The organism is Bacillota bacterium, assembly GCA_012842395.1.
GTDB lineage: Bacteria > Bacillota > SHA-98 > UBA4971 > UBA4971 > UBA6256.
The window spans coordinates 1-115343 of sequence record DUSX01000004.1; the positions used below are offsets into that span (position 1 = coordinate 1).

General features: G+C 63.9%; 114 protein-coding genes (1 of these 114 running past the window's edge). 4 read left to right on the plus strand and 110 right to left on the minus strand.

The genetic code is table 11. The features are described from left to right. Positions 1-236: 236 nt before the first annotated feature. The 68 genes from GX515_02135 to GX515_02470 form a co-directional block, all read right to left on the minus strand. Complete coding sequence (locus tag GX515_02135; GenBank protein ID HHY31811.1) at positions 237-1577, minus strand: hypothetical protein; 1341 nt, start codon at positions 1575-1577, stop codon at positions 237-239. Then, positions 1574-2752: an LL-diaminopimelate aminotransferase gene (locus tag GX515_02140; protein ID HHY31812.1), complete on the minus strand. Its 1179-nt coding sequence runs from the start codon at positions 2750-2752 to the stop codon at positions 1574-1576. The genes GX515_02135 and GX515_02140 overlap by 4 nt, the downstream gene beginning before the upstream one ends. Beyond that, positions 2749-3639 (minus strand): diaminopimelate epimerase, encoded by an 891-nt coding sequence (locus tag GX515_02145; GenBank protein HHY31813.1) that lies wholly within the window; start codon positions 3637-3639, stop codon positions 2749-2751. Before GX515_02145 ends, GX515_02140 begins: the two co-directional genes overlap by 4 nt. A gap of 60 nt (positions 3640-3699) precedes the next feature. After that, positions 3700-4023: a hypothetical protein gene (locus GX515_02150; GenBank protein ID HHY31814.1), complete on the minus strand. Its 324-nt coding sequence runs from the start codon at positions 4021-4023 to the stop codon at positions 3700-3702. Next, positions 4013-4624, minus strand: coding sequence for a hypothetical protein (locus tag GX515_02155; GenBank protein ID HHY31815.1), 612 nt, complete (start codon positions 4622-4624; stop codon positions 4013-4015). The genes GX515_02150 and GX515_02155 overlap by 11 nt, the downstream gene beginning before the upstream one ends. Further along, the gene (locus GX515_02160; GenBank protein ID HHY31816.1) at positions 4605-5216 is read right to left on the minus strand and encodes a GTP-binding protein HSR1; all 612 of its coding nucleotides are present in this window, start codon (positions 5214-5216) and stop codon (positions 4605-4607) included. The genes GX515_02155 and GX515_02160 overlap by 20 nt, the downstream gene beginning before the upstream one ends. A 167-nt stretch (positions 5217-5383) precedes the next feature. Continuing rightward, positions 5384-6427, minus strand: a complete 1044-nt coding sequence (locus GX515_02165; protein HHY31817.1) for an AAA family ATPase — start codon at positions 6425-6427, stop codon at positions 5384-5386. An 813-nt stretch (positions 6428-7240) separates the two neighbouring features. Next, a complete protein-coding gene (locus GX515_02170) occupies positions 7241-8617 on the minus strand; it encodes a GntP family permease (GenBank protein ID HHY31818.1) in 1377 nt (458 codons plus the stop codon). A 76-nt stretch (positions 8618-8693) separates the two neighbouring features. After that, on the minus strand, positions 8694-9719 hold the full coding sequence (gene pdxA / locus GX515_02175; protein ID HHY31819.1) for a 4-hydroxythreonine-4-phosphate dehydrogenase PdxA: 1026 nt from the start codon (positions 9717-9719) through the stop codon (positions 8694-8696). Positions 9720-9823: 104 nt separating this feature from the next. Next, complete coding sequence (locus GX515_02180; GenBank protein HHY31820.1) at positions 9824-11194, minus strand: four-carbon acid sugar kinase family protein; 1371 nt, start codon at positions 11192-11194, stop codon at positions 9824-9826. A 24-nt stretch (positions 11195-11218) separates the two neighbouring features. Next, positions 11219-12022, minus strand: a complete 804-nt coding sequence (locus GX515_02185; protein ID HHY31821.1) for a DeoR/GlpR transcriptional regulator — start codon at positions 12020-12022, stop codon at positions 11219-11221. 353 nt (positions 12023-12375) lie between these two features. After that, positions 12376-12633, minus strand: a complete 258-nt coding sequence (gene hfq / locus GX515_02190) for an RNA chaperone Hfq (protein ID HHY31822.1) — start codon at positions 12631-12633, stop codon at positions 12376-12378. Positions 12634-12781: 148 nt separating this feature from the next. Further along, the gene (gene miaA, locus GX515_02195) at positions 12782-13768 is read right to left on the minus strand and encodes a tRNA (adenosine(37)-N6)-dimethylallyltransferase MiaA (GenBank protein HHY31823.1); all 987 of its coding nucleotides are present in this window, start codon (positions 13766-13768) and stop codon (positions 12782-12784) included. A gap of 96 nt (positions 13769-13864) precedes the next feature. After that, a complete protein-coding gene (gene mutL / locus GX515_02200; GenBank protein ID HHY31824.1) occupies positions 13865-15688 on the minus strand; it encodes a DNA mismatch repair endonuclease MutL in 1824 nt (607 codons plus the stop codon). Further along, complete coding sequence (gene mutS / locus GX515_02205) at positions 15685-18336, minus strand: DNA mismatch repair protein MutS (protein ID HHY31825.1); 2652 nt, start codon at positions 18334-18336, stop codon at positions 15685-15687. The genes mutL and mutS overlap by 4 nt, the downstream gene beginning before the upstream one ends. Positions 18337-18347: 11 nt before the next feature. Then, the gene (miaB, locus tag GX515_02210; protein HHY31826.1) at positions 18348-19670 is read right to left on the minus strand and encodes a tRNA (N6-isopentenyl adenosine(37)-C2)-methylthiotransferase MiaB; all 1323 of its coding nucleotides are present in this window, start codon (positions 19668-19670) and stop codon (positions 18348-18350) included. Positions 19671-20014: 344 nt separating this feature from the next. Continuing rightward, positions 20015-21643 carry a polysaccharide biosynthesis protein gene (locus GX515_02215; GenBank protein HHY31827.1) on the minus strand — a complete coding sequence of 543 codons (1629 nt, stop codon included), beginning with the start codon at positions 21641-21643 and terminating at the stop codon, positions 20015-20017. Between the two features lie 120 nt (positions 21644-21763). Beyond that, complete coding sequence (locus GX515_02220; GenBank protein HHY31828.1) at positions 21764-23419, minus strand: hypothetical protein; 1656 nt, start codon at positions 23417-23419, stop codon at positions 21764-21766. Positions 23420-23523: 104 nt separating this feature from the next. Then, positions 23524-23697, minus strand: coding sequence for a MoaD/ThiS family protein (locus tag GX515_02225; GenBank protein HHY31829.1), 174 nt, complete (start codon positions 23695-23697; stop codon positions 23524-23526). 56 nt (positions 23698-23753) lie between these two features. Continuing rightward, complete coding sequence (locus GX515_02230) at positions 23754-25607, minus strand: aldehyde ferredoxin oxidoreductase family protein (protein ID HHY31830.1); 1854 nt, start codon at positions 25605-25607, stop codon at positions 23754-23756. A gap of 9 nt (positions 25608-25616) precedes the next feature. Beyond that, a complete protein-coding gene (locus GX515_02235) occupies positions 25617-26015 on the minus strand; it encodes a 4Fe-4S dicluster domain-containing protein (protein ID HHY31831.1) in 399 nt (132 codons plus the stop codon). Positions 26016-26110: 95 nt separating this feature from the next. Further along, the gene (locus GX515_02240) at positions 26111-27256 is read right to left on the minus strand and encodes an FAD-binding oxidoreductase (GenBank protein ID HHY31832.1); all 1146 of its coding nucleotides are present in this window, start codon (positions 27254-27256) and stop codon (positions 26111-26113) included. Further along, positions 27240-27617, minus strand: coding sequence for a (2Fe-2S)-binding protein (locus tag GX515_02245; protein ID HHY31833.1), 378 nt, complete (start codon positions 27615-27617; stop codon positions 27240-27242). Before GX515_02245 ends, GX515_02240 begins: the two co-directional genes overlap by 17 nt. Positions 27618-27648: 31 nt before the next feature. After that, entirely contained in the window at positions 27649-28167 is a 519-nt protein-coding gene (locus GX515_02250; GenBank protein HHY31834.1) for a 4Fe-4S binding protein, read from the minus strand. After that, positions 28160-29263 (minus strand): FAD-dependent oxidoreductase, encoded by a 1104-nt coding sequence (locus tag GX515_02255; GenBank protein ID HHY31835.1) that lies wholly within the window; start codon positions 29261-29263, stop codon positions 28160-28162. The genes GX515_02250 and GX515_02255 overlap by 8 nt, the downstream gene beginning before the upstream one ends. Further along, a complete protein-coding gene (locus tag GX515_02260; protein ID HHY31836.1) occupies positions 29250-29564 on the minus strand; it encodes a (2Fe-2S)-binding protein in 315 nt (104 codons plus the stop codon). The genes GX515_02255 and GX515_02260 overlap by 14 nt, the downstream gene beginning before the upstream one ends. Positions 29565-29898: 334 nt before the next feature. After that, positions 29899-31632 carry a DNA repair protein RecN gene (recN, locus tag GX515_02265; protein HHY31837.1) on the minus strand — a complete coding sequence of 578 codons (1734 nt, stop codon included), beginning with the start codon at positions 31630-31632 and terminating at the stop codon, positions 29899-29901. Between the two features lie 55 nt (positions 31633-31687). Then, on the minus strand, positions 31688-32164 hold the full coding sequence (argR, locus tag GX515_02270) for an arginine repressor (protein HHY31838.1): 477 nt from the start codon (positions 32162-32164) through the stop codon (positions 31688-31690). Positions 32165-32177: 13 nt separating this feature from the next. Continuing rightward, positions 32178-33035: an NAD(+)/NADH kinase gene (locus tag GX515_02275; protein HHY31839.1), complete on the minus strand. Its 858-nt coding sequence runs from the start codon at positions 33033-33035 to the stop codon at positions 32178-32180. A 74-nt stretch (positions 33036-33109) separates the two neighbouring features. After that, entirely contained in the window at positions 33110-33895 is a 786-nt protein-coding gene (locus GX515_02280; protein ID HHY31840.1) for a TlyA family RNA methyltransferase, read from the minus strand. A 122-nt stretch (positions 33896-34017) separates the two neighbouring features. Next, complete coding sequence (locus tag GX515_02285; GenBank protein ID HHY31841.1) at positions 34018-35979, minus strand: 1-deoxy-D-xylulose-5-phosphate synthase; 1962 nt, start codon at positions 35977-35979, stop codon at positions 34018-34020. 5 nt (positions 35980-35984) lie between these two features. Continuing rightward, the gene (locus GX515_02290; protein HHY31842.1) at positions 35985-36632 is read right to left on the minus strand and encodes a hypothetical protein; all 648 of its coding nucleotides are present in this window, start codon (positions 36630-36632) and stop codon (positions 35985-35987) included. A gap of 681 nt (positions 36633-37313) precedes the next feature. Continuing rightward, positions 37314-38297 carry a polyprenyl synthetase family protein gene (locus tag GX515_02295; protein HHY31843.1) on the minus strand — a complete coding sequence of 328 codons (984 nt, stop codon included), beginning with the start codon at positions 38295-38297 and terminating at the stop codon, positions 37314-37316. Further along, positions 38294-38542 (minus strand): exodeoxyribonuclease VII small subunit, encoded by a 249-nt coding sequence (locus GX515_02300; protein ID HHY31844.1) that lies wholly within the window; start codon positions 38540-38542, stop codon positions 38294-38296. Before GX515_02300 ends, GX515_02295 begins: the two co-directional genes overlap by 4 nt. Next, entirely contained in the window at positions 38517-39755 is a 1239-nt protein-coding gene (xseA, locus tag GX515_02305) for an exodeoxyribonuclease VII large subunit (protein ID HHY31845.1), read from the minus strand. Before xseA ends, GX515_02300 begins: the two co-directional genes overlap by 26 nt. Before the next feature lie 306 nt (positions 39756-40061). Then, positions 40062-40487 carry a transcription antitermination factor NusB gene (nusB, locus tag GX515_02310; GenBank protein ID HHY31846.1) on the minus strand — a complete coding sequence of 142 codons (426 nt, stop codon included), beginning with the start codon at positions 40485-40487 and terminating at the stop codon, positions 40062-40064. 135 nt (positions 40488-40622) lie between these two features. Next, on the minus strand, positions 40623-40853 hold the full coding sequence (locus tag GX515_02315; protein ID HHY31847.1) for a DUF2273 domain-containing protein: 231 nt from the start codon (positions 40851-40853) through the stop codon (positions 40623-40625). A gap of 21 nt (positions 40854-40874) precedes the next feature. Further along, entirely contained in the window at positions 40875-41420 is a 546-nt protein-coding gene (amaP, locus tag GX515_02320) for an alkaline shock response membrane anchor protein AmaP (protein HHY31848.1), read from the minus strand. Positions 41421-41449: 29 nt separating this feature from the next. Then, on the minus strand, positions 41450-41869 hold the full coding sequence (locus GX515_02325) for an Asp23/Gls24 family envelope stress response protein (protein HHY31849.1): 420 nt from the start codon (positions 41867-41869) through the stop codon (positions 41450-41452). Between the two features lie 37 nt (positions 41870-41906). Beyond that, entirely contained in the window at positions 41907-43277 is a 1371-nt protein-coding gene (gene accC, locus GX515_02330; GenBank protein HHY31850.1) for an acetyl-CoA carboxylase biotin carboxylase subunit, read from the minus strand. Between the two features lie 126 nt (positions 43278-43403). Next, positions 43404-43964, minus strand: a complete 561-nt coding sequence (gene accB / locus GX515_02335; GenBank protein HHY31851.1) for an acetyl-CoA carboxylase biotin carboxyl carrier protein — start codon at positions 43962-43964, stop codon at positions 43404-43406. Between the two features lie 200 nt (positions 43965-44164). Then, positions 44165-44797: a SpoIIIAH-like family protein gene (locus tag GX515_02340; protein HHY31852.1), complete on the minus strand. Its 633-nt coding sequence runs from the start codon at positions 44795-44797 to the stop codon at positions 44165-44167. 9 nt (positions 44798-44806) lie between these two features. Beyond that, complete coding sequence (locus tag GX515_02345) at positions 44807-45478, minus strand: hypothetical protein (GenBank protein HHY31853.1); 672 nt, start codon at positions 45476-45478, stop codon at positions 44807-44809. A 20-nt stretch (positions 45479-45498) separates the two neighbouring features. Then, on the minus strand, positions 45499-46068 hold the full coding sequence (locus GX515_02350) for a stage III sporulation protein AF (GenBank protein HHY31854.1): 570 nt from the start codon (positions 46066-46068) through the stop codon (positions 45499-45501). Positions 46069-46094: 26 nt separating this feature from the next. Further along, positions 46095-47423 (minus strand): stage III sporulation protein AE, encoded by a 1329-nt coding sequence (spoIIIAE, locus tag GX515_02355; protein ID HHY31855.1) that lies wholly within the window; start codon positions 47421-47423, stop codon positions 46095-46097. A gap of 86 nt (positions 47424-47509) precedes the next feature. Next, positions 47510-47896 carry a stage III sporulation protein AD gene (gene spoIIIAD, locus GX515_02360; GenBank protein ID HHY31856.1) on the minus strand — a complete coding sequence of 129 codons (387 nt, stop codon included), beginning with the start codon at positions 47894-47896 and terminating at the stop codon, positions 47510-47512. A gap of 30 nt (positions 47897-47926) precedes the next feature. Further along, complete coding sequence (locus GX515_02365) at positions 47927-48127, minus strand: hypothetical protein (protein HHY31857.1); 201 nt, start codon at positions 48125-48127, stop codon at positions 47927-47929. A 69-nt stretch (positions 48128-48196) separates the two neighbouring features. Next, positions 48197-48712, minus strand: coding sequence for a stage III sporulation protein AB (locus tag GX515_02370; GenBank protein ID HHY31858.1), 516 nt, complete (start codon positions 48710-48712; stop codon positions 48197-48199). A gap of 28 nt (positions 48713-48740) precedes the next feature. Then, positions 48741-49721, minus strand: coding sequence for a stage III sporulation protein AA (spoIIIAA, locus tag GX515_02375; GenBank protein HHY31859.1), 981 nt, complete (start codon positions 49719-49721; stop codon positions 48741-48743). 325 nt (positions 49722-50046) lie between these two features. Beyond that, on the minus strand, positions 50047-50604 hold the full coding sequence (gene efp / locus GX515_02380; GenBank protein ID HHY31860.1) for an elongation factor P: 558 nt from the start codon (positions 50602-50604) through the stop codon (positions 50047-50049). Between the two features lie 118 nt (positions 50605-50722). Beyond that, the gene (locus tag GX515_02385) at positions 50723-51814 is read right to left on the minus strand and encodes an aminopeptidase P family protein (protein HHY31861.1); all 1092 of its coding nucleotides are present in this window, start codon (positions 51812-51814) and stop codon (positions 50723-50725) included. Between the two features lie 67 nt (positions 51815-51881). Then, entirely contained in the window at positions 51882-53315 is a 1434-nt protein-coding gene (locus GX515_02390; GenBank protein HHY31862.1) for a hypothetical protein, read from the minus strand. Further along, positions 53312-54505: a hypothetical protein gene (locus GX515_02395; protein ID HHY31863.1), complete on the minus strand. Its 1194-nt coding sequence runs from the start codon at positions 54503-54505 to the stop codon at positions 53312-53314. Before GX515_02395 ends, GX515_02390 begins: the two co-directional genes overlap by 4 nt. Next, positions 54502-55077, minus strand: a complete 576-nt coding sequence (gene pilO, locus GX515_02400) for a type 4a pilus biogenesis protein PilO (GenBank protein HHY31864.1) — start codon at positions 55075-55077, stop codon at positions 54502-54504. Before pilO ends, GX515_02395 begins: the two co-directional genes overlap by 4 nt. Continuing rightward, positions 55074-55628, minus strand: a complete 555-nt coding sequence (locus GX515_02405) for a PilN domain-containing protein (GenBank protein ID HHY31865.1) — start codon at positions 55626-55628, stop codon at positions 55074-55076. The genes pilO and GX515_02405 overlap by 4 nt, the downstream gene beginning before the upstream one ends. Then, positions 55625-56812: a type IV pilus assembly protein PilM gene (gene pilM / locus GX515_02410; protein ID HHY31866.1), complete on the minus strand. Its 1188-nt coding sequence runs from the start codon at positions 56810-56812 to the stop codon at positions 55625-55627. The genes GX515_02405 and pilM overlap by 4 nt, the downstream gene beginning before the upstream one ends. A gap of 237 nt (positions 56813-57049) precedes the next feature. Further along, positions 57050-57793 carry a prepilin peptidase gene (locus GX515_02415; GenBank protein ID HHY31867.1) on the minus strand — a complete coding sequence of 248 codons (744 nt, stop codon included), beginning with the start codon at positions 57791-57793 and terminating at the stop codon, positions 57050-57052. 622 nt (positions 57794-58415) lie between these two features. Continuing rightward, a complete protein-coding gene (locus tag GX515_02420) occupies positions 58416-58811 on the minus strand; it encodes a prepilin-type N-terminal cleavage/methylation domain-containing protein (protein ID HHY31868.1) in 396 nt (131 codons plus the stop codon). Between the two features lie 149 nt (positions 58812-58960). Further along, positions 58961-60193, minus strand: coding sequence for a type II secretion system F family protein (locus GX515_02425; GenBank protein ID HHY31869.1), 1233 nt, complete (start codon positions 60191-60193; stop codon positions 58961-58963). Positions 60194-60205: 12 nt separating this feature from the next. Beyond that, on the minus strand, positions 60206-61267 hold the full coding sequence (locus tag GX515_02430; protein HHY31870.1) for a type IV pilus twitching motility protein PilT: 1062 nt from the start codon (positions 61265-61267) through the stop codon (positions 60206-60208). Next, a complete protein-coding gene (tadA, locus tag GX515_02435; protein HHY31871.1) occupies positions 61258-63099 on the minus strand; it encodes a Flp pilus assembly complex ATPase component TadA in 1842 nt (613 codons plus the stop codon). The genes GX515_02430 and tadA overlap by 10 nt, the downstream gene beginning before the upstream one ends. 351 nt (positions 63100-63450) lie before the next feature. Next, on the minus strand, positions 63451-64677 hold the full coding sequence (gene coaBC / locus GX515_02440) for a bifunctional phosphopantothenoylcysteine decarboxylase/phosphopantothenate--cysteine ligase CoaBC (protein HHY31872.1): 1227 nt from the start codon (positions 64675-64677) through the stop codon (positions 63451-63453). Positions 64678-64801: 124 nt separating this feature from the next. Beyond that, positions 64802-65008, minus strand: coding sequence for a DNA-directed RNA polymerase subunit omega (locus GX515_02445; protein ID HHY31873.1), 207 nt, complete (start codon positions 65006-65008; stop codon positions 64802-64804). 69 nt (positions 65009-65077) lie between these two features. Further along, the gene (gene gmk / locus GX515_02450; GenBank protein ID HHY31874.1) at positions 65078-65701 is read right to left on the minus strand and encodes a guanylate kinase; all 624 of its coding nucleotides are present in this window, start codon (positions 65699-65701) and stop codon (positions 65078-65080) included. A 5-nt stretch (positions 65702-65706) separates the two neighbouring features. Beyond that, positions 65707-65973 carry a DUF370 domain-containing protein gene (locus GX515_02455; protein ID HHY31875.1) on the minus strand — a complete coding sequence of 89 codons (267 nt, stop codon included), beginning with the start codon at positions 65971-65973 and terminating at the stop codon, positions 65707-65709. Between the two features lie 15 nt (positions 65974-65988). Continuing rightward, positions 65989-66300 (minus strand): integration host factor, encoded by a 312-nt coding sequence (locus GX515_02460; GenBank protein HHY31876.1) that lies wholly within the window; start codon positions 66298-66300, stop codon positions 65989-65991. 46 nt (positions 66301-66346) lie between these two features. Continuing rightward, positions 66347-67225, minus strand: coding sequence for a YicC family protein (locus tag GX515_02465; GenBank protein ID HHY31877.1), 879 nt, complete (start codon positions 67223-67225; stop codon positions 66347-66349). 222 nt (positions 67226-67447) lie between these two features. Beyond that, a complete protein-coding gene (locus tag GX515_02470; protein HHY31878.1) occupies positions 67448-70222 on the minus strand; it encodes a cation-translocating P-type ATPase in 2775 nt (924 codons plus the stop codon). Positions 70223-70766: 544 nt separating this feature from the next. Between GX515_02470 and GX515_02475 the strand changes: the two genes are divergently transcribed. Beyond that, positions 70767-72608: a fibronectin/fibrinogen-binding protein gene (locus GX515_02475; protein ID HHY31879.1), complete on the plus strand. Its 1842-nt coding sequence runs from the start codon at positions 70767-70769 to the stop codon at positions 72606-72608. A 47-nt stretch (positions 72609-72655) separates the two neighbouring features. Here the strand turns inward: GX515_02475 and GX515_02480 are convergent, their stop codons facing one another. The 12 genes from GX515_02480 to GX515_02535 form a co-directional block, all read right to left on the minus strand. Beyond that, complete coding sequence (locus GX515_02480; GenBank protein ID HHY31880.1) at positions 72656-73786, minus strand: hypothetical protein; 1131 nt, start codon at positions 73784-73786, stop codon at positions 72656-72658. A 230-nt stretch (positions 73787-74016) separates the two neighbouring features. Further along, positions 74017-75309 (minus strand): adenylosuccinate lyase, encoded by a 1293-nt coding sequence (locus tag GX515_02485; GenBank protein ID HHY31881.1) that lies wholly within the window; start codon positions 75307-75309, stop codon positions 74017-74019. A 29-nt stretch (positions 75310-75338) separates the two neighbouring features. Then, positions 75339-75959, minus strand: a complete 621-nt coding sequence (locus GX515_02490; protein HHY31882.1) for an orotate phosphoribosyltransferase — start codon at positions 75957-75959, stop codon at positions 75339-75341. Then, positions 75946-76713: an orotidine-5'-phosphate decarboxylase gene (gene pyrF, locus GX515_02495; protein ID HHY31883.1), complete on the minus strand. Its 768-nt coding sequence runs from the start codon at positions 76711-76713 to the stop codon at positions 75946-75948. Before pyrF ends, GX515_02490 begins: the two co-directional genes overlap by 14 nt. Next, positions 76658-77713 (minus strand): dihydroorotate dehydrogenase, encoded by a 1056-nt coding sequence (locus GX515_02500; protein HHY31884.1) that lies wholly within the window; start codon positions 77711-77713, stop codon positions 76658-76660. The genes pyrF and GX515_02500 overlap by 56 nt, the downstream gene beginning before the upstream one ends. Beyond that, on the minus strand, positions 77700-78701 hold the full coding sequence (locus GX515_02505) for a dihydroorotate dehydrogenase electron transfer subunit (protein HHY31885.1): 1002 nt from the start codon (positions 78699-78701) through the stop codon (positions 77700-77702). Before GX515_02505 ends, GX515_02500 begins: the two co-directional genes overlap by 14 nt. 37 nt (positions 78702-78738) lie before the next feature. Continuing rightward, complete coding sequence (locus tag GX515_02510) at positions 78739-80055, minus strand: dihydroorotase (GenBank protein HHY31886.1); 1317 nt, start codon at positions 80053-80055, stop codon at positions 78739-78741. Beyond that, positions 80039-80980, minus strand: a complete 942-nt coding sequence (locus GX515_02515) for an aspartate carbamoyltransferase catalytic subunit (GenBank protein ID HHY31887.1) — start codon at positions 80978-80980, stop codon at positions 80039-80041. The genes GX515_02510 and GX515_02515 overlap by 17 nt, the downstream gene beginning before the upstream one ends. Positions 80981-81566: 586 nt before the next feature. Continuing rightward, a complete protein-coding gene (pyrR, locus tag GX515_02520) occupies positions 81567-82112 on the minus strand; it encodes a bifunctional pyr operon transcriptional regulator/uracil phosphoribosyltransferase PyrR (protein HHY31888.1) in 546 nt (181 codons plus the stop codon). A gap of 81 nt (positions 82113-82193) precedes the next feature. Next, positions 82194-83135: a protein translocase subunit SecF gene (gene secF, locus GX515_02525; protein HHY31889.1), complete on the minus strand. Its 942-nt coding sequence runs from the start codon at positions 83133-83135 to the stop codon at positions 82194-82196. Between the two features lie 13 nt (positions 83136-83148). Beyond that, positions 83149-84342, minus strand: coding sequence for a protein translocase subunit SecD (secD, locus tag GX515_02530; GenBank protein HHY31890.1), 1194 nt, complete (start codon positions 84340-84342; stop codon positions 83149-83151). A 168-nt stretch (positions 84343-84510) separates the two neighbouring features. After that, positions 84511-85173 (minus strand): HD domain-containing protein, encoded by a 663-nt coding sequence (locus tag GX515_02535; protein HHY31891.1) that lies wholly within the window; start codon positions 85171-85173, stop codon positions 84511-84513. Between the two features lie 391 nt (positions 85174-85564). Here GX515_02535 and GX515_02540 point away from each other — a divergent pair, with 391 nt between their 5' ends. Then, positions 85565-85786, plus strand: coding sequence for a hypothetical protein (locus GX515_02540; protein HHY31892.1), 222 nt, complete (start codon positions 85565-85567; stop codon positions 85784-85786). Positions 85787-85823: 37 nt separating this feature from the next. Beyond that, positions 85824-86147 carry a hypothetical protein gene (locus GX515_02545; GenBank protein ID HHY31893.1) on the plus strand — a complete coding sequence of 108 codons (324 nt, stop codon included), beginning with the start codon at positions 85824-85826 and terminating at the stop codon, positions 86145-86147. A 451-nt stretch (positions 86148-86598) separates the two neighbouring features. On the opposite strand, the gene yajC is transcribed toward GX515_02545, so the two are convergent. From yajC to GX515_02675, 26 genes are all read right to left on the minus strand, one after another. Further along, on the minus strand, positions 86599-86916 hold the full coding sequence (gene yajC / locus GX515_02550) for a preprotein translocase subunit YajC (protein HHY31894.1): 318 nt from the start codon (positions 86914-86916) through the stop codon (positions 86599-86601). 51 nt (positions 86917-86967) lie between these two features. After that, entirely contained in the window at positions 86968-88074 is a 1107-nt protein-coding gene (gene tgt, locus GX515_02555; GenBank protein ID HHY31895.1) for a tRNA guanosine(34) transglycosylase Tgt, read from the minus strand. A gap of 74 nt (positions 88075-88148) precedes the next feature. Then, complete coding sequence (gene queA, locus GX515_02560; GenBank protein HHY31896.1) at positions 88149-89276, minus strand: tRNA preQ1(34) S-adenosylmethionine ribosyltransferase-isomerase QueA; 1128 nt, start codon at positions 89274-89276, stop codon at positions 88149-88151. Then, positions 89273-89704, minus strand: coding sequence for a cytidine deaminase (locus GX515_02565; GenBank protein ID HHY31897.1), 432 nt, complete (start codon positions 89702-89704; stop codon positions 89273-89275). The genes queA and GX515_02565 overlap by 4 nt, the downstream gene beginning before the upstream one ends. A 24-nt stretch (positions 89705-89728) precedes the next feature. After that, complete coding sequence (locus GX515_02570) at positions 89729-90598, minus strand: DUF881 domain-containing protein (GenBank protein HHY31898.1); 870 nt, start codon at positions 90596-90598, stop codon at positions 89729-89731. Between the two features lie 3 nt (positions 90599-90601). Then, on the minus strand, positions 90602-91642 hold the full coding sequence (locus GX515_02575) for a DUF881 domain-containing protein (GenBank protein HHY31899.1): 1041 nt from the start codon (positions 91640-91642) through the stop codon (positions 90602-90604). A gap of 107 nt (positions 91643-91749) precedes the next feature. Then, positions 91750-92133: a diacylglycerol kinase family protein gene (locus GX515_02580; GenBank protein HHY31900.1), complete on the minus strand. Its 384-nt coding sequence runs from the start codon at positions 92131-92133 to the stop codon at positions 91750-91752. After that, positions 92130-92627: an rRNA maturation RNase YbeY gene (gene ybeY, locus GX515_02585; GenBank protein ID HHY31901.1), complete on the minus strand. Its 498-nt coding sequence runs from the start codon at positions 92625-92627 to the stop codon at positions 92130-92132. The genes GX515_02580 and ybeY overlap by 4 nt, the downstream gene beginning before the upstream one ends. A gap of 32 nt (positions 92628-92659) precedes the next feature. Further along, the gene (locus tag GX515_02590; protein ID HHY31902.1) at positions 92660-94864 is read right to left on the minus strand and encodes an HDIG domain-containing protein; all 2205 of its coding nucleotides are present in this window, start codon (positions 94862-94864) and stop codon (positions 92660-92662) included. A gap of 11 nt (positions 94865-94875) precedes the next feature. Beyond that, complete coding sequence (locus tag GX515_02595; protein ID HHY31903.1) at positions 94876-95799, minus strand: PhoH family protein; 924 nt, start codon at positions 95797-95799, stop codon at positions 94876-94878. A 31-nt stretch (positions 95800-95830) separates the two neighbouring features. Next, a complete protein-coding gene (yqfD, locus tag GX515_02600) occupies positions 95831-97051 on the minus strand; it encodes a sporulation protein YqfD (GenBank protein ID HHY31904.1) in 1221 nt (406 codons plus the stop codon). Positions 97052-97080: 29 nt separating this feature from the next. Beyond that, positions 97081-97374, minus strand: a complete 294-nt coding sequence (gene yqfC, locus GX515_02605; GenBank protein ID HHY31905.1) for a sporulation protein YqfC — start codon at positions 97372-97374, stop codon at positions 97081-97083. Positions 97375-97725: 351 nt separating this feature from the next. Continuing rightward, on the minus strand, positions 97726-97905 hold the full coding sequence (locus GX515_02610; protein HHY31906.1) for a 30S ribosomal protein S21: 180 nt from the start codon (positions 97903-97905) through the stop codon (positions 97726-97728). Positions 97906-98213: 308 nt separating this feature from the next. Next, a complete protein-coding gene (locus tag GX515_02615; protein HHY31907.1) occupies positions 98214-98600 on the minus strand; it encodes a histidine triad nucleotide-binding protein in 387 nt (128 codons plus the stop codon). A gap of 12 nt (positions 98601-98612) precedes the next feature. Beyond that, positions 98613-100004, minus strand: a complete 1392-nt coding sequence (gene mtaB, locus GX515_02620) for a tRNA (N(6)-L-threonylcarbamoyladenosine(37)-C(2))-methylthiotransferase MtaB (protein HHY31908.1) — start codon at positions 100002-100004, stop codon at positions 98613-98615. Then, on the minus strand, positions 100005-100760 hold the full coding sequence (locus GX515_02625) for a 16S rRNA (uracil(1498)-N(3))-methyltransferase (protein HHY31909.1): 756 nt from the start codon (positions 100758-100760) through the stop codon (positions 100005-100007). A gap of 22 nt (positions 100761-100782) precedes the next feature. Beyond that, positions 100783-101931: a molecular chaperone DnaJ gene (dnaJ, locus tag GX515_02630; protein HHY31910.1), complete on the minus strand. Its 1149-nt coding sequence runs from the start codon at positions 101929-101931 to the stop codon at positions 100783-100785. 46 nt (positions 101932-101977) lie between these two features. Continuing rightward, positions 101978-103870 (minus strand): molecular chaperone DnaK, encoded by a 1893-nt coding sequence (gene dnaK, locus GX515_02635; protein HHY31911.1) that lies wholly within the window; start codon positions 103868-103870, stop codon positions 101978-101980. A gap of 142 nt (positions 103871-104012) precedes the next feature. Beyond that, complete coding sequence (locus GX515_02640; protein ID HHY31912.1) at positions 104013-104738, minus strand: nucleotide exchange factor GrpE; 726 nt, start codon at positions 104736-104738, stop codon at positions 104013-104015. Continuing rightward, positions 104735-106252: a chaperonin gene (locus tag GX515_02645; protein HHY31913.1), complete on the minus strand. Its 1518-nt coding sequence runs from the start codon at positions 106250-106252 to the stop codon at positions 104735-104737. The genes GX515_02640 and GX515_02645 overlap by 4 nt, the downstream gene beginning before the upstream one ends. A gap of 147 nt (positions 106253-106399) precedes the next feature. After that, on the minus strand, positions 106400-107449 hold the full coding sequence (gene hrcA / locus GX515_02650; protein ID HHY31914.1) for a heat-inducible transcription repressor HrcA: 1050 nt from the start codon (positions 107447-107449) through the stop codon (positions 106400-106402). A 179-nt stretch (positions 107450-107628) separates the two neighbouring features. Next, positions 107629-108102 (minus strand): hypothetical protein, encoded by a 474-nt coding sequence (locus GX515_02655; protein HHY31915.1) that lies wholly within the window; start codon positions 108100-108102, stop codon positions 107629-107631. Positions 108103-108145: 43 nt separating this feature from the next. Next, entirely contained in the window at positions 108146-108490 is a 345-nt protein-coding gene (locus GX515_02660) for a hypothetical protein (protein ID HHY31916.1), read from the minus strand. After that, a complete protein-coding gene (locus GX515_02665; GenBank protein ID HHY31917.1) occupies positions 108487-109800 on the minus strand; it encodes a stage II sporulation protein P in 1314 nt (437 codons plus the stop codon). The genes GX515_02660 and GX515_02665 overlap by 4 nt, the downstream gene beginning before the upstream one ends. Before the next feature lie 184 nt (positions 109801-109984). Beyond that, complete coding sequence (locus GX515_02670; protein HHY31918.1) at positions 109985-111034, minus strand: GPR endopeptidase; 1050 nt, start codon at positions 111032-111034, stop codon at positions 109985-109987. 112 nt (positions 111035-111146) lie between these two features. Further along, entirely contained in the window at positions 111147-111476 is a 330-nt protein-coding gene (locus GX515_02675; GenBank protein ID HHY31919.1) for a phage holin family protein, read from the minus strand. A gap of 180 nt (positions 111477-111656) precedes the next feature. On the opposite strand from GX515_02675, the gene rpsT reads away from it, so the two are divergent. After that, positions 111657-111950: a 30S ribosomal protein S20 gene (gene rpsT, locus GX515_02680; GenBank protein HHY31920.1), complete on the plus strand. Its 294-nt coding sequence runs from the start codon at positions 111657-111659 to the stop codon at positions 111948-111950. A gap of 86 nt (positions 111951-112036) precedes the next feature. Here rpsT and GX515_02685 read toward each other — a convergent pair whose 3' ends face one another. The 4 genes from GX515_02685 to GX515_02700 all read right to left on the minus strand — a co-directional run. After that, positions 112037-113095, minus strand: a complete 1059-nt coding sequence (locus GX515_02685) for a hypothetical protein (GenBank protein ID HHY31921.1) — start codon at positions 113093-113095, stop codon at positions 112037-112039. 59 nt (positions 113096-113154) lie between these two features. Next, on the minus strand, positions 113155-114030 hold the full coding sequence (locus GX515_02690; protein ID HHY31922.1) for a carbohydrate ABC transporter permease: 876 nt from the start codon (positions 114028-114030) through the stop codon (positions 113155-113157). A gap of 19 nt (positions 114031-114049) precedes the next feature. After that, on the minus strand, positions 114050-114919 hold the full coding sequence (locus GX515_02695; protein HHY31923.1) for a sugar ABC transporter permease: 870 nt from the start codon (positions 114917-114919) through the stop codon (positions 114050-114052). Positions 114920-115017: 98 nt separating this feature from the next. Further along, a protein-coding gene (locus tag GX515_02700; GenBank protein ID HHY31924.1) for a CehA/McbA family metallohydrolase crosses the window boundary here: on the minus strand, positions 115018-115343 show its final stretch. Its footprint extends 1810 nt past the window's final position; the window shows 326 of its 2136 coding nt (coding positions 1811-2136); its start codon lies off the right edge, out of view; the stop codon is at positions 115018-115020.

Below are 115343 nucleotides of genomic sequence, written 5' to 3' on the forward strand. Positions count from 1 at the left end.
ATCTCCCGAACGGCTTCGATGTTGTCAAGCACCTCAGGGTCACACTCGTACGCCTCGCACAGGATATGACGCCCCAAAGTGTTTGCCATCCAAAGTCCCGCCTCCCTTCCAGATCTCTCCCTTCCGACCGGTGACTAGCCCGATCAACGCAATTTTAGCAGATCACGCCCCAAAGTCAAGGGAATCTGCGCAATTCGTCCACGGCCGCTGCGGGTCAAAGCGTGCGCGATCTCCCCCTAAGCGGGCCTCAGAAGCCCTCTCCGCGACAGTGCCGAGAGCCCGGCAAGGATCGCGAGCTTCACGTGGTGCCTGGACAGCCCTCCCTGAATGTACGCCACGTACGGCGCGCGAAGCGGCGCGTCCACCGTCAGCTCTGAGGACGATCCCTGAACGAACGTCCCCCCGGCCATAACGACCTTGTCAACATAGCCTGGCAGGGGGCTCGGCTCCGGAACGTACTTGGCGTTGACGGGGCTTGCAAGATGAAAACCCCGGCAGAAAGCGAGCAACCTCTCTTCGGTGAACATTCTCACGGCGAGCACGGTGTCCGACCGGACTTCAGTCGGCCCGGGCAGCGTGGGATAGCCGAGCATCCGGAAGACCTGGGAAGCGACGCACGTGCCTGCGAGCGACTCGGCCACGACCGCCGGAGCAAGGAAGAACCCCTGAAGGATCAGGCGTGATAGGCCCAAGCCCGGTCCGACAGCGGCTCCCACGCCCGGGGCCGTGAGCCGGGCCGCGACGCGCTCGATGATGTCACGCCTTCCGACCACGTAGCCGCCTGCCGGCGCGACGCCCCCGCCGGGGTTCTTGATGAGCGAGCCCGCGACGGCGTCCGCGCCTGCTGCGGTTGGCTCCCGGTCTTCGGTGAACTCGCCGTAACAGTTGTCAACGACCACGATGACGCCCGGCTTCTCTTGCTTGACTGCACGCGTGAGGCGCTCGATCTCGCTCACCGACACCGATGACTGCCACGCGTATCCCCGGGAGCGCTGGACGAACACCACCTTGGTTCGGGGGCCCATGGCACGGAGTACCTTGTCCACGTCAAGGGCCTGGTTCTGTCCGTCTTCCCTCCCGCGGGCCACGATTCGCCACGTTATCCCGAGCTCGGCGCAAGACCCCGGAGCGACCCGCCCCATACCCAGCACGTCCCGAAGCGTGTCATAGGGCTCGCCGGTGGCGAACAGGACCTCTTCTCCTGGAAGGAGTAGGCCGAAGAGACAGAGGGAGAGTGCGTGGGTGCCGGAGACTATTTGATGCCTGACGATGGCCGCATCGGCCCCGAACACCCTCGCGAAGACGGCCTCCGCCGCCTCTCTGCCGGGATCATCGTAACCGTATCCAGTGGTATCGGCGAATGACTGGTCGCTTACACCCACTTCCCTGAACGCGCGCAACACCCGTGCGATGTTGCGCGCGGCAAGGGCGTCCACGGCCTTGAGGTCCCGGCTGCACGACTCCTCGGCCTCGCGGAACAAGTCCAACAGGGCCGGGTCGATGTCGAGGCCGAATGCGGCCGCGTCGTCGAATGCGTTCGTATCGTCAACGTCCCTGCCTTCCCCATATGTTGTCATGAGAACCGGACTCCCGCATCTTCCAGCCTGGATATGGCCTCTTCTAGCCTCGCGTCGCTGATGGTCACGGATATCCTGAAATAACCCTCGCCTGCGGACCCGTACCCCACTCCGGGGGTCAGGAACACGCCCGCCTTCTCCAGCACGTATTTGGAAAAGCTTATCGACGTGTACCCCTCCGGGACGGGTGCCCAGACATAGAACGTCCCCTTCGGTAACTCGAGGCTCCACCCGAGCCGGTTTAGGGCAGCGACGATCTTCTCGCGGCGGCTCGCGTACGCCGGCAGGACCTGGCTGAAGTGCTCCGGCGACGTTTCAAGCGCGGCTATCGCGGCATACTGGATCGCTTGGAATATCCCGGAGTCGATATTCGTCTTCAGCCTGCCGAGCGCCTCGATGACATCCTTGCAGCCCGCCGCCCAGCCGATACGCCAGCCTGTCATGTTGTAGGTCTTCGAGAGAGAGTGAAACTCGATTCCAACCTCCTTGGCGCCCGGCACTTGGAGGAAGCTCGGGGCCACGTAGCCGTCAAAAGTGATCTCGCTGTACGCTGCGTCGTGGCACACGATGATAGAGTTCTCTTTCGCAAACTCCACTACGGACTCGAAGAACCGGGTCCCGTCGACCGTTGCGGCGGTGGGGTTATTGGGGTAGTTAATGAACATCAACTTGGCCTTGGCTCTGACGTCCCGTGGGATAGACTCCAGGTCGGGCAGCCAGCGCGTCTCGGGGCCCAGCCTCATGGGAAATGCATCTCCGCCTGCGAGGAGCACGCCCGTTGCGTAAACCGGGTATCCCGGGTCAGGCACGAGGGCGACGTCTCCGGGGTCGATGAAGCACCACGGAATGTGGGCTATGCCCTCCTTGGAGCCGATGAGCGACACGACCTCCGTGTCCGGATCGAGGTCCACGTTGAACCTGCGTTTGTACCACTCCGCCACTGCTACCCGGTACTCGCGCAGCCCTTCATAACTCGGGTAGCGGTGGTTGGCCGGGTCGTCCACGGCCTCCTTGAGCTTTGCTACCACATGCCCGGGCGTCGGGAAATCGGGGTCGCCGATGCCGAGGCTGATGACGTCCACCCCACGCTCGCGGGCACGGGCTATTTCACGCTCGACCTCGGCGAAGAGGTAGGGCGGCAGGTTTGAGATCCGTCGCGCTTCATGAATCTTCACTTCAACCACTCCTCGATGTCGTCGATGATTCCGCTGAATACTCGTGTCGCGGGCCCGGTCATTAACACGTGGCCGTCACGGCTCCATTCGATGAAGAGAGTCCCACCCGGCAGGTGCACCCGCGCTGACCTCGCGGAATACCCGCGTTCCGCAGCAGCAACGAGGGACGCGCACGCTCCCGTGCCGCATGCGAGCGTCGCCCCGGCGCCCCTCTCCCACACGCGGACGATGAGGTCGTTTGCGCCGTTTACCTGCACGAATTCCACGTTGGTCCTGTTTGGGAAAGCAGGGTCGTGTTCGATGGCCGGGCCGAGGCGGTCCAGGTCGACGCCAGCCACGTCAGGCACGAATATCACGCAATGCGGATTTCCCATGGAAACGCAGGTGATCTCGAAGTCCGCTACGGTGAGGACGTCGCTCCTGCCCACGACGGCCGAACCCGCTGCCAGCACGGGGACATCCTCCGGACGGAAGCTTGGGAGGCCCATGTCCACCCGGACCTGGCCCGCGAATTCCCCGGCCTCCACGACCTCTGCGCGCACGCACGCTTTCCTGGCTTCTATCGAGACGGTCGGACCCGAAACCAGCCCGGCGCCGCGCGCGTACACGGCCACGCAGCGGGATGCGTTGCCGCACATCTCGGCCTCGCTCCCGTCGCTGTTGAAAATGCGCATCCGGACGTCCGCGCGCTCCGACGGCAAAATGAGAACGATCCCGTCCGCGCCCACGCCTTTGTGCCTGTCGCACAGCCTGCGTGCCGCGTCGCCCCACCGGGTCGCGTCCAGGTCGATGGGTGCGCCAGGCGTTGTGAGATCGAAAATGACAAAATCGTTTCCGATACCGTGCATCTTCACGAATGCGGTCTTCGTCGCGCCGGACCCGGCCATCGCATCTTCGTCTCCTTCGTCTCCTTCGCGAGGCACTCGACTCGCTTCGTTACTCGGCCTTTATTCGCGCTCCGGTGACGATCTCCTGCTTGCGCTCACACCCTCGTTTCCTGACGTGTTGCGGCCGTCTTGAGGCCTTGCCGCCGGCGCCGTCGCCGGCGGAGCTGGAGCTGCGCCGCCCACGGCTTGGCCGGAGCTCGTCCCAGCCCCCGTCCCCGTTCCACATATGATGCACCTTCCGCGCTCCAGGGATACGCGTCGCATCTCGATGGGGGCAAACACCGCGCCATCCCTGAATCCCTCCACGCGGCCGTGCCTGTGGCCCACTATGTATCCCAGAAGGAAAGCCACTGCTATGAGCAAGACCCAGCCGTCAACCGACACCCGCGTCGCCCCCTCCGACCCCAGCGTCCCCGGCCATGCGGCTCAAGGCCTCGATAAGGGGGGTGCACAGGCAGACGAGGATAGTCGTTCGACGGTCGACAACCATGGCAGCGAGAAGCGCCACGAGGCACAGCAGGATGCTCTGGCCCCGGCCGAGCCGGCGGGCGAGGTTGGCGCGGCCAAGGGCCCGGTCCGACGCAAGGTCCTGAAGGTCGTCGCCGATCTGCACGGCCACCATCAGCAGAACCGAAACGGAGGTGGCTCTCCACCCGAAAAGCAGCAACGTTGCTACTGCGACGAGGGCCGACTCCATCCACGCGGGAAGGCCCAGTGGCAGCATCTCGCCGGGGTTCTTGAGCATTCCCACGAGGTAGGCCCCGAGAACCAGCGGCGCCCCGAGGCGCAGGTTTATGCCGCAGCTTGTAAGCGCGAAGACCAAGGAGTAGAGAACGGCGCCCCTGCCCATCACGTGTAGCAGCGATGGCCTGCCCTGGGCGATGTCGGCTTCATAATCGAGGTAGTCGTCCGTGAGCTTGATAGCGGCGCCTGCTAGGGCGACCGCCAGGAGGTCCACAAGGAATTCAGAGATTGCGGAGAACATGCCGCTTCACCTCCTGTAAGCCAGTTTTCGCAGCGGCCGAAACCGGGATGACGGTATAGGCCGAGAAGAGACGTCGAAGTCGGGCAAGGCCGTGCGACGCACCCGGAAGGTCCATCTTGTTCGCCACTATGAAGTACCCTCCCCTGGAGCCCGCGAAATCGGCGAGCTGCCGGTCGATAGTTCCAACGGGAGGGTCGGCCCGCCCGTCGCGTCCGGCCTCGGCCGCGTCGATCACATGGATAATGAGATCAGCGGGACGCAACACCTCCAAAGTCTGGGCCATGGCCTTTCGGACCTGGGGGTTCTCGTGTATGTAGTCAACCAGCCCCGTGGTGTCCACGATCTCCACAACCTTGCGTCCCTTTGCCGCCGGGACCGCAACCACTATCGATTGCAGGCACCTGGTTTGGTGCGGATTCTGCCCGACTAACTCACGAATAGCGGCATCGAGGGGGTATGTCTTCGACTCCCTGCGCCCGTGCGGCTCACAAAACGCGACCTCGACGGTCCGGACCTTGAGGTGCTCCGCAAGACGTAGGACGAGGAGGGTTTTGCCCACGTTCGGCCTGCCCACGACCACGCAGCGCTTCATTCTTGTACGTTGTCTCCCTGCTAGCCGGTCCCGCGCGGCAGCGCAAGCGCATGTCGCTTTTCTGTCCTATCAGGTCCTATCGGATGGCTAAGTATGGCGCCGCAAGTTTTCGTCTCTTTTCTTGAGGGCGCTAGGGTTGCCGGTGTTTGCACGACGGGGCAGCGAGCTCAGAAGTCGTCGGCGATGTCTTCCCTTCGGATGATCATGAGTTCTTCGCGCGACAGGTTCGGCTTTTCTACCAGACGTAGCGCTTGGCGCCTGATCGCTCGTTCGATCAGGTTACGCACGAGCCTGGCGTTCCCCGAGTGCTCGTTTCCCGGGCCGGTCCTTCTGCTTAGAATGGCTTCCAGCCTCGCGCGGGCAGCCACGTCGAGGCGATAGTCCCTCTTCTTCAGCATGAGGTCGGCTATGCGCAAGAGCTCCTCGGTGGTGTAGTCGGGAAACTCTATGTGGATCGGGAAGCGCGATTTTATCCCAGGGTTTGCGTTGATGAAGGTCGTCATCTCGTCGCGGTAGCCGGCGAGTATGACAATGAACCTGTCCCTGAAGTCCTCCATGCCCTTTACCAGGGTATCGATGGCTTCCTTGCCGAAGTCCTTCTCGCCTCCGCGCGCCAGCGAGTACGCTTCATCGATAAACAGTATTCCGCCGAGGGCTTTCTTAATCTGCTCGCGTGTCTTCTGCGCGGTGTGCCCGATATACTCTCCCACGAGGTCCGCCCGCTCCCTCTCCACGAGGTGCCCCTTCTCAAGCACGCCCATCTCCCGGAAGATCTTGCCGAACAGGCGTGCGCACGTGGTCTTGCCCGTTCCGGGGTTACCGCTGAATATCATGTGGAGGACGAGGGGTTCGCACGTTAGCTGGCGCGCGGCACGGATCTGCTGGATTCTGACGTACGCGACGATCTCGCGCACCAGGGCCTTCACCTTGTCGAGGCCGATGAGGGCATCGAGCTCCGCAAGCGCCTCCTTCAGGCGCCAGTCCGCCCCGGCCGGGCCTGCGCTGCCCGGTCCCGGTCCGCCCGCGGCGGGGTCCGTGCCCGCGCCGGGGAAGGTGGCCGCTTCTCCTGCGCTTCGTTGCCGCACGGCGGATCCTTCCCGACCGTGCTCGCCCGCGCACTTGAGGAGCCGGAGCGCTTCCGCGGGGGTGAGTTTCCCCTCTTCAATGCCGGCAAGGACGAAGTCCGGGTTTTTGGGCTCGAGAGCAAGCATGCCAGTTTACCACCTCTTGGCGTGGTGCCATGGGTCTTCGTCTCTCTCTTTCCGGTGTGCTAGGTGGAGGTGCGCTCAGGTCTGACCATATAGCGTATGCGGTGCACTCGTTGGAGGTGCAGGATCGCCTCCGCCTCCTTGGCGAGGTCGCTAAGCAGAGGGGCAAGGGCGCTTCCGAACTATGGTGAGCGGTTGCCGGTGTGTGACCGCACGAGGGGCGTCAGAATCCAGTCCGGCCGTCCCGAAACCGTGGCAGACGTTCGAGCGGGCCGTTGCGATGCATGGTGGAATACGCGCGGGCGCGAAGAGCATGATGCCGGAAGACGGCGATTCCCGAGCGGCACTGCGCCGCCAACGAGGGCCGCAAGCGCAAGCGCGGGAGGGCCCTGGGTAAGGGGCCCTCCCGCCAGTCTTCGGGCGCGTCCGCGCTCGAGCTCATGGCCGTCGCGCTCGCCCGGGCAGGCGTGGATCGTGGATCGAGGCCGTGCGCCAGCGGGTGCCTAAGTATGTCGCCAAAAGTCCGCGTCACTTTCCGGCGAGGCGGTCGTGCCTAGGTAGGGCTCACGGCGTTGCCCTCCGCGGACGGCGCGCTTGCGGCATACGTCGTTCGAATTCGGCGCGCAAGCCTGCCGACTTCTCCACGCCCCGTCGTGCAAGCATCGACAACCCCAGCGCCCTCAAGAAGGGGGATGAAAACTCATGGCGCTGTACTTAGGGCTAGCGAGGTCCAAGGCAAAGACGCGACCTCGCCTCGCGCTTCAGCCAAACGCGAATTGGGCGTAAACGGGCGGCCAGGTCGTCTGGACGCAACGCCTAGAAGAAGAAGCTTGCAACGACTATCGTGAGGAACGACACGGCCCAGCCGATCGTCGTGGGCACAGACCACGTCATTATCTGCTCCTTGACATCTTCGATGCCTAGGAGCCTATTGACTACCCAGAAGTAACTGTCGTTGAAGTAGGAGAGAACCATGGCGCCCATCGCGGCAGCCTGCGCCGCCAGCACCGGGTTGACGTTCAGGTTGGCCAGGATAGGCGCTGTTATGGACGCAGAGGTGATCATGGCGACGGTGCCGCTTCCCTGGACCAGCCGCACCAGGGTCGCAACGGCAAACGGGAGGATCACAGCCGGCAACCCTGAGTTCGCGATCTGTTGGGCTATGAAGTCGCCTACGCCGCTGGACCTGAGGACCTGGCCGAGCGACCCGCCTGCGCCGGTCACCAAGATGATGATCCCAGCCGAGGCCACTCCTTCCTCGCACCGCCTGAGCACGTCCTTGCGAGGGGCCTGGCCCATCAGACCATAAACCGCGATGATGAGTCCGATCGCCACCGCTATCACGGGGTTACCCAGGAAAACGAGGAAGTTTGCCACCGGACCGGCGGCCTTGGCTGCGGTCAAGACTGTATTGAGAAGGATCAGGATGACCGGGACCACGACGGGGGCAAAGGAGATGGCAGTCCCCGGCAGCCGTGCCTCGTCGTCGCTTGCCGCCACGGTCTCCGCGACTTGGGCGGGCTTGGATCCGGCGGGAAGACGCTGCCAGCCGAGACCATCCGGGGTCGGCACCTGCACTATCCTGCGTCCGAGCCACTTGGCGTATATGACTCCCGCGATGGTGACCGGCGCCGCGAAGACGAGCCCCCACAGGATCATCAGGCCGACGTCCACTCCGAAGATGCCCGCCACCGCCAGTGGACCCGGAGTCGGCGGCACGGCGTGGTGAGTTGCGACGAGCCCTACCGCAAGCGACACCCCGAGGGCTACCACAGATTTGCCTGTGCGGCTGGAAAGGGCTTTCGCGATGGGTGCCAGGATCACGAAGCCGGAATCGCAGAAGATGGGGATGGAGACGACGTAACCCGTCGCCGCCAGGGCCCACTCTTCCTTGTCACGGCCCAAGTACCTCAAGAAAGTCTTGGCCATTCTCTCTGCCGCTCCAGACACCTCGAGCACTCGGCCCATCATCACGCCGAAACCGATGACGATGCCTATGCTAGCAAGGGTGTTGCCGAAGCCGGTGGTGATCGCCGTTGCCACGTCCTTGGGACCCATCCCGCCGATGAGGCCCACCAGTGCAGCGGCGATGATAAGGGCGAGAAACGCGTGGATCTTCGTCCGCAAAATGAGATAGACCAACGCAGCAACGCCGATGATGAGACCGACAATCATCTGGGTTCCCGAAGGCATACATATTCCCTCCTCGGGCTGAACTCTCGTGAGGCCAAAAGTCTGCTTGTCTCAGCGTTCTGACGTCCTTCCCCGCTTACGCCCTTTTCGCCCGTGAATACCGTGCAGCTACCCGTATCGCCTCCTCCATGCTGACAGCGCTGGCCACGCCTCGACCCGCTATGTCAAATGCGGTCCCGTGGTCGACTGATGTCCGAAGGAATGGCAGACCCAGGGTAACGCTGATGGTCCTCTCGAAATCCAGCGTCTTGGTTGCTATGTGACCCTGGTCGTGGTAGAGGGACAGGATGGCGTCCCACTTGCCCTCTAGGCCCAGGTGGAACACTGAATCAGCGCCTATCGGGCCGACTGCGTCTATGCCATCCGCCCGTGCGAGCTCAATCGCGGGAGAGATCTCTCGCACCTCTTCATCGCCGAAAAGACCGCCCTCACCAGAGTGCGGGTTGAGCCCTGCGACCGCGATCCTCGGCCGCGAGAACCCTAGGTCAGCCATGGCGTTCGCGATTTGTCTCAGGGCCTCATGCACCCGCTCCTTTGTGACCGCACGGATCGCATCGATGAGCGGGAGGTGACGCGTGAGGAAGAACACGCGGAGGTTTCTCACGGTGAACATGGTGAGAGCGAATGGAGCGCCTGTCATCGTCGTGTACATCTCGGTGTGCCCTATGAACGGTATTCCTGCGGCCCTGATCGACTCCTTGTTTATCGGAGCGGTGGCCACAGCGTCGATGGCCTTGGCGAGGCCGAGCTCAACGGACAGCTTGATGCACTCGTACGCTATCTCGCCCGCGCCAGCCTGGACCTTGCCGAACTCAACCGTGGGTGGTGCGGCCCCGCCTCGGAGGGGCGCCACCACGTCGATAGTCCCCGGCCTGAAACAGCCTTGAGCTGGCGCCTCGACTGTGTTTAGCCGCACGCGCGCCCCCACGATGGAGGCCGCCCGCTCGAGAAAAGCGGGCACGCCGATGACCACGGGTCGGCACACATCATATAGCTCGCCACTGGCGAGGGCCTTGACCACGATCTCCGGCCCCACGCCCGCCGGGTCCCCCATGGTTATCCCTACCATGGGCTTCTCGCCTGATGTCGGTTGAATAGCCATGTGCAAATCATCCCTCTCGTCAAAGTGTCCATCAGAGTCTCTGTGCCAAGGCTCGATTCACACAGAGGCCCGACGGAGCCACGCGCACAAACGGCAGCACGAGCTCATTCCCTGCTCTCACCGCCATGCTCGAGGAGGTGGCGGACGCACCGGACCGCGGCATCCTCCCCTCCAACGAGGCCGCCTTTGGTGACGAGTCTCAGGCCCTCGTGTCGTCCGCCGATGAGGGTTCCGGAGGCGGCGAGGGGCAGCACTTCCGTGTTGATCTCGATGCCAGCGGCGCCTACCTCCTCGAGGACGGCAAGCGTGGTATCGCCCCCTGTCACATATAACCCGCACACTGCGCCCCTCGAGCTCTCGAGAGCCGTCCTCGCAATGCGGCCAAGGCCGGAGGCGAGGTTCGTGGCCGCCGTGCCAGCGGCCCGGTCCATCTCCCTGTCCAGGGAGGCCAAATCGAGGGTATCCTCCTGGGAAGAGGACGATGTGACAATGATCGCCACGTCCTGCGGTCCTCTCGCCGATATGGCGTCGAGCACCTTCGCTGTGGCCTGCGCGACTACGCTGTCGAAGGAGAGAGGGTCTCCGACGGCGAGAGCCCTGGCGTTCACCGGCACCGTCACGGTAGGCAGCGTTTCCGCTAGGCGTTTTATCTGGGCGCGCGTGAGCGGGGTCGCGCTACCCACGACTACGAGCGCCACGCGTCCCTGCCCTCGCACCGGCCCGGAAACGGGCGTCACGTCGGTGGGCGGAGCGACTTCACGGGATGCCAGCACGACCGAGGCCGTGAACGCGCCGGGGTCAACCAACAACACCTGAAAGGGAAGGCGTGATACGGCGCTCGCGATCACATCGATCTCATCGTCGGTCGCGGCATCGACCACCACTATCTTCGCGCCAGACGAGCGGGCCTCGGAGAGACGCTCGAGGACACGTTCCGAGCCGCGCAAGACATCACCCAGCGGGATGCTTGCGACCTTGCGGCGTGTACCATCCTGGATGAGGGTCGGGACGTGGGATTGCGAGACAGGCGTGCGCGGATCGCGCGCCACGGACGTCTTCTCGAGGGGCACGCCGTCGACCAGCTGGTAACCGCCAACGGTGATACGGTCCGACTTTGGAAAGGCGGGAACCACCACCGCCAGCTCCGCGTCGGTCAGCTCGTCCAGCGCTGCATCGATCTCGACGGCTACGTTGCCTCGGAGTGTAGTGTCTATCCTCTTGCTGAAGTGTGACGCGCCCTCGCCCGCCATCCGGGCGAAGCTGCTGAAGCACGCGCGGACTCGTGCGTACGCTTCGTCCGCCGGCAGCGCACGGCTGTTGGAAGAGACGATCACCGCATCGTACTCGGACAACGCCGGGAGCTTTCCAAGCCCTTCAGGTCTCAACGTGGCGACGCGCAGGCCTTGAAGGGTGAGGAGGGCTCCGGTGGCGTTTGCCCCGGTGAGGTCGTCGGCGACAGCGAAGAGCTTGACCATTGCAGCTTCACCTCTATGTGGTCCCTACCTGGCTTCGTTTCCGGGCGGGTCGGGGCAGGCGGTGTGTCCAGGCCTGACAACGCGCACCCCGAGATCCTCGATGGCCTGGATCACGGCAGCGTCAGTCTCGTCGTCGGTCACCACCGCGCTCAACTCGTCGATGGCGCAGATCTGGGCGAAGACCCGCACCCCGAACTTGCTATGGTCCGCGAGGACCACACGTTTCGACCCCGCACGGATCATGGCTCTCTTCACGGGGACTTTGTTTATGTTGCGAGTCATGACGCCGCTCTCGGGGTCGATGGCGTCGCAACCGATAAACGCGGCGTCCACATGCAGCGAGCCGATCATGCGTTCCGCCACAGGGCCCATCATGTTGTACACGCTGCGCTGGACTTCGCCGCCGGTGCAGATCACCCTGATACCTCGCGAGTCCGCAAGTTCAGCCGCGATCTTGAGGTCATTGGTGACTACCGTGAGGTCTCGGAACGCGTGAAGCCTCTTTGCCAGCGCAAATGTGGTCGATCCGGCGTCAAGGATGATCGCATCTCCCTCGGAGATCAACGCCAGCGCGGCTTCGGCGATCATCGCCTTCTCTTCCGGCAGGGAACTCGCCTTGGAAAGATAGGGTATGTCGCGCGTAACCCCGCTCCGCAGCATCGCCCCCCCGCGGACCCTTACAATCATCCCCGAGTCTTCCAGCGCCTTCAAGTCGCGGCGGACGGTCATTCGGGAGACCCCGAACTTTGTGGCTATCTCGTCGACTCCGACGGCGCCACGGGAATTGATGTATTCGGCGATGAACGCTTGTCTTTCACTAGACAGCACTGGTCATCGAACCTCCGTGGGAGAGAAGCCCCGTGCTCCTCTGAGAAAGTCTAGACAGTCATATGTGTCATGTTGTGCGTTTGTGATCGCAATATTACTATTCGATGGGCGCTATAAAACTCCTGCCGGAGTCTGTGAGATCATATGGTATGGCTTTGGCAGGCTCTCGGGCGAGGAAACCGGGGTGCAGAAGGCCACGTCCCACCGGACTGGGGCGCGTTCACGCCATGCGTGTGGCGCCGCGAGGAACGCTGGGGGGCTGAAAGCCGTCGGCTATCAGGCTGCTTGTGTGCCAAAGCGGCTGGGGCTCGGGCGCGGATCGTGAGGTCGCGGATGCGCTGCGGGACACGAGGTCAAGCGTTCTTCGGGTCGGCCCCGCGTTCGGGCTGCGAGAGAGATGACACGGGACGCAAGGGCGTGATGGTAGAGATGGCGTGTTTGTAAATGAGATCCTGCCGGGTGCCGTCTGACAAGATCACCGTGAAGCTGTCGAAGCCCTTTACCAGGCCTTTCATCTGATACCCGTTGACGAGGTATATGGTGACCGGGATCTCCTGGCGCCTTACGGCGTTCAGGAACACGTCCTGAAGACTCTGGGACTGCCTGCCCATGTGCTCTCCCATCCTTCCTGTTCCGGGCGGCCGCTTCCGGCCGGCCGCGCCCCGCGTCCTTGTCGTCGTCACTGTGCACCGGCATATGCAGGCTGAAGCGTACGCCACGAGGCGCGCCCCGCTGCGTGCGGTCGCACGAAAACACCTTCTACATCGCCGCGAGTTTTCCTTTGACCAGCGCAAGGACGCAGGTCGCCGCCTCGCTCACCGACGGCGGGCATCCCATGTCGATCCATTCTATTCGCGGGTCAGCACGGAACCAGGTGAGCTGTCGCTTCGCGTACCGCCTGGTGTTCCGCTTGATCGCCTCCACGGCTTCTTCAAGCGAGCACCTACCCCGCAGGTGCTCAACGATCTCCTTGTAGCCCAGCGCCTGTCGCGCGGTAAGAGCGCACTCGTATCCACGTTCCAACAAACAGCGGGTCTCCTCCACGAGCCCTTGCCTCACCATGGCATCACACCGCCGTTCTATGCGCTCGTAGAGGACCTCCCTCTCGCGGACCAGCCCCAGCATCACGAGCCTGTCCACGCGCATCTTTCCCTCCCCCGCCCTCCGCCACATCTCGGAGATGGGCCGCCCCGTCGTGGCGTAGACTTCGAGGGCGCGGATTATGCGGCGCGCGTCGTTCGGGTGTATCCGGCGGGCGGCCGCCGGATCTACCTCTGCGAGCCTCGCGTGAAGGGCAGGCACCCCCTGGGCTGCGGCCTCGTCCTCAAGTTTCCTGCGCAATTCCGGGGAAGCGCCCTCCCATGGGAACAGGAACCCGTCGACCACGGCCCTCACGTAGAGGCCCGTGCCGCCTACGAGGAATGGGATCTTTCCGCGGGCAGCGATGTCGTCGATGGCAGCCTGCGCCAGCTCCTGGAAGCGTGCCACGTTGAACGCTTCATCCGGATCGACCACATCGATGAGGTGATGCGGAACTCGTGCGCGTTCCGACGGTCCGGGCTTCGCCGTGCCGATGTCCATGTACCTGTACACCTGCATGGAGTCACACGACACTATCTCGCCCCCGAGCCTCGCCGCCGCCTCGATGGAAACGTCCGTCTTGCCGACCGCCGTAGGACCGACAATGACGACAAGGATCTCGGGGCACCTCCGCGTCCTTCGTTCGCCGTGTCTTGCTTCTTTCATACGTCCCCTCTTCCGTGGTCCTCCCGCAGCTTTCCACAACCTCCAGGGCAAGCTCGCCCGGCACAGGCGCCTGCCTGGGAGGCAGGGCCCCGCGCCTCACACTCTCCTGAACGCCCGTTCAATTTCACCCTTGCCGATCCTGAGGATCGTTGGGCGCCCGTGTGGGCACGAGTATGGATCGCTCGCCTTTGCGAGGTCCGCGAGGAGCCTGTCTATCTCGGGCGCCTCAAGGGCGTGATTCGCCTTCACCGCCGCCTTGCACGCAACCTCGGCCGCCACGCGCGCGACCAGATCGATGCCCTTGTACGCGTCGTCCTCGGGGGCTCCAAAGCACGCCTCGAGTGACTCACGAACGACATCCGCGACGTCGCGTGCCCCGCGCAGGGAACCAAGCACGGCCGGGACCCCACGGAGGATGAGCGCCGACTGCCCGAAGGGCTCCAGAAGGAAACCGAGCCTCGAAAGCTCCTCAAGCATTGCGCACACGCGGGACTCCACGCGCGGCGACAGCTCCAGAGTCGTCGGGATGAGTGTCTGGACCTCCGGAGCCCCAGTTGAAAGCCCCGCGAGGACCGCCTCATACAAGATTCGCTCGTGCGCTGCATGTTGATCGATTATCACAAGGTCGCCATCGTCGGCCGCGAGTATGTACGTGTTCATGAACACCCCGAGCGGGACGAAGCGCGTCCTGGGCCCGGCGGTGCCCACTGCGCGCGACGCCTGTGGCGAGACCACGCCCCCCTCTGCCTCGCCCAGCTCCACCTCAAGGCCGGCGGGATGACCGGCGCGGTAGCCGTACGCTCCCGGCCCGTCCCTCACGGTCCAGGTGGGGGCCGCATGACGGTCTAGCGCTGCGCCGTCTCCCCGCGGGTCAGGCCCGAGCCTTCGGCCGAGGTTTGGGACTGCAGCGGATGAGTGGAGCGCTGACGCCGCGGCCTGCGCGGCAAGCTGGAACACCTCATGGCCCGCGGAGAATCTCACCTCTCGTTTGGCCGGATGAACGTTCACGTCGACCGAAGCCGGGTCGGTGGAGATCCAAAGAAACACCACTGGGTACCGGCCCGGAGGCAGCCTCCGGGCGTATGCATTCTCTATTGCTCGCGCCACAGCGGGGGCCGACACGGGCCTTCCATTTACGAATACGTGCTGCATGTCCCGGTTGGCGCGGGAGAGATCTGGGGGTGATATGAACCCTTCGATGCTGGTGCGACCGGTGCCGGCCACGAGCGGCAGCAAAGCTTTTGCGAGGGTCGCTCCGTACAGGGAGGCGATCGCCGCCCGCCTGTCGCCGCCGGGCTGTCCCTGGGCAAGGAGCAAGTCCCGTCCGTCCTGAACCAACCGAAACCTCACGCCCGGCCAGGCCAGCGCGACTCTAGCCACGGTGTCGCGGATGTGGTCGAGTTCCGTCGCGGGGCGCCTTTGGAATTTTCGTCTCGCGGGTGTATTGAAGAAGAGATCACGGCAGGTTACGGCGGTGCCCGCGGGCGAGGGCGCGTCCTCAACCTGCACGAGGCTCCCGCCTTCGTACACGACCCTCGTGCCGACCTGGTCGACCTCGCGCCTGGTCACGAGCTCCACGCGCGCCACCGCCGCAATGCTTGCGAGGGCCTCTCCCCTGAACCCCATCGTTCGCACGTTTTGGAGATCGTCCGCCCGGCGGATCTTGCTCGTCGCGTGCCGGAGGAACGCCGCCTTTGCGTCGCCCCTAGTCATTCCCGAACCGTCATCACTCACCCTGATGAACTCGCCTGGTGCGCCCCGGAGCTCGATGGTTATGGCGGACGCTCCCGCATCGATGGAGTTCTCGACGAGCTCCTTCACGACCGACGCGGGGCGCTCTATCACCTCGCCCGCAGCGATCTTGTTGATGGTCTCCTCGTCGAGCAACGTAATGGTGGTGTCGTCTCGTCCCAGGCTCACAGGTCCTCGTCCCTTTCAGATAACCTCGCTTTGACCTCGGCCAGCTTCTGAAGTGCCTCGATGGGCGTCATCCTGTCCACGTCGAGCGCCCTGAGCTCGGCGACGATCCCATTCCGCGCGCAGGTCGCGCACGCCTCCGCGCGCGCCGTCGCCTGGTCTGGCGCGCCTGGCACATCCCGCTCGTCCGTCTCCATCAACATGGCGAGCAGGCTCATCTGCTGCGGTCTCGAGGGGCTGCGCCTTTCGAGGTCTCGCAGTATCGCGCCGGCCCGCCGCACTATCTCCGCGGGCATGCCGGCCATCCGCGCGACGTTTATGCCGTAGCTCTTGTCGCACCCGCCCGGCGCGAGTCTGAAGAGGAACACGACCTCGCCGTCGCGCTCCTCGGCCTCCACGCGGAAGTTCCTCACACGCGGCAGCCTCTCCTCGAGCTCGGTCAATTCATGGAAATGGGTGGTGAATATCGTCTTCGCGCCGACCCTGTTGTGGAGGTACTCGATGACCGCCTGGGCGATGGCCATCCCGTCGTAGGTGCTGGTGCCTCTTCCAAGCTCGTCGATGAATATGAGAGTCTTCTCGGTCGCCTGCGCCAGGATCGCGGCGGTCTGGAGAAGCTCCACCATGAACGTGGACTTCCCCGAGGCGATCTCCTCGCTCGACCCCGCCCGGACCGCTATTCTATCGGTGAGCGGGATGCGCGCCGACGTGGCGGGCACGAAGCTTCCGATGTGCGCCATGAGGACGATGAGGAGCACTGACTTGCCGAAAGTGCTCTTGCCAGCCATGTTGGGCCCGGTGAGCACCATTATCTGGCAGTCATTAGGATCAAGGACCACGCTATTGGGAACGAACGCGCCCGCTGGTATGGTCGTTTCCACTACCGGGTGGCGGGCGCCTACGATCTCGAGCCTCGCGCCCTCGTACACCGTGGGCCGCACGTATCCTCGAGCCGCCGCGACCTCGGCCAGGCCCGCGAGCACATCAGCTTCGGCGAGGGCCCTTGCGGCTTCCTGGATCCTTGCGGTCTCGGCGGCCACGCGCGCGCGGACCTCGCAGAACAACTCGTACTCGAGGCGGGACATATGGTCCTTCGCCTTCAAGATGATGGCCTCGTGCTCTTTGAGCTCCGGAGTGACGAAACGCTCCGCCCCGGAGAGGGTCTGCTTCCTTACCCACTCCGTTGGCACGAGGTGAAGGTTTGGCCGGGTCACTTCTATGTAGTACCCGAACACCTGGTTGTACCCGACCTTCAGGGACTTGATGCCCGTTCGCTCTCTCTCAGTCGTCTCGAGCGTGGCGAGGAACTCCCGGCTCCTCTCGCTCGTCCTCCGCAGCTCGTCGAGGTGCTCATTGTACCCGCTGCGGATTATGCCGCCTTCCGTCACGGCGGCGGGTGGATCGTCGCAGATAGCCTCCATGATGAGCTGGCGGACGTCTGAAAGGTCGCCGAGCCTCGCCCCCAGCTCGCGGAGGGCGGCGCACCGCGCGCGCACAAGAAGGCTCCGGATCTCAGGGATGGCCGCGAAGGACTCGGCGAGCGCAACCAGGTCGCGTGCACCTGCGGCGGACGTCGAGACCCGCGTGGCGAGCCTTTCCACGTCGCGCACGGCGGCGAGCGCCTGCCGCAGCTCGGCCCGGGCGATGACATCCCCCACCAGCTCCTCGACCGCGTCGAGCCTTCGGTTGATCTCTGCAATGTCTTGGGAGGGCCTCTCCAGCCACCTTCGGATGAGCCGCGCGCCCATGGGCGTTACCGTGCGGTCCAGTACGCTGAGGAGCGTGGGCCCGCGGGAGCGCTGGCGGATAGGGTCTGACACCTCCAGGCTTCGTCTGGATTCAGGGTCAAGCCCCATTGAGTCGCCGCAGGAGTACGCCTTGAGGCTCCTGATGTGACCGAGCGACGTCATCTGCGTCTCGCGCAGATAAAGCAGGACCAGCCCCGCGGCTTGAAGGCCCACCGGGTACTCGCGCGCACCCGACGACTCGAGCGTGGTCGAACCGAACTGCTCCTCGACCGCCTTCGCCGCGAGCGACGGCGACCCCGCCCCTGGAACGTCGTCACACCGTGTGAGCGAGATGCCTTCCAGTCTCGAGAGGCCCTCCATCAGGCGAGCATCCTTGGCCGCGTCGGGCGGCACAAGGCATTCCCTCGGTGCGATCCTTGCCATTTCGGCAAGGATCGCGTCTTGCGCGCGCTGGCCCGCGGCCTCGGTGACGGAGAACTCCCCGGTCGACACGTCAGTCACGGCCAGCCCTACGGCGCGGCCCCGGACGGCGACCGCGGCAAGATAGTTGTTGGACTTGGCGTCCAGGAACTCCGGGTCGGTCACCGTGCCGGGCGTAACCACCCGGGTGACCTCGCGCCTCACGATCTGGCGCCCTGGGCCCGGCACCTCCATCTGGTCGCACACCGCAACCTTGTAGCCGCTATCCACGAGGCGCGCGATGTAAGCCTGCGCCGCGTGGTACGGCACGCCGCACATGGGCATCCTGTTGCCCTTGCCCGTCTCGCGAGACGTCAGCGTTATGTCGAGCACCCTCGACGCTATCTCGGCGTCCTCGTTGAACATCTCGTAGAAGTCGCCGAGCCTGAACATGAGTATCGCGTCGCGGTACTTCGCTTTTATAGCCTGGTACTGCTGAAGCATCGGGGTGATGGTCAAGCGTCCACCACCTCGCCCATCTGCGTCCAGGCATGGGGCTCGGTTATCCTCACCTTGACGAGGGTGCCCTTGCGCGCGCGGTCATCGCGCGGGAATATCACGAGCTTGTTGGTGCGCGTCCGCCCGGCAAGCATAGAGGGGTTGGTCTTGCTCTCCCCTTCCACGAGAACCTCCACGATCTTGCCTGCGAGGGCCTTGTTTATCTCGAGCGTTATCGCGTCCTGCACCTTGATGAGTCGCTGGATCCTGTCGCTCTTCACGTCCTCCGGGACCTGGTCGTCCATGCGGGCGGCGGCGGTGCCTCGGCGGGGGGAGAAAACGAAGGTGAACGCCGAGTCGAAGCGGACCTCGCGGACCACCTCAAGGGTCTCGAGGAAGTCCTCCTCGGTTTCGCCCGGAAAGCCCACTATGAGGTCGGTGGTTATCGAACAGCCTGGGACGGCCTCCCGGATGCGCCTGACCAGGTCCGTGTACTGAGCCCGCGTGTATCCGCGGTTCATACGAGAAAGAACCCTGTCCGACCCAGCCTGGAGGGGCAGGTGGAAGTGCTCGCAAACCGTCCGGCAGTCGGCTATCGTGTCAATGAGCTTTTGAGAGAAATCCCTTGGGTGGCTCGTGGTGAAACGAATCCTGTATATGCCTGGCGTCCCGTCGAGCGCCCGCAAGAGATCGGCGAAGTCGCGGCCATCTTCGAGGTCGTGCCCGTACGAATTGACGTTTTGGCCCAGGAGGACGACCTCGCGGTAGCCAGCCCTCCCCAGGCTCCTGACCTCGTCAACTATATCCTCGAACCTGCGACTCCTCTCGCGGCCACGGACGTACGGAACGATGCAGTACGTGCAGAAGTTGTTGCAGCCGTACATTATGGTGACCCACGCGGATACGGCGTCCGCGCGGCGCATGGGGAGGTGTTCAACTATGCCGCCTTCTTCGTCCCAGACCTCCACCACCCTCTGGCCGGCCTCCACCTTGTCGAGGAGCTCGGGCAAACGGTGAAGGTTCATCGTGCCGAAGACCAGGTCCACATGGGGCAGCTTCGAAGCTATGCGCTCCGCCTCGCCGTCCTGCTGCACCATACACCCGCAGATGCCGATGATGAGGTCGGGATTCGCGCGTTTGAGGCGCTTGAGGTCGGCCACTCGCCCGTAGACCTTCCTCTCGGGATTCTCCCGCACACAGCATGTGTTGAAGATGACTAAATCGGCTTCCTCGACCGTGCTAGCTGGAACGTACCCGCGGTCTTCGAGGATTCCGGCGATCACCTCGGAGTCGTGCTCGTTCATCTGGCACCCGAAGGTTTGCACGAAGTACTTCCGCATGGCGCTGCTCTCTAGACCACCCTTTACACCTAAGTCTGCGCACATCACCTGAGGCGCGCGTCATAGCTTGTCTTGTATCGGCGTGTATCGGCGCGCGAGCCCTGCCTGGGCTCCCGCCTGGGGTCGGCGATGTCCCCGGCGGCTGGCTCTGCCGGCGGCGCGCTCGCGGGGGCGGCGCGCCCGCGGCGTGCGGCGAGCCTCGCTCGAATTCGGCGCACGAAACGGCCGTGCTCAGACGGCTCGCAAGGACTATGGTGCGTCCCGCGCACCAACCCAATTCTAACATATATTCGTAACGGGGAGAACCGTGGGACGCTGTTGCGCTCTTGAAGAAGGTGTTGCGGTCACTTTCGCAGCAAGCCTGCTCTCCGCAACGCATCGGCGAGATCGCGACCGACGAGCGGAACCGCCGCAACCTCCCGGTACGCGAACTCGCCCAGCACGGTGAGGACGACGGCGTACACGATGGCTCCGGCCACGACAGCCGCGACGGTTGATAGGGAGTTGTCGTAGGAGTAGGCAAGGCAGGACTGGTACACGCACGTGACCACAGGAACCATGACTATGCATCCGGCGAGGGCTCGCCACCCGACGGCAAGGAGCCTCCAGCCATCGCCGCTCGCCCTGGCCACTGCAGCCGTGTTGAGGGTTCCGGCCACAACAAACGCGAGACCTGTGCCAAGGGCAGCTCCCCTGATCCCGAACTCGGGCATGGCGGTGAGAACGTAGTTGACCCCTCCTGCCACGGCCGCGCCGATGAGGCCGTTTCTGGCCGGCACGAGGACCCTCCCGTAGCCATTGAGGACACCCGCCGTGGTTTGTTGCAGGCAAAAGAAGAGCGACGAGAACGCCATGGCCGAGAGAGGCGTCCCGCCCGCCGGGTCTTTGAAAAGGAGCGAGCACAACTGCGTCGGGAGCACCGCGAGCCCAGCGGCGGCCGGAAGTCCTATGACGAACGCGCTGCGCAGCGCCTGGCGGGCGAGACGTCTCGATCTCTGCACTTCGCCGCACGCGTCGGCCGCCGCCACCTGGGGGACGAGGCTCGTGGCGACCGCAACCGTGACCACCCCCGGCAGGGCCACGAGCCCGAGCGCCATCACCTCGAGATGGCCGTACAGCCTGGTGGCCTCAGCCACAGCGTGCCCCGCTTGCTGGAGGCGGGCGGGCACCACTACAGCGTTGATGGCCTCGAGCAAGGGGAGGACGAGTGCACCCAGGGTGGCTGGTCCAGCAAGGGAAAGCAGCTGGCACAGGGTCGCCCCTGGGCCGCTGCGCTGGACGCGGGCGTGGCTTTTCGCGAGCTCGAAAGCTCCCCGGGCGGGCGAGGAACGCGCCTGTTCCCCACACGCCGTGAAGTAAAAGGCCGCCAACACGCAAAGGCCGGCCGCGGCACCGGCCCAGCTACCCGCCGCCGCGCCTGCGGCTGCCCACTGAACGCCCCTCGGGACGAGAGCGTATGCGAAGGCGAGGCCCGCTACGACCCGCACGACTTGCTCGGCCACCTGCGAGGCCGCCGTGGGTATCATGGTGCGATAGCCTTGGAAGTACCCGCGCAGCGCGCCTGCGATGGGGCTTATGAGAAGGGCGGGAGACAGCCATCTCATCGCGAAGTACGCCCTGGGGTCTTTGACGACGGTCGCGGCAAGGAAGCCCGCGCTCGCGTAGAGGGCTCCGGAAAGCGCGAGCGCGATGGGGATGACGAACCCGAGGCACACCTGGAGGACCTGTCTCGCGCCCCGGTGGTCACGTCGGGCCACACGCTCCGCGACGAGTTTGGAGGCGGCGACCGGGAGGCCGGACGTGCACAGCACGAGAGCCATGACGAAGACCGGAGAGGCCATGTGGAGGAGGCCAACGCCCTCGGCTCCGATGAGCCGGGCGAGGGGTATAGTGAAGAGGGCCCCGAACGCCTTCGTGACCACGGCGGCAGCTACGAGGATGGCGGTGCCTTTCAAAAAAGACTCGGACTTCATGATGGTACCGTACTATGATGCAGAGACCGCGGTCATGCCTCGAGTTCGCCGCTTGGCCACGTGCGCCTGTGCGCGGGGCCGCCGGGGCACCCATGCGTGCGTCGAGCCGCACCTTCGCCGTTACCGGCCTCGTGGCCTCACCACGACTATCGGCGTCTGTTGATCGTCGTTTCCGAACGGATTGTGTGCGAGAGCCCGCACGAGCCAATCGGACCGGCCCTCGAGGGTGGAGCCCAACACGTCCACACACCCGATGTCGTTCACGTCGACTACCGCGGCGTCAACCCCGGTGACCGCGTGGATCTCCCGTGCAACCTCATCGGGGTGCGCCGGCCCTAGAATCACGTGCTTGTCATAAGGTGGCATGGTGCCCGCGATGTCGTCTATCTGAGCGAGGGAGCGTCCCGCCACCCTGAAAAAGTCGCCTCTTCTCCCGAGGAGCCGCCCGACGCCTGCCGCAGCCGTCCCCAACAGCACTCTCCCAACCCCCGCTTCGCGTATGGCAAGCTCCATGGCGGGCGGCGTAGCCAAGCTACCGTCCTTGCCGGGCAGCTTGCAGAGGACTCGCGCAAGCGGCCTGGGGCGGACCTCTGCGGGGAGCACGGCCCTCCCCTGCGTGATGGCCACGACGCTCTCTGCCACAGCAATGACGTCGCCCGGGCGCGCGATCCCTTCCACGTAGCGGCGCACCACATCGGTGATCCTCTCGTGCTCGCCCACGAGGTGGGTGCGGATGGGAATCACATGCGCCGCCACCGGGATCTCGACGGTCTCGTCTTTGTGCCGACCCGTCAAGCCCTCTCTCTTCTGCACGCCCGGTCTGGCTTCGCTTTCGACGTGCCCGGCCCCGGCCGGAGGCCCGGAGACCGCCGGTGCTTCCCGGGGCTGCTCTGCAAAGTAGCGTTTCAGGCCGGTCATGATGGCCGACGCGGCCCTCTCCTTGAAGGTCGTGCTGCGGAACCACCCCTCTTCCACCCAGTTCGTGATGGTGGCGACCTCAATGAACGCGCACGGCACCCCGGGGTCAGCCGGGAGCTTTCCAGGGTATCGCGCCACACCTCTCGACACAACGGGCAACTTCGCCGAGAGAGAGGCCGCGATATGCCTCGCCAGCCGCTCGCTGCGGCTGTCTGGCAAGTGAAGAGCGCGCGAGCCTCCCACTGAGCGGTCACGCGATCCGAACGTGTGAACGCTCACCAAGACGTCTGCCCGCGCCTCCCTTACCTGGCTGAGTCGCTTTGCCATCGGCACCTCTTGGTCAGAGGACCGAGTCATGACAACCGCCGCTCCAGCAAGGGTGAGACGCGTCGCAAGGACACGGGCGACGTCGAGGGTGATGTTCTTCTCGAGCAAGTTCACGGGGCCGCGCTCCCCGTTGTCGCTCCCGCCGTGTCCCGGGTCCACGCCCACGACCCTTCCCTCGAATATGGCCCGCACCGCGCTCCAGTCGAAGTCGATGACAAGGCGCGCCGGCACGCCCGCGCACGGAGTCACCGTCCAGGAGCAGGCGTGCTCCAGCTTAACGGTGACCGAGGGGTGAAGGTGATCCGCGGCCACTGTGACTTCAACGAGCAGCCCGTCGTTTACCGTCAGGGTGTCGGGAGCCATGGCGAGGTCGCAGCCCGGGAGGTCTATCCGTACCTGGCCGGGGGATGGGGCACGAACGCGATGCGACATAGGAAGCGTCGCCTCGATGACCAGGCGTGAAGTCATCCGGCGGCATATCGGGTCAGCGTGCTCCGTGGCCCATACGTTTGTGATCTTGGGCTTCTCCAAACGCACCAACCCCGCCCGGCGCAAAGTGTGGTGCGCCCTGAAAAGGGCGACACATTACATGCTATGCGCGGACGGGGTCGGTCGACACGTCGATGTGATGAAACTCATCCCCCGGAAACCGGAGGGAACACGGTGACCCTGTCGCCCGGGAACAACCTAGTCGAGGCACTGCCCACCCTGTCGCCTATCAGGACGATCCCCCATAAACCCTGGGGTAGGCCCACCGCAGCCAGGGCATCGCCCACGGTGGCGTCTTCAGGGAGCTCGACCTCGGTCATCTCTGCGAGGCCGGGGCGCACGGACACCAAGACCTTGGACATCTCAACAGTCACTTTCATGATATCCGCCCCATCGCCAAGAGCTCTGCCGCAACGTCGGCGAGGCCCAGCCTTTCGAGGGTCTTGACCGTGGGCCGCCCGTCACGGTCCCAGCCACGCAAATCATAGTATTCATCGAGGAGCCGATCGATGTCCTCACGCGTGACGCGTGACCCTGCCAGCGGTCCGTCCGGAACGGGTTCGGTGTAGAACCTCCGCGGCGGCTGGTCGTCCGCCCTGCCGAAGTCAGCCCTTTCGCGTACGCCGAACGCCCGCACGAGGTTCCAAATGCGCTCCGACTTCAGGAGCAGGTCCTCCCATGTATCATCGCGCCCTGTCACCGCCGGATACAGCCTGGCGTAGTACTCCAGCGGCAGGCCAAGCTCGACCCACTGCAGGCGGCACACTCCCAGACAATCGAAAAGCGGCCTCACGTGTTGCAGCTCAACGACCTTCGCGGCCTTTCCTTCAATGACGTTGCGCCCGACCGCGATGTCGTGGGTGACGGACCACGCCCGGTTGTGGTGAGCTCCGATGTCGCACGTCATGTAGGCGAGCATCATGGACGGCGCACCACGTGATTCGTATCCGCTCCACTCCAGGCCCTTGACCTGAATGGCGAAGTCCTCGCTGCCACCGCCCCAGGCCGCGGCGGCGGCTCTCACGCCCCTTGAAAGGGGCGCGCCGATGCCTTGGCGCGCCGCTATGAGCTTTGCGATCTCGACGAACGCCTCGAGGCTCCCGAAGCGGGCTTCAATGCCGCCAGTATCCTCCTTCGTGATTATCCCGCGCTCGAAGCACTCCATGGTGAAGGCCACGGCATTGCCGGCCGAAATGGTGTCCAGGCCGAGCTCATCGCACATGTAGTTGGCGTACGCGACCTCCTCGATGGAGCCAAGCGCGCAGTTGCTGCCGATGAGGGCCGTAGTCTCGTACTCCGGGCCCTCGAGGAACACGCTCTCGCCCCTGTGGCTCGCCTTGCAGTACTTGCCCGTGGCCATAGGGCACGCAAAGCATGCTTTGTCTCTGACGTGGATGTCGCTGCGCATGCGCTCCCCGCTCAAAGCATCGGCGTTTTCGTAGAAGTTCTGGCGGAAATTGCGTGTGGGCAGCGCGCCGATGGAGTTCGACCACGTCGTCACCTGGGCCAGCCCCTGATCCTGCCACACTTTGAGCGCGGGGTTGGCAGCGAGGGCGGAGAACATCTCGCCTGCGACCTTGCGCAGGGCGGACATGTCAGCCACAGGAACGCCCTTGGTGCCCCGCACCGCAATGGCCTTCAGGTTCTTGGAGCCCATGACCGCGCCCATGCCGCACCGCCCGGCTTGGCGGCCGATGTCGTGATTCACGCAGGCGAAAACCACCATGTTCTCGCCCGCGGGTCCGATGGTGGCTATCTGAAACTCGTCCCCGAGCTCGTCCTTGAGAGCCTTCTCCGTCTTGATCGCGCCCATTCCCCACAGCTTCTCGCAAGGGCGCACCTCGACCTTGTCGTCCTCAATGAATAGGTACGATGGTACGGGCGCCCTGCCTTCCAGCACGACCGCATCGTAGCCGGCGTACTTGAGCTCACCAGCGAGATGCCCCCCGATGTTGCTGTCGCCGTAGAGCCCTGTCGCCGGGCTCTTGGCAGAGAAACTCGTCTTTGAACCGCTGGGCAGGAACACGCCGGAGAACGGCCCCGCGGCCACCACTAGCTTGTTGCCGGGCCCAAGCGGGTCGGTGCCGGGTGGGACCTCCCTGTACACGAGGTATGCGCCGAAGCCCCGGCCGCCTATGTAGGCGTTCACGAGGTCCTCGGCAAGCGGCTGCGCGGAAGCGACGCCCGTGGACAAGTCAACCCTCAGGATGCTTCCCGCGTATCCGTGCATCGTCCGCATCTAGCTCGCCACCTTTCGCAAGCCAGCGAGAGCATCAAGGACGCCTCTCGGGCAGTACTTCGCGCACTCCCCGCACGCCACGCACTTGATGGGGTGAGCAACCTCGGGGTGCGAAAACAGCGCGCCATTCGGGCACGCGTCTATGCAAACGCCGCAGTTCGTACATGTGTCCGCGTCTATCCGTACCACACCCTCATCCATGTTAATGGCGCCGACGGGGCAGACATCGGCGCACGTGCCACACTGGTCACAGACGATCACGTCGTATCTGGCGTCGGTGAAGAGCTTGGAGACCACGCGGATCCCGGCTTTCTTGGGGTTGTTCTCGCCAAAGTTCGTCACCGAGCACACGAGCTGACAAAGCCTGCAACCTGTGCATCGATCGAGATCGAGTTCCACCTTCTCTCCCCTCCCGAGCCTTCGTGAGCAAGACGCGAGTCAAACGAGCCGTGCCCGTGCATCGCCCGTTCATCGGCCACCGGCGCGGGCACGGGCTATACTACTGAGGGCTCGACCACGAGCTCCCCCCGCTCGAACCGGCCGAGGTCAAGCCCGCTTATGTCTATGGAAGGCTTGCCGTCGCAGATGATCTCAGCGAGCAGCCTGCCGGTGATGGGAGCCAGCATGAAGCCGTGACCCGAGAACCCACACGCAAGGTAGAAACCCTCCACCGGCGTTGCACCAAGTATCGGGTGGGCGTCGGGCGTCATGTCGTACAACCCCGCCCACTGCCTCACGACCCTGAGGTTACCCACAGGAGGCAGGACCCTCGTTATCTCGCGTGCCATTTCAACGAGGAACTTCCAGCCGCTCTCGGTGCTGAAGCCATGTGGCTCGGACGGGTCTCCCATGCCCATCACGAAGCTCCCATGCGGGGTTTGCTGGCAATAGAACCGCCTCGAGAACGACATCACCATCGGCCGCAGCGCGGGCTCCACCGGCTCGGTCACAAGGATCTGATGACGCTCGGCCCAGAACGGGATCTCGAGGCCCACCATCCGCGCCACAAGCCCCGAATGCGGCCCGGCAGCGTTCACGACCACCCTCGTATCGATGGTCCCCTTGTCGCAGACGACCCTGGCGACCCCGCCGGCCCCGACCTCGATGGCCTTGACTTCCGTGAAAGTCATGACCTCCACGCCGAGCCGGCGCGCGGCGGCGGCGTACGCGTAGGTGACGTGGAACGGATTGGCGTGGCCGTCGGTCGGGCAGTACGTGGCGCACAGCACGTCGCTCGTGTTGAGCATAGGAACGATGGCCTTCGCCTCTGCGGGCGTGAGGAGGCTCGCCGGGATCCCCAGCTCCCGCTCAAGTTGGACGTTCTTCGTGAATTGATCCATCTCGCGGTCTGTGTACGCGAGAAGGAGATAGCCACCTTGCTTGAATTCGACGCTGCGGTCATAGCCGAGCTCTTCGTCCATCCGTTCGAACATCCGGACGCTTTCGCGTGCCAAGAGGCAGTTCAGCTTCGTGCCCCACTGCTGCCTCACCCCTGCGCCGCAGCGTCCGGTGGAGCCGCTCGCCAGGTACGAGCGCTCCACGAGCACCACGCGGCCGAACCCGCGCGTCGCGAGATGATACGCCACGGATGCGCCCACGACCCCGCCACCGATGACAACAGCGTCAGCGGACCTGGTCATGGCCATCCCCCTCGATCCCGCGCTCGCCCGCGCGCCTGCGCTGGAGCTCCAGCTCCCGGCTTTCGGATTCGTCGCTCGCCTCCACCGCGCCCCCGAGACGCACAGGCTTAGTGGGCGGCCTGAATTTCCCTGTCGCTAGATCTGCGACGCTGGTGCCCGTGGCCTTGGCTATCTCCGCCAGCACGAGTTGGCGGCAAGTCCGGCCTTGGCAGGGCCCCATGCCGCACCTGGTGATCCGCTTGATCTCCTCGACCGTCCTGTAACCCTTAGCTATGAGATCGCGGATCTCGTCGAGCGTGACGTCCTCGCACCGGCAAACCACGACAACGCCGGGCCCGGGGGCTTTGCCCCCTTCGCCCATACTCTCGTCGTCCGCAGTTCGCTGCGCCGCCTCAGCCTGAGGTTTCGCGCACGCCACATGCGCTCCCTCCCACCCGGATGTGCCGGACCTCCATCGAGAGCCCCTTCGGCACCTCTATCCACACAACAGATGTCTTGTCTTGCCTTTCGGACGTCTGGACCCGGACCACTCTAGCGGTGCAGCGCGCCCTTCCCGTCCTATCCAACCCCACCACATCCTGCCCTGGTTTGGGCAGCGGCACGAACTCGTAAGGCAGTTTCACGAGAGCCTGAGCCTCTCCCCACGTCTCGTCGACAACGAATATGGCAAGCCCCGGGCAAGCGGATATGCACGTGCCACACCCGTTGCACTTGTCGAAGTCCACCTCAGGAAGGTGGTTGATGTCCTCAAAGGGCCGGATAGCACCTCGTGGACACGCGTCGTGGCACGGGTCGCAGGGTATCTCCTCGGGACATTCGACGACCACGCACGGGCCCCGTGCGAGCCTCTCGGCGTCAGGAACACCGTTCGGGGCGCTCGGGCCGGCAGTCAATTCGCCACCGTCACGCAAACACGCCGACCTCCTTCCCGAGGCGCATCAGACGTTCGATCCCCCGGCGCACCCTCTCACCTTTCGGGCCTGCGCGGAGCGCGGCGAGCTCGGCCCTGGCGGCCGCGAGCCTCTCATCCACGTCGGGTCTTGTATACCCGAGCGAGCGCGCTGCGGCGAGCCCGGCGAGAGTGCCTTCTATCATGGCGGACGAGGCCTCCTCGATACCCGCCAGGTCTCCGGCCACGTATACGCCTGGGCGCGAAGTCTCGTAGTTGTCATCCCGCAAAGCGACGTGCCCACCAAGCTCGGGGATGTAAGCCATCCTGCACCCTGCTTGCCAGAGGAGGTCTGCCAGGGGAGTGAGGCCGACCGCCAGGCATATGGTGTCCACCTGGAAGCGCCGATCCGTCCCCGGGACCGGCTCGAAGTCACTGCCGAGAGCGCATATTGTAGCGCCCTCGACCACCCTGGTGCCGTGCGCTGCCTTCACCGTATGCGATGTGAGGACCGGCACGCCAGCCCTTCGGATCTTCCGCGCGTGAACCTCATACCCGCCTATGTTGGGCATTGCCTCGACGACTGCGACGACCTCGACGCCCGCCTGCAACAGCTGGTAGCTGACGATGAGGCCGATGTTGCCTGCTCCAACCATAAGCGCGGCGCGCCCGGGCCTCACCCCGTGCACGTTCATGAGCGTCTGGACCGCGCCGGCACCGTAAACGCCCGGCAGATCGTTGCCGGGAAAGGCGAGCATCCTCTCAGAAGCTCCCGTGGCGCATATGACGCGCTCCGGCTTCAGGAACGTGACGCGATCCTCGCGCTCGATACCGAGGGTCCCGTCATCATAGAAACCGACGACGGTGCTTTCCAGCATGAGCTCCACCATCGGGTCGCCCTCGACCTGCGCCGCAAGCATGCGGGCTATGTCTATCCCGCGCCGCCCGGCAAACTGTCCCCTCGACCCGAAGAACTTGTGGGTTTGCTTGACGAGCTGCCCTCCCGGCCTCGTGCCGGAGTCTACGCAAGTCACTCGGGCGCCCATCTCCCGGGCGGCTATGGCGGCGCACAGGCCCGCTGGGCCTGCCCCGATCACGCAGACCTCAGTCGTTCGCAAGAAGCACACCCTTTCCCCGCTGCGTTTCGACGCGCATGCCCTCGCGCAGCCTCTCTATGCAGACTCTCACGTTCGGGCGCCCGTCCACGGTCATCAGGCACGACGAGCAGTTGCCTATCGCGCAGAAGAAGCCCCTCGGCCTTTTCAGTTTAGGACTCTCTCTCAGCACGCGCACGCCCGCTGCGTGCAGGGCGGCCGCAATAGGCTCCCCCTCGTACCCCTCCAGTTCCTGGCCGTCGAACGTAAACTTGACCTTCCTGCCCCTCTTGAACTCAAGTATCGGGTGAACCGTGATCCTCATAGCGTCATCGGTCATCGGTCGCTCAGCCGTCCTCTCGCTGATGAGCGCGTCGTGGGTGAGCCGGCGCAGCCGCGCCGCGTGGTCCGGATTCTGTGACGGCGCCCATGGCGCTGCCGCGTATCGAGCCCGAGTCGTCCTCGCGTCTCGCAGACGTACCACAGTGTTTATTCGCGCCGGTCAGGGCTTTTCCTCTATGGGACCATCGAAATGCTCTCGACGTGAACCTGCCGCGGCTTCGACCTTTCGACCGTCGACTGCCTGGCGTTCGCGGGAAGGTTGCGGTGTTTGCGGGCCGAGGCTGGGAGGTTTGCGGGCAGGGCTGGGAGGCCCTGGGTCAGCGGCCGCTGGCGCGCGAGGCCGCCTGAAGCATCTCTCTCGCATGCTCGAACGTTGTCGGTGTGAGGCCTGCGCCTCCGAGCATCCTCGCGATCTCGGCTATGCGTGCTTCTCCCTCAAGCTTCTCGACGACGGTCTTCGTGCGCCCGCCCCCCTCGACCTTATTGATGACGTAGTGGGTATCGGCCATGCTCGCGATCTGGGCGAGATGGGTCACGCAGATCACCTGGCGCATCCGGCTCGTCGCCGCGAGCTTCGCTGCGACCGCGGTCGCTGTGCGGCCGCCGATGCCGGCGTCGATCTCGTCGAATATGAGCGTGTCCACCTCGTCCACCGAGGCGAGGCACGACTTCAGGGCAAGCATCACCCTGGAGATCTCCCCGCCGCTCGCTATGCGGGCAAGGGGCTTTGCCGGCTCGCCCCGGTTTGCCGAGAGGAGGAACTCCACAGTGTCGACGCCGCTTGCCCCGCAAGCAAGGAGCTTGCCCCCCACAGGCACGCCCGCCGCGTCTTCCTTTGTGGAGAAGCTCACACGGAATTCGCATGAACCCATGTTCAGCTCGGCAAGCTCGGCCTCCACCTGCTTCTCGAGCACACGCGCGGCACGCGCCCGCAGCTCGTGGAGGGAGCCGGCGAGGGCTCCGAGAGACTCTCTGGTCTTCGCCAATTCCCTTTCAATCGCTGCTATCTCCTCCTCTGAGGACGCGGCCTTCTCTATCTCACGGCCGATCTCGCGGCGGAACTCGAGGATCTCGTCCACCGTGTCACCGTACTTCTTCTTCAAACGCTGGAGAACAGCGAGACGCTCTTCCACCTGCGCGAGTCGTGCCGGGTCAACCTCGATGCCGTCCCTGTATACCCGGAGCATCCGCGCCGCCTCCTCGCACGCGGCTGAGGCACTTTGCAGGAGCTCTTGCGCCCCTCTCACGGAGTCATCCACCTTCATGATGGCCTCGATCTCCGAAATGGCCGCGGCTATGGCGTCACAAGCGCCCGCTGACAGGCCGTCAGTCCCCTGGAGCGCGGCGTACGCCGCCTCGGCGTGGGCGTAGAGCTGGTCCGCCGCAGCGAGGACCGCCCGGTCGCGTGCAAGCTGCACGTCCTCTCCTGGGGAAAGCCGCGCGGCGTCGATCTCTCTCGCTTGAAACTCGAGAAGGTCCAAGCGCTGCGCGCGCTCCCTCTCTCCCGTGCGAAGCGCTGCGAGCCTCTCCTGGAGCTCCACGAGGCGCGCATGACAGGACCGCACCTCATCGCGAAGGGCAAGCGTCTCCGGGCCTGCAAACCTGTCGAGGAACTCTATGTGCTTCCCTACCCGGAGCAGCGACTGGTGCTCGTTTTGGCCGTGGATGTCAACCAGATGCTCACCGATGCCTGCAAGCATCCCCTGCGTGACGGGCCGCCCGTTCACCCTGCACTGGTTCCTTCCGGATCTTGAGATGGTGCGTGAGATGACCACAAGGTCGTCGTTCCCCACTTCTATGCCAAGGTCTTCGATGGCCCGACGCGCAGAAGACCCTTTCGGGACGGAGAACACCCCGTGGATGACGGCTTCGTCCGTCCCCGTGCGGACCAGGTCCAAAAACGCGCGCCCTCCAAGAAGGAGAGTCACGGCACCGATGATGATGGACTTGCCCGCGCCTGTCTCTCCCGAGAGCACGTTGAACCCTTCCCTGAATTGGAGCTCGACTTCCTCCACAAGAGCGAAGTCTTTGATATGGAGCTCAAGAAGCACGGCATCTCACCACCGCTCTGGTCGCAGCTCCTCCTGTCGACCGGACCTTCGCTCGCTATTCCCCGCGCTCCTCCGGGGACGGCCGTCGCAGCCTGTTGAATCTTCCCAGCAGTTCGGGGACGGCAGACTTGGGGCGGACCACCGCCAGGATCGTGTCGTCGCCGGCTATAGTTCCCACGATCTCCTTGAAGTCCGCCTCGTCGATGGCTGCCGCCACCGCGTGGGCGTTGCCCGTGAGGGTCTTGATGACGACCAGGTTCTCGCTGAAATCGACGGCCACAACGGAATCCGCGAACAGCCTTTCGAGACGTCGCTGGGCCTCTTCTTGCGACCGCTCGTGCGGCAGGCCGTAGCGATACCGTCCGTCGCTGGTGGGCAGCTTCGTTATGCGCAGCTCTTTGATGTCCCGAGAGACAGTGGCCTGCGTGACTTTGAAGCCCTCCTTGCGCAGTTCACGGGCGAGGTCTTCCTGGGTTTCGACCACCTTGTCCCTGATGATCTTGAGCACCCTCGCGTGGCGCTTGGCCTTCAACGATTTCACCTTCCTACACGTTCCCTTCCGCAAGACGCGTCCTGAGGACCTCGTAGAAGCTGCGACGCCCGAGCTTCACGAGCCGGGTCTTCGTCGGGGCGGCTTCCACAAGGACCTCGTCGCGGTTCTCCAAGCGAAATCCCACCTGGCCGTCGACGGTCAGCATGACCTCCTCGCTCGGGGCGGACACGACTATCCTCACCGTGTCCCTGCGGGAAGCGACGAAGGATCTCGCCGCCAAAGTGTGCGGGCAAATGAACGTCACTATGAGGGTATCGATGGCCGGGTCTACTATCGGGCCGCCCGCGGACAAGGAGTAGCCGGTGGAGCCGGTGGGGCTCGCGACTATGGCGCCGTCCGCCGGGTAGGTGCCAATGAAATTCGGGCCGATGTACGTCTTCAGCCGTATCATTCTGGCAAACGCGCCCTTGGTGACAACCACGTCGTTCAGCCCAACGAAGTCTGCCACGGTTCCCTTTGACCCGCGCGTGACCTGCGCACGGAGCATCATTCTCTCCTCCACAGTGTACCGGCCGCTTAGGACCCTCTCGAGAGCCTCGTACAAGTCGGGAAGCTCCACCTCAGTGAGAAACCCGAGATGGCCGACGTTCACGCCGAGGATGGGAACCTCACTACCGGCAAGGCGGCGGGCCGCATTCAGGAGGGCGCCATCGCCCCCGAGCACGACGGCGAGGTCGAGCTTCTCACCAATGGCCTCCTCGCCGAAGGACAGGTCGACGAGGCCGAATTCCCGCGCACTGTCGGGATCAAGCATGACCTGGACCCCTCGCGCGGGAAGGAACCTCAGGAGCTCCTTCGCCGTTTCGACGGCGGCGTGCTTTCCAAGGTGGGTTACAAGGCCTATCCTCATCTCGCACCTCGCACAGTCTCCTACCAACAAGGACTTCCGTTGCGAATGCGAACGGCGTGCGCCTGAGGCCCGCATCAGTCGAGGGCGCGATGCGCCGCGAGCACTACCTCACGCACCGAGGCCTCAAGCGCTTCGCTCACTGCCGCGCCGAGACCGCAACTGGGCTCTCGGCACTTTACTGCATACACCAAGAACTCGATGTTTCCTGCAGGCCCTCTTATCGGCGAATAGGTGATCCCTCGGATCTCCAGTCCACACCCCATCATGAACTCCACCACGCGAAGGAGCGTCTCCGCGTGGACGTCGGGGTCGCGGACCACCCCTCCCTTGCCCACTTTCTCTCTGCCCGCCTCAAACTGGGGCTTCACGAGCGCCACGATGGACGCGCCGGCAACCAGAAACGTCAACAGATGCTCGAGAAACTTCGTTATCGATATGAACGACACATCGATCGTGCAGACATCCGCTGGCTCCGGCACAGCCTCCCTCGTGAGATACCGCACGTTTGTGCGCTCGCACACCACCACCCTGGGGTCATTCCGAAGCTCCCACGCGAGCTGACCGTATCCCACGTCAACGGCATACACCCGTCTCGCACCGTGACGCAGTAGGCAGTCGGTGAACCCGCCGGTGGATGCGCCGACGTCGATGGCAACCTTTCCGGCCACGTCCACGCCGAACTCGTGGAGGGCCTTCTCGAGCTTCTCCCCGCCCCTGCTCACGTACGCGGCTTTCGTCGGCCTCACCTCGATCGCCGACGACGCGGGTACCTTCGCGCCTGGCTTGTCCTGCCTTGCGCCGTCCACGAAAACCTCGCCTGCCATTATGGCCCGGCGGGCCTTCTCTCTCGTTTCGAACATCCCCAGTTCCACAAGCAAGACATCCAAGCGCGTGCGCGCGCGGGCCGGCGCTTTGCCGAGGTTGTCGGGGCCTTCGCTTGCGCATCGGCCGGCTAGGCCTCCGCCGGAGTCATCTAGGCCTGTCACCTCGTCACCTCCGCCCCTGCTGCGAGCTCGCTCGAGCCCATGGCGGAGGTGCCCTGTCGCGTCCGTATTACACCCGGGCTGCGCTCGAGGAGGTCAGCTGCGGCCTTCGCGATGTGGGTCGGCGTGAGCCCGCACCCAGCCAGGAGCGTGTCTCTCGGTCCGTGTTGCACGAAGGCGTCGGGCAGCGCAAGGTGCCGGAATGCCACGGCCTGCCCCGTGGTGCCGTGCTGCGCGATCACCTGGGCGACCGCGCTCCCGAACCCACCCGCTGGCGTTCCCTCCTCGACCGCTACCACGCGCCCGCACCGGCTGGCCACGTACAAGAGAAGTTCCTCATCAATTGGTTTCGCGAACCTCGCGTTCACCACGGCAGCGCTTATCCCCCTCCGCTCGAGAAGCGCAGCCGCTTGGAGCGACGGATACACCATGCTGCCGATGGCGACGATCGCTACGTCGTCGCCGTCGCGGACGAGAACGCCCTTTCCGTGCTCGATGGGGCAAGCAGGTCTGAACGCGGCGTCTCCCCAGCCCTGGGCCCTCGGGTATCTCAAGGCAACGGGCCCGTCCATGCGAAGAGCCGCCGAAAACATGACCACGAGCTCCACTTCATCCGCGGGCGCCATCACCGTCATCCCCGGCACGCTCCTGAGATACGCAATGTCGAAGGCCCCGTGATGGGTCGGGCCGTCTTCCCCGACAAGCCCGGCCCTGTCCACGGCGAACACCACGTGGAGCCCCTGCAGGGCCACGTCGTGGACAATCTGGTCATAGGCTCTCTGAAGGAACGTGGAGTAGATCGCGGCCACCGGGATGAAGCCCTGGCTCGCCAGCCCCGCGGCAAGCGTGACAGCGTGCTGCTCCGCTATGCCTACGTCGAAGAACCGGTCTGGATGAAGCCGCGCGAAGGCGTCGAGCCCGGTGCCGTCAGGCATGGCGGCCGTTATGGCCACGATCCGCGGGTCGCTCGACCCCAGCTTCGCAAGAGTCTCGCCGAACACCTGGGTATAAGTCGGCGGCCCCGGCGAGCGCAGGAGCTCCCCGGACGCCACGTCGAACTCGCCTACCCCGTGGAACTTCCTGGGGTCGGCCTCAGCAGGCGGATAGCCACGCCCCTTCTTCGTAACCACATGGATGAGCACGGGACCGCCCTTGGCACGCGCGTCCTCGACGGTGCGCATGATAGCCTGAATGTCATGGCCGTCGAGTGGCCCAAGGTAAGTGAAGCCCAGGTTCTCAAAGAGCATGCCAGGGACCACTAGGTACTTCACGCTTCCTTTGAGCCGCCTGACGCTCTCGGCGAGATCCTTGCCGATACGCGGGACCCCCTCGAGTATGCGCTCGATGTCCTGCCGCAGTTTCAGGAGGCGTGGTTCCGTTCGCAGTCGAGCGAGGTATGAGGCAAGCGCGCCCACGTTGGGGGATATCGACATCTCGTTGTCATTCAGCACTACGATGAGGTCGGTCTTGAGATGGCCCGCGTGATTCAAGGCTTCGAAGGCCATGCCCCCCGTGAGGGAGCCGTCGCCGATGACCGCTACCACCGTGAAATCCTCGCCTTTGAGGTCGCGGGCCTTTGCGATGCCGAGCGCCGCCGAGATGGAAGTGCTCGAATGGCCCGTATTGAAAGCGTCGTGGGGGCTCTCGTCGCGCCTAGGAAACCCGCTTATGCCCCCGAACTGCCTGAGGCTACGGAACACCGTGTGGCGCCCGGTAAGGATCTTATGAGCGTATGCCTGGTGGCCGACGTCCCAGACGATCTTGTCTCTCGGACTGTCCAGGACCGCGTGAAGCGCGATGGCTAGGTCAACGGCGCCGAGGCTCGGCGCGAGGTGGCCCCCGGTCTTGGCCACCGTGGTTATGATCTCTTCGCGGATCTCCGACGCAAGCTGCTCCAGCTCTTGCGGCGAGAGCCGTTTCAAGTCGTGCGGTAGGTCCAAACGGTCAAGGAGCCTTGCCACCCTCGTTACCTCTCATCATCTCTCGATTTCGACTTCCGGCCGCGGTCCTCTCGCCCACGGACCTCGGCCTCAGGACGCACGTGCCGGCGATGGTTCTCCTTCCCGCCACGAAAGAACGTGAGCCCGGTGACGGACTCGATGCCTGCTATGACCTTTCCAGCCGCGAGCACGATCTTCTCGGCGTCGTTCACCGCCATGTTCTTGCTCCACGCCTTGCCGCCGACTGTGAGCGCGGCGATGAGGCCTATCACCACCGTGCTTACCAGAGTTTCGCTCACTCCGGATGGCATGACCGTCATGAGCTGCACAACTATGCTCGCCCCGACGGCGCCGCTGACCGTGCCTGCCATATCGCCCACCACATCGTTGCAGAAGTTGGCCACACGGTCGGCGGACCGGACTATGCGGAGCGCCTGGTGGGCACCGTACACCTTCTTCGCAGCCATCGCGTGGAAAGGCTGTCTCTTGGCAGCGGTCGAGGCCGTGCCCAGCACGTCAAATATGACGCCGATAAAAACTATGCCCAACAGAACAAAAAGTCCAAGAACCAACCCGACGCGACCCAGGAGAATCTTGGACACGAAATTGACTGATATTGCCAGCAAGAAAGTTGTCAAACCAACGGACACAGCTCTTGCGAGACGTTGGTCCAAGAACGCCATCACCTCGAAAACGTTCCAGGCAGGTGGTAGCACCCCGGGTAAATATTGTGGCTTGAGGTCCGGCTGGTTTTCCCTGCGGTGCTCCCTCGCGTTGCCGCTCGGGCGGTTTCCCGTTTACGACCGCCTCCCGCGGTTGCCACAGCGGGCGGCCGGATTACCACTTAGCGCACACTGCAATCCCCGGAATGCCCCACGTCTCCGGACAGTCTAGGAGTTTTCCTCGGCAGCTCCCACCATCTTCTAGCCTCTTTTGCAGTTGGGGTTTCATGCGGCAACGGGCCAGCCTCCTGGCCAGGAGGCACTTGCCCTGGTACCCGCAATCCCGCGCCCACCACTCAAGGCAGGCTACACTGCACCAAGCACGGTGTGTCTCGCACCTGCCCGCACCTAAGTGCAGGTTTACCCCCCGGCCGTGGCAGCCGGTCGGTGCCGTCTCACCACGGGGTCGGGTCTCCGCGAGGAGAGGGTCAACGCCCGCATGCCATTGCAGATCGCCCTCTCCTCTTAACCCCCAGCACCAGCCCCCGACTGGGCGTCGGCGGCCAGCACCAGGGACTTCATCGATGTGCCCTCGACGGATTTTTAGGCCCGTCTTCAAAGATGGTGGTGCTGACTAGAATACTGCACCACCTGCCCTGGCAGAAATGATTATAACATAGGCACTTCTTGCCTTCAAGCGACGCGGCCGCCGAGCGCCCGGGCGAGCGCGCACAGCTCGGCGGCTTCGCCCGCCGCGAATAGCGACAGCGCTTCCTCCGCCTGCGCCAGAAGCTCCTCGGCGTAGGCTCTTGCTGCCTCGGACCCCATCGCCCGCGGGAAGGTCAGCACGTTCCCCTCTTCGATATCGTCCAGATCATCGAACACCTGGAAGGCGCGGCCGACAAGGCTTCCGAAACGGGTCAGCGCCTCGAGCTCGTCGGGGAGCGCGGAGAGGGCGATCGCACCGCAGCGCACCGCAGCCCGTATGAGTGCCCCGGTCTTGAGGTCTGCGAGGCGCACCACTCGGTTCGCGAGCGTCACGTCACCGCCTCGCGGCGCCTGGGCCCTGTCGGTCGCACCCGGCGCGGCCTCCTCACTGCGGGGGTGCCCAGAGCGCTCCGCGGCATCACCGACGTCAATGGCCTGCCCGCCCGCCATGCCCAGGCTCCCCGCCGCACGCGCGAGCTCCCAGGCGGTGTTCGCCGCCGCTTCCGGGCCTATCAGGCTCCGGGATTCGTCCCCGGTGAGCACCTCAAATGCCAGCGGCAGAAGGGCGTCGCCCGCGAGGATGGCCAGCGCCTCTCCGAAAGCCTTGTGTACCGTAGGACGGCCGCGCCTGAAGTCGTCGTCATCCATCGCCGGAAGATCGTCGTGGATAAGCGAATACGAGTGAACGAGCTCAACCGCGACCGCACAAGGCATGGCGCGCCGCACGGCCATCTCATCCCAGTCGTCGCGACGAGTGCATGCCGCCGCGCTTCCGAGGGCTGCGCTGTGCCTCCGCCCCACTGCGAGGGCCGCGCCGAGCGTCAGGAGCGGTCGTATTCGCTTCCCCCCGGGAAAGACCGCGTACCTCATGGCCCTGTGAAGCCCGACGGGGGCGGCCGTCTCAGGAGGCAGCGTGCGCTCGAGGGCCTCGTTCACGAGCTCTCTCATCCTGTGCGTCCAGTCGTTCATCCCGCATCTTCCTCGAGACGGAATGGCTCGGTGACGAGCTCGCCGCCTTTCGTCTCCACAAGCTTCGCGATCCTTGTTTCCGCTTCGTCTAGCTTCTTCCGGCACATCTTCACGAGTGACATGCCTTTCTCGAAAGCCTCGAGAGACTCCTCCAGCGTGAGCTCGCCGCCTTCCAGGCGCGACACCGTCTCCTCGAGCTCCTCCATGGCCTTCTCGAAGTCAATCTTCGTCCCCTCGTCTCCCATTGGGGCCTCCCTCCTTGACCGTGGTCACGACGCACTCAACGCTTCCGTCGGCAAGCAGCACTTCGACCCCGTCGCCTTCCGCGACGCTCCTCACACCGCGGACGACGCGCCTCTCTGGAAGGGTCCTGACCACAGCGTAACCGCGCGCGAGCGTGCCCAGCGGGCTCAACACATCGAGCCGCGCCGCGAGCGCTCCGAACACCTCTCGCTTTTCGGCGAGCCTCCGCGCAATGGCTGCGACCGCCCTCTGGTGCGCGTCACCCAGCCTCTGCCGGTGGTCTCTCGTTATGTCTTGAGGAAACCTGAAGACGTGAGACCGGGCGACGCGCTCGAACCACTCTCTGTGCCGGCGCACCTCTGCCTTCGCCGCGGCCTCCAGGCGCAACGAAAGTTGAAGGAGCGCCTGTCTTGTCTCGGCCAGGTCGGGAACGGCCATTTCGGCGGCGGCCGAAGGAGTAGGCGCCCGACGGTCTGCCACGAAGTCTGCGATGGTGAAATCTGTCTCATGGCCTACGGCGGATATCACAGGAACCTTGCAGCCTGCGATGGCCCGGGCGACTCTTTCGTCGTTGAACGCCCAGAGGTCCTCTATGGAGCCGCCGCCCCGTCCCACGATGACCACGTCGATGAGCGCGGAGGCGCGGTTCACGAGCTCGAGGGCCTTGACTATGCTTTCTGGGGCTTCGTCCCCCTGCACCTGAGCGGGCACCACAAGCACCGTGGTGCCTGGCGCTCTGCGGCTTATCACGGTGATGACATCACGCACTGCGGCGCCGGTGGGAGATGTCACGACCCCAACGACCGACGGGAACCTCGGCAGCGGTCGCTTTCTCGAGGCATCTAGGAGGCCTTCCACAGCGAGTTTCTCGCGTAGTTGCAGGAACGCGAGGTACAGCGACCCGGTGCCAGCGGGCATCATGTCTTCCACATAGAGCTGCACATCGCCGGCTTTTTCGTATACGCCCACCGAGCCGAACGCGAATACGAGCATTCCGTCGGCGGGCATGAACTTGAGACGGGCGTTGTTTCCGCGAAACATCACGCACCGAAGCCTTGCGGAAGCGTCCTTGAGGCTGAAGTACATGTGCCCCGATGTGTGATAGGTGAAATTGGAGATCTCGCCGCGCACCCAGATACCTGAAAGGGCCTCGTCGCCTTCGACGATCTGCTTTATGTGCCTGTTGACATCGGAGACAGAATAGATAGAGAGCATGGCAGCACCTTCACACAACGTTCTGCGGACCTTCCAGGCGCGGGACGCGGGCTTGCCAGGTAGATCGTCACAAGTTCGCGCTGCCCCGCCTTTCAGCGTGCAGGTCAGGGCGCAAGCGCTGCCCACGATCGCCATCCTTGCCTTGAGGGCACGGCGCGCCCGCGGCGCGCCTCGGTAGAATCCGCCGTGAGGGCCGGCCGACCAGTTCCCGAGCGCCCCGTCGTGCAAAGACCGACAGCCCACAGCCCCAGCACCCCTGGGAAGAGGCGACAAGTCGCGGCGTCACGCTTGGAGAGCCGACAAGGCTTACTCAGGAGAGTTACCGGGGCTTGCCGCCGTTTCCCGGGCGAGCCTTCCCAGAATGCCGTTGACGAACTTGCCCGACTCCTCGTCACCGAATTTCTTCGCAAGAGCCACGGCCTCATTGATGGCCGCCGCCACCGGGACGTCGTCCAGATGGAGGATCTCGTACACGGCGAGCCGCAAGAGGTTGCGGTCGACGGCGCCCATGCGGTCGAGCGTCCACCCGATCGCCAGCTTCGATATGATCGCGTCGATTTCCGCTTTGCGCTCGACGACCCCGGACACCGCCCTTCGCACGTAATCAAGGCTTCGCTCATCCACTCGCCTGCCGTTCGTGGCGGCATGGATAGCCGGCTCCATCGCCGCCCGGCCCACGTCCATCTGGAAGAGCGCGATGAACGCGGCCTCACGCGCCTCTCTTCTGGTCAAACCTCTCACCTCACGCAGCCCGCGCCGCGCCTTTACGAAAGCGTTGCGGCGCCCCCCTGACTTTGGAAGGGGCTGCCGGCAGCCCCTCCTCGCTCGCGCACAGGAGCCCTTGTCGCAGCTCCCGCCCGGTTCCGCTCAGCGATCCTGAGGCGGCAGAAGATCTCCGAGGATGTCCCTGATGCTCCTGCGACTGTCGATATACCGGCCGATAAGGTAGCCTGCGGCTACACAGCCCACAAGATAGAGGCCGGCAATGGGGCTGAAGAGGATCATCACCCATCCGACAATGAAACCGAATATCGACCCGAACACCTTCCCCGGGTGTTCGAGGGCAATGCGCAGCATCTCCCTGACCTCGGGACGCATCAACCTGCCCCCTTTCTCCGGCTACACTACTCTCGGGGTCTTCTGCTCGTGGCCGATGTTTCTCACGTTCACGGACACCTTTGACACGTCCACCCCGACCGTGTCGCCGATGTAGCGCGCGAGCTTCGCCTGGATCTGCTCGGCCACGGACGGAATGGAGATGTCGGGGCTTACAGTGACTGATACGAATATCTCCAGTTCTTCGCCGGATAAGTCGACCACGGTGTCAACGTCTTGAATCCCCGGTACCTCCCTCGCCGCCCGCCGGACGAGCGCTTCAACGGCGGTTTGTGCGATCCTGACCTCGCCGAGGCTTGTCCCACGGATGATCGGCCTGCGCCGCCCGCGGCCCCGGGTGGCAAGCCACATGAGGTAGAGTCCCAGGGCAGCGACGATGGCGGCGCCCACGACTACCACCGGACGCAGGCTGCCGAAAGGCCCAGTGAGGAAGACATCAGTGAAGAGCCTTGTAGGGTTTGGCCCGAAAGCCATCATCAGGAATACCAGGCCTGTCCCAATCATCACAAGGGACGAAGCAAACACGACGACTCGGTCGTAGAATCTCATGGTGGAAGCTGCTCCTTTCACCTTCCTGGTCAGCGCACCCTCGCAGTCTCCTGTTTCTCCTCGTGCGGGAAGCTCACCCCTTGCACGTGAACGTTAACCTCCACGACCTCGCGCCCGGTCATGCTCTCGATGGCCCTCTTCACGTTCTGTTGCACTTTCCAGGCGACATCGGGGATTCGCACCCCGTAATTGACCACGACGAAGAGGTCAACGGCCGCCTCCTTCTCGCCGACCTCCACCTTCACCCCTTTGGACAGGTTCCGGCGCCCGAGCAGCTCGGCTATGCCTCCAGTGATGCCGCCGCTCATGCCGGCTATCCCCTCCACCTCGGTTGCGGCGAGGCCGGCGATCACTCCCACGACCTCGCTTGCTATCTTGATATTCCCGAGGCTCTCATGACTATCGTGCGAGCGAGTATCGTCATAATACTGCAGGTCGCCCGGCTGCATGGCATCTTGGCCCTCCTTCCGGCCGCATTATACCTTTTCATGCCTGCCTTGACAAATCAGCGGAGTTCCCGGCGGCAACGGCCAGAACGTCATCGTTACAATAGATCTCAGCTTCGCGGAACCGGGAGCTCCTTATGAGCCTTCGCTGGAACGCGACGTTCGTGCAAATGCCCTCTATCTCGATCTCCTCGAGCGCCCTCGACATCCTCTCGATGGCCTCAGCGCGGTCGCGGCCCCACACAGCCACTTTTGCGATGAGCGAATCATAGTAAGGCGGCACGGTGCATCCCGCGAAAAGCGCGGTATCCACCCTCACCCCGGGCCCTCCGGGGATAACGACCGAGGACACGCGCCCGGGCGATGGCATGAAGCTCCGCGAAGGATCTTCCGCGTTGATCCTGCACTCGATGGCGTGGCCCGAGAGAACGATGTCGTTTTGAGTGACCGCGATGGACTCGCCCGCGGCTATCATGAACTGCGCCTTAACGATGTCGATGCCTGTCACGAGCTCCGTCACGGGGTGTTCCACCTGCACCCTCGTGTTCATCTCCATGAAGTAGAACGCCCCGGTGGAATCCACGAGGAACTCCATGGTGCCGGCGTTGGTGTAACCGACGGCGAGCGCGCCCCGCACGGCCGCGTCGCCTATCGCCTTTCTCATCCTGTCGTCCACCACCGGCGACGGCGACTCCTCTATCAGCTTCTGATGCTTTCTTTGCACCGAGCAGTCGCGTTCGCCGAGATGGATCGCGTGTCCGTCCTCATCCACGAGTAGCTGCACTTCGACGTGTCTCGGGCGGTCGAGGATCTTCTCGAGATATACTCCCGCCACGCCGAACGCGGCCTCGGCCTCGGCTTGCGCGAACCTAATGGCGGTCACAAGCTCTTGCCTACTGGACGCGGCGCGCATTCCCTTCCCGCCGCCACCTGCAGCGGCTTTCACCATCACCGGAAACCCGTATTCGTCCGCAAATGCAAGGGCCTCTTTCTCGTCCTGTATGACTCCTGACGTGCCGGGGATCACAGGCAGCCCGGCTGCAGCCATCGCCCGCTTGGCCTCCGCCTTGTCACCCATGACGTTCATCACTCGGGCGCTGGGGCCTATGAATTTCAAGCCGTGAGACTCGCAGATCTCGGCGAAATACGGGTTCTCAGCCAGAAACCCGTAGCCCGGATGGATCGCATCCGCTCCGGAAAGCATCGCCGCGCTGATGATGTTGGGTATGTTGAGGTAACTCTGGGTGCTGGGCCCGGGCCCGATACAATAAGCCTCGTCAGCCAACTTGGTCGCAAGCGACCCGCGATCGGCCTCCGAGTACACTGCCACGGTCTTTATGCCAAGCTCCTTAGCAGCCCTGATGATTCTGACAGCAACCTCGCCTCTGTTCGCCACGAGGACCTTTGTAATGGCAAGCTCCGACACGCTGTACCTCCCGCAACCTCCGCTTCAGCATCCATGAATGATGCGTCCTCTACGATATGAACCAGGTACGACATGAGCCAGGCCGCAACAGCCTCAAGGCTTGCCCTGGCCTCAGAGGGTCTCGAGGACGAATAGGGGCTGGCCGTATTCCACGGGCTCCGCGTTTTCCACAAGGATCTCCAGGACCCTTCCCCTCACCTCGGCCTGTATCTCATTCATGATCTTCATGGCCTCGATTATACACACCACCTGCCCCGGGGAGACCGTATCTCCGATCTCGACGTAAGGGTCGGCGTCGGGCGCGGGGGCCCTGTAAAACGTGCCTACCATGGGGGCGGTGATCGTGATGCGGTTCTCCCGCGCTGTCACCTCGCCTTTGGGTTCCGGCGCGGCCTTGGCGCGCGGCGGTTCCTCCTCCGGCAACGCCTCCACGAGGCCGACCACCTCCGGAGCCCGCTTCACGGTCACCATGCCGTCTGCCTTCCGCAACTTCAGGGACATCCCGTCCGCTGTGATCTCTATCTCTGCGATGTCGTGCGCGTTCATTATCCTCGCGAGCCCGGCGATCTCACGTCGCAGTTCTCTGAGTTCCAACTCCTGCAGCCTGCCTTCCCTGAAACTGGATGAATATCCGCGTTCATAGCCTTCCCGGCGATTGGAACCACTAACCATAGCAACAGCGCCGGGACTTCGGGTCATGCCTTGCTATATTCACCACAAGTGCCTCGTTTCCTTCTTCCCTTGGCCGCCGGGCGGGCACTTAGCTGGTTTGGCTCGAGCGGTGGTGAACGCCGCGCACGTCGCGTGCCGGCATCGCGGGCAACTCGCCCTTCAGATAGCGCGGGTCCGGCCTCCTGTTGTCGCACCTCCACTTAGTCCGTGCGCTCGATTATGGTTATGTTGGCGAGGTCGACCCCGAGGCACCTTGCCACGATGTCTCCGATTTGTTCCGCATCGGCGCGCGTGAGTTCCGGTCCGGAGACCACCACGTCGCACGCGTCCCCGCGAACGAACACCAGCGCATCCTTGTAGCCTCTCGCTCTTATGAGCGCCTCCGCCTCTGCTTCAGCTTCGGTTCTCTTTGAGAGATCCACGAGCTCGGTGCTTGCCGCGGCCCGAGCTTCCTCGGACGTGTTCTCGTCTGCCACGATCTGTTGGAGCATCTCGATATTCTTTGAGCGCGTGCGGGTCCGCTCCAGCCTGTACTCCGCGAAGAAGTCCTCGCCCGTCGCTTCCGGGATCTCGTCCTGGGTGGCCGCGCCACCGCTCGTCGACCTAGCGCCCAGTTCATCGGCGGGCGTGCTGGATGCCGCTGTCCCGGCTGGCGTCTCGCCCTTTGGCGTCCCGGTGCCACCGGCGGCAACGGGACGCGCCTGATCGTCTGTCGTGAGCTGGGCTTGGGTGTCAGCGACCGGGCTTCCAACGTTCCTCGTACCGATCAACACCCCGAGAACGACCGCGATGACCACCATCAGCGCGAAGCCAGATCTCGCCCTGTCTTTCATGAATGCCACCTACCTCTGCCTGGGAAGTACCGCAACCTTGTGGGGCGGTATGTCGAGGACGGTCGCAACCGCCTCAGTGAGGGCGCTCCTTACGCGGGCGTCACTCGCGCCGTCCGACACCACGAGCACGCCCTGGACCCGCGGTTCGAGCACGTTGCGAACTACCGGGACAGCGTACCCTGTTCCCCGCTCCTGTGTTGTGACCACTTCGCCGCTGGTCCTCACCTCTGTGGTCTCTCTCTTCACGCCGGAGGAGTCCTGTTCTGTGGTGCTGCTTTCCTCGCGGGTGGCGTTCTCAGCATACTCATACATGCGACCGGTCGCAAACGTCAGCTTCACGCTCACCCTGCCTGCGCCCTCGACCTGGCGAAGGATCTCCTCGAGCGCACGTTCCAAGGACGACTCCTGTGACCCAATTGCGTCGGGTGTGTCGTACGCGGCCGACCCAGATCCCGCGGCGACAGGTGTCGCACCGCGTGTCACGTCAGTGCGCGGTGTGCCCGGCGTGGTAGACGGGCCCTGGAACCTCGACGAGAAACCGATGAGCAGCAGGAGGACGCCGACGAGGCCGGCAAGGACGAGCCACGCGATCCTCCGGATTTGCGGCGGCTTGAGACCGCTGCCCTCGTCGGATCTGCCTTCGAGCAGTTTTGCGATCAAGTCCGCAATGGTCTGCGTCATTTCGGATCACCTCGCATGGCTTACCCGCGCACGTCCACGACCACAGGGACGTCTGCGCTGAGCCCGTAGAAGTCCCGCAAGGCCTCCTCCACTCGCGCTGCGACCACCGATGCGGTGCCCCGGCTCGTGCCGCCGTCCTCGGGTCCCCGGGCCTCGGTTGAAGTCGGCGACAGGCGCACCGCTACGCTGACCTTCAAGATCTCGCCGGAAGGCCCGAGCTCAACCCTGGCGTCCGCGGTGCCGCCGGACGCCAGGCGTGCCAGCGACTCGACCTGCCTCTCGAGTCGCGCCTTTGCCCCGCGGCTCGCAACCTCCAGGCCCGCCTGAGCCACCCTGTTCCCCTCCGCCGCGTAGTCACGTGCGCCGACGTTGGGGGTTTCGGGGAAGGCCGGGGCCGAGGTGGTGGCCAGCACGTCTTTTATGGAGGAGAGGTCGACGAGGGACCCCAGGATGACCGCCACGAGCACGAGCCCGATGACCACCCTCGCGAACTTTCGCAGGTCGTTCCGGGGGAGGAGCATTTCCGCGAACGCGAGCGTGAGCGCCATCACCGCAAGGTCGCGCACCCAGCCCGATATTGCGTCAATCACGCCACAGCACCCCCCGCCTACCACGCTCATCTCATTGCGGCGGTCAGGTTCGCGAGGCCCGCCACTACCGTCATGGCCGCGACGAAGGCAAACGCGGATACGGCCAAGGAAACGAGGACCATGACGAGCGAGTTTCCCAAAGCACCCAGGCACCGCGCGAGGCGCTCGTCGCCCATGGGCTGAACCACCGCGCCCGCCAACTTATACATAGCCGCTACGACGAAGATCTTAGCTGCTGGGACCAAGCAGATCATGAACACGCCTACGAGGCCGGCCACGGTGAGACCGCTCTGAATGAGCACGGAGCAGCTCGCGACCATCGCGACGGCGTCCGAGAACATCTTGCCGACCACCGGGATGAACGTGCCCGACACGAACTTAGCGGCCCGGATCGCGAGGGTATCCCCGACGGCCGCCCCCACCCCCCGCACCGCCATCACGCCTACGAACAGCGTCATGAACCCGCCGAGCGCGGCCACGGCCCCGTCTCGCAGGAGCGCTGACAGGCGCGTGAGCTGAACGCGTTCGGTGATCATGCTCGTCACATCAAGGACCGCTGACAGGAATATCAGCGGGAAGACGAGGTTGTTCACGAAGCCGCTCGTGGCACCCGCGGCGGCCACCACCGCGGGGCTCATGATGGCCGCGGAGGTTACCCCTCCGGCCGCTGCGAGCAGCGTAAAGAGCAAGGGTGTGGCCGCTTGGACGAAGGAGGTCATCCGGTCAACGGCGGCCGTCGCGACCCTCGTGGTCACGAGGAAGCTGTTTACAGCCATGACAGCGAGGACCATGAAGCACGCCGCGCGCGCTACCCCAGTCGCTTGCTCCGCCCCCAGGCCCGCGGCAAACTCCGACAACACCGAGCACATCACGGCGAGCACTATGAGCTGGCCGAGCAGGGCCAAGCTGGCCCGTACCTCCGCTGCGAGGAGCCTGACGATGCCCGTGGCTATCTTGCCGGGGTCTAGACCTCCCGGTATGTTCCGGGGAGCCCTCAGCATGGCCACGAGGTCGAGATCCGGGAAGAAACCTTTGACGTCGGCGTCGACGTCGCGGAGAAACCTTTCAAGGGCCTCCGTGTCCATCGCCTCGAGCTGCGCCCTCACGACATCGTCCAGCGTAGCTGGGGACGCGGGGGGCCCCGGACCGGGCGCTGAAACGGCCTTGTCGTTGTCGGTCGCAGGGACCTCGGCCTCTGCGACGGCGGCCTGGCCTCCCCCCAGGCTGACGGGCAGGAGAGCCACCGCGAGCACCGTCATGGTCGCAAGGAACGCCCACCTCAGTGAGACGAGGCTGGCGGCCCGGCGGCGGCGCAACAAGTTGTGCGGTGTCGGGCTGATGTGTCTGCGCGTCACCACGATCCTCCCCAAGCTCGCGGCGGGCCCGCCGCCGTGCCCGTTGTCGCAACCCGCTGGAGGAGCAATGCTTCGACACCCCTGGTCTACTTCAGGAAGCGAGTGATCGTTTCGAGCACCGCGACGAACACCGGGAGCGCCATCACAAGTATGAGGACCTTCCCGGCGAACTCGAGTTTGGTCGCTATCGCACCTTCCCCCGCATCCCGGCATACCTCCGCGCCGAATCCGGCGAGGTAGGCCACCCCGATCACCTTCAGGACCGTGGTGAAGTATACGCTTCCCGACCTCGTCCTGGACGCGAGGTCCGTGAGAGTGCGCACGAGGTAGTTGATGGGTCCGAGCATCGATGCGAACACGATGACCCCTGTCACGATGCTGAGCCAGATGGCTATCTCCGGCCTCTGCGATCGCAGGAGCACTATGAGGACGGTCGCCACCACACACACGGCAAGCACTTTCGCGATGTCCAAGGCCAGCACCCCGCACGGCCGGGTTCGGCCCTACCAGAGCCTGAACACGGTGAGGATGTCGTCCAAGAGCTCCTTGAACTGGAGGAGCGCGATACCGAACACCAGGGCGGCGCCGATGACCGTGGCGGCCCAGGCGAAATCCTTCCTGCCCACCTGTTCGAAGATGAGGGCGACAACGATGGAGATGATGCCTACCCCGGCGACTTTGAACACGATGTCAATGCCTGGCATTCCGTCGTCTCCCTCCATCAGCGCGACGCCGAACTCGCGCCTCGATGGCTGCAGGACGCTCAGTGCGACTCAGTACAACAGGAGGGCTACCATCGCTCCCACCGTTACGCCGAGATAACGCCACATCCGTGCCATGCGCTCCGCCTCGTCCCGGGCGCGGGCCTCGTTCGCGCGGAGCCGCTCGCGTACGAGCGCGACGTAGCGAAGCTGGTCATCCGCGCCGCACGTCCCGAGAGTCTCGCCGAACGCGAGAAGCGCAGCGCGATCCTCGGCCGCCAGGGCCGACCACGGGTACACACGGTTCACCGCCGCCTGCCAAGCCTGGTTCGGCAAGAGCTCGGATGAGCCAATGAGATCCGCTGCGACGCGAAACACCCTCGCTCCGACCCCTTTGGAACCGCGGCATGCGCGAGACAGCGCCTCGGCGAGGGGCGTCCTTGCGAAGGAGATCTCCGTCTCCAGCACTGCCAGCGCCGTCGCGATCTCCGCCAGCTGGCGCGGGCGCTCCGAGTAGTTGCGAGCAATCGTGTTTCCGATGAGGGCGGCGGATCCCACGACCAGCGCCGCCCCGAGCAGCCTGAGCACGGAGCTCACCTCCCTGCTGCACCTCCACCTAGTGCCCGGAGCGGGTGAACAAGAGCGTTTGCGACTTAAGGTCGAAGACGGACTCCACCGTGCCCGGTCCGTCCTTCGAGCTGAGGGTGACCACTCTCTCGAACATCTGGCCCTCGAACAAACACCGCAGCGCAGGGCGTCTGGTGACGTCGTCCAGAGAGTCGCCGTGGGCCGTGGCGACGATGCTAACGCCGGCGTTCATAACCTCGCGGACGGCCACGGAGTCCTCCTCCCTGCCGATCTCATCGGTCACCACGAGGTCGGGCGACATTGACCTCACGAGCATGATCATCCCCGCAGCCTTGGGGCACGCGTCGAGCACATCTGTGCGCATGCCGACCGTGTTCTGCGGGACCCCGTAATAGCAAGCCGCTATCTCGGAGCGCTCGTCCACGATGCCGACCCGCAGGCCGACGAGGCCGAGGGATCTCACGCCGTCGCTGGCCTGGCGGGCGATGTCCCGCAGGAGCGTGGTTTTGCCGCACCGTGGGGGTGAGATGATGAGCGTGTGAAAGAGACGGTTCCTGGATTTGACGAGGTACGGCATGACGGCGTCCGCTGCGCCCAGGACCTCGTGTGACACCCTGATGCAGAATCCTGAGATGTCCTTGATGACCTTGACAGTGCCGTCTTGCACCACGGCGCGGCCGACGATGCCTACCCTGTGACCCCCGCGCAGCGTGATGTACCCCTGGCGGATCTCGTCCTCGTACGAGTAGATGGACGAACCCGCCATGAGTTGAAGGGTCACGAGCGCCTCCTGATCGGTAAAGATGTAGCCGTCGTCTGGCCCGGAGGCGATTCCCCCGCGTGACGAGACGAAGACCTCTTCGTCCCCGACGTCCAACGTTACCGGGCGCCCACGCCTTAGCCGTATCTCGTGTGCCTTCCCCAGGACCTCAGGAGGCAGCGTCTGTATTGCCGACCGCAACTTCATCGGAAGGCACGGAAGGATCTCGTCCGCAATCACCCGGTCCATGGGCCGCCCGCAGCGTCCCTCCGCCAGCAAAGCACGTCCCTCCCTCGTACAACCATGCTTATGCGGCGGCCACGGCTTTATGACAAAAACAGCGCGGGGACGGTGACAGGATCACCGCCCCCGCGCCGCGTCCCGGCGCTTCTTGCCAGGTACCATCCTATGCCCAGATGATGCGGCTAGTACGGTAGGCCGTCAAGCACAAGTTTGACATGACTAGTTCTCTCTTGTTTTCCGACGCCTTGGGTTCCCGGTGACTGTACGAGGGGTGTCAAAACCCACCCACGCCCACGCACCCTGGAACCGTCCATCACCTGTGCCCGTCTACTCAGACTCGCTCGAGGTACTGGCCGGTGCGCGTGTCAACTCTTATGATATCACCGACGTTTACGAAAAGGGGCACTTGAACGACAGCGCCCGTCTCGAGGGTGGCGGGCTTCGACCCACCCGTCGCTGTATCTCCTCGCAGGCCAGGGTCGGTATCCACCACGGCGAGCTCCACGAAGTTCGGAAGCTCGACCCCTATGGGTGAGCCCTCGTACATCTGGACGCCGATGATCATGTTCTCCTTCAGATACTTCTTGGCGTCGCCGAGCGTCTCATTGTTCAGGACGAGTTGCTCGTAGGTGGACGTATCCATGAAATAGTTCTCGTCGCCGGAGCTGTAAAGGTACTGCATCTCTCTGTAATCTATGTGGGCCCGCGGAAGCTTCTCTCCTGCCCGGAACGTTCTTTCTATGACGTACCCTGTTTTCACGTTCTTGAGCCTCGAGCGAACGAACGCGGAGCCCTTCCCGGGCTTCACGTGCTGGAAGTCGACCACAGTGTAGACCTCGCCGTCGAGCTCGATGGTAAGGCCGGTATGGAAGTCGTTAGTAGATATCATGCACCCACCCCCGAACTGGATCAAATACAGACATATTTCGCGTCGTCTCTAGATTATCCTCTCCCGTCGCCGGATATTTGGCGCATCTGAAACTAAGCGCGAACTCTTGGCGACATAGTTAGAGCTCGATGAGCTCCTTCGGCGAGCGGGTAAGGTTCAGGACCCCTCCATCCTCGACGACAACGAGGTCCTCGATTCGCACCCCGAGCTTGCCCGGAAGGTAAATGCCCGGCTCCACGCTCACCACCATGCCGGGTTCCAGCACGACGGACGATGAAGGGGCGAGGCGCGGTTCCTCGTGCACAGCGAGGCCCACACCGTGCCCGAGCCCGTGGCCGAAGTTCTCGCCGTATCCTGCCTCCGCGATGACCTGCTGTGCCATGGCGTGTGCCTGCTCGCCGGTGATACCGGCCCTAATGCCCTCGAGCGCGGCACGCTGCGCTCGGAGGACGATATCGTAGATCCTGCGCTGTTCCTCGGAAGCCCTGCCCAAAACCACGGTGCGCGTCGTGTCGCCCCGGTAGCCATCGACAACGGCCCCGAAGTCGAGCACGATGAGCTCGCCAGGGACGAGCCGTTTGTCGCTGGCCACCGCGTGAGGCATGGCCCCGTTCGGGCCGGACCCGACGATGATGTCGAAGCCCAGCCTTTCCGCCCCGTTTCTCCTCATGAACCACTCCATCTCCAGGGCGACCTCTATCTCGGTCATGCCCGGTTTCATCACCGTAACGATGTGCGAGAACGCGGCGTCGCCGAGCGCCTCCGCCCGGCGGATCTTGTCGATCTCCTGATCGTCCTTGACCATCCGCAACCTCTCCACGAGCCCTTCTACAGGAACCAACTTGATTCCCTGGAGCTCGGAGGAGAACGTCTCATACTGCTTGTACGTGATGACGTCTTTCTCGAACCCGAGGGTCGTGACGCCGATCTCGCCAAGGACCTCTTTCAGGGTGTCCGTGAACTTCACGCCGTGCTTCACTATGCGAAAGTCAGGCGCCTGGGCCGCGGCCTGCTCGGTGTACCGGAAGTCGGTTATGAGCACTGCGTGGTCCTGCGACACAACCGCGAATCCTGACGATCCTGTGAACCCCGTCATGTAACGCCTGTTTTCCGGGCGCGCCACGAGAACAGCATCGATCTCGTGCTCTCGAAGCGAGTCTCGGAGCCTAGCTATTCTTTTCGACACACATGCCACACCCCATCCCTCCATCCGGCTTGCCTGAGGTGCAGAGGACCCAGAACCACCGGCCTCCGGTCCGGCCAGCCTCGGCTCGTCCTCACGAACCAGGCCCTCCCGGACCGTCCCCACCAGGAGCCGCCGGATTCGGGATATTCTCCCCCGTGCTGACGTTCTCCTGCTCTGCCCCGGCCTCCATCCCCGTCTTTGTTGCGGCCGGCGCTGCAGCGTCGTCCACAGTCACTATGGTCGGCGTTATGAATATGACCATCTCGGTTTCCTTGGCCTCCACCTTCTTGTTCTTGAAAAGCTCTCCCAGAATAGGGATGTCGCCGAGGATGGGGAGCTTCAGCATGCTCTCGATCTCCTCACGCTGCAGCAACCCCGCGATGGCCAAGGTTTCGCCGTCCCGCACCGTGGCCACGAAATCTGCCTCCCGCGTCCTCACGTGCGGGTAGCCCTGGGTCTGCTCCTGCCCCAGGATGGACGACACCTCCGGCTGGACGTGCACGGTTATGAGGCCGTTACGGTTGACGCGGGGCGTTATGATGAGTTTCACCCCAGCCTCGATGAACGACACGCTCTGGCTCGTCTCTCCGCCGCTCGAACTCGTAACGACGACCGGGATCTTATCGCCGATGAACACCCGAGCCTCGGTGCCGTCGAGGGTGGTAGTGCCGGGGCGGGCGATTGTCACAGCCTTCCCTGAGTCCTCCAACATCTTCAGGAACGGCCCCACGCCGAGTGACAGCCCCACAAATGCGCCTGTGGCAGGGTCCGTTCTTATGTACACCTTCCCGAACTCCCCAGCCTCCTGCCAGTTTATCCCGTACTCGTCGAGCGCATCCTTAGCGATCTCTTCCAGCCGGGCGTCTATGCGCACCATGGGGATGGGAACGTCCAGCTTTTGCACGATCCGGGCCGCCTCGTCGAGCTCGATTTCGACGCCGGACGCTATGATCGAGTTCGTGCGCGCCTCGATCTGGAGTCTATCGGCGGGAATGACAAGGCTGAGGGCCTGTTTGATGTCATCTGGGGAGGAGTAGTTCAGCTTGAATACCCTGGTCTCGACCTTGTCGAATCCATCTTTGAACCGTGCGGGGGCGGCAACCACGAGCGTATTGCCGACGTATCTGTAAGCAAGCCCCGTAGCGAGCGTAACGAGCTCGACAGCGTCGGTAACGGGAACCGCCTTGAGCGTGAGCGAAACCTCGCCCCTCACGGATGGGTCTGCTATTATGTTTACGCCGCCGAGTTCCGCAAGGATCTTGAGGACGTCCCGAATGTCGGCACCCTTAAGATCGACTGTGACAGGCCGCGGGCCGGGTTGAGCCTGGGCATCTGTTTGAGCCCCCGCTTCAGGCTGTGCCTGCGCTTGGTCCTGGGCCTGGGATGCCGGCGGAGAGCTCTCCCCGCCACCGGCGGTTGCTGCCGCCTGCGCTTCCAGGGGCGCGGGCTTCACTAAGCACACGAGCATGAGCAGAAGCGCGATCGCCAGGGCGACGCGCCTGGCTTGGCGCAGACCGGTTGTCATCGTCCACTGCCTCCCCCGAGTTCCAGCACGAACTCCTCGCCTTCTTTGACCACGGTAACGGATTTCTGCTCGACGGCCTTCACCAAGGCCCCCTCGACCTCGTCACCGGGGCGCACGATGATGCTGCCCTTGGCTGTCCTCACTATCGCGTACGCGGCCGAGTCCCCCGAGGTGATGATGCCGGTCACGAGCATCGGCGGAGGCTCCACAGGCCGCCTTTGCGTCTGCGTGGCGGCGGACGCCCCTTGCGGCCTCTGGGCGCTGCCACCCCCCTGGTGGGCGGCCGCAGCGGGAGCGGGAGCGGCCGCGGCGGGCTCTTGCGCAACCGTGACGGCGGGCACACCAGCGTCTTGCTTGTCGCCCGCGCCCTCCGTCGCGGGCGTGGGCTCAACGGATACGTTCGGCGCTACAGGAACTGGCGAGCGGGCGGTCTCGGTTTCAGCAAGCCCGGCGGCGCCGCGCGCCTCAGGCGCGCCTGCCTCTGGAGGCTGCACAGGCCCGACCGCTTGGGCGCCCCTCCCCGCCGCGTCCGCGCCGTCCTCGGACGGCACGGGCTTGTCCGCGCCTCGCGTCGCTGTCTCCTCGGGCACGGGCGCGGCCGGTGGTGTGTCCGCAACCTGCGCCGCACTCACGGGCTCTGAAGCCCCAGCCTCGGAGGGTGACGGGGGAGCGGATGCTGCACCGGCGCCTGACGCGCCTGAAGCCTCGTCTTCCAGGGGAGCCTCTCTTTCGGCCGCGGTGTCCTGAGCACTCGTCATCGAGGGCGCTCCGGCGATTCGCGAGATGCCGTGAGGTCCTGCCTCGGGTGTCGCGGCCTCGGGACCCGGGCCTACCTTCTCGGCCGCCTGCTGCAGAGCGATAGTCCTATCCGCCGCGAAAGGGTCCGCGGCCGCCCTCGCCCGAAAAGGAATGGTCTCTTCATTCTTTCCGGTCTGCACGACCTGCGGAAGTGGCTCCTGTAGCTCGCGCCACTTCTCAGGAACGGCCGAACGCCCCGCTTCAGCGGGAAGCGCCTGCCCCGGAGCTCTCCCGGAGGGCTGCTGCGCGATCTTCACGCCAGCGAGCACCGCGGCGGCCGTCACGGCAAGCGCCACCGCCGCGACCGCAAGCCAGATTCCCCGGTTTCGCGGCGGTTTTTGAACACCGTGCCTGGGGGCCACACGTGCCCCCGCGCCCGACAAAGGTCTCATTTGCCACCCCCGCCCTTCGGCAGCGCGTACAGGACTACAGAAAACGTGGCCTCCAAGGCCTCCGCTGTTCCAGGATCGGTCGTGCCTCCTGACGCAGCAAGACGGACGGCCCTGACGCTCATCGCCCGGCCAGCGGAGAGAATCTCCGTGAGAAACGTCTTCACTTGGCGATAGCAGCCCTTGATCCCTATCGTGACGGGGACCTCGACATATGGGCTGGATACGGACGGAGGTTCTAGCGAAAGAGACTGCAAGGTCGCTCCCGAGGCCCACGAGGCTCGTTCCACGTCCCTGAGAAAGTACGGGATGCTCTCTTCCTTTGTCACGGTCGAGTCGATGGCTTGGAATGACTTCAAAGCCTTTTCGTACTCGTCACGCAGCGTCCTGAGGGTCTCGCTCTTTTCAGCGACCGATCCGATCCTAAGGCTCACCTCGTCGAGGCGCTGGGAAAGCTCGGCGGCCGTGCGCGACATCGGCGAGAACACACACGCATAAAACACATATCCCGCAATACCGAGACCCAACGCGAGGACGACGATGTACTCGAGCATTCGGCGGCTCGGAACCGTCATGGCTGCTCACCCCCCGCCCTGGCGAGGGTTGCCTGTGCCTCAAAGACGAACATGCTCGCGCTTTCATCTGCCCTGCTCGTGCGGGCCAGCCACACGTCCTCGAAAAGACCGGAGTCCTTGAGGGCCAGCGCGAGCGAGGCGACGGCTTCGAGCGAGGCAGCCTCCCCGTCTATCACCGCTTTGCCGTCGTTCCCAAGTGTGAACTGCCCGAGTCGCACGCCCTCTGGAATGAAGCGTGGGAGGACCTCCAGGATCTCCTGCGCCGGGAGCCCGGCCTCGACCTGTCGCTTGGCCGCCGAAAGCTTGGCGAGCGCCTCGTCTCGTCTCTTGCGAGTCTCGTCAATGCTGCGGTCCAGCCAGGCGTAACGCGCGTAGTCCTCTTGCTGTGTTTTCAAGGAGCGGCGCAGACCCGCGATCTCCTGGGCCTTGGCCACGTAAATGAGAACGGTCACGAGCACGAAGCCCAGGACCGACGCCACCACCAGTATCCGCAGGACGCTTGTCCTCGGTGGCTTCGGCAGCCCTTGTGGGAGTAGGTCAACACCCTTCACCGTTCCTCCACCCCCCGGAGCGCGAGCCCGATGGCAACAGAGAGAGACGGTCCGTGCACGGCGAGCACGTCAGCGAGGCCAGGCCTGTTTGCGGCGGCCACGTTTCTGAGGGGATCACCATGGATCACGCGCACGCCGACGCTGTTCTCGAGGAACTTATCGAGCCCGGCGAGCCTCGACCCACCGCCGGTCAGGACGATCGAGCCGATGGGCGCGCCAGCGCCCCGCCTTGTCCTGGCCTGCGCGTTGCAGTAGTCGAGAGACCGCCTCAGCTCAAGGGCAAGCCTCGCCGCGACCCCCGCAAGCGCCTTTGGAATCACAGCATCGTGGTCGTGCGCTTCGTCAGGGCCGCCCGCGTCAGACTGCGCGTTGACTGCTGCCTGCGTCGGCGCTGGCAGCGCCACTTGGGAGCTGCGTTTCGCCGCTTCAGCCCAGTCGAACGCACGTCCGGTGGCTTCAGCGACGGCGGCGGTGAAATCATTGCCGCCCAAGGGAACGATGCGGGTAAACCGCAGGACCCCGCCATCGGAATAGGCAAGGTCCGTCGTCCCGCCGCCGATGTCCGCGTAAAAGCCCGACGTCTCGGCGCCGTCGTCGCGGAATATGCGGTCCAGAGTAATGGGTTGGATGTCGAGGGCAAGCGGGTACAGCCCCGCAAGCTGCATCGCCTCGACATGGCTCTGTACGAGCTTCTTCGGGGCTGCCACGATCATGACCTCGAGCTTGTCCGGAGAATCAGGCGGGGGCCCGATGATGTCGTAGTCTATGCTCGCGTCTCTCGCGGGGTACGGGATGTAGGCCCCCGCGTCCCACTTCACTGCCTGGGCGAGTTCTTCCCTCGGCATGCGCGGGAAGAGCGCGTGACGCACCACCACGTCGTCGCCGGCGATAGCGGCATAAACTTCGTTGGACCGGATGCCCGCCGCGCGCATGGCCTCCCTCACGGCATCGGCGACCTTGGGAGGATCGAGAACGCTCCCTTCAGAGACCGTGCCTTCGGGCGTGGGATGCACACCGGCCCGGGTTATCTCGACCGCGCCCTTTGTTTTCGTGATCTCGACCACCTTGATGAGCGTTGTCCCGATATCTAGCCCCACGGCGCGCTTCGCGCCGCCGAACGGAAGAAGCGGGCTCAGACGACCGCCTCCTTTCGAAACATGAACCCTAATGCTGGGCCGCCACACCTGAAACCATTCTCAAAAGTCGGGAGCGTTTCCGTAAGAGACTGTTGAACTCCGCCAGCAGCTACCCGTTTGGCCCAGCACGGCGACGGTTTTGCGCGATTCGACCGGGCCATCCTGACACGATGTGGGAACCATCAACAGTCTCCTACTCCCGTACTTACTGTTGCACTACACAGGCAAAGGAACCTGAAAGACGCCACCAAAGCGGCAAATCGGCGCAGACTGGCGCATGCGCGCTTAGAACCCCACCTGGCCGAGCCACGGGAACACCAGGCGCAGCACCCAGGTGCCCGAGATACACACAATGATCGCTCCCGCCGCAATGAAAGGCCCGAACGGGATCTCGTCTTTCCTCTTTTTGAGGCCTGCGACGATCAAGCCGATCCCGACCGCTGCACCGATGAAGCAGGCGATCATGAATGAGGCAAGCCCGCCCCACGGCCCGAGAAAGCTCCCCACGAGCGCCATCAGCTTGACGTCCCCGCCCCCCATGCCGCCGCGGCTCAAAAGGGCGATGAGAAACACCAGCCCGCCACAGGCAACAAGCCCAATAGCGCGCATGGCAACCTCGTGCAGGCCCCAGAGCGCTCCCGCCGCCACGCCCACCGCCATCCACGGAAGCGTGAGCCTGTCGGGTATAACCCCATGGTTGAGGTCGATCCCCGCAGCAACCACGACCAGGCTCGCCAGAACGAGGTAGCTAAGTATCCCGACAGTGACTCCCCGACCCACGACGATCAAGAGAAAAATAAATCCCACCCCCACCTCTATGGCGGGATAAAAGAACGATATTTTCTCACCGCAGTGCCGGCACCTGCCCCTAAGCAACATGTAACTCAACACCGGCACAAGCTCCGACGGCCCCAGCATGGCCTTGCACTTCGGGCAGTGTGATCCCGGCCGCACCACGGACTGCCCGCGTGGCAGGCGGTGGATGCAGACACCAAGGAAACTGCCGATGACTGCGCCGAACAGGAACACGAAGATCTCAGCGATGATAGCGTCACCTCGTTAAATCCCGACAGCCACCGTGTTGGGGGCACCCGCACGCCGACCTGTGCCGTTCTCAGGAGCTGTTCCTGGTTCCTGGGAGAATGCTCCACAACGCGCTCGAGACGCCGGGCAACTCCTCGTCGTGCCTGGTAGACATGATTTCTAGGAGGCGCGCCTTCGGCAAGAAGTCGGTTTTCGCGCCAGCCCCTCCAGCGGCGATCGTAAACGTCGCAAAGCTCCCGCCTGCATGCAGCGGCAGCGCGGTCATCAGGAGACGGCACAGACTGCCTCACGCGGGCAACGGGACGGCCGGGTCGTCGAAGGCCCATCGGACCCGGCAGCCGCTACCCGCATATCTGACGACATCTCAGGATTGCGTCAGTGTACCCTACCCCGACACGGAACACGGTCCCGAAGGGCAATGCCTCATGCCGGCAGTCACAGCACAGACCACTTAGCCCATTCTCCGCATTAGGAGCGCGGTTGAATTGAGACATGACCAGCTAAAGGACTAGTCGTCGAGGTCCTCCGATCGTCTTGCGGTGCGTGACCATTGTGCCATTTAGCTGGGAATACGCTTCTACTACGTAAAACGAGCCTAGACTCCGCCTTAAGACTGTCCCTGCTGCAGCTGAGAGTGGTCACAAGTGACCTTTCCGTTGCTGTCGATCGAGTACTTGGCCGCATTGTTAACTGGACAGGTGACTTCCTTCTCAAGATAGCCCTTATCTGTCAGCAGTTTCTGATCCAGTGTCCCGCCTTCGCCTTCTGGCCACTTGTCCTCCTCGACATAATACATCCCGGCGGCAGCCTCGAGGGTCTTGCAGTTGGCGTCACACGCCCTCTCCTTCGCTGCTTTCGTCATGCCAGCGAGGTTGGGTACTGCGATGGCAGCAAGAACACCTATGATGGCGAGCACGATCAGCATCTCAACAAGCGTGAAGCCCCGGCGCTCGGTCAAGACACGCCTTGCGCTTCTCTTTATACGCCTCACCATGAGCCTCATTTCACCAATGCCTCCTTTTTCCGTCATGTCTCCTCTCCCCAATCCCCGGGGAGATCGTGATCTCATGAATACGACCCCCTCAAGCCCATGTAAGCTGGGATCTCACCCCCTTTCGCCGAACAACGGCATGCCGGTGCGATCTCAGACCATCATCGCACCATCTGTGTCAGCTGGAACATCGGCAATATGACTGATGCTGCCACGAGGGCAACGGACAGGCCCAGGAAGACGATCACCAGCGGCTCTATCAGGCTCGTTAGCGACTTTATGCCGCGGTCGACCTCCTGCTCGTAGAAGCCCGCCAGCTTCATGAGCAGGCTGTCGAGGGCGCCGCCTTCCTCGCCGACGGCCATCATCTGTGTGACGACCGGAGGGAAGATCCCTGCCTGCGCCAGCGGAAGGGCGATCCCCGCGCCTTCTCTCACACCGGAGCGGACCTGCCGGAGGCCGATGGCGATGCGGCTGTTGCCGACAACTCGCTCCACGATCTCGAGGCTCTGGAGGATCGGGACGCCCGCGGCCACAAGGCTTGCCAGGGTCTGGGCGAACCGCACCACGATGACCTTCTCCATGAACCTCCCGATCACAGGAAGCTTCAGCACAGTCGAGTCATACCAGTAGCGACCGCGATCCGTCCTGAGCCAGTATCCAACGGCCACCGCTATTAGCGCTGGCATGCCGAGCACCACATACCATCTGGTCTGGACGAACTTCCCCACGCCGAACACGATCTGCGTGATCTTCGGCAGCGGCACGTCGGACTGCGAGAGCACTTCGACGAACCTCGGGATCACGAATGTCATCAGCACCCCGACCACTATCACGGCGAAGCTCGCCACGACCGCCGGGTAGGTGAGCGCGCCCTTGACCCTCTGGCGGAGGTCGTGGTCCTTCTCGTAGTAGTCCGCGAGCCGCGCGAGCACCTCGTCGAGCCGGCCGGTCACCTCCCCCGCCTCCACCATGTGGATGAAGAGCGGCGGGAACGCGCCTGTCTCGGCGAGCGCGCCCGCAAGCGGGTTGCCGGCATCCACGCGCGCCTTAGCCGCCTCGAGCACGCGCCTCTCCAACTTGTTCTCGGCCTGGCCTGCGAGGGTGTGCAGTGCCGCCGAAAGCCCCACTCCCGCCTGCATCATCACGGAAAGGTGCCGCGAGAGCCTTGCGAGGTTCTGGACCTTCAGTCTGCCCCCCACGGGCGGCTGCGCCGCTGCTGCTGCTCCGGCGCCACCCTCGGCCTCGCCCTTCTCCCCGCCGAAGAGCCCTGTCACGAAGAGGCCCTGCGCGCGCAATAGCTCGGCCGCGGCGGCCTCGTCGGCCGCCTTGATGGTGCCCTGTGTCAGGCGCCCTTCGGCGTCACGCGCCCGGTATGTGAATACCCGATCCACTCCCGCGACCTCCTATGCGCCCCTGATGAGCCGCTTGAGCTCGTCCTGGTCCACCGCTATCGTGAGGGCGTCCTCCAGGCTCACCACGCCCTGTTCCACCCACTGTCGCAGGGACTGGTCCATGGTCTGCATCCCGAACCTCGCCCCGGTCTGGATCACCGACCGAAGCTGGTGCGTCTTGCCTTCCCTGATGAGGTTTCGCACCGCAGGCGTGCCGACCATGACCTCCACCGCCGGGACCCGCCCGGGCTTGTCCTTCCTCGGGATGAGCTGCTGCGAGATCACCGCCACCAGCGTGGCGGCGAGCTGGATCCTCACCTGCTGCTGCTGATAGGGCGGGTAGACATCGATGATCCGATCGATGGTCTGCACCGCATCGCCCGTGTGCAGCGTGGCGAGCACCAGATGCCCCGTCTCTGCGGCCGTGATCGCCGTGCTCATGGTCTCGAGGTCGCGCATCTCGCCCACGAGGATCACATCGGGGTCTTCCCGCAGCGCCGCCCGGAGCGCCAGGGCGAACGAGGCGGAGTCCTGCCCGATCTCGCGCTGGTTCACCATGGCCTTCTTGTGCCGGTGCAGGTACTCGATTGGGTCCTCGATCGTCATCACGTGGCAGCTTCGCTCGCTGTTGATGAGGTCCACCATCGCCGCAAGCGTCGTGGACTTGCCACTGCCCGTCGGCCCCGTCACGACGATGAACCCCCGGCTCTTGCGAGCAAGGCTCTCGATGATGGGTGGAAGGCCTAGCTCGCTTATGCTCGGTATCTCGTGCGGGATGACCCTTATGGCCGCCCCGCACGTCCCGCGCTGCCTGTATGCGTTTACCCTGAAGCGCCCCACTCCAGCCAAGCCGTATGAAAAGTCCACCTGGCCCTGCTCCGCAAAAACACGCTTGTGCTCATCGTTCATGAGCGCCAGCACGAGCCCTTCGGTGTCCTGAGGCGAAAGAGGCGGCAACCCCTCGACAGGACGCAGGCTCCCGACCACCCTCAGGACAGGTGGAAGGCCGGTCGTGATATGTAGGTCGGATGCGCCATTCCCGACAGCTACTTTCAGCAATTCCTCTATTGACAAGATCGAGCGTCCTCCTTGCCATCCGGCACCGCGCACACCTTTGCGAGTTCCTGGGGTGTCGTGATCCCCAGCAGCACCTTGCGCGCGCCGTCAACCACGAGCCTGGTCATGCCCGCCTTCACCGCCGCATCCTCGATCTCCTCGGCGGGCGCGGACTTCATGACGAGCGCGCGGATGCAGTCGTCGACCACCATCACCTCGGCGATGGCCGTGCGCCCGTAGCATCCCGTGTTCGCGCACTGCCTGCAGCCAGGGCCGCGCCTGAGCACCCTTCCCCGCTCCGCTTCCACCCTGGCCGCCGTATCAGGCGCAAGCGCGCTCCACGCCGCCCACGTCGCAGGATCAGCGTCGTACTCTTCGGCGCAGTAAGCACACACTTTTCGAACCAGCCTTTGTGCCACGACCGCGGTCACCGATGATGCCACGAGGTACGGCTCGACCCCCATTTCTACGAGTCGCACCAGCGCCCCAGCCGCGTCGATGGTGTGGAACGTGCTCAAAACAAGGTGCCCCGTCATCGCGAACCTTATGGCGATCTCGGCAGTCTCGCGGTCCCTTATTTCGCCCACCATGACGATGTCGGGGTCCTGCCTAAGGATAGCCCGCAGCCCTGCCGAAAACGTAAGGCCCGCCCTGGGATTCGTCTGCACCTGGTTGAGGCCGGACACGCGGAACTCCACGGGATCTTCGATGGTGACAATGTTCTTCTCTGGGCTATTGAGCTCGTGGAGAGCCGCGTACAGCGTCATGGTCTTGCCGCTTCCCGTCGGGCCTGTCACGAGCACGATCCCGTTGGGCCGCGCGAGCGCCTGGCGGAGGCGCGCCGCATCCGCCTCCAGGAACCCAAGCTCGTCGATACGGGTAATGGCCCCCTTTGACCGCAGGATCCTGATCTCGACCTTCTCGCCATAGAGCGTCGGAAGCGTGGACACGCGAAGGTCCACATCCTCGCCCTCCGCTCGCATCTCGACCCGCCCGTCCTGCGGCACCCGCCTTTCGGCAATGTCCATGCCTGCCGTGACCTTGATGCGGGACGCCACCGCGGGGCCCAGCTCTTTCGGGAACGTCATGACCTGCCTCAGGACACCGTCGACCCTGTATCTCACCCGCACTTGCGACTCTTGCGGCTCGATGTGGATGTCGCTCGCCCGCGCCTTCACAGCCTCGGAAATGATGGCGCTCGCGAGCCTCACCGCCGGGGCGCTCATCACCTGCGCGTCGTCGGCGGCCTTCCTCGCCTCGTCAGCCCTGGCCTGCTGCGCCTTTCCGGCCGCCCCGGCGACCTGGGCCTGGACCTCCTTGACAAGCTTCACGGCGGGGCCGGCGCCGTAGCACTCGGCTATCGCGGCCTCGATCTCCGCCTCGCTGGCAATGACAGGATCGACCTCGAGGCCTGTGGAGATCCTCACGTCATCGATGGCGAAGACGTCCAGGGGGTCCGCCATGGCGAGGGTGATGCGGTCGCCGACTCGCTCGATGGGGAATACCTTGTGGGACCTCACGAACGCCTCGGGGAGAAGCCGCGCCACTTCTGGGTTGATGATGTACCTGGCGAGCTCGACCCGGGGAATTCCGAGTTGGGTTTCGAGGGCTGTGAGCATGGTGTCTTCATCGACGAGGCCTAGGGAGACCAATACCGCACCCAGCCTTCCACCCCCATCCTTCTGGGCAGAAAGCGCTTTGTCGAGGTCTTCCCGCGATAGGACCCCCGCGTCGACTAGAATCTCACCCAGTTTGCGCCTACGCGCGGCGGGCGCCGCCTGATCTCCGTACACGACGGTCTCGGCGGCCGACAGCTCGCGCCCGGCGCCGGCTCCCCCTGCCGTGCCCATGCTTCCTTGACACACCCCATCATCAGCGCCGCTGTCTGGCATGCCACAATACACCATGATTACCATATAGTGGCATTTGTCGCAATACAAGATATTCGTTCTCTATTTGGACATGCTCCAAGGAATTCCTGCACGCCCATCCAAAAAAGAGCAAGAAAGGACACGCCTGCTGGCAGGGCTCCTAGGCTCGCACTATAATCGTTAATCGTTCTCGACGGATACGAGGGATTGAACGGGCATTGAGTGGGGTGCACAAATACTTCGCCAGGGTGGACACCGGCGCTCCTGCAACCACTGGAAATGGTGAAAGGACTGACGCACCCTCACCTATGGATACGAGAGACAACCGCATCACGAGCCCGTTTCCGACCGCCTCTTGAGAAGCTGTGCCACTTCGTCGAGGATCTTGTGCGCGAGGTCCCTTTTCCGCACGAGCGGGATCGCATCCACTCGCCCGTCGCGGTGTATGATCTTGGCCTCGTTGAAATCGGACCCGAATCCCGCGCCGGGACGTGTCACATCGTTAGCCACGATAAAGTCCAGGTTCTTCGCGTGCAGCTTCTCGGCGGCGTGATCCATGAGGTCGTGGGTTTCCGCGGCGAATCCCACCACCACACGTCCGCCCTTGTGCCTCCCCACGGTGCTGATGATATCCTCGCACGCCTCGAGCTCCAGCGTCATCGGCCCCGCGCTCTTCCGCAGCTTTTGGGGTGCCGCCTTTGCGGGGCGCCAATCCGCGGGGGCGGCCGCTCCGATCACCGCGTCGGCCTTCTCGAACCTCGCCATCACCGCGTCCAGCATCTCGCGAGCGGTGCGAACGTGAACCACCTCGACTCCTGCCGGGTCCGCCAGGGAAGTAGGCCCGCTCACCAGGACAACACTGGCGCCGCGGTCACGTGCGGCCTCCGCCAGGGCATAGCCCATTTTGCCCGAGGACCGGTTCGAGATATGCCTCACGGGGTCTATCGGCTCCTCGGTCGGCCCCGCGGTCACGATCACTCTGAAGCCTGCGAGATCTCTCTTGACGCAGACTATCCTCTCGATCTCCTTCACGATCTCCTCCGGCTCCGGCATCCGCCCTTTGCCCTGGGCGCCGCACGCGAGGTATCCCGTGGCAGGCTCCATGGCTCTGTAACCGAGCGCGCGGAGGCGTTCGAGGTTCGAGCGGAAAATGGGGTTCTCGTACATCGCCTCGTTCATAGACGGGACGAAAAGCACCGGCGCCCTCGTCGCCATTATGATGGTCGTGAGAAGGTCATCGGCTATGCCGCAGGCGACCTTGCCGACGCAGTTCGCCGTGGCCGGCGCAACGACCACGATGTCTGCCTTCTCCGCAAGCGCGACGTGTCGTACGTTCCATTCCCCTGGGTCGGAGAACATGTCAACGCTCACCGGATTGCGCGAGAGCGTACGAAACGTGAGGGGCGAGACGAACTTCGTGGCCGCCTCGGTCATGACGACGTGAACCTCTGCCCCGCTTTTCACAAGGATGCTCGCGACCTCAGCAGCCTTGTACGCGGCGATTCCTCCCGTGACTCCGAGAATCACCGTCTTGCTCTCCAGCTTCGAGCCGTCCATCTCGCACCTCGCCCCCCGTGGCTTGTCCCACCCGCCCCGCTCCCGCTGCGCAGGCCGGCGGGCGGTCCGTTCCTTACAGTCGTGTGGCGCCCCTCGCGGGGCGCCACACATTCCACAATCACAACTACTTCATACCTGACTTGGGCTGCTCGAACGTGACCTTTCCGGCGAGGATCTCCTCCATTGCTATGGTTACGGGCTTGTCCGACTTCGAATCTACGAGTCTCTTCGCCCCGTTCATGAGCTGCCTTGCTCGCTTCGCCGTCGCGACCACCAGAGCATAGCGGCTCTCGGCCTTGTCGGCGAACGCATCAACAGGTGGATAAGACATATCTTGGAACGTCCCTCCCGTAAACACGCATGAATTTCCGGCGGTCACCGGCTCGAAGGCCCTGAAACCTCATCGAGCCTCCCTTCGCAGGGAGTCGACGAAGGACCTCAGGTCACATCGGGCGATCCTGCACCGTTCCGCGGTGAGTATGGCCTTGAGCTTCTCTGTGGCCACCTCAAGATCCTCATTGACGATCACGTAGTCGTAGTCGAAGACTGCCTCGAGTTCCTCCATGGCCGCGTTGAGACGCGCACAGAGCGCGTCGGGCGCGTCACGCCCGCGCCGCGTCGCGCGCCTCCTGAGCTCTTCCATGGACGGCGGCATCAAATACACGAACACACCCGCCGGCCACCTCGCCCTCACCTGCCGTGCGCCCTGTATGTCCACATCGAGGATCACATCCTCCCCTTGTTCGATCGTTTCCTCGATGAACCTGCGAGGTGTGCCATATGAATTGCCGTATACCGTAGCCCACTCCAGCAGCTCCCCCGCCTCTTGCATCTCGCGAAATCGTTCGGGCGTCACGAAGTGATAGTGAACCCCGTCGATCTCTCCGGGCCCCGGCGGGCGCGTGGTGACGGACACGGAATAACGTATGCCTTCGGTTCGTTTCAACAGCTCATTCACCAGGGTGTTCTTTCCGGCGCCCGATGGGCCGGAAAGCACCACAAGGAACCCGCGCTTCCTCCGCACACCGCTCACTCGCTAGCTTCACGACCCAAGTCTTTGCCACCCAGCCTGTGGGCCACGGTCTCGGGCTGCACCGCGCACAGGATGACGTGGTCGCTGTCGGTCATGACTACCGCACGCGTCCTCCTGCCGTACGTCGCGTCTATGAGCCTGCCGCGGTCCCTGGCTTCCTGGACAATTCTCTTGATGGGAGCGGACTCGGGGCTCACGATGGCGATGATGCGGTTCGCCGCCACGATGTTCCCGAACCCGATGTTAATGAGCTTAACGTCCATGTCCGGCACCTCTCCCTATTTCGCCAGTCTCTTGAGCAACGCTTCCTTCTGCCTGGCCCCAAGACCCTGGACCCTTCTCGACTCGTGAATCCCTATTTCCTCCATAATCTTGCGACTTCTGACTCGTCCGATCCGTGGCAACGACTCCAGCAGGTACGCGACGCGCATCCGGGATATCACGTTGTCGTCGGGACTGTTCAGGATCTTCTCCAGCGTGAGGGTGCCGCGCTTCAGGCTCTCGCGGATCTGCGCCCGCTTGGAACGCATCTCCTGAGCCTTCTTGAGGGCAGCCCTCTTCTGCTCGGCGCTCAGCTCCGGCAAAGCCATGGTCTCACCTCCTTGCATGTAAGACTCGATGTAGCCTGGGGCGGGGTCACTCTATGTTCTGGATTTGCTCCCGGATCTTCTCGAGTTCGCTCTTGATCTCCACTACCATATGAGAGATCTCGACGTCCTGCGACTTCGACCCTATGGTATTGGCCTCCCGGTGCATCTCCTGTACAAGGAACTCAAGCCGCCTTCCGGCGGGCTCGGCCTGTTCTATGACCGAGTGAACCTGCGCTATATGGCTTGCAAGCCTTACGAGTTCCTCAGTGACGTTGATCTTGTCGGCGTATATCGCCGCCTCCATTGCGATGCGCGTCTCATCAATGGGAACATCTGCAAGGAGTTCACGCAATCGTGCCTCGAGCCTGGCTCTGTATTCCTCTGCGACGACGGGGGCGCGCTCCGAGATCCTGGCTATAAGCTGCTCTATTTTCGACGTCCTATGAACCAGATCGCGCGCCAACGACTCCCCCTCGGCCGCCCGCATCCTCGCGAGCGCCTCCAGGGCTTGGTTCGCGGCGGCTTTCACAACCTGCCATGCGGCATCGGGGTCGACAGAAACGGGCTTGACCGTGACGACGTCCTGGAGACTCAGAATGGTCTCGACTCCTACCTCACCGGCGATCCCGAGACGCGCCGCGAGGTCCTTGGCGGCGGCATGGTAAGCCTGCGCCAGGTCCATCCTGACCTCGACCGTCTTCAACGGGGCCCCGGCCTCTTCCACCGTGACACTTACGTCGACGTGCCCGCGGGCGAGGCTCTCCGCAACGAGGGCCCGAAGCTTGTCTTCGAGCTCGGCGAGCTCCCTCGGGATCCGCACACTTATATCACGGTATCGGTGGTTCGTCGAACGCACCTCCACCGTGACAATGAGCCCCTCGCCGGTGGACGTTCCCCGGCCGTACCCGGTCATGCTCTTCGGCATCAGGCGCCGCGCCTCCCGAACCCTATTCTACTACATAGCATTTGCGGTTCACAAGTGCTTTTTGGCATGAATTGCCGTGTTGACCACGGGAAAGGTCGCGGCATGTCCCCAAGGCCAGCTCAGCCCGGTTTCGCTGCCTCGTTCGCCTACATGGTTGCCCGCAGCATCCAGGCCGGGACGGGACGGGGATTGAAAAAAGCAACCCACTGGATCAGGCCCGAATCATGCCCGCACCACGGACATGTGACGCAGGAGGGCGCGGCGCGCCTTGCGGGCCACGACCGCAAGAGCGCTGGACCATCCTGAGAACACGAGAATGATCAACCAGTCCACGCCCCTGAGAGGAACGGTGTGAAAGACGCGTTGAACGGCTGGCCAATACACCACCGAAACCTGCATCACCGAGGATATCAGCACAGCTCCGACGAGGTATGGGTTGGACCAAGGGTTCAGCTCCACGATGGAGCGATACTCGGACCGGCAGTGAAAGACGTACAAGAGCTGCGCCATGACCAGGGACGTAAAAGCGACGGTGCGCGCGCGCGTGATGTCCGCATGGAGAAAGAGGGACACGAGAAACGCCGCTATCGTGCACAGACCGATGAATACGCCCTGCGAGGCTATCTTGAGTCCGAGCCCCCTCGAGAACACCCCCTCCTTGGGGTCCCGTGGCTTCCTCGTCATCACATCCGGGTCCACCGGGTCGACACCGAGCGCGATCGCCGGAAGGCCGTCGGTCACGAGATTCATCCACAGGATCTGCATGGGCACGAGAGGCAACGGCAATCCCACAAGCACCGCGATGAGCATTGAGAGAACCTCGCCGGCGTTGCACGCGAGCAGGTATCTTATGAACTTACGAATGTTATCGTATATCCCGCGGCCTTCTTCAACGGCCGCGACGATGGTGGCGTAATTGTCATCGGCGAGAACCATCGCGGCGGCCTCACGGGTGACGTCGGTGCCGGACATGCCCATAGCCACGCCGATGTCCGCCTCCTTGACAGCGGGTGCGTCGTTCACGCCGTCGCCTGTCATCGCGACCACGTGTCCCTGGCTCTTGAGCGCCCGCACGATCCGGAGTTTGTGCTCGGGGGATACCCTCGCGAACACCGACGTCGTGACCACCGCCTTCGAGAAAGCCTCCCCCGTCATGTGATCGATCTCCGGTCCCGTGATGGCCCGGGCCTCGCCGTCCGCGAGTTCGAGGGCGCTGGCCACGGCAGTGGCCGTCCCCGCGTGATCTCCGGTTACCATGATCGTCCTGATGCCGGCGCTGCGGGCGGTCCTGATGGCGCGCTTCACATCCTCTCGCGGAGGATCCACCATCCCCGCGAGGCCGACGAACACGAGGTCCGTCTCGATGCGGCCCGCTGAACGGACATCCAGGTGCAGGCCCTCCGGAAGCTCGCGATACGCGAGGGCCAGCACGCGCAAGCCGCGCGCGGCCATCCGCGCGCTTCGCGCGAGAACGGCGTCCCTGTCGCTCCTTGTCATGGGCCTTGCCTGCCCGCCCACCAAGAGCGAGCCGGACAAGCCCACCAGCACCTCGGGCGCACCCTTGACGTAGGCGATGGCGCCCCTGCCTCGTGGGTTCTCGTAGACAGCGGTCATCATCTTGCGCTCCGGGTCGAAGGGGATCTCGTACAGGAGCGCTGCCCGCCCGCCCGACGGGGCCCGGTCGCGGAGCAACCCTGCTTTGGCCGCGGCCACCACAAGAGCCCCTTCCGTGGGATCACCCAGAACGCCCCATCGGCCGCCGGCGGGGCCGCGTCGCGTCGCGCGTGCCGCAGCAGGCTGCATAACCGAGTCCGGACCGGCCACTTGCCCGCCGCACGTAAGCCGCGCGTTGTTGCAGTACAGGCCGATCCGGAGGGCCAGGGCAAGGTGGTCATCGGCAAGTGGATCGAGGGGTCTACCGGCCTCGATGAACTGCCCGAACGGGGCGTAACCGGTGCCGGTGACCTCTATCAACCTGCCGCCGAGGTCCAGCTCCGTCAGGGTTATCTCGTTCCGGGTGAGGGTGCCCGTCTTGTCAGAGCAAATCACTGTCGTGCAGCCCAGGGTTTCCACGGCCGGCAGGCGCCGCACTATGGCATTCCGCTTGCTCATCCGCTGCACACCGAGGGCAAGGGCTATGGTCACCACCGCGGGCAGGCCCTCGGGAATAGCCGCCACAGCCAAGCTGACCCCGGCGAGGAACATCTCGATGACCCCTTCGCCGCGCCAGATGCCAGCCGCAGAAACGAGAGCGCACAGGGCGATGCAGATGAACACGAGCGTCCTGCCTAGGTGCTCGAGCCGCCGCTGAAGAGGCGTGAGCTCCTCTCTCTCCTCCTGTATCAGGTGGGCGATCCGGCCTATCTCGGTATCCATGCCAGTTGCGACGACCACAGCCTTCCCCCTGCCGCGCGTGACGACCGTGCCCATGAAGACCATGTTCCGCCTGTCTCCGACCGGCACAGTCGCCGCCAAGACGTCGTCCGATCTCTTGACGACGGGCACCGACTCGCCGGTAAGTGCCGACTCCTCCACCTCTAGGGCGGTCGTCTCGACCAGCCGGGCGTCCGCCGGGATCCTGTCGCCGACCTCGACGAGGAGGAGGTCTCCAGGGACGACCTCCCTCGCCTTCACCTCCATGGGCGCACCGTCCCGGATGACCCTGGCGGACGGTGCCGCAAGCTCCTTGAGCGCTTCGAGGGAGCGCTCCGCGCGATACTCCTGCAGAAAGCCAAGAGCTGCGTTCAGGGTGACGATGGCCAGGATCGTGAAGGCATCGCCTGTCTCTCCCAGCGCCGCCGATATCCCGGCCGCCGCGATGAGCACCAATACCATGAAGTCGCTGAACTGGTCCGCAAACATCTTGAGAGCCGAGGCCTTCCTGGCTTGCCGAAGCTCGTTGGGCCCGGTTCTGCCGAGCCTCCTTGCCGCCTCCCTCGAAGACAGCCCCGCCACGAGGCTGGTTCTGAGGCACGACGCCACCGCGGACGGGCCCATGCTGTGCCACGAGTGCTCCTTCCGGTCCTGCAAGACGCTCACCCCTGTCGCCTTGAAGAGTGCCAGCGCCCCGGCTCCGGTGCCGGGACGTCACACATTCATTGATATGCCCTTGTCCATGGGAACATGTCTGGGGACATCGCCCGAAGTGCGCCAGTCTTAGGCGCCGGAGTCTTCCTTCGGGTTGCCGGTGTTGCCCTCCGGGGACGGCGCGCTTGCGGCACGCCTCGTTCGAATTCGGCGCTCAAGACAGCCGAATTCTCCACGCCCCGTCGTGCAAGCACCGGCAACCCTGCCGACGTCAGAGAAGCAGGCGAAAGCCTGCGGGGCGGTACGACGCCGTCCGAGTGGCTGTTGCGAAGGTCTTGTATGCCTTGCAAGGACTGAGATGACATGATGAGGGAGGATGGCAGCCCGCCTTGGGGAGTGGCTCGTCGCTGGAGCTCGTCGCTGGAATGCAGGCCTGCGTCCGTCCTGTGCCCGGCGGCGCGTAGCGTTGACGGCGGGTCCTGCGAGCCATATACTACACGTGGACGCGATCGGGGTGAGGCGAATGACGTTCGACGGCATCGTCATGGCGGCTGTCGTGGCCGAGCTGCGGGAACTTACACAAGGGGCCAGGGTAGACTCGGTTTATCAGCCTGGGAAGCTCGACGTGCTCATCGTAGCGCGCCGTCCGGGGCGCAGCGTCGGTATCATCGCATCGGCGGAGGCGTCGTGCGCACGCGTGCACGCGACCACGGCGGAGCGCGAGAATCCTCCAGCGCCGCCCGCGTTCTGCATGCTCCTAAGGAAACATCTTGTTGGCGCAAGGATCGCCCGGCTTGATCAGAAGGGCCTTGATAGGGTCCTCGAGATCGGGTTTGTGGGCCCGTATGACGATCCGCCAAGGACGCTCGTCATAGAGATAATGGGCAGGCACAGCAACATCATTCTTGTAGACGACCGATCGGGGCTCGTCCTCGACAGCATCAAGCACATCGGCCCCGCGCAGAGCCGCGTGCGCACGGTGCGTCCTGGGACGAAGTATGTGCCGCCACCTTCGCAGGAGAGGCTGAACCCGCTGCAGACGTCTGCGAGCGAATTCTCGGAGGCCCTGGAACGCTTCGCCCGCGATCATCCGGAGCTTTCCTCCGAAGAGTTTCTCACTCACGCGTTCATGGGGCTTGGACGCGATTCTGCCAGGGTGATAGTGTCCCAGGCGGATCTGGCTACAAGGGGAATGCCGGGCGACGAGGCCGCCGGCACGGGGGCGGCGCAGCGCATCTCAGGCCTGGCCCCCGACGGCGTGGCTCGACTGTGGGAGGAGTTCTCCCGGGCCATGGCGAGCGTCCGCGAGGGTCGGTTTTCGCCGTGCGCAGGTGTGGACCGGAAGACCGGTGCCGTGGCATGGATATCCGTCATCGGCGCGCCTGCACAGGCTCCGGCGGAAGCAGCGGGGCCGGAGGAGCGGGTGGATTTTCCCACAGTGGGGGCGCTCTTGGACTATGCGTTCACGCCGCGCGAGAGGACTCTGACGCTCTCTGCCGCGTCGCAGGACGTGTTGCGCGCTGTCTCCACGGCCATCGATCGGCTCCGGCGCAAGCTCGCCGCCCAGGAGGAGGAGATTCGAGAGGCCGAGAGGGCGGACGAATTTCGACGGGCTGGGGAGCTAATCACGGCGAACGCCCAGATCATCGAGAGTGGCCAGCCAAGAGCTGAAGTCGTCGATTATTTCGACCCCCAGTTGCGGCGGGTGGAGGTCGAGCTCGATCCCAGGCTCTCGCCCCACGAGAACGCCCAAGAATACTTCAAGAAGTATGCGCGGGCCAAGCGCCGGCTCGCAGTGGCGAAGGAGCAGGCTGACCTGACCCGGGCAGAGCTCGAGTACCTCGAGCAGGTGGCGGTGACCATCGAACAGGCTGAGAGCCTCGAGGCAATAGAGCAGATCCGCCGCGAGCTCGCAGACCAGGGATACCTCAGCCATCCCAAGAGAGAACGACCCGGGGCCCGCAGGCACGAGGCGCCGTCCGCAGCGGGGCCGCTGCGTTTCGACGTCGAAGGCAACGAGGTCCTTGTAGGGCGGAACAACACGGAGAACGATCTTCTCACCTTGAAGATGGCGCGGCCTAACGATATATGGCTGCACGCGAGAGGCGTGCCCGGCGCCCATGTGGTGCTTAGAGTCCGGCCGGAGGAACCTCAGCGGGTCTCCGACAGCGTGCTGCTGCGCGCAGCGGAGATCGCCGCGTACTACAGCAAAGCTCGTTCCGCGACCAAAGCCGCAGTGGATTACACTCTCAGGAAGCATGTGAGGAAGCCGAAGGGGGCTCGCCCGGGCATGGTCATCTACGACCACGAGAAGACGATCGTGGCGGCTCCCAGGCCGCCGCGGGGAAGCGCCTAGGAGCCGCACGCTCGCGTCGGTATCGCTGGTTCGCCGGTTGCGCCAAACTACGCGGTGACCTCGGCCCCCGCTTCGCGCTCAAGGTCGATGAGCCTTGCGATCACGCGCTCCGAGAGACGGTCGACCGCCCCAAAGTCCATGCTCCGCACGTAATAGGCCTGCATCTCGTCATGCACAGTCTTCGCCTTGTGCAGGAACTCGGTCGCTCTGAGAATGGCCTGGTGAAACCTTTCCCTCGAGCTTGCTATGATGTCCTGGTATTTGGAGAGCACCCCTCTGTCGAGCGCTACCTTCATCTCGACGGTCCTATCGAGTTCTTTGGACGCGTCGAAAAGGTGCGGCCACGTGCCGCTTATCACCGCTACTCCGAGGGCGGGAATCACCACGTGATCCACTTCCGTGGGGTCCAGCGGGCAGTGATAGAACTCGACGTCGAGACCGCGTTCTATTGCGGCCTCACCGATCTTGCGCGCGATGGTGGACTTGCCCGTTCCAGGCTCTCCTTTGAGCACGTACCTGCGCGGAAGCCTCCCCACAATGGTATCGAGGTGGTGGACGGGCCCGTCGGGCGACAGAGCGCTCGCGAAGAGACGCCTGGGCCGGCCGGGCACCCTTGTCACCGGCAGGTCCCCGAGGATGTCACGCTTCATCTCGTCAGCCATGCAATTGACGTAACCGAAGTCCAGCGCCTCCGTGTAGCACGCCTCCCAATCATCGTGGACGATCTTCGCCTCCTTGAGGTACCGGAAGGCGCGCTCGAAAAGGCGCGAGATCTCAGCGTTGGCATTCATTATCTCACGTCTCGACGCACGGAGCGAGCTTTCGTTCCAGAACTCCCCGAGGTTGATGATCTCGTCCACCGCGCCCGGGTTTTTCGGGTCCACGACATGCGGAGCAGTGCCGTCCACAACGGTAAAGCCCAGATCGTGCACGGCCGCGCCGTCGTAGGAGTCGTTGTCAGACGAACAACAGAAGAACTCGACATCGTAACCCATGTCGACGAACCTTTGTCCGACCCTCTTCATGAAGGTCGACTTGCCGACGCCGGGCCCGCCCTTTACGATTATCGTCTTGTTTGCGTCGGGCGGGAGCAGCTGCTCATAGAACGAGAAAAAGCCCTCGGGCGTGTTGGCTCCGGGGAACACCTTCTTTACCCAGCCCTTCCCATGGGACTTCATGTTATCCCTCCCCTATGCGCCTCTCTCCCAGGGGCGCACGGTGCCGTTCCCGTGTGCGGACGCCGAGATGCGGAGCGCATTCACGGGCAGGACACAGTCTACAGCATGATATTGAACGAGCGGGGAACGGGTGCTTGGACATCGCCCCGACGTGCGCACGCGCGCCGGGTCCCCGAGGCTCTCCACGTAGCTCGCTGTAGCGGTGAGACTCCTGCAGCTCGCCGCGACGTTCAGATCCCTACTCGCCGGAAGATGTCGTCGATATGAGCGAGATGCCTCGATAGGTCGAAGCACGCTTCCAGGTCAGCGGGCTTCAGAATCGCGGTGATCTCCGGGTCGCCGAAGACGAGGTCTTTGAAGTTCAGCCCCTCGTCCCAGGCCCTCGCCGCGTTGCGCTGCACGAGCGCGTATGCGTGCTCGCGGTTGAGGCCCCGCCCGACGAGGGCGAGCATCACGGCCTCGGAGTAAACGAGGCCGCCCGTCATCTCAAGGTTGGCGGTCATCCTGTCCTTCCTGACAACGAGCCCCTCCATGACCTCGGCGAACTTTCGGAGCATGTAGTCCGCAAGCGTCGTCGCGTCGGGGAGGACGACGCGCTCGACAGACGAGTTGCTTATGTCGCGCTCATGCCAGAGCGCGGTGTTCTCCATCGCTGCAAGAGCGTATCCGCGCATGACCCTCGCAAGGCCGGTGACCCTCTCCGAGATTATGGGGTTGCGCTTATGCGGCATGGCCGAGGAACCCTTCTGGCCCGGCCGGAATGGCTCCTGCACCTCGAACACCTCGGTGCGCTGTAGCCCGCGTATCTCTGTCGCGAACTTCTCCAAAGAGCCCGCGATGATCGCAAGGGTGGTGACGTATTCGGCATGGCGGTCGCGCGAGAGCACCTGGGTGGACGCGTCCGCAGGCGTGAGCCCTAGCTTGCTGCAGACGTATTCCTCAACCCTTGGGTCCATGCTCGCGTACGTGCCGACGGCCCCGGAGATCCTGCCAACGCTGACTACGTCGCGCGCGCGCTGCATCCTCGCCAGGTTCCGGCGCATCTCCGACACCCACACAGCCAGCTTGAGGCCGAAGGTGATGGGCTCCGCGTGAACGCCATGGGTGCGGCCGATCATGGGCGTGTTCTTGTGTTCCCGGGCTTTCTCGGTCAAAACGTCGATGACCCTGCGGATGTCACGGATGATTATCTCGGACGCGTCCCGCAGGAGCAATGAAAGGGCGGTGTCCACCACGTCATAGGAGGTCATGCCCATGTGTATGTAGCGTGCTTCCGGCCCCACGTTTTCGCTGACGTTGGTCAGAAACGCTATGACGTCGTGGTCGACTATCGCCTCTATCTCTTTGATCCGCGCTATGTCGAAGCGCGCCTTTTCCCTGATGGCTTCGACGGCCTCGGCAGGCACGCGCCCTATGCTCGCCCAACCCTCGCAAGCCAGGATCTCGATCTCCAGCCACTTCTTGTACTTGTTCTCCTGCTCCCAAAGCTGCCTCATTTCTGGATAAGCGTAACGATCTATCATGCCACGTCGCCTCCGATGCCTTAAGCGCCTTAGCCGAGCCCGAGCCTTCTCGAACCGGGATCGGCCAGTGGTATATTCGCTCCGCACAGGGGACATTCCTCCGGGACGTAAGTCTCAAATGCGACCTGGACGAGGCTTTCAGCCCGCACGCCGAAATCCACGCGACCCCCGCTCCTATCCACGATGATGCCGACCCCCACAACCTCCCCTCGGCTTTCTGCCACGAGGTTCAAGACCTCTCTCACGGAGAGGCCGGTCGTCACGACATCCTCCACTACGAGGACGCGTTCGCCAGGCGCTATCGCAAACCCCCGCCGGAGAACGCGGCGGCCGCCTTCTCTTTCGGCGAACATGGCCCTCGTTCCCAGCTTACGCGCGACCTCGTACGCCACGAGAATGCCGCCTGTAGTGGGGCCTATCACCACGTCGACGCGCTCTCCCTGGAACCTATCGGCGAGACGGCCGAGCACTTTCGCGGCGAGCTCCGGACGTTCGAGAAGCCGGAACTTCTCGATGTACACCGGGCTGTGGAGGCCCGAGCTGAGCCTGAAGTGACCCGTGAGGTACGCTCCGGCTTGTTTCAGCGTCGCCAGCACCTCTTCCGAATCCGTCCGTGCCGATGACAGGTGACCGTTCCTACTGTCTCCCATCCTGGCTCGCCTCCCTCACCTCGTCCAAGAGCTTTTTCGCTGCGTCCCGCGGACGGGTCGCGTGCGTGATGGGCCTGCCAACGACGATGAAGTCGGCTCCCGCAAGCACCGCTTGGGTCGGGGTAACGCACCTCCTCTGGTCGTGCGCGTCTTGTGCCCACGCTGGCCTCACGCCTGGAACCACCGTGACAAAACCACGTCCGCACGCCTCGCGTACCGCAGGCGCCTCCAACGCGGACGTCACGACCCCATCGAGCCCGCTCTCCTTGGCAAGGAGTGCCATCCGGACGACGTGCTCCGCCAGCCCGTGGACACAGCCTGGCGCGACCTCTTCCGCGAAAGCACGCTGGTCTATGCTGGTGAGCACTGTCACGCCCACGACCTTTGGTGGGCGCAGATCTCGCTCCGTAGCGGCCTTGCGCGCAGCTAAGAGCCCTTGCTTCATCATCTCGGACCCGCCTGCGGCGTGAATGTCAACGATGTGCACACCGGGCCTCACGAGGGCCGCCATGGCGCGACCTACCGTAGCGGGGATGTCGTGGAGCTTGAGATCCAAGAACACCTTCGCCCCGAGGGCAGTCACGTCATCAACGATGGTTGGCCCGCACGAGTAGAAGAGCTCCATTCCGACCTTAAACATGCTGATATCGGGCATGAGGCGTCTCACCAGCGAGAGCGCCTCTTGAGCGGAGCTCGTATCAAGAGCCACAACGACCTCGGTCTTCGCTTCCACGCTCGCTTTCCCCCCATGCATGCTTCTCGTTCGCAGAAGATCCGCAGTCCGGCACCCGCGGCGCGTCGCTCTCACCCATGTTGTCGCGACAACGGCATCTCGCACGCCATCTTGCACGCCCCACAAGGTCGGTCACGGCACTCATGCCCCGATCGGCCAGATAGGAGCGTATGCCATCTATGACGTCGAGGCACGTCGTGGGCGAGATGAAGTTTCCTGTGCCGATCGCGACGGCCGTGGCACCCGCGAGAAGGAACTCCACGGCGTCCTGCGCCGTGCATATCCCGCCCATGCCAACCACGGGGATCTTCACGCAGGACGCCACCTCCCACACGGCCCGCAGCGCAAGCGGCCTGATTGCCGGCCCTGAGAGCCCTGCAAAGACCCGGGAGAACGCGGGCCTCATCCGCCGGGCATCTATGGCGACGCCAAGATACGTGTTCACGCACGACACTGCGTCCGCGCCACCCATCTCAGCCGCCCTTGCCGAACCCGCGATGTCAGCCACATTCGGCGAGAGCTTCACTATGAGAGTTTTCGCACTCGCCCGCCTGACAGCGGCGGTCACCTCGTACACCGCTTCCGGGTCGCTCGCGAAGGGCCGTCCGCCGGCGTGGATGTTCGGGCACGATACGTTGACCTCGATCCCCTGGATCCCCGGCACGTCCTCCAGGCGCGACGCGAGCTCGCAAAACTCGGCCACCGAGTCGCCGGAGATGTTCGCGATGATGGGCACGCCGCGGGCCGCAAGCACGGGTGCCTCGTCCCTCGCGAAGGTGGCGAGCCCCGGGTTCTGGAGCCCTACGGAATTGAGCAGCCCGCACGGTGTCTCCCACAGCCTCGGGGGTGGGTTGCCTGCTCGAGGCCGCAAGGTCAAGCCCTTCGTCACAATCGCTCCGAGGGCGGAGATGTCGAAGAGGCGGGCGAACTCTCTCCCGAATCCGAACGTGCCTGACGCCGCCATCACTGGGTTCTTCATCCTGATCGAGCCTATGGTGACCGAAAGGTCAGGTTGCGCCATCAAGGTCCACCTCCTCCGACCCGAACACTGGGCCGTCACAGCACACGCGAAGGTAGGCTGGTCGCCCCGCCTCCACCGAGGCTTGGCTCGCCTTGACGGCGCAACCGAGACACGCGCCGAGGCCGCACGCCATCCTCTCCTCCAGGCTTATCTGCACCGGCACGCCGTGCGCTTGGCCGATCCTCGCCACCTCGCGAAGCATTTCCGTAGGGCCGCAGGCGTACGCGAGCGCCACGTTGTGCGAAGCCAGCACTTCGCTGAAGACGTGGGTCACGAGGCCTTGCTCACCAGCGCTCCCGTCCTCGGTCACCACCCTCAGCACCGCACGCCCTGCCACACGCCCGGCCGCGCACTCCTCGAGCCGCCGCCCAGCCCGCCCGGGGCCCGCCTCCGGCTGCGCGATCCGGGACGGTCCACTCTCGCTGGGGATCGCCGGAACCATGTCGAGGCCCACGAGGAATTCGCGGCTCCTCGCACCGACGATGAACGCAAACCCCAGGCCCGAACGCGACAGCGCGTGGCTCAGCATGATGAGGGGCGCCACCCCCAGCCCCCCGGCCACGAGAGCGATCGTCGGCGGGGAGGCCCCGGCGCCAGCGTTTGCACCGCGCTTCGCTGCCAGTTCCCGCGAGCGCACGTGCGCTTTCGGAATATCGAATCCTCTCCCGAGCGGCCCGAGCACGTCGAGCTCTGCTCCACGCGGCAATGCCGCGAGGGCCCTCGTAGCCTTGCCCACTGCTTGATAGAGCAGCGTGAACGTCCCGTCCCCCGGCTCCGTCAGGCAGACGCTGAACGGGCGCCTTAGAAGTGGGTCCAGGGACGGGCCGGGGAGTCGCACGTGTACGAACTGGCCCGGCAGCGCGTGGCGTGCTATGTGGCGGTTCGCCAGCAGCATCCGGTAACACCCCGGGCCTACCATCTCGTTTTCGACCAGTACCGCTACTGACGCCGTGAGAGCGGGCCTCTCGCACCCAGGTTTGCGCGCCACGGAAACCGCTCCTCCTCTCGTCTCTTACCAGGCAACCTCAGGATCTCGCCGCATCCTCAGGCGCGGTCCATATCTCAACCGAGCCTTCCTTCGCCACCACGGTCGCAAAGACCCTCCCGAAAAGCCGCCGGCCACCAAAGGGTGTATTCCGCGAAAGGGATGCGAATGTGGACGGGTCTACCGTGAAACTCGCGTCCGGGTCGACAACCGTGATATTCGCTGGCGCGCCGGGCACAAGTCCGGGCCAGTCGAGCCCGAGGATCCTCGCGGGGGCGTACGACATCCTCTCCACGAGCTGGCCGAGGGCGAGGACCCCCGTCTTGACAAGTTCGGTGATGGCAAGGGGCAGGGCCGTCTCCAGTCCGATCATTCCGAACGCGGCTAGCTCGTATTCCACCTCTTTCTCCTCCGCCGTGTGGGGTGCGTGGTCGGACGCAATCGCGTCTATCGTACCGTCCGCCAGCCCGCGGCGCAGCGCCTCCACGTCCCTTTCCGTTCGAAGTGGCGGGTTCACCTTGGTGTTCGCATCGTAGCCCGCTGTTGCAGCGTCAGTAAGGGTGAAATGGTGGGGCGTGGCCTCACATGTCACCTTCACGCCCCTCTCCTTGGCGCGTCGCACGAGATCCACCGAGCCGGCGGTGCTGACATGAGCGATATGGAGCCTGGCCCCGGTAAGCTCGGCAAGAAGGATGTCCCTCGCCACCATGGCCTCCTCGGCGGCGGCGGGGATCCCGGGCAGCCCGAGTCGTGTGGACCAGTAACCTTCGTTGATGGCTCCGCCGGCCGAGAGCTCAACGTCCTCGGCGTGAGATATCACTGGTATATCGAACATACTTGCGTACTCCATGGCGTAGCGCATCACCCTGGAGTTGTTGACGGGATGTCCGTCGTCCGATATCGCAACCGCACCGGCCTTGCGCAACTCGCCCACCTCGGCGAGTTCAACCCCGGCAAGGCCCTTCGTGATGGCACCCACTGGCAGGACCCTAACGTGGCCGGTCTCCCTGGCTCTCGAAAGCACGAACGTGACAGCCGCTCCGGTGTCCAAGGGCGGATCCGTGTTTGGCATGCACGCCACAGCCACGAACCCTCCTCTCGCTGCGGCGAGGGTGCCGGTTTCGATGGTTTCCTCGTCCTCCCTGCCGGGCTCGCGAAGATGTACGTGCATGTCGATGAGCCCCGGGAGCACCGCCTTCCCGCTCACGTCGAGCACCCGTCCGTCCTGCGGGCCGAGGGAGCCGCCGAGGTCCATGCCAATGGCGACGATCTTCCCTTCCTCTATGAGCACGTCCATCGTCCCGTCCAGGCCGTTACGGGGATCCACCACGCGGCCTCCCTTAAGCGCTAACTTCACTGGGTTTCCCTCCTCCCGAAAGCAGATAGAGCACGGCCATCCGGCACGCGATGCCGTTTGTGACCTGCCCGTGTATGGCGGCGTTCTGACTCTCGGCGACCTCCTCGGTGATCTCCACCCCGAGGTTTGCCGGCCCCGGGTGCAGGATCAGCACGCCGCGTTTGCACTTTTCGACCCTCTTACGCGTGAGGCCATACATCTCCGAGTACTCGCGAATGCTCGGGAAGAGCCCCTTCCTTTGCCTCTCAAGCTGAAGCCTGAGAACGTTCACGACGTCGGCGTCGGCCAGCGCCTCGTCGAGGTCACAGGTGACTTCCACGCCCATGCCGGAGATCTCGGGTGGGATGAGGGTCCTGGGACCGCACACGGTCACGTGAGCGCCCAGTTTCGTGAGCCCCCATATGTTGGACCTCGCAACCCTGCTGTGCAGGATGTCACCGACGATGGCGACCTTGAGACCTTCGATGCGCCCGAGACGTTCCCTGATGGTGAAGAGGTCGAGGAGCGCTTGTGTGGGGTGTTCGTGGCGGCCGTCACCGGCGTTTATCACGGAAGCGGTCACCGTCCGTGCCACGAGATGCGGCGCGCCCGCCATCTGATGACGGATGACTATGAAGTTCGCGCCGAGGGCTGCGAGGGTCCTCGCGGTGTCTTTCAGGTTTTCGCCTTTCACCACGCTGCTCGTGGACGTCGCGATGTTCGTCACGTCCGCGCTCATCCATTTCCCCGCGAGCTCGAAGGACGTCCTCGTCCTCGTGCTCGGCTCGTAGAACAGGTTGACCATGGTCTTGCCCCGCAGTGTAGGCAGCTTCTTGATCTCCCGCGTGAATATCTCCTTCATCGGCACGGCTGTATCCAGAATGAGCTCGATCTCCTCGCGTTCGAGGTACTCCAGGCCCAATAGGTCTTTGTGTCTGAGCGGCATCCCGTCCTTCCCCCTTTGCTTGACGACCTCGCGCGGCCCGTTCAGCCCGGGCCGCAGGGCTCGTGTTCCCTGAGTGAGGGTGCGTCGGTTCGCGCCTTTCTTCCAGTAGATGCCGGGTTGCGGGCCTTGCAACCGGGCACAGCGTCCCAAGCGGACCGCCCGACTAAGTGTGTCGCCAGAAGCTCGTGCTGCTTTTCGGCAGAGGTGTCCTGCCGACGGTTGCCGGTGTTGCCCTCCGGGGACGGCGCGCTTGCAGCACACCTCGTTCGAATTCGGCGCGCGAGATAGCCGAATTCTCCACGCCCCGTCGTGCAAGCACCGGCAACCGCTCCCGGGAGCCGGGAGCATTCCTGCACCCTCACTTGGGCGTCGCGTGAGACACGTCGTTCGTCGTTCATACCTAGCTTGTCCTCGATGTCCTGCACACTCGCGCCCCATTCTCGCACGGCGTACACCAAAAGCCTCCCTGCCGGCCACGCCGGCAGGGAGGCAGTACGTCGTACAATCCGTGCCCGCTCATCCCCCCTTCCGGCCTCGCTGGACCCTTTTAAAGGGGTTCGCTTGGTTTTGATTGAGCCCGCAGCGTCTAGGACGCCTCGGGCTCCTGTATCACGACCTCGTCCTTGCCGTCCACCTCCACCAGCCTTACGCTGATGATCTCCCTCCGAGACGTGGGAACGTTCTTACCCACGTAGTCGGGCCTGATCGGGACCTCTCTGTGACCCCGGTCGACCAGCACGGCAAGCTGAATCCGAGACGGCCGACCGAGGTCCATGATGGCGTCAAGCGCGGCCCGGGCTGTCCGCCCGGTGAATATGACATCGTCCACGAGGACGATGTCCTTTCTTGCCACGTCGAAGGGGATCTCTGTCTTGCGTACCTGCGGCTGCACGTCGATGGTGCTCAGGTCGTCCCTGTAGAGCGTGATATCAAGGATCCCCACCGGGAGCCTCTTCCCCTCGATCTGGCGTATGGCCTCTGCTAGCCGTTCAGCCAGGGGAAAGCCCCTCGTTCTAATGCCAACGAGGGCGAGCCCCTCGGTGCCCCGATTCTTTTCGAGAATCTCGTGGGCTATGCGGACTATGGCGCGTCTCATCCCGTCAGCGTCCATGATCTGAGCCTTGTCCACCAACGTCACCCGCTACACCTCCCGCGCGGCCCGCGCGAAACTTGCCCTCCCGTTTGGACTCGCGAGCCCCCTCGCCTACCTGGTTTACCTAGCTTTCGCGGGCCCAGGCTGCTTTGACCTGCTAGCCGCGGCGATCCGCCGCTGCTGCCTCGCCCTTTCCCACATCCTCCACTCGAGCCATATGGGGCTCGCTATGAATATCGATGAGTACGTACCAGTGATAAGGCCAATGATGAGGGCGAGGCTGAAATCCTTGATGCTGGCTCCACCGAAGAAGAAGAGCGCGAACACGGCAAGCAGCGTCGTTATCACAGTGTTCAACGACCGCGTCAGCGTCTGCAGTATGCTCTTGTTGGTGAGCTCCTCCAGGGTCTCCTTCTTCCGAAGCCTGAGGTTCTCGCGTATCTTGTCGAATATGACTATGGTGTCGTTGATGGAATACCCGATGATCGTGAGCACGGCCGCGATGAAGGGGCTATTCACCTGTCTCCCCATTAGGGCGAACGCACCTAGTACGATTATGGTGTCGTGTATGAGCGCGAGGACCGCTGCCACCGCGAACTTAAACTCGAATCGAACAGACACGTATATGATTATCCCGATCCACGATATCACGACCGCCGTGAGAGCCCGGCTCAGAAGCTCCCTCCCGATGACTCCCTCGACCATCTGGGATTCGATGACGCTGACCTGGCCTATTCTCTGGGACAGGGTCGCCACGATCCGCCCGACCTGCTCATCATTGAGGGGTCGCCCTCCGACCTGCGCCCTCACCTGCACGTCGTTGGTTCCCCCTATAGGCTGGACCACGGCCTTCCGGAGATTCATGTCCGCAAGCTCCCTGCTCGTGAGCGCCTCGGAAACTTCGCTCGCCGTGACTGGCCTCTCGAACCTAAGCCTGAGGAGAGACCCGCCGGTGAAGTCAACCCCAAGGTTCAAGCCGCGAGTGAGAAGCGCGATGATCCCGCAGGCCACGAGTATCCCTGATATGGCAAGGAACAAGCGCCTCTTGCCGATTATATTCACGGTTCCAACCTCCCTACGCGCCGAAGTACCTTGCGTATCTCTCGGGGTTCCGATCCACCACGGCGGTTATGAGAACCCTCGTGACAACTATCGCCGTGAACATACTGGCGATTATGCCGAGCCCAAGTGTAACCGCGAAGCCCCTCACGGCGCCGGTCCCATACACGTACAGGACGGCGGCGGTGATGAGCGTTGTGACGTTGGAGTCGAGTATGCACCCGAACGCCCGCGTGAACCCGGCGTCGATGGCGGCCCGAAGCCGCTTGCCGCCGCGCATTTCCTCTTTGATTCGCTCGAAGATGATTACGTTGGCGTCAACCGCCATGCCCACCGAGAGAATGAGACCCGCGATGCCCGGCAGCGTGAGTACGGCGTGAATCACCGCCAGCGCCGCGAGGACGATGAGACCATACACGCCGAGCGCAATGTCCGCCATGATCCCTGGTAGCCTGTACACCGCGAGCATGAACAAGACCACGAGCCCTGCGCCTATAACGGCGGCGACCTTGCTCTGGTCGATGGATTCCTGTCCGAGGGTCGGCTCGAGCACCTCACTGTGAAGAAGGTCCAGCGGCACCGGCAACGCGCCAGCGCGGAGCATCATGGAAAGGTCCTTGGCCTTGTCCATGCTACCGATGCCGGTGATCTGGCCCTTGTCTCTGATGACGCTCTGCACCACAGGCGAGGATAGAAGCTCCTGGTCAAGGTATATCGAAATCGGGCGACCGATGTTCTCGCGGGTCGCCTTCTCGAACTTTTTCGCGCCTTCGCTCGTGAGTTCAAAATGCACCGCTGGACGGCCGTACTCATCCGAGCCCGCCGTCGCGTTCTTAAGATCGCTGCCGGTCATTATGACGTTTCCCTGCTCGTCCCTGAACTCGAGCTGGGCGGTCCTGCCGATGACCTCTCTCGCCCTCTGCGGGTCCTTCACACCAGCCAACTCGACGACGATCCGCTTCGCACCTTGCCGGTAGATGGCTGGCTCAGACACACCGAGCTGGTTGACTCTTCTTTCGATGACTTCTTTGGCACGTGCCACAGCATCCTCGTCGGCCTTCACTGTGTCGGTGTCCCTCGCCTCGAGGACCATCCGGGTACCCCCCCGGAGGTCGAGGCCGAGGTTCATGGGCAGCTTGTAAATAACCACAGCGCATACCACGCATAACGCAGCGATGCCAACGAGCTTCCAGAGGGTTCCTGACCTCATGAATCCGGTTCCTCCTTTGCCCGCCCAGACTGACACAACCACATTATATGGATTGCGTTGGGGCTTGTCAACGAAACGGCGGCTCTGCGGCTCGGCGGCTCAGGCCAGGTCCCCGCGAATGGCTCACAGGCCCGTTCCCGCTCACGGGCCGACGTCCGGCCCGGGTTACTACAGCAGCTTGGCGCCGTTTATTTCAAGCTTGAAGTGGCACCGCAAGAACTGGGCGGCCCGCCTGCACATCACCATTCTCGCCAGGAAGATCTCAAAGTAGTCCATGACAGGGGATATATCCGTGTCGATCTCTAGTTCCAGAGTTATGGTGCGCGCATGGGCGTCTACCCTCAAAAACGACCTCAGGACGGCGTAGTTCACGCGGTCGTGGATCTCGAACGTCGTGGGGTCGGCGTTCCGCACTCTCGACCTGTGCACGTCTGACTTGTCGGCCAGGATGAGGGCAGCAGCCACGGCGTTCACCGCCTGCCCCACCTCCTCCTCATGATTCCCGATAGCGCCCGCCACGGTTGCGACCTCCGCTGGGTCCATGCCCGCCTTGAGCAGGATCATGGTGGCGAGCGCCGCCCCTACAGATCCGTGGTGATCCCGCCCCGCCATGTTCCCGATATCGTGCATGTATCCAGCTATGGAGGCAAGCTCCGCCTCTCTGTTGGGGTGTCCGAGTCGCTCCAGGATGTTCCTGGCTATGGTGGAGACCAGGGATGCGTGTCGCGCTCCATGCTCAGTAAAGCCCATGGCACCGAGGTGCTCATTGGCTTTCTCCACGAAGACCCTCACCTCTGGTATTCCCTTGACGTCATCGAGCGTAAGGGCCATCTTTGCACCTCCAGTTCGCGGGAAGCCAGCTCCTCACCCCACGTCCAGCGGGCAAGCCCGCAGCCCAGCCTTGCGGGCCGCGACGCATTTTCGCGTGAGTGCGGCGAGCCTGCACCGATTCGTGGCCCCGTCGCATAGAATGCCGGGCCCCGCGCGCAAGTATCCCCGCCCGAGCGTGCGGCCCGAAATGCGAGCCTGAAAGGCCAAAGGCGCACGGCCAGTCGGCGGTCCGCCGTCGCAGCACCGAGGCGTGACGACTGGTAGCGGTTTTCTTCACCGTGCGAGCCTTGACCCGTGTGACGCGGCACCCCCGGGGGACATAGACTGTATCGGGAAAGGAAGGATCGACCCACCTGCCGCCAGCAAGTCTCCGAGCTCTGGAGGGAGGGAGATGGCGAAGCCGGTCACCGTAGGTGATTTCGTCACCAGGAAATCTTACGATGGCGACGTCATCTTCAAGGTCGTCGCCGTCCAGGGGGAGAGCGCCTTGCTTCGCGGGGTTCTGCTCAGGATCATGGCCGACGCCCCCATGAGCGATCTCGTTAGAATCGAGCCGGAGCGTGCCCTCTTGGCACTGCGCTCTCTTGAACGCTTTGAGAGGAAGACGGGTTAGAGCCACGATGAGTTTCATGAAAGGGGTGGTTTGAGGCATGCGGAGCATCACCAGGGAAGACCTCATGCAGCTCGAGCAGTACATCAAGACGCTTCCTCCTAAGGACAAAGAGCCGCACACCCTCGCGAGCCCGCAGCAGCTCACGTTCGTGCTCGCGAGAGCCACGTGGTTTAGGCAGCAAGCCCCGGAAGGCAGCGGGGTGCTTTGGATTGCCTCCACGGATTCAGGATATGTCACCGCCAACGTGAGCGAGACCTTCGTTGCAAACTGGGGCCCAGTGATCATGGCCGCCGACCAGTTGTGGCTGGGAGTCGACGCGAACTCCGTCATCGTGCTGTGGCAGCCTGGCGCCACTTTCTGAGTGGTTCTCCGTGCCAGCCCACGGCTGGAACCACCGAAAGGACGAAGATGGCAACGACCGCCGATTCTCGGGGTGGATCGTCACGGGTTTGCGAGAATTTCCGGCGCTCAAGTCGCGCCCAGGGTTGCCGGGGGTTGCACGAAGGGGGTGCCTCAAATTCGGCCATCGTACCCGCCGAATCCGAAAGACGCGCGCCGCAAGCGGCCCCCCTGGAGAGCAAGGCCGACAATCCTAGGCAGGGCCCCCGAAAAGCAAGTGGAGATGCGAGAATGCTTCCGATCATTGGGATGGGTTGCCGGTGATTGCACGAGGTGTGTCAGAGTCTGGGCACTGGCCCGACGGGCCCCTACGGGCCCGATTTCGGCGAGGCGTACCACTCGGGGCGCCGTCCCCGAGCGCAACACCGGCAACCCAGCGATTCAACTGCCGGAAAAAGCCTCGAAATCCAGTGTCACTGGCCGGCGAGCTCCGGCTCCTTGTCTTTGGCTGGTTCGCCCTTCCCCAGCACGGCACCAACGGCGGCACGTGTGGTCTTTATGCGCACCTTGTCAGCTATCTCGAGGATAAGCGAATCCTCTTTCACATCCACGATCTGGCCGTATATGCCGCCCACCGTGATGACGTAATTGCCCTTGCGCAGAGAGTTGAGCATCTCGCGCCTCTTCTTCTGCTGAATCTGTTGAGGCCTGATGAGGAAGAAGTAGGATACGGCGAACACGAGCACTAACATCAGAAGACTCGACACAAGCGACCCTTGTTGTGCGGGCATCGACTTCACCTCTGCCTTATGGTATTCCCAACACAGTTTTCCGGCAATGTCTCATTTACTTCCACAGAGGTCTCCAATCTCCTGCACCGTTCCCTTGAAAGCCCCGGCGACGATGGACGCCCGAATGCCACGCATGAGGCGTATGAGGAAATACAGATTGTGGTAAGACACAAGCCGCAGCCCAAGCATCTCTCCGGCTTTTAGGAGGTGGCGAATGTAGGCTCGCGTGTAATTCCGGCACACCCTGCAGTCGCACGCGGGATCCAGCGGCGAGAAATCACGGGCGTACGCCGCATCCCTGACAATGATCCTCCCGGCGGCGGTGAACGCGGTCCCATGCCTTGCCACCCGCGTTGGCAGGACACAGTCGAACATGTCGACACCCCGGCTCACGCCCTCGATGAAATCCTCCGGCGTCCCCACCCCCATGAGGTACCTGGGCTTGTCCTCGGGCAGATGCGCGCAAGCGTGCTCGAGCGCCTCAAGCATGAACTCCTTCGGTTCGCCCACCGAAAGGCCGCCTATCCCGTAGCCGGGGAAATCCATATCAGCCAAGGCCTTCGCGCTTTCCTCCCGCAGGTCCGGGAAAACGCCGCCCTGTACGATGCCGAAAAGCGCCTGGTCTTCCCGCCTGTGCGCGGCCTTGCACCTCTTCGCCCACTCCGTCGTCCGGCGCATGGCATCCCTCACGTAACCCCGGTCCGCCGGATAACGGACGCACTCGTCCAAGGCCATCGCGATGTCCGCCCCGAGCGCCTCCTGGATCGCGACAGCCTTCTCGGGCGAGAGGAAGTGCCTGGAGCCATCGATGTGCGACCTGAACTCCACCCCGTCGTTCGTCACGCTCCGGAGATCCGCGAGGCTCGCGACCTGAAACCCGCCACTATCAGTAAGTATGCCCCTATGCCAGTCCATGAAGGAGTGAAGACCGCCTGCATCGCGCACGACCTCGACTCCAGGCCTGAGGTAGAGATGATAGGTGTTCGCAAGAATGATCTCCGCGCCTATCTCCCGCAGCTCCTCCGGGGACATGCCTTTGACGCTGCCCTGGGTGCCCACGGGCATGAACACCGGCGTCCGTATGATTCCGTGTGGCGTCACGATCTCTCCCGCACGGGCAAAGCCGCGAGACGCTCGCGCCACCACCCTAAAAGTCATCGACAAGGAACGATCTCTCCCATGTGGCCGCAGCGCCGTTCACCGAACTGAACGACGCCCCGTAACTGGCTCCGTCACAAAAGCAGCATCGCATCTCCAAAGCTGAAGAATCGATACCTTTCCTTCACTGCGAGCTCGTAAGCGGCCATGACCCTGTCGTACCCGCCGAAGGCGCACACGAGCATGAGCAGCGTCGATCGTGGAAGGTGGAAGTTCGTGACCAGGGCGTCGACCAATCGAAACCGGTAACCCGGGTAAATGAACTTAGTCGTCCACCCACTGGAGGGAAGGACAGCGCCGTCCTCGCACGTTCGCAGCGACTCGAGCGTCCGCACGCTCGTCGTGCCCACCGCAAACACTTTCCCGCCAGCCCGCCTCGTCTCTGTGAGCACCCTCGCGGCGTGCTCGCTCACCGTGAAGTACTCGGCGTGCATCACGTGCTCCTCCACGGTCTCGACTTTCACCGGACGGAACGTGCCCAATCCCACGTGCAAGGTGACATACACTATCCGGACGCCTTTCTCCTCCAGCTTCTGAAGGAGCTCGCGCGTGAAGTGGAGCCCGGCTGTGGGCGCGGCCGCTGAAGCCTGCTTGGCGGGGTCGGCGTACACCGTCTGGTACCTCTCTGGGTCGGATATCTCCTTTTTGATATAGGGTGGGAGCGGCACGCGGCCGATCTCCTCCACAACGCGGTCGAAATCTCCGTCTGAAACGAACCGCACAAGCCTGCCGCCCGCCGGAGTCTTATCAAGCACATCAGCCACGAGACGCTCGCCAAAGGACAGCCTCGTGCCGGGCATCGCCCTTTTGCCGGGTTTCACCAGGACCTCCCATAGTTCGCCGCCGCCCTCGCGCGCTCTCTCGCTCGCGCACGCCGCGCTCCCCGCGTCGTGTCGGGGTTCGCAACGGAGCGTGCCTCCGCTTGCGCTACCACCCGGGCCGCTCACCTTGGAAAGCAGGAGCAGCTCGACCCTGCCGCCCGTGCCCTCGCGCCTGCCCACGAGCCGCGCCTTCATGACACGAGTATCGTTGAGGACCAGGGCGTCCCCGCTCGCGACATAGTTGATGATGTCGCGGAACGACCTGTGCTCTATTTCCCCGTGTCGCGGCACGACCATCAGCCGCGACTCGTCCCGCCGCTCCAAGGGTTCCTGTGCCACGAGCTCCTGTGGCAGGTAGAAATCGAAGTCCGCAACCCTCATGCCCTTGGCCCGCTCCCCGCCGACGGCGCGCGGGAAATGTCGGCTCCGGTGAAGGCCCCCGGCAGCAGGTCGGCTGCGGCAGCAACCATCACGTCGCCCCTGAGGTTCGACATGATCACCTGAATGCCAGGACCGAACTCCACGAGCACCTGCCTGCATATGCCGCACGGCGCGCACGGGCCCTCGGTATCTGCCACAATGGCGATGGCGGAGAAATCCCGCTCGCCCTCGGACACCGCCTTTGCCACCGCGCACCGTTCAGCGCATACCCCAGCCGGATATGAGGCGTTTTCCACATTGCATCCGGTGTACACCTTGCCACTCTGCCCGAGAAGCGCCGCTCCCACTTGAAAACGCGAGTAAGGCGCGTACGCCCGCTCCCTCGCACTTTTCGCCAGCTCGATGAGAGTGTCTCGGTCCATTCCCATCCCTCCGATACTCCCTTACTCCTCCTACCGCCCGTTGTACGCCGCCAAAGTGACGGTGGGTTCGTCCGTGACATCGATCCTCTTGCCGTCCCGCGCGAACCTGGCCCCGATGTCTGCGAGCGCGCGCCTGAGCGCCTGCGGATCCCCGACGGCTTTGATGACCACGGGGTTCACGGCGATGGGCCTTTGGTTCACAAGTATGACCGGGCCCGCGCACCTCACTGATGACTGCGCCACTATGCGCTGCCCGCCCACTTCCGCCCCACGAGCGCCCGCATCAAAGAGAAGGTTCAGGATCTCCCTGATATCCCTCTCGTGAACGATCTCTCGGGTCCGGTAGCCGTCCTCGGCATCATACGCGCGCACGACGACGCCCGGCCCCACGAGCTCCGCCATGCCGGCGACCTCGCGCACCCTTGCCAGCTCCTCGCGCTCCGTCCTCACCTCGTCCTGCAGCCTCTGGATGTCCTGGCGCACTTGCCTTTCCCATTCGCCCTTGGACCACGACGGGAAACCGGCGCGCGCGAAGCTGATGGCCTCCTGCGCGTCGCCCGCCTCCGTGCAGAGCGCCTTCGCCACCTCAGCCGGGCTCGCGGCAAGCCCGATTGCGGTGTCCAGGCGCGAGAGCGCGTCATTCACGTACGGCACATCCTCCACGTCAGCCTTCCGGGCGGCGGACCGAAGATATTCCGCCACAGCGTGTCCCCCGCGTCGAACCATCTCCAAGTCGTCCATCTCGCCCGGAAAGCGGAAAAGCGACATCCTCCGTGCGAGAGCAACGGTATCGAGCGCTACGAGAATCGCGGCACACACGAGAAGGAGCCGCAGGGTGCGCCCGCGGCCCTCGCTGCGCTTGCGTCCCTCTGGGCCTGAGAGGGTTTGTTGGAGGATCAACGCCTACTGACCCTCCTTCCGGAAAGCGCTGAGCACAATGTTATCCTGTCTCTCGATCTCCACGCGTATGCCCCACGGCTTCAAGCTGTTGGTGATGAGCTCGAGGCTGCTCGCGAGCAGCTCCGGGTCACCTACAGCACGGATAGTAACGGGGTTCACCGCGATGGGCTGCTGGTTGACGAGGAGTAACGGGCCCGCGCTTCGTATGGACGAGGTCGCAACCAATCTCTGGCCTCCCACCTCCACGCCGGACGCGCCCGCCGCAAACAACTCGTTGACCATGTCCCTGACGTCCCTCTCTTGGACCACGTCCTCTCTCGACTGCCCTCCCGGGGCGTCATAGACCCTCACCACTATGCCCTGGCCCTCGAGAGGGCTGTAGCCCGCAGACCGTTTCAGCGTCTCGAGCGCCGACCGAATGTTGTCAAGCTCGGCCTGAAGCAGCTTCAAAGCGTCCTGGGTCGTTCTCGCGGCGATCAGAGAGGCCTTGCCGTTCAGGACCTCCACCTCGACGGGGCCAGAGAGAGCCCCGAGGGTGGGCTCGGCTCGGAGCCTCGCGGTCGTCTCGGGCGAGAGCGTGAAGCCCTTCGCCTCCACGGTCACCTGGCCGTCCCTGCCACGTGCAACAGTAACGATGGTTTTCTCCGTAACGCTCCGTATGGCCGGGTCCTGGCTCACGATCGAGAGAACGAGCTCTCGCCGCTGGTTCTCCTCTTCCCGCGCTATCACGTCCTGCACAGCCCGGCCATAGGTCGTGATGGCCGACGCGATCTCCTCGCCGCTTACCGCCTGTTCTACCTCGAACTTGAATTTCGCCAGGGCGTCCCTCACCGCCGAGTTCTTCGCAAGGCCCGAACTCATGCAGGTAGCCTCGTAGTAGTCGGCCAGGGCGCGCGCGCCGCCGCGCACTATCTCGGTCTCACTGATCTCCCCAGGGAATCTCAGGAGGTCGAGCGATCGCGCCAGCATGGCCACGTTTGCGGCCATCAGTATGACAAGTGCTGCTATGAGCGTCCTCATTCCAGCACCCGAAGGGTCTCGCACGTTAGAATCCCCCCGCTCCGGTCCCAACACATTATACCAGAAAAGCCCCACAGCATCCACGAAACACGGAAGCCTGCCACGATCCGGCAGCGTGCCCAAGCTCGCACTCAGGCAAGGCGGAGGAGCGCCCGCGCGGCCTCGACTAGCTTCGGCCCGAGGATCGCCGCACCGACCACCGTCGCCCACGCCGCGCTCACGAGCACCGTTCCCGCGGCTATGTCCTTCACTGTCTTCACCCGAGTCTCCCATGTCGGACACGCTATGTCGCACATGAGTTCGAACGCGGTGTTCGTGAGCTCGCATATGAGCACAAGGGCAACGGCAAGGGCAAGGCATGCAAGCTCGACCGCGGACACGCGGAGCACGGCTGCGGCCGCCATCACGCAGGCGGCCGCGGCGAAATGGATCCGCATGTTTCGCTCGCTACGGAGCACGGCCCTCACGCCTTGGACCGCGCAGCAGAAGCTTTGCGCGAGAGACCTCGTTTTCACCCGCGCCCACTCTCCTCATCCCGAGCGGTCGCGTCCTCACCAGCAGCCGCAGCAGCCTCGGCCAGGATCTGCCGCTCACGGGCCTCCATTTCGTCCGCATCGGCGTCGGTTTCGTGGTCGTATCCGAGGAGGTGGAGAAGACCGTGGACAACGAGGGTGACCGCGTGGTGGATGAGGCCCCGTGCGCCAGGCATCGGTGCCTCGCGAGCGGCGGTCTCCATGGAGATCACTATGTCGCCGAGCACAGCTGGCTCCCCGGGCACGTCGCTGTCATCCATCGGGAACGACAGCACATCCGTGGACGCGTCCTTGCCCCGGAATTGCCTGTTTAGCTCACGAATCCGCCCATCGTCCACGAGAGCAACGCTAACCTCAACCCCCGAGATGTCCACGCCCTCACGGGCAAGCCCCACGGTCACGGCGTGCTCGAGGGCAGCCGAAAGCTCTCCTGTCACTTCGATCTTGTCCTGGAGATTCACGATCTCAACAGGCACTTGCAATCCCTCCGTTCAGGTAGGCACGAGCCCTACGCGCGCTTGGCCTCGAAGTCCTTGAGGGTCGTCTCGGGGTATTCGATCCTCGCATGGAATATGCCCGTGAGCACGCGAACGAACGCCCGCGCAACGCCATCGAGGTCTTTCAGCGTGAGGTCGCACTCGTCAAATTGACCATCAGCAAGCCTTTCCTTCATTATCTTGCGCACAAGGCCCTCGATCCTGCCGGGCGTGGGCCTCGCAAGGGATCGAACCGCAGCCTCCACAGAGTCGGCGAGCATGACTATGGCTGCCTCCTTGCTCTGCGGTTTGGGGCCCGGGTAACGGAAGTCTTTCTCGTCGACGCCCTCCTCGCGCCCCCCGTCGGTGGCCTTATGGTAAAAGTAGGGTACGAGGCTGGTCCCGTGATGCTCGCGGATGATGTCGACGATGGCCTCGGGAAGCCGGTACCTGCTGGCCAGCTCGACACCGTCCTTCACGTGGGACGTTATGACGAGTGTGCTGAGGGTGGGAGCTATCTTGTCGTGCGGATTATCCTGCATGAGCTGGTTTTCGACGAAGAAGTAAGGGCGCTTCATCTTCCCCACGTCGTGGTAGTATGACCCAACCCGCACGAGCAAAGAGTCGGCCCCCACGGCCTCCGCGGCCGCCTCGGCCAGGTTCCCCACGATGATGCTGTGGTGGTACGTCCCGGGCGCCTCCACCAGCAACCTCCTCAGAAGCGGCTGGGTGGGATTGGAGAGCTCCAACAGCCTGATGGAGGAGGTCATCCTGAACAGGTTCTCGAAAAAGGGTAGGAACCCGATGGTCACAACCGTGGACAGGACGCCGTTTATGAGGCCTAGGTACCAGAAGGCCGAGATCGACGGGTCCCCGGCAGTAGGCCCGATGGCCGCGATCGCCAGCGCGCCCACAGCGCCGACCACGGTGCCCGCCCGCATGAGGTCGGAACGCTCGGATATCCTGGTGACGCAGAAAGTACCTGCGAGCCCCGAGATGGTGGCAGCCGCGGTCACAGGAAAAGAGCCTCCCGCGATGAGCCCAGTCAGGGCTCCGAACACAACCGCAGAGAGAGCCGAGAGCCTTGCATCCACGAGCACGGCCACGAGCATGGTCCCGAGGCTCGCGGGCACAAGAAAACCAGCGCCTGGCCACGGAATGGAGCATATCACGGCGGCCGCGAGCGCGATGAGCACCACGATCGTTCCCAGGAGCAAAAGGAGTTTCGCGTCGTAGAACACGTCCCGCCGGTGAAGGTACAGGTACGCTCCGATCACAGCTAGCAGTAGTGCTACGAGAACGAAGATGCTCCCCAGCATGAACGGGTTAAACCGGGGCGCCAAAAGCCCGAGATCCTGAAGTATGGCAATGTGGTCCTCGGTGGCTATCTCGCCGCGTCTGATGACCACCTGGCCCTTCAAGATCATCACCGGCTTCACCTGCCGGATGGCGGCCTCGCGTGCCTTCTCCACCTTGCCCGGGTTGAGCACGAGGTTCGGGCTTATCTGGCTTGCGACGACCTCGCTCACCGCCTTCTGGGTCGCGCCGGGCAATCCCAGGGACTCCACAGCATCGCTGGCCCGCTTCGTCGCGGCGTCAAGCGTCTCCTTGCTCACCCGCATTTCTCGCATGATCCGCCCGGCCACCGACTTCGCGGTCGCCCTCGCCTCATCGAATTCTTCCTGCGAAAGGCCTATCAGTGTTGAAATGGTCTCGCGAGACAGATTCGTACCGAAATCAGCTGCGGTCTTGGCGGCCAGCTTAGACACGGCGGCTTCGACATCAGCGCTTCGCGGCGCGCGTTCCCCTCCCTGACTCTCCGCACCCTGTTGCGCCAGTCCCAGCTTCCCGCGTTCGTCGGCGATGGCGTCGAATATGAGGTCTATGGTGTCTTCCGCGCTTATGCTGGCGGCGAGGCTGATGTCGTAGTTGGCGGGCGAGGCGTTGGCCTCTTTGATCGCCTCCCTCGCGGCCTCCTCGCGGAGGCGTTCCGTGGCGGGTCGGTTGATTATGTCGCGCGACGCCTCAACATCAACGCGGCTGGGCTGGCCGACCTCGAGCTCCACGCGTCTAGGGACGAGCACCGCGGAAACGATCGCGACAAGCGCAAGGGTGACCGCCGCCACAACCAGGGCGCGGTGTAGCGCGGGGTCTCGCCACAGGCCACTCCCCCTCTCGGCAGACGGCTGCGACGGCTGCGTCATGCTTGCAGCAGGCTTTCCCGTCGGAATGGGCATACACCTCCCCCCTAGACCTCTTCCTTCTCCCGCTCGTACCTCTCGTAAGCTCTTATGACCTTCTGGACGAGCTCGTTTCGGACCACATCCCTGTCAGTAAGATAGACAAACTCCACGCCGTCCACGCCAGCCAGGATGTGCTGAACTTCCTCGAGCCCCGAGAACTTGCGGCTGGGGAGGTCAGTCTGGGTAAGGTCCCCGGTCACGACGACCCTTGAGCCAAACCCCATCCTCGTCAGAAACATCTTCATCTGCTCGTGCGTGGTGTTCTGGGCCTCGTCCAGGATGATGAAGGAGTCGTCGAGCGTTCGCCCGCGCATGTACGCAAGGGGGGCTATCTCGATGATACCTCTCTCCAAATGCTTTCTGAACGTGTCAACGCCGACTATGTCGTAGATCGCGTCGTAAAGGGGTCGAAGGTATGGGTCCACCTTCTCCTGGAGATCCCCGGGCAAGAAGCCCAGCTTCTCGCCAGCCTCGACCACGGGACGCGTCAGAACGATCCGTGATATCTCCTTGTTTTTCAGGGCCGCGATGGCCATCGCCATCGCGAGATACGTCTTGCCCGTGCCCGCCGGACCGATGGCGAAGACTATGCCAGACCTGCGCATAGCCTCCACGTACCTCTTCTGGCCCAAGGTCTTGGGGCATATCCGCTTGCCTCTGGTCGTGACTTGGATGACGTCGCTCATGACGTCCGAGAGGCTTGTCCCACTGCTCTCTCTCACAAGCTCTATCGCATACCTGATGTCGCTTTCCGTGAGCCGATGACCGGCCCTCACGATCTCGAGGAGCTCCGCGAGCACCTTGCGCGCGCTGGCCACCTTGGCCGGGTCACCGTCGATGGCAACGTCGTCCCCGCGAGACGATATGGTGACGCCGAGCTCCTTCTCGACGAGTCGCAGCGTCTCGTCACGCCTCCCGAACAGGGCCATGGCCTCGTGCACGTCCCTGAGCGGCAGCCTTTCAGGAGCGGTCTGCACGTTCAAGTTCCTGCTCTTGCCTCCTCTCTCTAGCTATGTCCTCCGCGGTTTCCATCGTCATCGTGAAGGTGACGACCCCGCCTTGAGAGTACTTGACGTCCTCCGTGACGTCAAGGATCTTGGCATCCCTCGGCAGCCTTGCCTCGAGGGCGGCGCGCGCCCTCGCACGCGCCGCGGCCAGCACCTCGTCCCTATCAAGCAACTCGGCCCGCCGTGTCACCTCACGATACGTCGTGACATCGAGGCCGACGCTGTGACCGGCAGCGCCGTAAGGAGGCACACTGTACGACCTGTCCTCGCGCTCGTAATCGGAGAATGGCGGAGCCTTCGGACCGACAACGAACGCGAGCCCGCCGATTCTGAAACGGCGCGCGCGAGCCACCCTCCCCGTCTCAGTGACCACCTCTCTCACGAGCGAGCACTTTTCCGAGTAGGTTCGCCAAACCCTCCCCAAGACTATGCCGCGCGCGTTCACGACCTCAGGCGTTCCCGTCCCGTCCTCGCCAGCCCCGGGGCCTACAATCACGCCCGCGATCAACACCTGGCCCTTGGTGACGGTATCACCCTCGCCCACAAGCGGCTCTCCCGAAAGCACGATGATGTTGGTGACGAGGGCGTCCTCCGCCGCCACGACGTCCACCACCCCAGGCTTCGCGTCGGGCAGGGTCTTCTCAACGATTTCAATGGTGGCCATCGTGCCCCTGACGTGCACCGCCGCCCACGCAACCTCCGGAAACTCCGCCAGGATGCCCCTCGCCACCGCCGCCGGGTCCACGGAGCTTTTTAACACGCCGGGGCGCAGCCCGTGGCGGGCTGCGAGCTCGAGCACGGCCTTCGGCCGCGTCTTCTCAGCACCGGAGACATCCACGAACCACACGAACGACGAGAGCGCGTAGAGCGCGACAGAAAAGAGGATTGCACCGGCGACGAGGCCCTTTCGCTTGGCAAGCCGCCGCACGACGAACGGCAGGCCCACTTTCTCCTCAACTCGCGCTTGGCAATCCGTTTCCTTCAACACCCGGCCGAGAGAAGGGAGATCGTGAAGGTAGGCCCTCGCGACGAGGGACCGGTCGTCAACCCTGGTTATGTCCCAGAGGTCTATCCCGCGCGCTAGGGCCGTGTTCACGAACTTCTCGAGGGTCCTTCCCTTGACCGCTATTATAACATACCCCTTAAGGTAGCACCACAGGTCCGGGAGAGCCACCGGCCACCCCTCCCCCTGACGGGGCGAGCTCATTCCCATAGCGCGACGCGGTGTATGCGCCCGTCGATGGTTATCTCGCTTTTGGTGATCTTGCCTATGGACAGGCCCTTGCCCTCCACCGCGACCTCGCCTCTCGAGGTCGCCACCCTCACCGCCTGCTGGCTGTACTCGATGATGCCCTGATGGTTCTCGATGGTAAGCTGCACGTTTCCCACAAGCACCACGCGCGGCATGTCGAGGAGGACGTTCTTCGGGATCTCGAACAGCTCGGCGAGCCGTTCCTCTATGTTCCCGGCCACACCATTCCTGTCGCCACCTCGCATCGCACGCCCGTCCCCCTCAGGCCAGCCTCAACCACCGCTCCGGACGCGGCTTCGTCCGCGGGTCGGATTCAAGCTCGAGATGGCTGCGGACCTTACCTCGAAGTCACAGTCACAGCGCTCACGCAGCCAACGCCATTTACTATTTAAGTGTATTCTGCCGGTCACGGGAACTTGCTCTGGAGCAGGCATGGGATCGGGCGAGCGCCAGGCGCCGTGCGGTGATACCGTTTTTCGCGCCGGTTTTGGGTGAACGGGAAACGGCGTGGGTGAACGAAAAACGGTGCCTGACCACATGTAAGTAAGTCAGGCACCGTGCGATCCTTCAGCCCCGCCCTCAAACTCGCCCAGAGCCTAGTAGCGGAACTTTCGCTTACGCGCGGCCTCCGACTTTTTCTTCCGCCGCACGCTCGGCTTTTCATAGTGTTCGTGTTTTCGGAGTTCAGCGAAAACTCCCGACCTCTGGCACTCGCGCTTAAACCTGCGGAGCGCACTATCGAGGGATTCGTTTTTTCCGACGCGTACTTCTGACATCCGATCTCCCTCCCTCCGCAACCACGATCTCTACCCGACGGTGCTGCAGCTTGGGGCAGCCAGCTGTGGTAACGGAGACCAGTCGGGCATTCGCTGAAACGACCCATAAAAGGGCCTACGCCCGATTATACCGTAGGGCTCGATCTCGTGTCAATCTCGAAGCGAACCCGCGAACGTGCGAGCCGCCGAACCGCTCGGCCGCTGAACCGCCGAGCCGCATTGCCGCGCGACCGCAAAGTAGCCTTCCGGCCGCCTTGCAGCCCTTGCGCGCCCCACCTCATCTGCCCACAGCCGCCTGCGCAAACCTCTCACCCGGGGGGCCACCCGAGACGCCTCCCGCCGAGAACGTGCATGTGGAGGTGGAAAACGCTCTGGCCAGCCGTCTCTCCACAGTTGCCCACGACTCGGAACCCCTCCCCGACCCCGAGCGCGGACGCAACCCTCGAGGCGACGGCAAGGAGGTGACCCGCCAACTCCTCATCGCCCTCGCCCAGCTCGGCGAGGGAGCTTATGTGGCGCTTCGGTATCACAAGCACGTGAACGGGCGCCTGGGGATTGATGTCACGGAAGGCAAGCGTCCGTTCATCCTCGTACACCACGTCCGACGGGATCTCATGTCTCGCGATCTTGCAGAATAGGCAGTCCGCTGGATTGCTCTCGGAATGCGCAACGGCCCCGGCCTCGGTTCGACTCATTGCATTCCCCCCTCATCCATATAACTTCTCTCCGGGCGCCCTTGATCCTTCCTCCGAGGTGCCGGGCGGAAAAACTCTTCTTGCCGTGACGCCCTGGGCGTTCGCTGCGACGACGGAGACGGGGACGAGTTCTCCCTCAACACCCGCCTCCGATCGAAACTCAACCCGCACATAGGTGCTCCCGGGACCCTTTGCCGTACCTGTGCCAGCGTCGTACTCCTCCACGAGCGCTTCCTCACGCGACCCCACCAGGCTCCGGTGAAACTCGAGCATGAGCTCGCGGCCCAGCGCGATCATCGCGTCACTACGGGCCCGCTTCTCAGCCGGGTCGACCTGGTCCCCCATCCTGGCAGCACGTGTGCCAGGCCTGGGTGAATACGCGAACACGTGGATTCTGGAGAACCCCATGCGCCTCACGAACTCAAGCGAACGAGCGAAGCGATCCCTCGTTTCTCCCGGGAAGCCCACCATGACATCGGTGGTGATTCCGCAAGGCTGGATCTGCTCGCGTATCCGTTCGATGAGACGCTCGTAGTCCGCGGCACGGTACCTCCTGTTCATCAGGGCGAGGATGCCGTCGTCCCCGCTTTGAAGCGGTATGTGAAAGTGCTTTGCTACCTTGGGAAGCCTCGCCACGGCATGTATGAGCCGTTCGTCGACATCTAGGGGCTCGACCGAGCTAAGCCGCACCCTGCCGAGTCCCGTAACTTCGTGGACCCGCTCCACCAACCATGCGAGGTCTGGGCGAGCGCCGCCCTCGAGCTCGGCCAGGTCCCTGCCGTAGGCGCCCAGATGGACGCCGGTCAACACGATCTCCCTGTGGCCCGACCGCACGAGCTTCTCAACCTCGGAAAGCACGCTCTTGGGATCGCGACTTCTTGACACCCCGCGTGCAAGCGGCACCCTGCAATAGGAGCAGAACTCGTCACACCCCTCCTGGACCTTGACAAAGCCGCGTGTCCTCGCACGAACCGCCCCAAAGGGAAGCTCCTCAAACGCGCCGCCCGGGCGGCCCTTCGCGGCCTCGACCAGGGGGGCGCGCGCCTCGCCCCTCATGGCCTTTTCCACGAGGTCCACGAGCTTTGTCCTCTCCAGAATCCCCGCGACCACGTCCACCCCTGGGATCGCAGCGACCTCATCCGGCGCCACCTGCGCGTAGCATCCGACAACGGCCACGATGGCCGACGGGTTCTTGCGCTTCGCGCGCCGAATTGCCTGCCTGGACTTTTTCTCGCCCATGCTCGTGACCGTGCAGGTGTTGACGCAGTACACGTCGGCAGGGGAATCGAAATCCACGATCTCGTAGCCCCGCTCGCGGAAGAGCTGCGCCAGCCCTTCGGTATCATACTGGTTCACCTTGCACCCCAACGTGTAGAAGGCGCACCTTAGCGTCTTCCCAGGCAACTAGCACATCTCCCCGGCCTCGTACAGAATGACGGATGCCACGACGAGCCCCGCCGTTTCAGTGCGAAGTATCCTCGGCCCCAGACCGCATGTTACCGCACCACACTCTACAGCTTGTCCAACCTCTTCGCGGGAAAACCCGCCCTCGGGGCCGATGAGCACGAAGATGTCGCGGGCGCCGCTGCGCTCGCGCAGCACTTCCCGGATGCCCCGCGATCTCTCGAGCTCCCAGGGCATGATCGTCAAGTGGTCATCCCCCTCACCCGCGCACGCCTCCGCCGACAAGCGTATGAACGCTAGCGCCTCCTGGAAGCTCATGATGTCAAGCACGTCAGGCACGCGCTGCCGACCGGACTGCTTGGCCGCCTCCCGCGCGATCCGCCTCCACCGCTCAACCCTTCTCGGCGCCGCGGTCGGATCGGGCCGCGCGACGGTGCGCTCCGTTACGACAGGCACGAAACGGCCGACACCGACCTCGGTGTTCCTCCTGATGACCTCGTCCATCTTGTCGCCCTTCGGGACCCCTTGCAGGAGAGAAATGAATACAGAGGGCTCACGGCATACGTCGTTGCCCTCTGCGAGCGTCAACTGCACCTCATCACTGGCGGCCCACGTGATAAGTCCGCGGCGCTCAGCACCTGTGCCGTCCACGACCTCGATCTCGTCGCCCGGTCCAAGCCTGAGAACGCGGACGATGTGCCGCGCATCCTGGCCGGTTATCACCGCTCGAGAGCCGGATTCTGTGTGCCCGGGCACGAAGAATCTTGGGCGCCCGCGCTCACGCGTGGCGCTCCCATGCGTCGCGGACCTTTTGGAAGAAGGTTCTCGGTTCATCGTCAGTCTTGTGTGCACCCCGCAGCCTGGCGAGCTCGCGAATGAGCTCCTTCTCCCTGTCTGTAAGCCTCGTCGGCGTCACGACTTTGACCCGGACGTACTGATCCCCGCGGGGCCCGCCGTGTACGTCCGGAATCCCTTTCCCTCTGAGGCGGAAAGCCGTCCCGGTCTGGGTGCCTTCTGGCACCTGCACCGAAGCTCTGCCGCCGAGCGCTGGCACCTCGATCTCGTCGCCCAGGGCGGCTTGCCAAACGCTTATGGGGACCTCGCAGTAGATGTCGTTCCCCCGGCGCTCGAAAATCTCATGCGGCCTCACGGTGATGAACACGAAGAGATCCCCCGGCGGCCCGCCGCGCGTCCCGGCCTCGCCTTCGCCAGCCACGCGCACGCGCATTCCCGAGTCCACCCCGGCAGGGATCCTGACCCTGATCTTCTTGCGCTTCCGGACCCTTCCCCTCCCCTGGCACGTCTGGCACGGAGATTCGATCACCCTCCCCTCGCCCCCGCAGCGAGGGCAGGTCGTGATGCTCGTGAATCTTCCGAACGCCGTGGTCCGCACCTGGGTGGTCTGCCCTCGGCCGCCGCAGACCGGACAGGTGATCGGCGACGTGCCCGGCTTTGCGCCGGTGCCGCCACACGAGGAGCAAGTGTCGAGGCGCACCACCTCGATGTCCCTATCGAGCCCGGAGGCGGCCTCTTCAAGGGAGATCTCGAGATCGTACCGGAGGTCAGCCCCGCGCTCTGGGCCCGTGCGCGGGGCACGGGCCCCGCCGAAGCCGCCTCCGAAGAACATGTCGAAGATGCTGTCGAACGACGTCCCGAAGTCGCCAAAGTCCCAACCGCCCGCGCCGCCGGGCCCGCCCGCCGGGCCTTCGGCTGCGTGGCCAAACTGGTCGTACCGGCGCCGTTTCTCGGGGTCGGACAATACCTCGTACGCCTCGTTTATTTCCTTGAACTTCTCCTCGGCCGACGGATCCTCTTTGTTCATGTCGGGGTGATACTTGCGCGCAAGCTTCCGGAACGCCTTTTTGATCTCGTCCTGGCTCGCGTTCCTGTCCACCCCGAGGACCTCATAATAATCGCGCTTTGCCAATCCTCACACCCCTGGACAAGCAGCGATGACGCCGCAGGATGCGGGATTACTCGTCCTTGACCTCTTTATACTCGGCATCGACCACGTCATCGCGCCCTGACGAGCGCGTCCCGCCCGCGCCTGCGGAAGACCCGCCCGTCCCTGTCGCTCCGCCGTCTCCGGCTGCACCGCCGCCGCCCGCTCCTGCTCCAGCTCCGGCAGCTCCAGCGCGGCTGTACATGGCTGTGGTCACCTCGTGCAGGGCGCTTAGGAGCTCGTCCTTGCGAGCCTTGATGGTCGCGATATCCTTGCCGGCCAGCGCCGACCGCAGGCCCTCCTTCGCCCTCTCGACCTTGGCCGCTTGATCGCTGGATATCTTGTCCTTGTGCTCCCTGAGCGTCTTCTCAGCGGTGTACACCAGCGAGTCGGCCTCGTTTCGGAGCTCAGCCTCTTCCTTTCTGCGCTTGTCCTCCTCCGCGTGGGCTTCCGCTTCCTTCACCATGCGCTCGATGTCCTCGCGGGACACGCCGCTCGAGGAGGTGATGGTGATCTTCTGTTCGCGCCCGGTTCCGAGGTCCTTGGCAGACACGTGGACGATCCCGTTCACATCAATGTCGAAGGTCACCTCGATCTGGGGCACCCCCCGGGGCGCAGGCGGTATCCCAGTCAACTGGAACCTGCCAAGGGACACGTTGTCAGCGGCCATCGGGCGCTCACCCTGCAGCACGTTGATCTCGACGGTGGTCTGGTTGTCGGCCGCAGTCGAGAATATCTGCTTCTTGGTAGTGGGGATCGTGGTGTTGCGCTCGATGAGCTTCGTGAAAACCCCTCCAAGGGTCTCGATCCCAAGCGAAAGGGGCGTCACGTCGAGGAGCAGCACATCATGCACCTCGCCCGAGAGCACGCCGGCCTGGATGGCCGCGCCCAGAGCCACGACCTCGTCCGGGTTCACGCCCTTGTGGGGTTCCTTGCCGATAAGGTCTCTGATAGCCCTCTGGACCGCCGGCATCCTAGTCTGCCCGCCCACGAGGATCACTTTGTCGATGTCCTTGGGCTCGAGCCCCGCGTCTTCCAACGCCCTGCGCGTGGGCCCCAGGGTCTTTTCAACGAGGTCCTGGGTGAGCTCCTCCAATTTCGCCCTCGTGAGCGTCATATCGAGGTGCAGCGGCTGCCCGCTCGAATCGGCGGCGATGAACGGAAGGTTGATGTTCGCGGTCACTAGGCCTGACAGCTCGATCTTAGCCTTCTCAGCCGCCTCGGTCAGTCGCTGCAGCGTGACCCTGTCTTTGCGCAGGTCTATCCCGTGCTGTTTCATGAATTCCTCTGCGATGTAATCCACGATCCGCTTGTCGAAGTCGTCCCCGCCGAGGAGGTTGTTGCCCGACGTGGCCTTCACCTCGAAGACGCCGTCCCCGAGCTCCAGAATGGACACGTCGAACGTGCCGCCACCGAGGTCGAACACGAGGATCGTGTGGTCCTGGCCCTTGTCGAGCCCATAGGCCAGGGCGGCAGCGGTTGGCTCGTTGATGATCCGAAGGACCTCGAGGCCTGCGATCCTTCCCGCATCCTTCGTCGCTTGGCGCTGCGCGTCGGTGAAGTACGCCGGGACAGTGATCACGGCCTTGTCGATCTTTTCGCCAAGGTACGCCTCAGCGTCCTCCTTGAGCTTCCGGAGGATCATGGCGGAGATCTCCTGCGGGGTGTACTCCTTATCGTCGATCTTCACTCTATAAGTTGTGCCCATCTTTCGCTTGATGGAGAGAACGGTCCTCTCAGGGTTGACGACCGCCTGCCTCTTCGCAACCTGACCGACCATCCGCTCCCCTGTCTTCGAAAACGCCACAGCCGAGGGAGTGAGCCTCGAGCCCTCGGCGTTCGGGATGACCTTCGCCTCGCCGCCTTCCATCACGGCGATCACTGAGTTGGTTGTTCCGAGATCTATTCCCACTACTCGCGACATCATCCTACCCCCCATCTCGTGCGCTGTCACCAAATATGCACCGGTGGCGAGGCACGGCACGCGACATCGCCTCGCCCCCCTGTACCGTTCGTCCCGCTCGAGCCCGCACACTCGGCGCTCGACGCCCAGCCCCGCCTGGCGTTCAGTCTGCCGCCCCCTGGGTGTCGGGCGGCTTCGCGTCTTCGCCCGATTGATCGTTGACCCGGTCCGCACGCGACTCCAAGAGCTCGTCGCCGCTGTCCAAGTGCTGAGGCTCGCCTGCGGCCGCCTCGCCGGCCGATTGCCGGTCAGGCTTGCATGCCACCGTGACGAGCGCAGGCCTGATGACGCGGTCCTTGGATGCGTATCCCCGCTGGACCTCCTCCAGAACCACGCCCTCCTCCACCGAGTCGGTGGGCACCCTTAGTATAGCCTCATGCCTCATGGGGTCAAAAGGCTCCCCGGCGGCGGAGATCGGCTTTACCCCCTCCTTCTCGAGGAATTCGAGAAACTTGCCCATCACGAGATCGAGGCCCCGGGCTGTGGCTTCGTCAGCCGCCGTGCCGGTCTTGGCGTGTTTTATCGCACGCTCCAGGCTATCCAGGGCCGGAAGCATGTCTTTGACCAGGCCCTCCACAACCAACGCCCGCAGCTCCGCCTGCTCGCGGGCCGCCCGTTTCTTGAAGTTCTCCAGATCAGCCTGGGCTCGCTGCCAACCGGCGAGATATCTCTCCTTGAGCGCGATCTCTTCCTTCAGCATCGCCTCAAGGCTCGGCCCGTTGCCGACGTCCTGGGAGGGAGTGCCTTCTTGCGGTTCACCCTCGGGATGACCGCCCTTTTCACCTTCCGCGGGTGCACCACCCTGGCCCTGCAAAGCGTCCTCGCTCACGTGCCCGCCTCCTTCGCCTCACCTACGTTATCCTCTCTCTTTTTCACTATCCTGTCAATCCTGAGGACAGCCTCCCCCACCTCCGCGGCGGCTTTCAGCGCGTACAGCTTCACGGGGGCGGGATCGACCACGCCCATTACGAGCATGTCGGCTATCTCACCCGTGTCACAGTCTATGGCGAGACAGTCGCTTCCCGCCGCTGCCTGCGCGGTCACGACTTCCTCGACTTTCTCGAGAGGGTTGTACCCGGCGTTCTGAACAATCTGGGCAAGCGGGCGCTTCAGCGCGGCCACGACGCAGTCCACGCCATAAGCCGCCATGCCCTTCACCTCGTGCCTCACCGCCGCAAGGCTCCTCGCGGCGGAGATCTCGGCCGCCCCACCGCCCGGGACCACGCCTCCTCTGACAGCGGCCTGCACCGCCGAGACGGCGTCATGCGCGATTCTCTCGCGCTCCCCGACGACGTCTCTCGTCGCTGCGCCCACAACGATCGTGGCCATCGGCCTGCCCCGTCCGCCGACTATCCGGATCTCCGAAAGCTTTTCATCCTCGTACACCCTCTCTGCGGTCCCGAGGACCTTCTCGATCTCGGCGACAGGCCTCGCAAGCCACGAACGCTTCACCGGACGCGCGCCCGTGTGTTCAGCCACCTTTCTAAGGTCGCGCCACGACACCCTCGTCGCGACCATCACACCCGCATCCGTGAGGATATCCTCCGCGACATCCGCGATCCCGTGATCCACCAAGATCACGTTGACCCCGCACGCCACCAGGCGTCTCAGGTTGTTCTCGAACTCCTCCTGGAGCGAGAAATGCCTCTCGATGCCACGCTCGGTGGCGAGCGCTTCATCATCGAGCTTCTCAGGCTCGAGCGCGTCATCGACCACGAGGATCCTCGCCGTGGCCACGCTTACAGGCATGTGCCTGTTGTGCCTGGCCTTCTTCACGATGACCCCCATGAATACCTCGTTTGCTGCCCCCTCCTGGGCGACTATGGCGTCCCGAAGCCGGAACGCCGGGTCGAGTAGGCTGTCCACGCCGACAAGCCTCGCGGCGTCCACGGCGAGCGCGGCTATGTCGCGATGTCCTCGTCCGGCAGTGTAAGCCACTCGGAGAAGGAGAGGGTCGTCCAGGCCCTCAATGGGACGTGCGGACCGCTCCAGCGACTCAAGGGCCGCTTTCGCGCCCGCCCTGACCCCGTCTATGAGACGCGGCACGGGCACGCCGTCGGCGACCATGTCCAGCCCGGCCTGCACGAGCGCGCTGGCCATTATCGTGGCGGTGGTGGTCCCGTCGCCGATCTCCTCTTGCTGGGCTCGGGCGACGTTGATGAGCATCCTCGCAGCGGGGTGCGTCGCCTCCATGCGCTCGAGGATCGTGCACCCGTCGTTTGTCACGACCACGTCCCCGAACCTGTCGACGAGCATCGTGTCCAGCCCCTTAGGCCCGATCGTGCCCTCTACGGCGGACGCCACCGCGCGAAGCGCAGACGCGTTGGAGATGAGCGCCGCCATCCTCTCGTTCCCAGTGCCCTCCGCCGCCTTGTGAGGCTCGCCCAAGAAGACCCCTCTCTTCCCGGAAACAGTTTTATGGGGCTAAGCTGACCTTAACCCCATGCGCCTGGAAACACCCCATGCCGTGCAGTGACCGCCGCGCTTGTGTTACATGAGGAGGATCCTCGTGAGGACATCGCCGAGGTTCTCGGCCACGAACTCAACCAGAGCCACGACGCGCGAGTAGTGCATGCGGGTCGGGCCGACGACGCCGAGAGCCCCCATGGGGACGCCCCGGACCTCGTACGGCGCACTCACGATGCTGCAGGGCTTCATGCTCGGGTGCCCTGCTTCGCGGCCGATCATCACGGTCACGCCCCTCGCTTCAACCACACCGGACAGAAGCGCGTAAAGCGCGTCGTCTTCGGCCAGAAACTCGAGCACCGTCCGGGCCTTCGAGATATCCTGGAACTCTGGCTGCTCGAGAAGATTCACCTGTCCATCGCTGTACACTTGCTCCTCGTGCCGGTCTTCCAGCGACTGCGCGATCGCCTCGAGCGCGGCGTCGACGAAGGTGTTGTACTCGTCGAGCTCTGCCTTGATCTCGCGCAGGAGCGAGGCGCCGATGCGAGACAGCGGAAGATTGGCAAGCCGCGAATTGAGGAACTCTGCGATGTTTGCCAGCTGCTGCCTCGTCAGCGGATGCCCCGTCGCAACGAGGTGAGTGCGAACGAAACCGGGATCAATTACGAGGACAACGAGCACATTCATGCTGTCAACCGGCAGGAGCTCGATCCGCTTGAATACGCCCGCCTTTGAGATCGGCGATAACACGAAAGCGGCGTACTTCGATAGCTGCGCTAGTATACGCGCCGTTTCCTCGATTATGAGCTCGATCTCGCGTCGCCTTTCCGCAAGGGTCCGCCTGATCCTCGCTCTCTCATCCTCGGATACGGGCTTGCGCTTCATGATGAAGTCGACGTAGAAGCGATATCCCTTCTCGGACGGAATGCGCCCCGCCGATGTATGAGGCTGTTCGAGGTAACCCGATTCCTCGAGATCCGCCATCTCATTCCTGATCGTGGCAGGACTGACTCCGAGGTTGTACCTACGCGCGATGGTGCGGGATCCTACCGGTTCCGCCGTGTTGATATAGTCATCGGTGACCGCTTCCAGTATGCGCCTCTTCCTGGCGTCCATGTCAGGCTGGAAGCCCATCACGGATCCCCCTTCGTCCTTTGTTAGCACTCACACAACCAGAGTGCTAAACTTCCCGCGATAAACATACCACCGGGCTTCGCCCTTTGTCAAGCGCGTTTTCGCGGCCCCGCGGCCCCGTCAGGCTGCAAGTCCTGCGGAGCGGTGCCCCGTCAACCCCAGCCATATGTGGTCCACTGTCAACGCCCCCATAGGGAGACGAGCGCACCAAGCGCGAAGATGACCGCTGCTTGGGTGAAGACCCCCCAAGGGAAGGCGAGGCGCCTGTGCCGGACAAGCCCGCTGTGGGATGGGAACAGGAGGCGGAGCCGCCCGTGCGGCCTGAAAGCTCTGGGGAATAGATACGCCGCAGCAACCTCCAGGTCGGGTAGCGCGCCCCCGAGGCCGCCAGCGATGGCCCGGACGTCGGCACCGGCAGCCAGCACGGCGAGGGCAAGCGCGCACGTGGCGATCACGTCTAGGGCGCCCCACCAGTGGTTGGTGTACTCGGAATGCGGCACCGCGTCCAGCACAGCATGGCTCACAAGACCCGTGCAGGCCGCGCTGATGGGGCCGGGCAGGACAGTCCCTATGGTGCCGCCTGCAATAAAGTGGGCTATGCAGTACACCTCGTGCTCCACCTCCGCGAAGTCGCACGGCCACGTGCCGCCCACTCGACGCCCGGTCGTTCGTGATTACGTTCAACGCGTGCGCCCGTCATCCTCCCTGTCCCCCACGATACATGATGGCGCGTATCGCGCGTCTCATGTAGCCCACCGCGCGCCGCATGCCTTCGCGGGTCACGGACGTGGCTGCGAGCGCCGCGCGCCGCGCGCTGGCAAGTTCGTCTACAAAGTCGATATGGTATCCGACGCCTAGAAGGTACACGTCGTAGCTGTGCTCCCCGGTCCTGTCGATGCGCACCGACGAAGGCGGCCTGTCCAACCCGGTGATGTCGTTCTCGGCCTTCTCCACGAGGTAAAGCCCGCAGGCAGACGCGACACCGAGGAGTGCGACGCACACCGCAAGCCCGGCCGCCCGGACGACGCTGCTCCGCCTCATCTCTGGATGTCCTCCAACACTGACGCGATCACGTCGGCAAGGAGCACCGCGGCCGACTCCGCTTCCTGCCTGGTGTTTTGCTCGCAGCCGATTTCCAGGATGACCGCCCTGTTGTGTACGTGCTGGTTCCACCTGGCGTCGTCGCGCACATTGATCCCTCTGGAGAGGCCAGGGTACATCTCATCCATCTTCGCGTTGAGCTGATAGGCAAAAGCCAGATTCTCGCGCCAATTCGGGTGAGGAAGCCCAAAGCGGTCGGTCGTCACGACGATGAACACCCTCGCCGCCCTCCGGCCGCCTATCTCCACCGTGGCCGGACTGGAGAGCCGGCTCGTCCCTGCGTCCCGGTGCACGTCGAAGACCATCTCGATCGTAGGGTACTTCTGAAGGGCCTCGGATACGGTCTTGTACGAGTTGGTGTACGCGTCCCTCCAGACTGGATAGTCATGAATCTTCCGGGAATGGACCACGGGAATGTTGTACTTCTCAGAAAGGGCCTTCGCGAGCGCGGCACCCACGGCGATCACGCCTTCCTCACTGCCCCACACGTGGTCAGCCCCGGAGGTGAGCCGATATGACTCGGAGCTGTGAGAATGGTAGATGAAGACAAGCGGTTTGTCGCCCCAGCTCCGGGTCGCGATCCGCCGCTCCTGCTCGGTTTCAGTTCCGGAGGGCGCCGGGCGCGGAACCACGACCGGAGGCTGCACGGGTTGCTGCGGCCGAACCTGGCCCGACGGTCCGCCTGACGGCGGGTGTTCGAGCGTGCTGCCCTCGTCGGGCGCGAGGCCCCCTTCAAGCGCCGGGGTGCCTGTGGTCCCAGGCCCTGTGCCACGGTCTTGAACCGCGTCGGCGCCAGCTCGCGACGCCACCGGGACCGCCTCCGACGGCACCCTGAATCCAGCGATTCCGATCGTGAGAAACGTGCTTGGGTCCTTTATGTCTGCCTGCGAAAGCGTCAGCAAGAGAGAGCGGATGGCCGAGCTCGCCGCATCGCGTGCGGTCGCGGCGCCGTTCGGGCGGATTCGGGCGAACATCGGAATGGCGCTCCCAACGAGGCCGTCTGGAGCTATGCCGCGAACCGCAGCCCGCGTTCCCTCTGCGATCCTTCGCTCACCTTCAAGCAGAAAGCCGCTCAACGCCGGAAGGACGTTTCCGCCCGATGGGGCGGTCCTGATCTCCAGGAAACCTGCCAAACCCACGCCGATGCCCAGAAGCAGCACAGCCGAGTACAGAAAAGCGGGGCCCCACGGCTTCGCCGTGCCGTGCGCGCCCGCAACCGGCCGAGCCTTGGACCAGCCTCGCCTGCTCAAGGACCACCTACGATTCCTCCACATGGACCCCATCCAACGTACCCCGCTTTCCCGGCCTCGGTCGCCAAGCTTGCCTGTCCAGCCGACCCAGAGCAAGCCCTGCCTGCTTAGCTCATATATATGACCGGGATGGGGGATTTAGACTCGCACCGGTCCATTGTGTCACCTAACCGCCAGTCCGGTGTCAGCCCGAAAGGTACGCGAGTATCCGGTCCCAATCCATGGACGGGTGAAGCGCCGCGTTAAGACCCCCTGCCACGACCGTGGCGAGGTCCTCAACGAGGTCATCGATCTCCTTGGGCGTGACCACGAGCGCACCGAAGTACGGGGCCAACGCCTGCCTGAGAAACTGCCTCCTCTCTGCCAGGCCCGGCGCCGGTTGAGGGGGCGCCCCCGGTCCTCCTGGGTGCGCTGTGCCGCCCTGCATGAACTCCATGGCGTCGAGTGCGATCGTCTCCGCTGCCACCACCGTGGGGACGCCGATGGCGATCACTGGGACGCCCAGGCTCTCTCTGGTGATCCCAAGTCGCTTGTTACCGACGCCCGACCCGGGCCTGATCCCCGTATCACCCATCTGAATTGTCGTCCCGAGCCGGCTGGTTGACATGGACGCAAGCGCGTCCACAACCACAACGAAGTCGGGCCTGACGTTGCTCACGATCCCCTTGATTATCTCCCCGGTCTCGATACCCGTGAGCCCCAGCACGCCGGGGGCGATGGCGCAAACCGGCCGCATGCCCCCGCGGAGCTCGGGAGGGACCAGGCCGTGAAGGTGCCTGGTAATAGTGAGGTACTCCACAGTCCTTGGGCCGAGGGCGTCCGGGGTGGCCTGCCAGTTGCCAAGGCCCGCCACGAGCACGGTCGCGTTCGGCGCCAAGGGTGCGAGCCTTGAGAATTCCCGTGCAAAGGTCTGCGCGAGTTCCTCCTGTACCTCCTTGCTCCGGCTCCGAAGGTGCGGGGACTCTATGGTAACGTAATTACCCTGCACCTTGCCAAGGGCCCGCGCGGCTTCCTCCGTGACGACTTTGACCCGGGTTATCGTCGCGTACCTGGTTCTTTCAGTCTCTGAGAGGACCCCGGGGATCTCTCCTCCCGTCCTGCGCGCCAGGAACTCGCGCGCCTCGACCGCGAGATCCGTGCGCACGCTGAAGCCGTTCCAGGTGGGACCCTGCGGCTCGTCCTTTGACGGTGGTGCGTCGTCCCTGCGCCGGACGCGCGGACCGAGTCCCCGTATCACGCGTAGGCTTCTCTTCCCAGACAGCCGCACTCATCATCACTCCCAAATTCGGCGATTTACACAGTGGACCCGACCACGGGCGCCGTTGCCCGGCTCGCGGTGCGCCAACTCAGCGGGCCTCGAGAGGAACGAGGAAATCGATGAACCCGACGGCCGCGCCGGCAATGACCGCTCCCTCTGGAGACACCGCCATTCCAGGAACGGCGAACTGGGCGAGATAGGTGGCAGCCGCACACGTCAAGAACCCCACGACCGCACGTACCTTGGCAGATGGCGGCCGCTTGAGCGACTTCTCTACGACGTAGCCCGCTGCAGCAGCGCCGAGGGCGGTCGGGATCGCGCCCGAGAAACCGCCTGCCGAAAAGCCCGGCATCACATAGCTCAAGCTCAGGATGACGAAGGCACACGCCAGGAACCTCGTTGCGGCTCCGAAGAGCACCTCCCAACCACCACACTGACCCGATATGGGGTCCTGCCTGTGTCGTATCTTTCCCAGGGGAACACCTCAGTATCCGTCGTGGTCCGAGTCCGCGCGAGCCTTGCCCACCTGTTGCAGTTGGGCGGCGCTCATGGTAGAATTGGTCTCGTGATCCGCGAAGTTGCAAGGAGGTTGAAGCGTTTGCCTAACATCAAGTCAGCGGCGAAGCGGGTGAAGACGGCCCGGGCGCGGGCCATCCGCAACGCGTCCACGAAGAGCTCGGTGAAAACTGCGGTCAAGAGGTACGAGGCGCAGCTCGCTCAGGGCGACCCCGGCACGGCCGAGATAGCCTTGCGTAGGGCTATGAGCGCACTTGACAAGGCGGCAAAGAAGGGCGTCATCCATAAGAACCAAGCGGCGCGGCGGAAGTCCAGGCTTGCTAAGAAACTGGTAGCGGCAGTCGGGGCCAAAGACGAAGCAGCGGCGGAGCAATAACAGGCGAATACGGCATGGCGCCCCGCGCGATCGTCAAAGCCGCGGGGTGGATGGCCCACCGGAGACGGTACGGGCGCGTGGACCCATCAGCCTCGCGCCCTGTGAGTGCACAAGCGCACGATGAGCTTTTCCAAAACGACGCTCTCCGGAGCAGCGGACGTCTTGAGGTCCACATCCGCCGCTGCCAGGGCGATGAGTGCATCCTCAAGGTCCTCGATGTCGAAATTCCGGGCCTGGGCCAAGCACTTGCGTATCATGAAATCCTGCAGATGGGTGACACCGGCGATGCCCTGCCGTGTCATGCCCTCGACCTGCAGGGTTTTCGTTTGCATGATGAGGCGAATCTGCCGGGCGACCATGCCGAGGATGCGCGCGGGCGCTTCACCGAAACCAAGGAGCCGACGTGCCGCGGCGACCGCCTTCGGCGTGTCCCGTTGCCCGATGGCATCCACGAGGTCGAATATACCGAGGCCGGGCTCGCCCGCGGACGCCGCCATCACATGTGCCAACGTGACGGCGCGTGGGGCGCCGGAACCACCAGGCGGCGGCGCTGCGGCGCTGCCTCCCGCGCCTATCCCCGCATAGTCACACGCCTTTTCCAAGCCTTGGGCAAGCCTGGCGGCGCTCGTGCCTAGGGTTCGCACCAGGTACTCGCTGGCCTCGGGCCTGAGGTTCACGCCGCGCTCCCTTGCCAGTGCTGCGAGCCACGAGGTCGCCTCGCTTTCGTAGAGGCGCCGGTACCGCACGACCATCCCCATCTGCGCCACCGCTCTGCAAGCCCACGTTCTCTCGTCAGCTGAGGCGGCCACCAGGATGGCGACGCTGGTCCGCGGCATTCTTTGCGTGGCGCTCACAACAGCCTTCTGCTCCTCTGCGCCGAGCTCGTCGAACCCACGCAGCACCACGACGCGCTTCGGGGCGAACGCCGGGGCTGACATGAGCGCTGCGATCACGGACTCAACGTCCGTCTCCCCCGCCCTGAAGACAGCAAGGTTGAAGTCACGCGTGTCCGGCTCGAGGCACGCATCGATGAGCTTCCGCACAGCCTCGTCTCGCAGGTGTTCCTCCTCTCCGTACAGGAGGTACACGGGTTTGAGCCTACCGGATTTCACGTCCGCCATCACGTCAGCCGGCCCGGCGGTCATCGCCTGATCGCTCCATTCCTGCCCGGTTCGCGCTTGCTGCTTGCGGCCGACACGTCGCTTCAGCTCTTCAAGCCCGTCCGCGCGATCCCCTGGATGAACTGACGCTGCACAAAGAAGAATCCGATCACTACAGGCAGTATAGCCATCGTGGATGCGGCCATCAAGAGGGTCGGCACAGTGCCATGCTCCTGCATGAACGTGGAGAGCCCCACCTGGATCGTGCGCATTCGGTCGCTGTTCGTCACGATGAGCGGCCAAAGGAAAGCGTTCCAGCTCCCGATGAACGTAAACAGGCCGCACGTGATGAACACTGGACGGGAGAGCGGCGCCATGACTTGCCACAGGTACCCAAAACGCGAGCACCCGTCTATCTGAGCCGCGTCGTAAAGCTCCTTGGGGATCGTCTGGAAGAACTGGCGCATCAGGAATATGCTGAACACGCTCCCCAGCCAAGGCACGATCAGCGCGTAGTAGGTGTCGATCCAGTTCAGCCTGAACAAGAGCACGTAGTTTGGAACCAGGGTCATCTGGTCTGGGATCATCATGGTGCCGAGGAAGAGCGTGAAGATGACTTCACGCCCGAAAAAGTTCATGGTCGCGAAGGCATAGGCCGCGAGCGCCGAGAAAACGAGCTGACCCACTGTGGTCGCGGTAGCCACGACCGCGCTGTTGAAGAAGTACCTCGCGAAGGGCGCTTCGTTCCACGCATCCACGTAGTTCGACCATACAAGGCGCGACGGTATCCACCTGATCGGCACGGTGAAGACCTCGCTGTAGTCCTTCAGCGACGTCGATATCATCCACGCGAACGGCGCGAGCATGATCACGGCGCCCGCTAACAGGAAAGCATGGATGCCGGCAGACCGAAGGATGCGGGCGACGGCCGCGCCTGGCCTATGCTTGGTCCTCACGTGGCTTGCTGTTTCATCCTTCATCGGTACACACGTCTCCTTCTCACTGGTAGTAAACCCGCGAGCCTATATACTTGCGCTGCAGGAGAGTAAGGGCGAAGATGATCACGAAAAGCGCGTACGCCATGGCGGACGCGTAACCCATCTTGAAATCCTCGAACCCCACCTTGTACAGATAGTACACCACCACGAGAGTGCTCTTGAGAGGCCCGCCTCGGGTCATCACATACACCTGGCTGAAGACCTGGAAGGACCCGATCACCGAGATGATGAGCACGAAGAACGTGGTCGGTGACAAGAGCGGCCACGTGATGTATCTGAAGATCGACCAGCCCCTGGCACCGTCGATCTGCGCCGCCTCGTAGTACTCGGAGGAGATGTTCTGCAGGCCCGCGAGGAAGATCACGACGTTGTATCCGAGCCCCTTCCAGATGCTCATCAGGATTATGCAGGGCATTGCCCATTTGGGGTCCAAGAGCCATGACTGAATGGGGAGGCCGAGCTTGTCCAAAATGCCGTTAAGAAGACCCGAATAGTCAGGATGGTATATCCAGAACCAGATGATCGCCACTGCGTTTGCAGCGGTGATGACCGGCAGGAAGTACACCGTGCGATACCAGGCAAGCCCCCTGATCTTCTGGTTGAGGAGGATGGCGACAACGAGCGCAACTGCCATGGACGTGGGGACAGTGCCTACGACGTAGTACACCGTGTTCAGGAGCGATGTCACGAAGTCGCTGTCCTTGAGCAGCGCCGCGTAGTTCGCGAACCCTACGAACTCCGGGTTCGGGCTTATGTAGTTCCAGTCGAGAAGGCTGACGTAAAACGCGTAGAATACCGGCGCGAAGTGGAACGTAACGAGCACCGCGAGAGACGGCAGGAGATATAGGTAAGCCGTGAGCGTCTCCCTAATGTACTTGCGCCGCGCGGCTGCGCCTTTAGATCGAGACGGTCGAACCGCCACCTCAAAGCACCACCTTCACAATGTGCCCGCGGGGCAGAGCCGGCCGGTCACCTTGATCCCAGCCATCCCACGAGCTTCAACATGAATTCTTCGTTGCCGAGGTCCGGACGAAAGTCGTAGGCCGAATATAGCGGCGCGCCCATGGCGACCACCCGGCCCTTGCCGACGTCTTCCGAGGCACACACCACCGGGCGAGACGTGTACGCGTGCCATGAACCCTTTCCGTTCGTGTCCACGCTGCACGCCTCATCGGCCCCGACCGCGAGGACCACGACCCCATCACTCGCATTGAGAGTGCCGAACGCGTCATCAGCGATCGAGCATCCCTGGCTCATGCGCACCGGCAGAGACACCGGGCCAAGAAGCCTCTCGC

Bases quoted from the DNA above. Each gene is read 5' to 3' on its own strand.
- GX515_02245 (HHY31833.1), bottom strand. From the start codon at position 27,617: ATGGGCGAAGGGGGCAAAGCCCCCGGGCCCGGCGTTGTCGTGGTTTGC.
- miaA (HHY31823.1), bottom strand. From the start codon at position 13,768: ATGAAAGAAGCAAGACACGGCGAACGAAGGACGCGGAGGTGCCCCGAG.
- GX515_02490 (HHY31882.1), bottom strand. From the start codon at position 75,959: ATGGGAGACAGTAGGAACGGTCACCTGTCATCGGCACGGACGGATTCG.
- yqfC (HHY31905.1), bottom strand. From the start codon at position 97,374: ATGCGAGGTGGCGACAGGAATGGTGTGGCCGGGAACATAGAGGAACGG.
- GX515_02240 (HHY31832.1), bottom strand. From the start codon at position 27,256: ATGACCAGGTCCGCTGACGCTGTTGTCATCGGTGGCGGGGTCGTGGGC.
- GX515_02275 (HHY31839.1), bottom strand. From the start codon at position 33,035: ATGAGGATAGGCCTTGTAACCCACCTTGGAAAGCACGCCGCCGTCGAA.
- GX515_02345 (HHY31853.1), bottom strand. From the start codon at position 45,478: ATGACGCAGACCATTGCGGACTTGATCGCAAAACTGCTCGAAGGCAGA.
- GX515_02385 (HHY31861.1), bottom strand. From the start codon at position 51,814: ATGGAGGGATGGGGTGTGGCATGTGTGTCGAAAAGAATAGCTAGGCTC.
- GX515_02260 (HHY31836.1), bottom strand. From the start codon at position 29,564: ATGAGGATCACGGTTCACCCGATACTTGAGTTCAAGAGGGGCAGGAAG.
- spoIIIAA (HHY31859.1), bottom strand. From the start codon at position 49,721: ATGGACCGGGTGATTGCGGACGAGATCCTTCCGTGCCTTCCGATGAAG.
- GX515_02615 (HHY31907.1), bottom strand. From the start codon at position 98,600: ATGAGTCGAACCGAGGCCGGGGCCGTTGCGCATTCCGAGAGCAATCCA.
- GX515_02480 (HHY31880.1), bottom strand. From the start codon at position 73,786: ATGAAGTCCCATGGGAAGGGCTGGGTAAAGAAGGTGTTCCCCGGAGCC.
- GX515_02280 (HHY31840.1), bottom strand. From the start codon at position 33,895: ATGTTCGAAACGAGAGAGAAGGCCCGCCGGGCCATAATGGCAGGCGAG.
- GX515_02165 (HHY31817.1), bottom strand. From the start codon at position 6,427: ATGCTTGCTCTCGAGCCCAAAAACCCGGACTTCGTCCTTGCCGGCATT.
- pyrF (HHY31883.1), bottom strand. From the start codon at position 76,713: ATGCATGGGGGGAAAGCGAGCGTGGAAGCGAAGACCGAGGTCGTTGTG.
- GX515_02445 (HHY31873.1), bottom strand. From the start codon at position 65,008: ATGTCTTATCCACCTGTTGATGCGTTCGCCGACAAGGCCGAGAGCCGC.
- GX515_02180 (HHY31820.1), bottom strand. From the start codon at position 11,194: ATGGTCAAGCTCTTCGCTGTCGCCGACGACCTCACCGGGGCAAACGCC.
- GX515_02225 (HHY31829.1), bottom strand. From the start codon at position 23,697: ATGACCGAGGTCGAGCTCCCTGAAGACGCCACCGTGGGCGATGCCCTG.
- GX515_02455 (HHY31875.1), bottom strand. From the start codon at position 65,973: ATGGACGTTAAGCTCATTAACATCGGGTTCGGGAACATCGTGGCGGCG.
- mutS (HHY31825.1), bottom strand. From the start codon at position 18,336: ATGCTTCAGCAGTACCAGGCTATAAAAGCGAAGTACCGCGACGCGATA.
- secD (HHY31890.1), bottom strand. From the start codon at position 84,342: ATGAGGTCAGGAACCCTCTGGAAGCTCGTTGGCATCGCTGCGTTATGC.
- tgt (HHY31895.1), bottom strand. From the start codon at position 88,074: ATGACTTTTAGGGTGGTGGCGCGAGCGTCTCGCGGCTTTGCCCGTGCG.
- GX515_02395 (HHY31863.1), bottom strand. From the start codon at position 54,505: ATGAGACCTTTGTCGGGCGCGGGGGCACGTGTGGCCCCCAGGCACGGT.
- yajC (HHY31894.1), bottom strand. From the start codon at position 86,916: ATGCCCGCACAACAAGGGTCGCTTGTGTCGAGTCTTCTGATGTTAGTG.
- GX515_02685 (HHY31921.1), bottom strand. From the start codon at position 113,095: ATGACCGCCGGGCCGGCTGACGTGATGGCGGACGTGAAATCCGGTAGG.
- GX515_02420 (HHY31868.1), bottom strand. From the start codon at position 58,811: ATGAGGCTCATGGTGAGGCGTATAAAGAGAAGCGCAAGGCGTGTCTTG.
- GX515_02145 (HHY31813.1), bottom strand. From the start codon at position 3,639: ATGGCCGGGTCCGGCGCGACGAAGACCGCATTCGTGAAGATGCACGGT.
- efp (HHY31860.1), bottom strand. From the start codon at position 50,604: ATGATATCTACTAACGACTTCCATACCGGCCTTACCATCGAGCTCGAC.
- GX515_02535 (HHY31891.1), bottom strand. From the start codon at position 85,173: ATGGCCCTTACGCTCGATGACGTCAAGGGAATACCAGAGGTGAGGGTC.
- GX515_02515 (HHY31887.1), bottom strand. From the start codon at position 80,980: ATGCCGCTCAGACACAAAGACCTATTGGGCCTGGAGTACCTCGAACGC.
- GX515_02565 (HHY31897.1), bottom strand. From the start codon at position 89,704: ATGGGAATGGACCGAGACACTCTCATCGAGCTGGCGAAAAGTGCGAGG.
- GX515_02135 (HHY31811.1), bottom strand. From the start codon at position 1,577: ATGACAACATATGGGGAAGGCAGGGACGTTGACGATACGAACGCATTC.
- GX515_02485 (HHY31881.1), bottom strand. From the start codon at position 75,309: ATGATAGATCGTTACGCTTATCCAGAAATGAGGCAGCTTTGGGAGCAG.
- hfq (HHY31822.1), bottom strand. From the start codon at position 12,633: ATGGGCAGGCAGTCCCAGAGTCTTCAGGACGTGTTCCTGAACGCCGTA.
- tadA (HHY31871.1), bottom strand. From the start codon at position 63,099: ATGGGCACGGCAGGGGGAGCCGGCGCCGGGCGCGAGCTGTCGGCCGCC.
- GX515_02170 (HHY31818.1), bottom strand. From the start codon at position 8,617: ATGCCTTCGGGAACCCAGATGATTGTCGGTCTCATCATCGGCGTTGCT.
- GX515_02340 (HHY31852.1), bottom strand. From the start codon at position 44,797: ATGAAAGACAGGGCGAGATCTGGCTTCGCGCTGATGGTGGTCATCGCG.
- GX515_02155 (HHY31815.1), bottom strand. From the start codon at position 4,624: ATGTTCTCCGCAATCTCTGAATTCCTTGTGGACCTCCTGGCGGTCGCC.
- queA (HHY31896.1), bottom strand. From the start codon at position 89,276: ATGAGGGTTGCGGACTTCGATTTCTACCTGCCACAGGAGCTCGTGGCA.
- coaBC (HHY31872.1), bottom strand. From the start codon at position 64,677: ATGGACGGCTCGAAGCTGGAGAGCAAGACGGTGATTCTCGGAGTCACG.
- GX515_02645 (HHY31913.1), bottom strand. From the start codon at position 106,252: ATGGCGGCGCTCATCTCCAACGCGTCTGCGCTTCGCGCGGTGGCGTCC.
- GX515_02215 (HHY31827.1), bottom strand. From the start codon at position 21,643: ATGAAGTCCGAGTCTTTTTTGAAAGGCACCGCCATCCTCGTAGCTGCC.
- GX515_02590 (HHY31902.1), bottom strand. From the start codon at position 94,864: ATGCCCATTCCGACGGGAAAGCCTGCTGCAAGCATGACGCAGCCGTCG.
- GX515_02465 (HHY31877.1), bottom strand. From the start codon at position 67,225: ATGCCGAAGAGCATGACCGGGTACGGCCGGGGAACGTCCACCGGCGAG.
- GX515_02460 (HHY31876.1), bottom strand. From the start codon at position 66,300: ATGGCTTTGCCGGAGCTGAGCGCCGAGCAGAAGAGGGCTGCCCTCAAG.
- GX515_02325 (HHY31849.1), bottom strand. From the start codon at position 41,869: ATGCAGCCGGGCGACCTGCAGTATTATGACGATACTCGCTCGCACGAT.
- xseA (HHY31845.1), bottom strand. From the start codon at position 39,755: ATGCTCTCTATCTATTCTGTCTCCGATGTCAACAGGCACATAAAGCAG.
- pdxA (HHY31819.1), bottom strand. From the start codon at position 9,719: ATGGCTATTCAACCGACATCAGGCGAGAAGCCCATGGTAGGGATAACC.
- GX515_02545 (HHY31893.1), top strand. From the start codon at position 85,824: ATGCGGAGCATCACCAGGGAAGACCTCATGCAGCTCGAGCAGTACATC.
- miaB (HHY31826.1), bottom strand. From the start codon at position 19,670: ATGCGGAAGTACTTCGTGCAAACCTTCGGGTGCCAGATGAACGAGCAC.
- GX515_02470 (HHY31878.1), bottom strand. From the start codon at position 70,222: ATGGGCCCGTCCGCGGTGGCGTCGTGCCTCAGAACCAGCCTCGTGGCG.
- GX515_02610 (HHY31906.1), bottom strand. From the start codon at position 97,905: ATGTCAGAAGTACGCGTCGGAAAAAACGAATCCCTCGATAGTGCGCTC.
- GX515_02540 (HHY31892.1), top strand. From the start codon at position 85,565: ATGGCGAAGCCGGTCACCGTAGGTGATTTCGTCACCAGGAAATCTTAC.
- GX515_02690 (HHY31922.1), bottom strand. From the start codon at position 114,030: ATGAAGGATGAAACAGCAAGCCACGTGAGGACCAAGCATAGGCCAGGC.
- GX515_02230 (HHY31830.1), bottom strand. From the start codon at position 25,607: ATGCACGGATACGCGGGAAGCATCCTGAGGGTTGACTTGTCCACGGGC.
- pilO (HHY31864.1), bottom strand. From the start codon at position 55,077: ATGACGGTTCCGAGCCGCCGAATGCTCGAGTACATCGTCGTCCTCGCG.
- amaP (HHY31848.1), bottom strand. From the start codon at position 41,420: ATGAGATTCTACGACCGAGTCGTCGTGTTTGCTTCGTCCCTTGTGATG.
- GX515_02300 (HHY31844.1), bottom strand. From the start codon at position 38,542: ATGGGAGACGAGGGGACGAAGATTGACTTCGAGAAGGCCATGGAGGAG.
- accB (HHY31851.1), bottom strand. From the start codon at position 43,964: ATGGTTAGTGGTTCCAATCGCCGGGAAGGCTATGAACGCGGATATTCA.
- GX515_02390 (HHY31862.1), bottom strand. From the start codon at position 53,315: ATGACAACCGGTCTGCGCCAAGCCAGGCGCGTCGCCCTGGCGATCGCG.
- GX515_02365 (HHY31857.1), bottom strand. From the start codon at position 48,127: ATGCCAGGCATTGACATCGTGTTCAAAGTCGCCGGGGTAGGCATCATC.
- GX515_02315 (HHY31847.1), bottom strand. From the start codon at position 40,853: ATGCGTCCCGAGGTCAGGGAGATGCTGCGCATTGCCCTCGAACACCCG.
- GX515_02160 (HHY31816.1), bottom strand. From the start codon at position 5,216: ATGAAGCGCTGCGTGGTCGTGGGCAGGCCGAACGTGGGCAAAACCCTC.
- GX515_02660 (HHY31916.1), bottom strand. From the start codon at position 108,490: ATGAGGCGGAGCAGCGTCGTCCGGGCGGCCGGGCTTGCGGTGTGCGTC.
- dnaK (HHY31911.1), bottom strand. From the start codon at position 103,870: ATGTCGCGAGTAGTGGGAATAGATCTCGGAACAACCAACTCAGTGATC.
- GX515_02595 (HHY31903.1), bottom strand. From the start codon at position 95,799: ATGGCCCTGTTCGGGAGGCGTGACGAGACGCTGCGACTCGTCGAGAAG.
- GX515_02295 (HHY31843.1), bottom strand. From the start codon at position 38,297: ATGAACGACTGGACGCACAGGATGAGAGAGCTCGTGAACGAGGCCCTC.
- GX515_02500 (HHY31884.1), bottom strand. From the start codon at position 77,713: ATGGCGCAACCTGACCTTTCGGTCACCATAGGCTCGATCAGGATGAAG.
- hrcA (HHY31914.1), bottom strand. From the start codon at position 107,449: ATGGGCTTCCAGCCTGACATGGACGCCAGGAAGAGGCGCATACTGGAA.